We start from the raw sequence: 113,137 nt of genomic DNA on the forward strand, positions 1-113,137 counted from the left end.
CGGTCCTGCGGGAGACGGCGCAAGTCCATCTCGACGCGGCGCTGCCCCACCTCGCCGACGATTACATGGGCGAGCACTGGCTGGCGAGCTTCGCGCTGCTCGCCCTGGAGGCGTGAGACTCGGCCCCGGAGGCGTGAGGAAGGCGTGAGCCGTCACACCGCCTCGACCGGGAAGGTGCGGCTCGGCGCCACGAATTCGTCCTGCGCCGCCACGGTCAGGATCTCCCGCGACCCGGCTTCCGCGGTGCGGCGCAGGAGGCCGAAGATCGAGGCGGCGGCGGCCCCCAGCGCCTCGCCGGCCGAGCGGCTGCGGGCGTAATGCACCAGGAACAGGGCCGCGGTGGCGTCGCCCGCGCCGTTGATGGAAAGCGAGAGGCGCGGGGTGCGCAGGCGCCAGAACAGCCCGTCGGCGCCGGCCAGCATGTCGATGCTGTCGTCGGGCGTCTCCTCGGTGTGGAGCGAGGTGACCAGCACCACCTTCGGCCCGCTCGCCTGCACGGCCGCAACGGCGGCCTTGGCGTCGGCGAGCGTGCGGGTCTCGATCCCGCTCAGGTAATCGAGCTCGAACTGGTTCGGGGTGATGATGTCGGCCGCCGGCACTGCGTGGTCGCGCATGAATTCCGGGATGCCGGGCCGCACGAACACCCCGCGGCCGATATCGCCGATCACAGGATCGCAGCAATAGAGCGCCGCGGGATTCGCCGCCCGCACCCGCGCCACCGCCCGCAGGATCGCCGTGCCGATATCGGCCGAGCCCATATAGCCGGACAGCACGCCGTCGCAGGTCGGGAGCACGCCGCGATCGGCGATGCCCTCGACCAGCTCCTCGATCGCCGGCCCGTCGAACACCCGGCCGCGCCAGGCGCCGTAGCCGGTATGGTTCGAGAACTGCACGGTGTGCACCGCCCAGACCTCGACCCCGAGCCGCTGCATCGGGAAGACCGCCGAGGCGTTGCCGACATGGCCGTAGGCGACGTGGGACTGGATCGACAGGACGTTCATCGCGACACGAGACCCCGCGAGAGGATGCGAAGGCCCCCCGGCGGGGGCGCTCAAGGCCCGCACGATTCCCGGAACCGGGCGCTCCTGGCAACCGTCCAGGCCCCGCAAAAAGCATGAGACGCCCGGATCGGAGGCGGGTTCACGCGGCGCTCACACAGCACCGATAGACCGATCGGTGAGGCGGAACGCCGGCCCGGCTCCCCGACTTGTCCCGCCATCCCGCTCACCCACGGTCAGGGCTCCATGGATTTCGAGAGCTTACGCAACACGGTCCTCGATGTCGTGCGCGACCACCAGGCCTGGGCGCCGGTGATCACCGGGATCATCGCCTTCTGCGAATCGCTCGCGGTGCTCTCGCTGCTGGTGCCGGCCACCGTGATCCTGATCGGGATCGGCGCGCTGATCGGCTCGGGCGCGATTCCCTTCCTGCCGGTGATGCTCGGGGCGGCGATCGGGGCGATCCTGGGCGACTGGGTCTCCTACGAGATCGGCCGCTACTACAAGGACGGCGCCAAGCGGATCTGGCCGCTCAGCCGCTACCCCGAGATGGTCGCCAAGGGCGAGACCTTCTGCCAGCGCTGGGGCGCCTGGGCGATCTTTGTCGGCCGCTTCATCGGCCCGGCCCGGGCGGTGGTGCCGCTGGTGGCCGGGGTGGCGCTGCTGCCGCGCCTGGCCTTCTGGCTCGCCAATTTCTCCTCGGCCTTCGTCTGGGCCTTCGTCTGGCTCGCGCCGGGGGCGGGCCTGATCGACTGGCTGCGGCGGGCTTGACGCAAATGTCACCATGAATGCGACGGATCATCCCATCGGGAAGATGATCCTGTCTGGAGTGGCCGATCCGGACCCGCAGCTTCCGCCCCGGAACACTCATCGAATCTTAAGTTATGGAACGGAATGATCGTGTGCGGCTCGATTGGTCGTACCCGGTACGTGTTCGATGGTCCTTGAGACGCCACCCTACCTGCTGCCGCGCGTCCCCGCCCTGCGCTGGCTCGTGGATCCCAGCCTCGACCTGCCGGGGGATCTGCGGATCCGCCTGCTCGCGACGCTGTTTTCCTCGGCGCCTACGCTGGTGCTCGGCGCGATGGGGATGCTGATAATCGAGGTGATGGCGGCGATCCGGCATCCGGGCCCGCTCTTTCTCGGCCTGCTGGCGGCGGATCTGGCCCTGCTCGGTGTCCGCGTGGTCCTGATCCGGCGCATCCACCGCGCTGCCGCGACCGGCCGGCCGGCATCGACCGACCTGATGCTCGCCTCGAGTCTCGCCTGGGCCGGATTGGTCGGCCTCGCGACGGTCCTGTGCGTGTCCAGCGGCGATCCGGTGCTGCAGATTCTCGGGCCCCTGACCATGATGGGGATCCTGAGCGGCATCGTCACCCGCAACTACGCCGCGCCGCGCCTTGCCGTCGCGATGATCTTCCTGTGCGACGTGCCGATGAAGACGATGCTCCTCGTCCATTACGGCGACCTCTGGTTCCTGGTCGGGGTGGCTCTGGGCTTGGTCTTCGTGGTGGCGATGAGCCTGACGACGGTTCAGCTCAACCGCACCTATGTCGAGGTGCTGCTCGCCAAGCGCGAGAACCAGCGCCGGGCCACCCACGATTCCCTGACCGGCCTGCGCAACCGCACCGGAATGATGGAGGATCTCGCCGCCCATATGGCGCGCGGCACCGACGACCTCGCCCTGCTCTACCTCGATCTCGACGGCTTCAAGGCGGTCAACGACTGCCTCGGCCACGCCGCCGGCGACGCCCTGCTGGTGCAGGTCGCCGGCCGGATCGGCGCGGTGATCCCGGAGGAGTGGTGCGCGGCCCGGCTCGGCGGCGACGAATTCGTGGTCCTCGCCGGCGGCGCCCGCGCCCACGAGGCCGCCGCCGTGGCGGCGCGCCTGATCGAGGCCGTGAAGGCCCCCTACGACATCGGGATCGGCGTCGGCTTGAGCGTCGGCATCGGCTGGGCGGTCCCGGGGATGACCCGGGAGGCGCTCCTCGCCGAGGCCGACGCGGCGCTCTACCGCGCCAAGGCCGCCGGCAAGGGCCGCCTGGCGGCACCGCCCGAGCCGCGCTCGCGCGCGTCGCGGGTCGGGTGGGCGTGAGACGGCTTCAGCCCATCGGTCTTCAGCCCATCGCCCGCTTGACGAACCGGTCCTCGAAGGTCGTCGCGAGGTCGATCTTGGCGCCCTGCAATTCGGGATCGAGGGTGCGGACCAGTTCCAGCACGCTCGCCATGCCCTCTTGCGTCGGGATGCCGGTGCGGGAATAGCTCTCGAGCGAGTTCTTCACCGCCTGCACGTAGAGAGGCTTGTCGCCGAAATGGTAGGCCGGCGGCACCGTGTCGGCGATCTCTTCCGGCGACGCCGCGACGATCCATTTCAGCGACTTGACGAAGGCGTTGACGACCTTCTGGGTCGCGGCGGCGTGGTGCTCGATCCAGTCCTGCTTGGTGTAGACCACCGCCGCCGGGTTGGGCCCGCCGAACAACGCCCGGGTGCCGGCCTCGGTGCGGGTGTCGATGATGACCTTGATGTCGCCGTCGGCCTCCAGCTTGGCGATCACCGGGTCGAGGTGGGAGATCGCGTCGATCTCGCCCTTCTTCATCGCCGCGATCGCACCCGCGCCGCCGCCGACGCCGATGAGAGGGGCGTCCGAGGCCTTCAGCCCGGCCTTGATCATCGCGTACTGGGCGGTGAGCGCAGTCGAGGAGCCCGGCGCCGTCACGCCGATCTTGCGGCCCTTGAAGTCGGCGGCCGATTTCACCGTGTCGGCGAGGTCCTTGCGCACCCCGATGACGATGGCGGGGAAGCGGCCGAGCTCGCACACGGCGCGCACGTCCTGGCCCTTGGCCTGCATGCGGATCGTGTGCTCGTAGGCCCCCGTCACCACGTCGACCGAGCCGCCGATCAGCGCCTGGAGCGAGCGCGCGCCGCCGCCGAAATCGTTGATCTCGGCCTCGACGCCCTCCTCCTTGAAGAAGCCCTTCCGCTCGGCGATCGTCAGCGGCAGGTAGTAGAGCAGGGGCTTGCCGCCGACGCCGATGCGGACCTTCACGGTATCGGCCCGGGCCGGCACGGCGGGGCTGAGCGCCAGGGCGGCGGCGCCGGCGAGGAAGCTGCGGCGTTGCATCGGAAATATCTCCCTTGCTTTCTCAGGCTTCTATTCTGTCAGCTCTGGCCGCCGGCCTGCGGACGCCAGACCAGGAGGCGGTTCTCGATCAGGGTGACGACCGTGTCGATCACGATGACGAACACGGTCAGGATCAGCATCCCGGCAAAGACCCCGGTGACGTCGAACACGCTCTCGGCCTCGTGGATCTTGTAGCCGAGCCCGGCCGAGGAGCCGAGATATTCGCCCACCACCGCGCCGACGAGAGCAAAGCCCACCGCGGTATGGAGCGAGGAGAACATCCAGGTCAGGGCCGAGGGCCAGTAGACGTGGCGCAGAAGTCCGCGCTCGCTCATGCCCAGCATCCGGGCGTTGTTGAGCACCACCGGGCTCACCTCGCGCACGCCCTGGTAGACGTTGAAGAACACGATGAAGAACACCAGGGTGAAGCCGAGCGCCACCTTCGACCAGATTCCGAGCCCGAACCACAGGGCGAAGATCGGCGCCAGCACCACCCGGGGCAGGGCGTTCGCCGCCTTGATGTAGGGGTCGAACACCGCCGCCAAGAGCGCGTTGCGGGCGAACAGGAACCCGAAGGCGATGCCGCCGAGCGCGCCGGTGACGAAGGCCAGCACCGTCTCCTGCAGTGTGATCCAGAGATGGCCCCAGATCTCCGGGTTGATCATCTCGGTCCAGGTGCGCTTCAGGACCTCGACCGGGGTCGAGAAGAAGAACTGGATCTGCTTAGGCGCGCCCAGGATCGGATAGACGGTGAGCACGTGCCAGATCGCCAGGCCGACGAGGCCGACGAGGATCTGCAGGGCGAGGAGGCCCAGGCGGTTCACGGGACGGTTCACGACGGGACTCTCCGGTTCATCGTCACGCCGGGCCGCCCGCATAGGCGCGCGACACCTCGACCCGCAGGCACGACCAGATCTCCTTGTAGAGGGCGTGGAATTGCGGCTCGAGGCGGATCTCGCTGATGTCGCGCGGGCGGGCGAGATCGACCTTGAACTCGCCGACGATTCTGGCAGCCGGGCCGGCCGAGAGCACCACCACCCGGTCGGCGAGCGCGATCGCCTCCTCGAGGTCGTGGGTGACGAACATCACCGCCTTGCGGTTGGCCGCCCACAGGTCCAGCAGCAGGTTGCCCATGATCTGCCGGGTCTGCGCGTCGAGCGGCCCGAAGGGCTCGTCCATCAGCAGGATCTCGGGGTCGCGGATCAGCATCTGGGCGAGTGCCACGCGCTTGCGCTGGCCGCCCGAGAGCATGTGGGGATAGCGGTCGACGAAGGCCTTGAGCCCGACCCTGGCCAGCCAGTCGCGGGCCCGCGCCACGGCCTCCGCCCGGGGCACGCGCTGCGGCTCCAGCGCCACCGCGACGTTGTCGAGCGCCGTCTTCCACGGCATCAGCGCATCGGCCTGGAAGAGGTAGCCGGCGCGGGCATTGAGCCCCGACAGCGCCGAGGAGAACACCGTGACGCTGCCCGAGGCGGGCTTGAGCAGGCCGGCGGCGGCGTTGAGCAGCGTCGACTTGCCCGAACCGGTCGGGCCGACCACCGCCACGAACTCGCCCGGCATCACCGCGAGATCGATCCCCTCGACGGCGACGTAGCGCTGGCCTCCCTTCAGGGTGAAGGCGATGCTGACCCCTTCGAGGCGCACGGCATCGCCATGGACCGCGTCACCATGGGCGAGCGCCGTGCCGCCGACCAGGCGCATGCCGGCCCGCCCCCCTTTTCGTCCCTCGGCGGCGCGCTGCCCCACCATGCGTCCCGTCTCCCTCCCGGCCCGCTCGCCGTCTCGTGCGGCTTGCCGGCGGGGCCGACCATCGGCGAGCGGGCCCGTGAGATCAACCGCTTCCTCCGTCGGGAAAGCCGGTTTCAGGGGATCGCGAATCCGGCCCGGCGCGGGTGCGACACGCGCTGCAGGTGACAACATCGTGCGAAGCTGGTCCGATGGCGTTCCTGATTCGGTCCCGTTGTTCGCTCCCTTGGCAACCCTTCAGACGCTTCCCTCCACAGCCTTGTCCGCAGCCCTCGCCCTCTCGCTCCCCGTCGACCGCCGCCAATCGCCGACCGCCCTCGGCGTGCAGAGGGGCGTGCGGCGCCTCTTCGCCGAACTCGGCCACGTCACGATCCCGGAATTCACCCTGGCGAATGGCCGTCGCGCCGACCTGATCGCGCTCGGCGGCTGCGGCAAGCTGACGATCATCGAGATCAAGTCGAGCGTCGCGGATTTCCGGGCCGACCGGAAATGGCCGGATTACCGCGAGTTCTGCGACCGCTTCTACTTCGCGGTGCCGGAGACCCTGCCGGTGGAGATCCTGCCCGAGGATACCGGCCTCATCGTCGCCGACGCCTTCGGCGCCGCGATCCTGCGCGAGCCGCCCGCCCATCCCCTGGCCGCCGCCCGCCGCAAGGCCGTGACGCTCCGCTTCGCCCATGCGGCGGCGGGATTGCTCCATGCGCTGGCGGATCCGGGGTCGATCCGGGAGGGGGCGTTGTAAGGAGTAGGTCTGCTGGCGCATCCATGCGCCTTCCTATTTCGATCTTATGCGTTTATAGCGATTTTTGGTTATAAACGCATAAGGTCGTTTGAAATGGACCCGGTTCGCAACCCCTACGCTCCCGGTGCGGGGTCACCGCCGCCCGAGCTTGCTGGACGTGCCGAGGTGCTCGCGACTGGGACTACAGCTCTGCAGCGAGTGGCGCTGGGTCGTACAACACAAAGCCTGATCTTGGTGGGCCTTCGTGGTGTCGGCAAGACTGTGCTGCTCAACCGGTTGAACGAGACTGCAGACGATGAGCGCTTCAAGAGCGCCTTCATCGAAGCTCACGAAGGCAAGCGCCTTCCCGAACTCATAGCGCCTTCCCTCCGCACCATCCTCTTCAGCTTGAGCATGATCGAGAGTGGGAAGGAATTGGCTCGGCGGGGCTTGCGCGGCCTCATACGATTTCCGGCTGATCGCTTCGCGATGCGGAAATCGGCTTCGCTCAGGCGCCGCGCGGGCTCGTGATACGAAATCCGGAAGGGATCTTCCGGATTTCGTATCAAAGGATTTCTTTCAGGGCTGAGCGTTTCAAGGGGAGGGGACGATGGGTTGAGCCTCGGCATTGATGCGGAGGCTGGTCTTGCAGACAGCGGTAGCATCGAAGCTGATTTGCCTGAATTGATCTTGGCAATCGCTGAGGCTGCGAAGGCGGCACGTAAACCCGTAGCTATTTTTATCGACGAGCTTCAATATTTAGAGGAGCGCGAGTTTAGCGCTTTAATTATGGCGGTGCATCGCGTTAATCAGCGCAGTCTGCCTCTCATTCTTGTTGGCGCAGGTCTCCCCCAAATACGCGGCCTAGCAGGAAATTCGAAATCATATGCCGAACGGTTATTTCGTTATCCAGAGATCGGAGCTCTGTCACACGACGATGCGGTGGCGGCGATAGTCCGACCCGCTGCTGACGAAGGCGTTACTTTCAGTGATGCGGCGATCGAGCGAATCATCTCAGATACTGAGAAATATCCATACTTCCTGCAGCAATGGGGATATGAGGCCTGGAATACTGCTGACGATGATCATATTGGTGTTGACGTAATTGAGCGAGCAAGTGAAGCGGCCGTGCGCGAACTTGATCAAAGCTTCTTCCGCGTGCGGTTCGATCGGTGCACTCCATCGGAGAAGCGTTATATGCGCGCCTTGGCGGAAATGGGGCGAGGGAAGCATCGCTCCGGCGATGTTGCGGAGAAGCTAGGGCTCAAAGTAACATCCGCTGCGCCAACACGATCTGCTCTGATAAAAAAAGGTATTATTTTTGCCCCTGCTCACGGTGATACGGCATTCACCGTGCCTTTATTTGATGCCTACATGCGACGCGAAATGCCAATTTTGCCTGCAAATTCCGACATCGAATAAAAAAATAGTGACCGTGGCAGGAAAATTGGTTCTGTTTGGGTATTATAGAACCAGGTTCTCATCGAACCGATCCGGCGACAGCGGCAGCCGGAACTCCACCGCGACGCCGCCCTTGAACGGGCGCACCACCCGCGCCGGCGTGCGGCCGACGATCACGCCGGAATCGAGGGGAAGCGCCGCCTCGCAGGCGATGGCCGCGCCCGACAGCGAGACGTCGACGATGCGGGCGGCGATCTCGCGCCCGTCCTCGAGCCGCAGGGTGGTGAGGGTGTGGCGCGGCACCACGCGCTCGTGCCGGCGGTCCTCCGGCAGGCCGAGCGCCGCCCGGTTGGCGAGCCAGGTCAGCTGCGAGGCGATCTTGTCGCGCTTGCGCGGCGTGGCGGTGATCGTCACCGCCAGTCCGTCCGGCAGGACGCGGGCGATGGTGCCCTCGATCCGCCCGACATGGTCGAGGTAGATCACGATGCGCTCGCCGATCTCGCCGCCGGCCGCGCAGATGAGGCGCAGGCCGCCCGGGGACATGTCGACGGTCTGGCACGGATATTCCTGCCGGTCGGCGAGCATGTAGCGCCCGAGCAGGGCCACGGCCACGCGGCTGTACCGGCGCTGCTCCGCCACGACCTGCAAGGGGAGGGGACGCACCCGAAGCGAGGCGGCCCGATCCGTCACCTTCGCCCCCTCGTTGGTCATGATACCCCGCCTCGTCACGCGCGACCGTCCCGATGCGGAACGGGCCGGTCCGGCGAGGGTGCGGCGGAATGGTTAAGGAAACGCTTCTCAGAGCCGGCCGCCGCGATGCACCACGAAGCGCTTGCGACGCTCCGGCCCGGGCTCGTCGTTGGCGGCGGGCGGGGGGGCTGCCAGCGGGGCGGGGGCGGCGTTCGCCTCGGGGGTGAGGATCCGCAGCGACACGGTGCGCAGGGCCACGATCGGGCGCAGGCCCAGCCAGGTCGGGATCACCGCCGGCGAGAGCGAGCCGATCACCCGGGTCTGGGTCTTGCCCCGGTGGCGCAGGGGTAGGAGCAGCAATTCGAGGTCGATCGTCTCGCCGGCTTCCGTCACCCCGACGAGGCCGACCACGACGCCGGTGGTCTCCTGGATCACCACCTCGACGAGCCGCCACGGGTCGGCGGCCGGCGCCTCGCCCCACAGGCCCGCGAAGGAGAAGCCCCGCAACTCGGCCCCGAACAGGGCGCAGAGCCGGGTGCCGGCGAGCCTCACCGTGGCGGCCTGGCGGGCCGCGTCGATCTCCAGGATCAGGCTGTCGGCCAGCACGTGGCGGATCTCCCCGGGCTCGATCTCGCCCCGCTCCGGGGCGGCGCGGGCGCCGCGCAGGCCGTTCCAGTAGGCGTGGAGCATGCGGCTGGTCGGGTGCTTCATGGCGTCTCGGTCTGGCACGGTCTTGGGGTCGGGCGGTCCAGGGGCGGCCTTCCGTCGTTCCGAAGCGGGACGGCGGCCGGCTCAGCTGATTCGGTGCAGCAGACCGTATGCCGAACAGCGGGGCGGCGAGAGCGTAAGGTTTTATTAGGGTTACCAAGTCATAAATGTTGCGTTTGGCCCACACCTGCGCGATCGTCGTGGGCGACAGCGATTTCGGGCTGGCTGGGGCGGCAGGCACGCCCTATGCCCGCTCGCGTGAAACAGGAGTGAGGGCCGGAAGGCCCGCGTCGTCATGGTCCTGGCGGCGTCCCGCATGCAATGCGCGCGGCCATCCGCGTGGCGTGGTGCGATTCACTCTCTTCGGGGAGAGCGGCAACGCTCTCCCTTTTTTTCTGGCCTTTTTTCGTGCGCGGCCCCGTTTTTCGCAGTCACGCGTGAGCCCGCGTCACCCCTCGCCCTTGCGGTCGGCCTCGGGCGCCCGCAATGGTGCCCGCATGGATGCCACCCCCGACCTCCCGCGACCGCCGCGCGTGCCGGTGTTCAACATGCCCGCCGTGGTCACCGCCTCGGTCGGGATCCTGGTGCTGATCCACGCCGTGCGGCAGGTGCTGCCCGACGTCTGGGACATCACCCTGCTCCTCGACCTCGCCCTGGTGCCGGCGCGCTGGACCCTCGCCCTCGACCCCGACCGGGCCGCGGACGTGCTGAGGACCGCCGCGGCCTCGAGCGGTAGCGCCCTCGAGGTCGAGGCGCGGAAGGCCTTCGCGGCCTACCTGGTGGCCGATCCGGGCGCCATGCCCTGGACCTTCGTCAGTTACGCGCTGCTGCACGGCTCCTGGGCCCACGTGCTCCTCAACAGCGTCTGGCTCGCGGCTTTCGGCACCCCGGTGGCGCGGCGCTGCGGCGCCTGGCGCTACGGCCTGATCGCCCTCGTCTCGACCGCCGCGGGCGGCTTCCTCCACGTGCTCATCGATCCCCTGAGCACCGTGCCGCTGATCGGCGCTTCGGCGGGCGTGTCGGGGCTGATGGCGGCGGCGGTGCGCTTCGCGTTCCAGCCGGTCGAAACGCCTGGTTCCGCCGCCCTGCCGTGGCAGCGCCCGGTCCCGACGCGGCTGCAGACCATCCCCGAACTCATGCGCAACCGCTCGGCGGCGGTCTTCCTCGTCATCTGGTTCGTCACCAACCTGCTGTTCGGCCTCGCCGCCCTGCCGCTCGGCCTCACCGATTCCGCGGTCGCCTGGGACGCGCATCTCGGCGGCTTCGTCGTCGGGTTCCTGATGCTTCCCCTGGTCGAACGGCTCGGGCGACGCTGACGCTGCGGGCGATTGTTTTCTTTCGACTTCCAGGGTGCTTGCCTCGATCGACGTACGGTCACACACTCGGCGTCCAATGAGCGTCCCGCCCGGATCGTCGTCCGGCCGGCGGGGCCCGAGCAGGGAGGTGTTGATGACCGTTGCGCGCATCCTGTCGCAGAAGGGCCGCACCGTGGTGACCGTGCAGCCCCACCGCACGCTGGCCGAGGCGGCGTCCCTCCTGACCGAGAAGGGCATCGGCGCCCTGGTGGTGAGCGATGCCGGCCAGAGCGTCCTCGGCATCCTGTCGGAGCGCGACATCATCCGGGCCGTGGTCCGCGGCGGCGGCGCCGCGCTCGAGGCGCCGGTCTCCCGGCACATGACCGCCAAGGTGGTGTGCTGCACCCGCGGCACCGCCGTCGACGAGGTGATGGAACTGATGACCGACGGCCGCTTCCGCCACGTCCCGGTGGTCGAGGACGGTCGCCTGGTCGGCCTCGTCTCGATCGGCGACGTGGTCAAGCACCGCATCGCCTCGGTCGAGGCCGAGCACCAGGCCCTGCGCGAGTACATCGCCACGGCCTGACGGGTTCGGCGGTCGAGCCGCCGAACCCGCCTTATACCAACGGCCCAAGATGCTGACGCATCGATTCGATCTCGGGCAAGCCCGAGATCGACGAGGCCGTTGGATCATCTCGAATTTTCGACACCAAGCCCAGAAGTCCGGGACCTCGGGCTTGGCGAAAATTCGAGAGCGGAACCAAAGGTCGTTTTCAACGACCGTTGGTATTACACCGGCGTGACGGCGGCCGCGATCATCTCGTGGATCTCCGGCAGCATCCGCCGCGTCGCCTGGCGGCCGAGCTCGATGCATTCCTCGGCGCGGTGGAACTCGAACAGGCCCATCTGGGCGAGCTTCGGGTTGATCATCACGTCGGGCGGGTCGCCGGCGAGCCGCGAGCGCGAGATCCGGTCCTGCGTGATGTTGAAGGCGTCGACCATCACGCTGGCGATGCCGCTCGGCGCGCCGGCCTCGGGCCGGGGTTTCGGCTTCTGGCGCCGGCCGCCGATCAGCGGCCAGCGCCGCGCCTCTTCCGCGGGTGCGCCGGCGGCCTCGGCGGCGGCCTCCATCACCGCGTCGGCGCCCTCCGCCCCGTGCGACTGGATCACCGTGCCGCGCACCCGCATGTCGCCGTTGAGGTTGACGCAGAGCACCACGTCGGCGCCAAGCGCGCGAGCCGCCGTCACCGGGACCGGGTTGACCAGGGCCCCGTCCATCAGCCAGCGCCCGGCGATCTTCACCGGATCGAAGATGCCGGGAAGCGCGTAGGACGCCCGCACCGCCTCGACGAGGCCGCCGCGGGTGAGCCAGATCTCGTGGCCGGTGCCGAGTTCGGTCGCCACCGCCGCGAAGGTCAGCGGCAGGTCCTCGATGCGGGCGCTGCCCAGGTCGCGCTCGAGCAGCCGCCGCAGGCGCTCGCCGGCGATCAGCCCCGAGCCGCTGATATGGAAGTCGAGCAGGCCCATCACCCGGCGCTTGGTCAGCGACAGGGCGAACTCGCGCAACTCGCCGAGCTTGCCGGCGGCATGGCAGGCGCCGACCGCGGCGCCGATCGAGCAGCCGGCCACGACGTCGATGGCGATGCCGGCCTCCTGCAGCACCTCGATCGCCCCGATATGCGACCAGCCCCGGGCGGCGCCGCCACCGAGCGCCAGCCCGACCTTGGCCCGCCGCGGCCGCTCGGGCTCGCGCAGGGGAGGGACACCCGCGGCACCCAGCACGCCGTCCGCTGAGCGCCGAACCGGCGCGCCGGAAAAGAGTGCGATGCCGTCCCACATCATGGCGCCTGACCTCCGCCGGGCTTGTCCCGGGTCGCAGTGTGGCCTGGATCCATCAAGCGTTCGTCAACGGCGGAGGTTGCATCGTCGATTCGTCGGAAACACCGCGCGAGCGGCCTCTGCGGCAGGCGCCTTCACCCGGAAGCAGGGCCGCGCGGCAGCGGCAGCGGCGCCGCCTCCTTCAGCGTGTCGAGCACCACCGAGGAATGGACATGCGCCACGCTCTCGTGCGGCAGGAGCACGTCGTTGATGACCGCCGACAGCGCCTTCAGGTCGGGCACGATCACTTTCAGCAGGTAATCGCTGTCGCCGGTCATCACGTGGGCCTCCAGCACGCAGTCGAGGCCGCGGACCAGCTCGGCGAAGCGGCGGGCATTGTCGCGGTTGTGGGTGGCGAGCGCGACCTTGGTGAACACCGTGACGGCGAGCCCAAGCGGGCCCGGCGCCAGCTCCGCCCGGTAGCCCCGCACCACCCCGCGCTCCTCCAGCCGCAGGCGCCGGCGCGAGCACTGGCTGGCGGAGAGATGCACCCTGTCGGCGAGCTCCTGGTTGCCGAGCCGGCCATCCTCCTGGAGAGCCGCGAGGATTTTCAGGTCGAACCCGTCGAGGGCGAGAGGATCGGTCATCGATGGCGTCATCCATGCACGATCCGTGCATGCGGGCCCGGTCGGCGCCCGGATTTCGCACAGCCTTCGCGGGCCGTCCATGCTGTGATGCGGGTCACGCTTTCAGGAGGACGTGAACGATGGGCCCCTATCCGCACGACGCCCCGGCCGCCCAGGTCACCGCCGCCAACCCGATGGGGACGGACGGGTTCGAGTTCGTGGAATACGCCCATCCCGAGCCCCAGGCCCTGCACGACCTCTTCCGCGCCATGGGCTTCACGGCGGTCGCGCGCCACCGCACCAAGGCGATCACGGTCTATCGCCAGGGCGACGTGAACTATCTGGTCAACGAGGAGCCCGGCAGCCACGGCCACCGGTTCGTCGCCGCCCACGGCCCCTGCGCCCCCGCGATGGCGTTCCGGGTGGTCGACGCCGAGGCCGCCTACGAGCGCGCGGTCGCGCTCGGCGCCGAGCCGGCCGACCCGGCGGAGGGGAGCAAGACCCTCGACGTGCCGGCGATCAAGGGCATCGGCGGCTCGCGGCTCTACTTCGTCGAGACCTACGGGGAGAAGGGCTCGCCCTACGAGGCCGAGTTCGACTGGCTGGATGCGCGCGATCCGAGGCCCGAGGGCCTCGGCCTCTTCTACCTCGACCACCTGACCCACAACGTGCATCGCGGCCGGATGGGCGTCTGGGCCGGGTTCTACGAGAGGATCTTCAACTTCCGGCAGATCCGCTACTTCGACATCGCCGGCAAGCAGACCGGCCTGTTCTCGAAGGCGCTGACCTCGCCCGACGGCAAGATCCGCATCCCGATCAACGAATCGGCCGACGAGAAGAGCCAGATCGAGGAATACCTGCACGCCTATAACGGCGAGGGGATCCAGCACATCGCCTGCGGCTGCCGCAACATCTACGCGACGATCGAGGCGTTGCGCGAGCGCGGCGTCGCCTTCATGCCAGCGCCGCCCTCGGTCTATTACCGCCGCGTCGACAAGCGCCTGCCCGGCCACGGCGAGCCGCTGGAGCGGATGGAGCGGAACGGCATCCTGATCGACGGCGAGGGCGTGGTCGAGGGTGGGATGACCAAGATCCTGCTGCAGCTGTTCTCGGCCAACGCGATCGGGCCGATCTTCTTCGAGTTCATCCAGCGCAAGGGCGACGACGGCTTCGGCGAGGGCAACTTCAAGGCCCTGTTCGAGTCGATCGAGGAAGACCAGATCCGCCGCGGCGTGCTCGCCGCCGACGGGGCCCGCGACGCGGCGGCGTGAGGGGAAACCCGCGCCATCTCGTTTCTCGGATCGCCCGGCTCTGCCCGGGAGACGATCCAGCACACGACCGTCGCTTGTCCAAGATCATCGGCAAGTAGAGCATCACCTGCGGCCTTCATCAGGGTGCGGAAGGCCGTGGCACTCTCGATTTGGAATAATATCGAGATAGGTCCCGGAACAGCCGTACAGTCGCTCCCGAACCACCCTGTCCTTCCCGTACCCCGGCGCACTCGCCCGGAGCGGCCCTTTGGCACGCGCCGTGACCTTGTCGCGCCCGCGGTTTCCCGCGTATCAGGGCTCCGCGCGCCGCTCCGGCTGCGCCCCACCCCGCCGGATCGACATGCTGAAGGCCTTCCTCGCCTATTACCGGCCGTACCGGGTCCTGTTCCTCCTCGATTTCGGCTGCGCCATCCTGTCGGGCCTGCTCGAACTCGGCTTCCCGATGGCGGTGAAGGCCTTCGTCGACGTGTTGCTGCCGCGGCAGGACTGGAGCCTGATCCTGCTCGCCGCCGCGGGACTGGCGCTGCTCTACGTCGCCAATGCGGGGCTGATGGTGGTGGTGACCTATTGGGGTCACGTGCTCGGCATCAACATCGAGACCACGATGCGCGCCCGCGCCTTCGACCACCTGCAAACGCTGTCGTTCCGGTTCTTCGACAACCAGAAGACCGGCCACCTCGTCGCCCGGGTGACGAAGGACCTCGAAGAGATCGGCGAGGTCGCCCATCACGGGCCCGAGGACCTGTTCATCGCCGTGATGACGCTGTTCGGCGCCTTCGGGCTGATGCTCACCGTCCACCCGCCGCTGGCGCTGATGACCGCCGCGATCCTGCCGGTCATCGCCTTCGTCACCGTGCGCTACGGCGGGCGGATGACGCGGAACTGGCAGGCGCAGTACGGCAGGGTCGGCGCCTTCAACGCCCGCATCGAGGAGAATGTCGGCGGCATCCGGGTGGTGAAGGCCTTCGCCAACGAGGCCCACGAGCGGCGCCTGTTCGCCGCCGACAACGAGCGCTACCGCGCCACCAAGCTCGACGCCTACAGGATCATGGCGGCGAGCCTGTCGCTCAACTATCTCGGCATGCGCCTCGTCCAGATCGTGGTGCTGCTGGGTGGCGCCGCCTTCGTGGTGCGGGGCGACCTCAGCCCCGGCGGCTTCGTCGGCTTCCTGCTCCTCGTCGGCGTGTTCTACCGGCCGCTGGAGAAGATCAGCGCGGTGGTCGAGACCTACCCGAAGGGCATCGCGGGGTTCCGGCGGTATAGGGAACTGCTCGCCACCGCCCCCGACATCGTCGACCGGCCTGATGCGATCCCGGCTCCGGCCTTGCGCGGCGAGATCCGGTTCGAGGGCGTGCGCTTCGGCTACGGCGATGGCCGCCCGGTGCTCGATGGGGTCGATCTGGCGGTGCGGGCGGGCGAGACGGTCGCCTTCGTCGGCCCGTCGGGGGCCGGCAAGACCACCCTGTGCTCCCTGGTGCCGCGCTTCTACGAGGTCGAGGCCGGGCGCATCACCATCGATGGGCACGACATCCGCGACCTGACCCTGGCATCCTTGCGGGGCCAGATCGGCATCGTGCAGCAGGACGTGTTCCTGTTCGCCGGCACGATCCGCGAGAACATCGCCTATGGCCGGCTCGACGCCAGCGAGGCGGAGATCCGGGAAGCGGCGCATCGCGCCCGGCTCGACGCCCTGATCGCGATGCTGCCCGACGGCCTCGACACGGTGGTGGGCGAGCGCGGCGTCAAGCTCTCCGGCGGGCAAAAGCAGCGCCTGGCCATCGCCCGGGTCTTCCTCAAGAACCCGCCGATCCTGATCCTCGACGAGGCGACCTCGGCGCTCGACACCGAGACCGAGCGCGAGATCCAGCAGGCCCTCGCCGAACTGGCGCAAGGCCGCACGACGCTCGTCATCGCCCACCGCCTCGCCACCATCCGGCACGCCGACCGCATCGCCGTGGTGTCGAACGGGCGCATCCTGGAGCAGGGCTCGCACGACGCCTTGGTCGCGGTGAACGGCGCCTACCGGCGCCTGCACGCGGCGCAGGGCGGAGTCGCCGCGGCGGAGTAGGCTGGCCTTGAAGGGCGATCAGTGCGCGGCGGTGTGGAGCGCCCAAACGTCTTCCTCGACGTCGAGCAGCGTCTCGTGCACCTGGCGCGCCAGGGCAAGCGCCGCTTCGTCGCTCGCCGCCGAACCGCTGAAGCGGGCGATGACCGCGAGCGATTCGACCGACAGGGCTTGCCGGAAGCGCGCGAACCCCCCCGGGCACTCGGCCTCGTAGGACAAGGCGAGGTCGCGCAGGACATGCGCGAGCAGCTCCGCGGCACGGGGAGGGGTGGGGGGACGGCCCTTGGCGGCCGTCGTCGCGTCATATGCCAGGATCATGCTCGCGCAAGTAGTACTTGCTCTATGTTATAAAAATTCGGGCTTACAGCCTAGGCCGGATGGGGGTGGCCGCGAGCCGGATCTCTCGTTTGCCTCTCGCGTAGCGGTTGTGGCTCGCCTAAGGCCGATGGCGCTGAGTTTTTTCCGGATAAACACAACAAGACGTGGGTTATAAATCGATAAGCATGAAATTCATGCAGTCTTCATATCCTCGATAGTCGCTTCGTTCACTATGAGACGCTGGAATGGTCTCGCCATCCGTCTACGATCGACGCGATGATGGCGGATCGCAATCTTAGATCGACAGGCCATCGCACAGCTCGTCGCCGGAGGCCTACGCACAAAGACTCGTGCGCCGGCATTCGGCCTAGTCATATGAAATCGATGAAATGATACGATTTCCGTATGATTCGATCAGCTTAGCTGTGAACTGACGGGTGTGCTGGCGCATTGGTCGGTCATGCTGTTTGTCGAAGGAGGCGGCGATGGCTGGCCCGGTAGCCCACCTGAGCGTGTCGGAGTTGGCGGAGCGCTTCACGGCCTGCCGTGACGCGCGCACCGCCCGCCAGACCCAGGCGATCTGGCTTCTGGCCAAGGGCCACAGTTTCGCAGAAGCCGCCGCGGCGACCGCCTTCAGCGAACGCTGGGTGCGCCGTTTGTGCGAGCGCTACAACGCTGAGGGGGTCGAGGCGCTGGGTGATCGGCGCCGCCACAACGGGGCCGCGGCCAGCCTCCTGACGCCAGATGTCCTCGAGCGATTGCGTCAGCGCCTGGCCGAGCCGCCGCCGGACGGGGGCGTGTGGACGAGCCGCACGGTGGCGGACGTCCTGGCCCAGGACCTGGGGCGCGAGCAGGTGGCGGTGCAGCGCGGCTGGGAGGCGCTCAAGGCGCTGGGCTGGTCGCTGCAACGGCCGCGCCCGCGCAACCCGCGCGCGGCCACGCCCGAGGCTGCGCAGGCTTTTAAAAAAAGTTGGCGCAGGCCGTCGACGAGGAGGAGGCCCGTGAGCCGCGCCTGCCGGTCGTCGTCTACGCGATGGACGAGCACCGCCTCGGCCTGAAGCCGGTCACGCGACGGGTCTGGGCGCCGGCGGGAGAGCGGCCGGTGGCGCTGGGCCAGCATCGCTTCAAGTGGCTGCACGTCACCGCCTTCGTGGCGCCGGCCATGGGCGAGACGGTGTGGTACCTCTCCAACGGCCTGTCCAAGCCGTTCTTCGAGCGACTCTTGGCCGACTTCGCGCGCGAGGTCGGAGCCGGCACGCGCTGCCGGGCGGTGGTGATGCTCGACAATGCCGGCTGGCACACGCAGCCCAATCTAAGCGTGCCCGAGGGTGTGCGGCTCGTCTACCTGCCGCCCTATACGCCCGAACTGCAGCCGGCCGAGACGTTGTGGCCGCTGGTCGATGAGCCGGTGGTCAATCGGTACATCGCCAACCTGGATGAGTTGGAACGCGTGGTCGAGCAGCGGTGCGCGACCTTAAGCGAGCAGCCCGGCCTCATCAGCTCACGCACAAGCTTCCACTGGCTGCCCAAAACCGCAAAGCCAAAGCCCAAGCTGGCCTAATCAACCGGAAAGCGTATGAAATGGCTTTTCAAGAAAAGGGGTGTTCGTGCGCCAAGGCCGCCGCGCAGCGGCAGCCTCTCCGTCCCCGCCGGCAAGCACCTGGCTGCAGTGCCTGCGGGCGGTGGAATCAGGCGGCTCTCGATTCCCCCGCGATGGCATCCCTGACCACGGCCCGCGCGTCGAAGGCGTGGATCCAGCCGAAATTTTCTGGGAAACGCGCCATCCGGGCGTCGCGCCGCGCCAGCGCCTCGGGGCCGATGGAATCGGGCAGGTGCAGCAGCCGGTTCGTCGCCCAGGCGCTGCGCTGAATCGTGCGGGTGCGCGCCTGTCGCAAGCTCCGGTAGCAGCGCATCATCCCGTCGAGGTCCCGCGCCCCGCCCGCGGCGAGCAACTCCGCCAGGGTCACGGCATCCTCGATCGTGGTGTTGGCGCCCTGGCCGTGATGGGGCAGCATGGCATGCGCGCTGTCGCCCATCAGCACCGCCCGGCCGCGATGCCAGCGCCGCAAGGGGTCGGTGACGAACAGGCCCCAGCGCTGGGTCTGGGGCAGGGCGTCGATCATCTCGATCACGGCAGGGTGCCAGCCGGCAAAGCCCGCCAGGTGCTCACCCGCCGCGATGCCGGCAAGCCAGCGCTCGCAGGTCCAGGTCTGCGGCCCCTCGACGACGGCGAAGAAGTTGACGGAATCGGCCTCGCCGCCGATGGCGTAGTGCAGGAGATGCGCGTCCGGCCCCATCCAGAACTGGATGGCTTGCGGGTCGGGGAGCGAGGGCAGCAGGCCCATCGGCACCACGCCCCGGAAGGCGCTGGTGCCGGAATAACGGACTTTTTCGCCGCCGGTGATCCAGCGCCGCACGGCCGAGCGCACGCCGTCGCCGCCGACGACCAGATCCGCCTCGACCTCGACGCCGTTCCCGAAGGTGAGCGCCATCACGTCGCCGTTCTGGTCGAGGGCTGTGAGGCGGTGGCCGAGATGCAGGCCCTCGCCGGCGAGCCCCCCGCTCAGGACCTTCTGAAGGTCGGCCCGGTGCACGCCGTAATACGGCGCCTCGACCTTCGCCCGATAGGCGCCGCCGTCGCGGACCGGATGAGCGGCGACCCGGGCGCCGCTGCGGCCATCGCGAAAGATCAGTTCGGTCGGCTCGGTCGAGACGGCGGCGAGCGCCGGTCCGAGGCCCAGCCGCTCCAACTCGCGGGTGGCGTTGGCCGAGAGCGCCACGGCGGCGCCGATCTCGGCCAGTTCCGCCGCCTGCTCGTAGATCGCGGCCCTCAGGCCGTGGGCGCGGAGCGCGAGGCCCAGGGTCAGCCCGCCGATGCCGCCGCCGACCACGGCGACGCGCAGGGGTTTTCGGGGAGCGGAGGCTGTCGATGGCATGGCGATCTCCCGGGATGGCGCGCGGATTCGAGGAAACCCGCGCGGGGCATGGCCCGCGCGGGGAGGGGACGCGTCAGGTGCTCTGGAGCGCCGGGGCGAGGCGGGCGGCGGGCGTGCCGAGCCGGCCCTTGAGCATGATGCTCGCGGCGGCGATCAGCGCCGGCACCGCCACGATGCCGAAGGTCGCCGGCAGGCCGAAGCCGAGCCCGATCAGCGAGGCGCCGATCATCGAGCCGACCACCGAGCCGACGCGGCCGACCGCGTTGGCCCAGGCGACGCCGGTGGCGCGGTTGGCGGTGGGGTAGTAGCTCGCCGAGAGGGCGTTGATGCCGATCTGCGAGCCGGCGACGCAGAACCCGGCGCCGAACACCGCCACCACCAGGAGCGCGATCGAGCCGGTGGAACTGCCGATCAGCGCCACGAAGCCCGCCGCCGCGAGGTAGGACAGGCCGAGCACCGCGTGCGGGTTCACCCGGTCCATCAGCGCGCCCAGCACCAGCCCGCCGACGGTGCCGCCGGTGGCGAGCATCACGGTGACGAGGGAGGCTTCCTTGAGGGTGAGGCCGGCGCTGCTGATGATGGTGGGGAGCCAGCTCGACAGCAGATAGAAGATCAGGAGGCTCATGAAGAAGGTGAGCCACAGGCACAAAGTGCCGGCGATCAGGCCCGGCTGGAACAGCTGGCCGATCGGCGAGCCCTTGGGCTTGGCGATGCCGGTGAAAGTGGCGCCGGAGAAATCCTCGGCCGGAGCGATGCGGCGCAGGAGCTTGGCGACACGCTCGGCCGGGGCCTGCTTGAGCACGAGGAAGCGCGCCGATTCCGGCAGGCCGAGGATCAGCACCGGCACCAGCACGAGGGGCAGAACGCCGCCGATCACCAGCACCGCGGGCCAGCCGAAATCGGCGATCAGGTGCGCCGCCGCGAAGCCGCCGAGCGCCGAGCCGACGGTGAAGCCGCAGAACATCGCCATGGTGAGAAACGAGCGGCGGTGCTCGGGGCAGTATTCGGAGGTCAGCGTGATCGCGTTCGGCATCGCGCCGCCGAGCCCCAAGCCCGTGACGAAGCGCAGGATCGTCAGCATCTCGATCGAGGTCGACCAGGCCGAGGCGAGGCTGGCGAGTCCGAAGAAGGCGGTGGTGACGATCAGCGTGCCCTTGCGGCCGACCCGGTCGGCGAGCGGGCCGAACAGGAAGGCGCCGATCATCAGGCCGAACAGGCCGGCCCCGAACAGCGGCGCCAGCTGCGCCTGGGTCACACCCCATTGGCTGCGGAGCGCCGGGGCGATGTAGCCGATGGCGGCGGTGTCGAACCCGTCGATGGCGACGACGAGGAAGCACAGCAGCACGATCCGCATCTGGAAGCGTGAGACGCCGTGGCGGTTGATGACGTCCTGGACGTCGATGCTGCGTGGAGTGGGCATGGCGTTGGGTTCCTCCTGGATAGTGTTCTGTAACTTTTTGATTTTTCGCCGCGTGGCATGGGGATCGTCGAGGTCATCGACAGATCTTTCACCCACCGGGTCATCCCGGGGCCGCGCAGCGGAACCCGAAATTCATAACCGCTGACGATGCAGGACGAGGCGATGCGCGTTCCGACTTGTTCCGAACTGTCGGCGGTTCTGGATCCCGGGTTCTCGTCTTCGACGAGCCCCGGGATGGCGCGGAGGGTTTCACGAACCGGGGATCGTGCCGTCCGTCACCCGATTGCCGAGGGGTGTCGCGCGAGCGGCGTCACCTGCATCGTCATGAACGGAAAAAGCGGCAGGCCGGACAGGATGTCATGCAGTTCGTCGTGGCTCTCGACGTCGAACACGCTGATATTGGCGTAGCGACCGGCCACCCGCCACAGATGCACCCACTTGCCCTGGCGCTGGAGATCCTGGGCTCTCGCCTTTTCGTCGGCCTTCAGATTCGCCACGTATTCGGGATCGAGGCCGTGCGGGATCGCGACGTCCATCTCGACGCAGTACAGCATGGGATCAGTTCCTTGCGTAGTGGCGCAGCTTGTCGGGATCGAGGGTCACGCCGAGGCCGGGGCCCTCGGGCAGGTGCACCGCGAAGTCGTGGAAGGCGAGCGGCTCGGTGACGAGGTCGCCGGTGAGGATCTGCGGCCCGAAATGCTCGCAGCCCCAGGCGAGATCGCGCAAGGTCGCGAAGGCGTGGAGATGCGCTGCGGCCCCGACCGAGCTTTCGAGCAGGCAGCCGCCGTACAAGCCGATGCCGGCGGCCTCGGCCACCGCCGCGACCTTGCGCAGCTCCACCAGCCCGCCGTGCTTGACGAGCTTGAGCGACACGGCGTCCGCCGCGGCGGCTTGCGCGACGCCCATCATGTCGTGGGGGGTGAACACGCATTCGTCGGCGAGCAGCGGCGGCACGCGACCTTGAGCGCGCAGGCGGCCCATCCCGGCGACGTTCCAGGCCGGCAGCGGCTGCTCGACGAGGGCGATGCCGAGATCGGCGAGAACCGGCAGGCAGCGCCGGGCGGTGGTCTCGTCCCAGGCCTGGTTGGCGTCGACGATCAGGGTGGCGCGCTCGGACAGCGCCTTCGACAGGCGGGTGAGCCGGGCGAGGTCGGCCTCGGGTGATTGCGCGCCGATCTTGATCTTGAAGGTGCGGTGCAGCCGTGCCGCGAGCTTTCCTTCCGCTTCCGCGATCTCCTGGTCGGGATCGCCGGAGGCGAGCGTCCACAGGACCGGGAAGCTCGTGCGTACGGCCCCCCCCAGCAGCGCCGATACCGGCAGGCCGAGGGTCTGGCCGACCGCGTCGAACAGGGCGGTCTCCAGGGCCGCCTTGGCGGCGTTGTTGCGCTTTGCCGCCGCATCCAGGCGCTCGCCGGCGCCGACGAAGCGGTCGGCCGGCTGACCGATCAGGGCGGGGGCGAGGTAGGTGTCGATGGTGGCCTTGATGCCCTCGACGCTCTCCTCGCTCCAGCGCGGCCCGCCGAGCGTCGCCGCCTCGCCGATGCCCTCGACGCCGTTGGCGAGACGCAACTGGACGATGACGTAGCTCTGGGCGGTGACCGAGGTCTGGGACAGCTTGTGCTTCCGCACCGTCGGCACGTCGACGATCGTGGTGCGGATGTCGGCGACCGTGAGGTCTCGGGCGGGCGCTTGATGCACGGCGTCGTGGAGCTGGTTCTTCGCGAGCATGGGGGTCTCGGGATGTGTGGGGTGGGGTCGGTTCGGGCTTGAAGCGCGGGCTCTGAACCCTCCCCCCTCTGCGGCAGGGCTGTTCGGGTAAAGAAGGGCGCGGGTCTTCTCCTCTCCCCGCGGGCGGGGAGAGGGCTGTGTCTCCGTTCAGGAGACGCAGCAAGCGGAGGCGAAGCCGGAGCGAGGGTGAGGGGGTGGTGCGAAGGGGCCTCTTCCTGAGAGACCCCCTCACCCTCGCCCTATGGGCTCCCTGAGCCCCTTCGGAGCTCAGGCCTCTCCCCGCCCGCGGGGAGAGGGGAAATCAGCGCCTTTTCCTTTTCCCGGACGGCCCTGTGCGGGGGAGGATGCGGGCGTTGCGCTTCAGGCCGCCTCGGCATGCGGCCGCACCACCACCGGGTCGGGCGCATGCGCCACTTCCGCGTTGAGCGCGAAGTCGAACCGGATGGTCGAGAACGGTGCGTCCAGCCCCGCCGCCGCGATCGCCGCCGGATCGGTGACCGGCACCACCTCGGCGATCAGCCCGTCGCGGGTGGCGAAGGCGAAGTCGTCGTGCAGATAGGGATCGTCCGAGAGGTTGATCTGCGTCGTCAGCTGCCGGTGGCCGGGGCCGGAGACGAAGAAGTGGATATGGGCCGGGCGCTGGCCGTGGCGGCCGAGCTGGTCGAGCAGCTTCTGGGTCTGGCCTTGCGGCGGGCAGCCATAGCCCTTCGGCAGGATGCTGCGGAAGCGGTAGCGGCCCTCCCCATCCGTCTCGATGCGCCGGCGCAGGTTCCAGGTGCTCTGGCCCTTGTCGAACACCGAGTAGTTGCCGAGCGTGTTGGCGTGCCAGACATCGACGATGGCGCCCGCCACCGGTGCGCCGCCGTGACCCGTCACCTGACCCTCGACGATCAGCACCTCGCCGTCCTCCGGGTCGTCGTCGAGGCGCGCCTCGCCCTTCGCCAGCGGAGCGCCGGCGACGTAGAGCGGGCCCTCGATGGTGCGCGGCGTGCCGCCCTCGATCCCGGCCGCCCGCTCCTTGGCGTCGATGCACAGATCGATGAAGTGCTCGACGCCGAGACCCGGCATCAGCAGGCCGAACTCGTTGGCCTGGCCGGTCTCGGTCAGGTAGCTCATCGCGGTCCAGAACTCGCTCGGCGTCACGTCGAGATCCTCGACGATCCGGCAGGCATCCTCGACGACGCGGCGCACGATCTGCTTGATGCGCGGGTTGCCGGAATCGGTCGAGAGGCCCGCGACCTTGTCGAACAGGCTTTGCGCCTCGGCGGAATCGGCGATCTTCGTGGTCATTGGCGTTTCCTCTCTTGCTTGGGTGATGGGGTCAGCCGAGGTCGCCGCCGGCCACCGGCAGGACGGTGCCGGTGACGTAGGAGGCCTCGTCGGAGGCGAGGAACAGGATGGCGGCGGCCTGCTCGGCGGCGGTGCCGTAGCGGTGCATCAGGCTCGACGCCTTGGTCTGGGCCACCACCTCGGCGATCCAGGCGCGTTCCTGGTCGCTCGGCGGGGTCGGGTTGCGGGCGATGCGCCGGGGCGGCGCCTCGGTGCCGCCGGGGGCGACCGCGTTCACCCGGATGCCGTGCTCGGCATATTCGAAGGCGAGGCAGGCGGTGAGGGCGTTCACCCCGCCCTTGGCGGCGGCGTAGGGCACGCGGTTGACGCCTCGCGTCGCCACCGACGACACGTTGACGATGCTGCCCCCGCCATTCGCCAGCATGTGCGGCAGCGCCGCCCGGCAGCACCACAGGGTCGGGAACAGCGAGCGCCGGATCTCGGCCTCGACCTCGTGCGGGGCGTAATGCGCGAACGGCTTGAACCAGATCGAGCCGCCGACATTGTTGACCAGCACGTCGAGCCGGCCGAACCGGGCGACGGCGGCGGCCATCACGCTCTCGCAGCCCTCGAAGGTCTCGGCATCGGCGAGCTGCACCGCGGCCTTGGCGCCGAGGTCGCGGGCCTCGGCCGCCGTCTCCTCGACGATCTCCGAGCGATCGGTGAGGAGGAGGGCGGCGCCCTCGCGGGCGAGGCGCAAGGCGACCTCGCGTCCGATCCCTTGCGCGGCGCCGGTCACCACCGCGACCTTGGCCGAGAAGCGGTTCGGCGAGACGAAGCCGCTCATGTCGGGGGCGCTCATGCCCCACCCCCGACACCGCTCGCGGCGAATTTCTCGTAGTGGAAGCTCGCCGGGGTCAGCCCACGCTCGGCGAAGGTCTTGCGGACCGCGTCGACCATCGCGGGCGGGCCGCAGAGATAGGTGTCGATCGCGCCGCCATGCAGATGCGCATCGGCCAGATGCTCGGTGACGTAGCCCCGCTTCGCATGCCGGCTGTCGGGGGAGGCGACGCAGGTCTCGAAGCTGAAGCCCGGGATCTTGGCCGCGGCCTCTTCCAGCGCCCCGGTCTCGACGAGGTCGGCATCGTGGGTGACGCCGTAGACGAGGTGGATCGGCTGGTCGGTGCCGGTCTCCGCCACCTTGCCGAGCATCGACAGGAACGGGGCGAGGCCGGTGCCGCCGGCGAGCATCAGCACCGGGCGGCGGATCTCGCGGAGATAGAAGCTGCCCGAGGGGCCGGCCAGGTCGAGGCTCGCCCCTTCCTGCACGCCCTCCGCGAGATAAGTGCTCATCAGCCCACCCGGGATGTTGCGGATCAGGAACTCGGCGGTGCTGCTGCCCGGGACCGAGCTGAACGAGTAGGACCGCGCCTGGCCGCTGCCCGGCACCGCGATGTTGACGTACTGCCCCGGCAGGAAGCCGACCGGCTCCCCGGTTTCGACAGAGAGCCCGAAGGTGGTGTCGGACAGGCGCCGAACCGCCGAAACCCGGCCCTTGAGGGCGGCGGCCTTGGTCTTGCAGACCTCCGAGGAGGCGGCCACCGCCAGAACCAGGTCGGTCCGCGGCCGCATCTGGCAGGCGAGGCCGTAGCCCTGCGCCGCCTCCTCGTCGGAGAGCGCATCCTCGATGTAGCTGCCCGGATCGAACCGGCCGGATTCGCAATGGACCCGGCAGGTGCCGCAGGCGCCGTCCCGGCAGTCGAGCGGGATGTTGATGCCGAGGCGGTAGGAAGCGTCGGCCACGGTCTCGCCCGGGCGGCAGGCGATGAAGCGGGTGACGCCGTCCTCGAAATTGAGCGCAACAGTGTTCACGGCGCCCTCCCTAGATGTGATAGACGTCGATGACGTGGTGGATGTAGTCGTTCTTGAGGATCACCTTCTTGGTCTTGATCAGCGGGGTCTCGCCGCTGGTGTCGAGGGTGTAGAACGACGTGCCGAAATGGGTATCGACGGTCTTGTAGCGGTAGTTGAAGGTGAGCCAGTTGAAGCGGAGCTTGATGCTGGTCTCGTCCTGCTCCAGGATCTCGACGTTCGAGATGTTGTGCGAGGTGCGCGGCTCCGGCAGGCTGGTGGCGCTCGACCGCTCGGTGCGGATGCGGAACACGCGGTCTTCCAGGCCGCTGCGGCTGTCGTAGTAGATCAGCGAGACGTCGGTCTGCGGATCGGTGACGAGCTGGTCGTCGTCGTCCCAGGACGGCATCCAGAACTCGACGTCGGGGGCGTAGAGCGCCAGCCAGGCGTCGAAGTCGCGATCGTCGAGGAAGCGGGCCTCGCGGTAGAGGAATTGCTGCACCTGCTCCAGGGTGAGGGGCATCGGGGGGCTCCGTATGGGCGTGCGGGGGCGCTCAGGCCCTGGGTGGGGGCGGCGCCGCGGATGTTCTGAACTGATGTCTGCAGCTATGGCGCCTTCCCCTCCCCCTTGTGGGGAGGGGCTAGGGGTGGGGGTGGTGCCGCGTAGAGCGCGAGGCTTTTCTGGCACCACCCCCACCCCCCGCCCCCTCCCCACAACTTGCAGCGATACCGGGCAAGCCCGGGATCGCCTGGGGAGGGGAGAAGGCCGGCGGCTTACGGCAAATGCCGCCGCATCGTGTCCATCCAGTAGCGGTGCTGGATCGCGAACAGGCCCTCGTCCTCGGTCTTGGCGCCACTGAGCAGCGGCGTCAGCCCGATCGCCCGCGCGCCTTCGTCCGCGCCCTCGATCCAGTGCCGGGCGCCGCGGCAGAGGTCGTTCCACTGCGCCGCGCGGCCGCGATAGCCGATCTGGCAGGCGCGGAATTCTTCGAGGTCGTCCGGGGTCGCCATGCCGCTGGCGTTGAAGAAGTCCTCGTACTGGCGAATGCGCCGGGCCCGCGCGTCGGGCGCCTCGCCCTTGGGGGCGATGCAGTAGATCGTCACCTCGGTCTTATCGACGGCGATCGGCCGGTAGGTGCGGATCTGCGACGAGAACTGATCCATCAAGTAGACGTTCGGGTAGAGGCAGAGGTTGCGCGAGCGGTTGATCATCCAGTCCGCCATCGCCTGCCCGTGCTGCTCGGCCAGCTCGCCGCGGCGGTCCCAGTTCGGCCGGTCCTCGGGGTTCGCCCAGGTGGTCCAGAGCAGCAGGTGGCCGTGCTCGAACGAGTAGAAGCCGCCGCCTTGCTTCGCCCAGCCGCCCGCATCCATGGCGCGGGTCTTGTCGACGACGTGCGATTCCTTGCGCCGGCTGGTGGTGGCGGCGTAGTTCCAGTGCGTCGCGCTGACGTGGTAGCCGTCGGCGCCGTTCTCGGTCTGGAGCTTCCAGTTGCCGTCGAAGACGTAGGTCGAGGAGCCGCGCAGGACCTCCAGCCCATCCGGCGACTGGTCGACGATCATGTCGATGATCCGGGTGGCTTGCCCGAGATGCTCGGTCAGCGGCTTCACGTCGGGGTTGAGGCTGCCGAACAGGAAGCCGCGGTAGTTCTCGAACCGGGCCACCTTGGTCAGGTCGTGCGAGCCGTCGCGGTTGAAGCTCTCGGGGTAGCCGGCGCCGTCCGGGTCCTTGACCTTCAGGAGCTTGCCGCCGTTGCTGAAGGTCCAGCCGTGGAACGGGCAGGTGAAGGTCGCCTTGTTGCCGCGCTTGTGCCGGCACACCATCGCGCCGCGATGGCTGCAGGCATTGACGAAGGCCTGCAACTCGCCCTTGCGGCTGCGGGTGATGACCACCGGCTGGCGGCCCATGAAGGTGGTGAAGTAGTCGTTCGGGTTCGGGATCTGGCTCTCGTGGGCCAGGTAGATCCAGTTGCCCTCGAAGATGTGCTGCATCTCCAGCTCGAAGATGTCGGGATCGGTGAAGATGTCGCGCCGGCACCGGTACACGCCGGTCTCCGGGTTCTCCTCGACCGCGCCCTCGACCACCTGATGCAGATCGTCCAGCATGTTCGTCTCCCTGCCGCGCCGGCTGTTCTCGGGACGAGACGGATCGTTGCCGGTCCACGCGCCGTGCGGGCCGGATCGGGCTCTCGTCCTGCGCAGGGTGGCGTGGTCTCGGGGGGACTTGTCGTCCCGAGCCCCGCTCGCGCCCTGAGCGTTTCCTCTTTTTTAAGTTCTAAGGAACCGGCATAGAGAGGTCCAAGACCGATTGGGAACAAAACCATTCCTGGCAGGAATGATTGGGGAGGAATGAGTTGGAGCTGCGCCACCTGCGCTACTTCGTGGCTGTCGCCCGCGCGCAGAGCTTCACCCGCGCGGCGGAGGCGATGCACGTCGCCCAGCCGGCGCTGAGCAAGCAGGTGCAGCAGTTCGAGGAGGAGTTCGGCCTCGAACTGATCGAGCGCGGCTCGCGTCCGGTGCGGCTGACCGAGCCGGGCCGGGTGATCTACGAGCAGGCGCTCCAGATCCTGGAGCGGGTCGACGACCTGCGCGAGACCGGCCGGCGCCTGCGCGTCGCCGAGCGCAACAGCTTTCGCATCGGCTTCGTCGCCTCGACGCTCTACGGGCGATTGCCGGAGATCCTGCGCGGCTACCGGACGAAGCGCCCAGACGTCGACATGACGCTCCTCGAATTGCTGACGCTGGAGCAGATCGCGGCGCTGAAGGAGGGCCGGATCGATGTCGGCTTCGGCCGGGTCGAGATCGAGGACCCGGCGATCGAGCGGGTGCTGTTGCGCAACGAAAAGCTGATCGTCGCCGTGCCGATGGCCTGGGATGCCGAGCGATCACCCGGGCCGCTGAAGCTCCACGACCTCGCCGAGACGGCCCTGATCCTCTACCCGAAGAGCGCGCGGCCCAACAACGCCGACCGCATCCTGGCGCTGTTTCGCGAGCACGGGGTGCGCCCGCCGGTGATCCACGAGGTGCGCGAGCTCCAGACCGCGCTCGGCCTCGTCGCGGCGGAGGCCGGGGTCTGCGTGGTGCCCGCCTCGATCGAGCGCCTGCGCCGCGACGGCGTCGCCTACCGGCCGCTCGACGAGGACCGGGCGCTGATCCCGGTCATCATGAGCTACCGCAAGAACGATCCCTCGCCGGAGATCGGGGTGATCTTGCAATGCGTGAGGGAGGATTACGAGCGGGAGGGGTTGCGGTTCGGGGTGTGAGGCAAGGAATTTCGGATGATGGTTCTATCCAAGCCACAACCTCATCCTGAGGTGTTAGTCCATCGGAGATGGACTAACCTCGAAGGAGGGCTCCAGGGATCGCGTGGTATCTGGAGCCCTCCTTCGAGGTCAGTCGATCCTTGATCGACTAACACCTCAGGATGAGGTCCAGGATGGGATGGGCCGGAGCCGCGGACGAGCCGTTCTGTCGTAGAATATGCCGACTGCCGCACCATCCCTCACCCCATCACCAACCCCCCATCCACGGTCAGCACCTGCCCGGTCACGAACCGGCTCTCCTCGCCGGCGAGAAACAGCACCGGCCCGGCCACGTCCTCCGGCGTCGCGAGGCGGCGCAAGGGGGTCTGGGCAATCAGAGCCTCGCGCACCTCCTCGGGCGTGTCCCGGCTCGCATCGGTGCCGGTGACCAGCCCCGGCGCCACGCAATTGACCCGCACGCCGACCGGCCCCAGCTCGGCCGCGAGGGTGCGGCTGAAGCCGATCAAGGCCGCCTTGGCGGTGGTGTAGTCGTGGTAGGGGATGCTCGGGCGCGCCACGAGGTCGCTCGCCAGGTTGACGATGGCCCCGCCGCTGCGCCGGGTCATCAGCGGCAGCAGCGCCTGGACGACATTGTAGGCCGCCCGCACCGCGCCGTCGAACTGGCGCTGGTAGGATTCCCACGGCACGTCGCGGAAGCGCGGGCGGCGGTCGGGATCGAAGCGGTAGGGCGCGAAGGCGTTGTTGACGATCGCGTCGAGACGGCCGACCTCCTCGGTGATCCGCGAGGCCAGCCTCGCCACCGCGTCCGCGTCGGTCACGTCGGCGGCGACGGTCAGGGCCTGGCCGCCGAGCGCCCGGCATTGGTCGGCCACCGCCTCGGCGGCGGCGTGGTTCTCGCGGTAATTGACGATGACGAGCCCGCCTTGCGCCGCGAAGGCGGTGGCGATGGCCGCGCCGATGCCGCGGCTTCCTCCCGTGACCAGGATGGCGCGGTCGCCAAACCTCATCGCGCGCCCTCCTTGCCCGGGATCAGGTCGCTCTTCACCACTTGGCCCATGTCGAGGGAGCGGGCGATGAGGCCGAGCTTGCGGAACTGGTCGGCGCCCTGCTGCAGGACGGGCAAGTCGAAATGGCCCAAGCCCTCGCGCTCGGTGGTCGGCGACACGCTCGACAGGTTGCGCAAGGCGATCACCTCGCGGTTGATCGCCTCGTCGCGGCCGTTGATCGCCCGGGTGACGGCGAGATGCGCCGCCTCGTCAGGCTTGGCGATCATCCAGGCGGCGGAATCGCGGTAGGCGGCGAGGAAGCGCTCGAGCAGCGGCTTCTTCGCCTCATAGTCCTTCCGCGTCACCACGAAGATGTCGCTCGGCAGGTTGAGATGGTCGCGCACCGCGATCACATCGACGTCGCCGAGGCCCTTGGCGCGGCCGACGAGCAGGCCGGTATCGGTGGCGGCGGTGGCATCGACCTGGCCCTGGATCAGGGGGGCGAAGTTGAGCAGCCCCGTGACCTCCACCGTCACGTCGCTCTCCTTCAGCCCGGCGGCGGCGAGCAGCAGGAGCAGGTGCTGGCGGGTGCCGCTCGCCAGGCTGTAGACGCCGACGCGCTTGCCCTTGAGATCGGCGATCGAGCGGATGCCGCGGTCTTTAAGCGCCACGACGTTGAAGACGTTCTGCGGATAGATGTTGTAGATCGCCACCAGATCCGCCCCCTTGTCGAGGGCGAGATAGAACGAGGCCGGGTCGGTGAAGGCGACATCCGCCTGTCCCGAGAGCAAAGCCTGGATCGCCGAGCCGCCGCCATTGCCCGGCACGTAATCGAGGGCGATGCCCCGCGCCTTGAACAGCCCGTGGTCGGGCTCGGCCAGCAGGTTGGTGATCTCGCTGATCGGCTGGCTCCAGCCGGCGACGGTGACTTTATCCAGGGTCTGTGCCAGGGCCGGGGAGCCGAGCCAGGCGAGGGCGAGGACGAGGAGCAGGCGTAAGGCGGGCATGAATGGTCAGTCTCTCGCGTAACGGCGCAGAATCAGGGACTCAAACCCCCGGGCAGCCTCGTAGACGACCATGCCGAGGGCGGTGATGACCACGAACAGGGCCAGGATCAGGCTCGAATCCATCACGCTCTGGGCGGCGATGATCGAGGCGCCGAGGCCCTGGCGCCCGCCGACGAACTCGCCCACCACCGCGCCGACGAGCGCCAGCACGATGGCGACGCGGAAGCCTGCCAGGATCACCGGCAGAGCGGCGGGCAGCTTCAGGCGCAGGAGGGTCCGGGCGCGGCTCGCGCCGAGCATCCGGAACAGCTCGCGCTGGCCCGGCTCGACCTGGGCGAGGCCCGTGAGGGTGTTTTCGAAGAGCGGGAAGAAGCAGATCAGCGCGGTGATCACCACGGTCGGCGTCAGGCCGAAGCCGAACCACAGGATCAGCAGGGGACCGAGCGCCAGCTTCGGCACCAGCTGGCTCGCCAGCACGTAGGGGCGCAGCACCCGGTGCAGGCTCGGCCATTCCGACAGCAGGATGCCGGTGCCGAGGCCGAGAATCGTGCCGGCGAGGAGGCCTAAGCCCATCTCCGTCATGGTCACGCGCAGGTGCGGCCAGAGCCGGCCGGAGGCGATCTCGCCCCACAGGGTCTCGGCGACGGAGGAGGGCGCCGGCAGGACGAGGGGCGAGACGCGGCCGGAGCGGCACCACGCCTCCCAGGCGGTCAGCAGGGCCGCCAGCAGCAGGGCGGAGGCGAGCCGCGTCCTCACGCCGCCCGCCCGATCGCCGGTTTGGCCCGATCCATGACCGCGCGGAGCGACCGGCACACGGCCCCGAAGGCGGGATCGTAGCGGATGCCGGGCGGCCGGGGGCGGGGCAGCGGGACCGCATCCTCGTGGACGAGGCGTCCGGCCGCCATCACGCCGACCCGGTCGCCGAGATAGACGGCTTCACCGATGTCGTGGGTGACGAACAGAGCTGCGGTGCCGCGGGACGCGCAGAGGCGCAGGAGGTCGTCCTGCAACTCCTCGCGGGTGAGCGCGTCCAGCGCCGCGAAGGGCTCGTCGAGGAGGAGCAGGCCCGGCTCAGTCACCAGCGCGCGGGCGAGCGCCACCCGGCTCTGCTGCCCGCCCGACAGGGAACCGGGCCGGCGCCCGGCAAGATCCCCGAGGCCCATCGTGCCAAGGAGGTCGCGGGCCGCCTCGCGATCCGCGGCTTGCGGCCGGCGCTCGAGCGAGACCGGCAGGAGCACGTTGTCGAGGGCCGATAGCCAGGCGAGCAGGGTCGGGGCCTGGAACACGAAGCCGACGCCCGGCGCCGGGCCGCGCACAGGCTCCCCGCCGATCCGGACGAGGCCCGAATCCGGCGCGATCAGCCCGGCGGCGAGCTTGAGCAGGGTGGTCTTGCCGCAGCCGCTGCGGCCGAGCAGGCAGTGGATCGCCCCGCGGGGGATCGCCCAATCGACGCCCGCCACGGTCTCGGCGTCATCGCCGGGAAAGCGGTAGCGGATTCCGTCGAGGGCGAGATGGGCGTCAATCGGCATAGGGCGCGAAGCCTTCCGCCGCCGCCTCGGCGCCGCCTTCGATCTCCGTCATCGTCACGAGGTCGAGCAGGCTGAAGCGCCCGTCATGGTGCCAGCCGGCCTCCGGCGCCGTCATGCGGCCGATGGCCGAGATCCGGGTGACGCCGGCCCCGGCGAGGTCGTCGGCGAGCGCCATGAGCCGCGCGGGAGCGGCGGCGATTCCGGCGGTCTGGAGATAGGCGCGGTGGGGCGCCACCCGGGCCGGCACCTCCGCCAGATCGTCGACCGCCACCACGGCCACGCTGCGGTTGAGGCCGGACGGGCTCAGACCCACGGTGTCGTCGAGCAGGACGACGCTCCACGGATCGGCCGGATCGCCGAGAAGCGTCGCGCTCCCGTCGAGGGCCCGCATCTCGTGGGCGTTGCGCCAGCCTGCGAGGGCCGCCGCTTCGCCCGGGTCGAGCCGCCGGCGCGGATGGCGGCTCGCGAGCGCGGCGAGTTCGTGGGCGAGGTGGCGGGCGAACTCGTCCGGCGCGGTCGCGCCACCGCGCTCGACGAACAGCATCTGCGGCGCGTAGCAGCCCTGCTGCTCGTAGCGGACGATATCGTGGGCGGCGAGGCGGGCGAGCGGGCCGGCGCGGCGGCTGTCCAGGGCCTCCCGGGCGATCATGGCAAAGCCGATGCGGTGGCCATGCGGCAGGAACCGGGCGGTGACCGGCACCTTGGCGCGGAGCGCCGCCAGGGTGTCGTTGCCGCCATAGGCCATGACGCAGTCGGCCTGCGCGAGGAACGTCGCCTCGGGCCCGCCTTCGCCACCCTTCCACCAGGTGATCGCCAGGCACTCGCCGAGGTCCGGGTCGGCCTCGGCGATCGCTTGCGCGAACCAGCCGGCGGTCAGCGGCTCGGCGGAGGCGAGCTTGCCGACCGTGCCGGCCTTGACCAGCAACCCCGAGACGAGACTCCACAGCGGCAGGGCCGGGACGTTGCCGGCCCAGACATGGAGCAGCAGGTCCGGCCCCCGTGCCCGCACCAGCCCGCCCTTCACCGCCGGCTGGAACCCGTCGAGCACGGCCGGATTGGAGAAATCCTCCGCGAGGAAACGCAGCAATTGCGGCCGCCGGAAGGTCTTCAGGTAGCTCGTCAGCCCGAGCCGCACCGTCTCGCGGTCGTAGCCGGTGACGACCGGCAGCAGCGCCTCGGCCTTGCGGCGCAAAGGATGCGCGCGGTCGAGCAGGCAGGCGCTCGCCCGGTCGATGGCCGCGACGATCCGGGCGGTCTCCATCCGCCGCAAGGTCTCGCGGGCGCGGGCGCGGACATGGGCGCACAGGGTCTCGGCCTGATCCTCGGTCAGCTCCGGCAGCGCCACCGCGACGGTTTCGCCCCAGGCCCGGTGCTGGACGATGCGCCGGCCGATCGCCTCGGGACTGAGCCCCGGCAGGTACCCGGCTTCCTCGATCGTGCTCATCCCTGCGCGGCGGCCAGGAATTCGGCCACCGCGACCGAGCAGCCGCGCGACGCCGAGCCCTCGACCCGGCCGAGCAGCCGGAAGCCGCCGGGCACGATCACCCCGGCATCCTCGGTCAGGATCGCCGAGACGGAGTTGAAATGGGCGAGGTCGTGGTGGACCAGCACGCCGGTCTCGCCCTCAGGGACGTCGATGCCGGTGAGCGGATCGACGACGCGGCTGCGGATCCAGTGCGGGCCGGACTTCACCGGCGGGCAGGTCGCGTTGCCGTCGTCGTAGAACTGGGTGCTCAGCTCTGTCATGCCGTACATGTTGAGGCAGGCTTCGCGCGGCACGCCGAAAGCCGCCGACAGCCCGTCATAGAAGGCATCCGGCTCGATCTCCCGCGACTGGCCCTTGAAGCCGCCGGTATCGAACAAGAAACTCCCCGGCGGCAGGGCGAAGCGGCGGCCACGCTCCTTGAGCGCATCCATCACCGGCACGAAGGCATAGGTGGCGCCGAGCAGGGCATAGGGCTCGCCCGAGGCCTCGGCCTCCGCCAGCGCCGCCAGCAGCGCATCGAGGTCGAGCCCCGCGGGACCGACGAAGACCGCGCTGTCCGCCGTGCCGAACCGGTCCTTCGCCAGCGCGAGATAATGGGCCAGCGACGAATTGGGCAAAGCCGCCTCGTCCGGAAACAGGATGCCCATCCGAATCGTGTCTCGCCCGCGCATGATCCGGGCGGCGAAGCCCGCCAGCATCGAGGCGTCGTAGACCGCGAGCGTCGGGTGGTAGCTGCGGCCGCGTCCGCTCCCGGTCGTGCCGCTCGTCATGAACACCCGCTCGGCCGCGTCCGGCGGGGAGCAGCTCAGGGTCAGGTCCTTGAACGCCTTGATCGGTACCGCCGGGATGTCGCGCCAGCGCCGCACGGTGAGCGGCGTGCGCCCGCGCTGCTGCGTGAAGCGGCGATAGGGCGCGTTGTGGGCGAACTGGTAGGCGAAGAGCCGCAACGCCAGCGCCTCGAACTCCGCCTCGCTCGCGCCCGGCCGTCCGATGAAGTCGAGCAGGGCCTCGACGATCTCCGCTTGCGACATCACGGCCACCTCGCGCCCATCCCGGGCGAGGGCCAGACCGAGCGGAGATCATGCGCGAAAAGACGGCAGGTTCGGCCTTTGCGCCGCGCCGGTCCCGCATCCCTACGCCGGCATGACCCGGATCAGGTTCATAGGGTCACCGCGGCGCCCGGACGAACCGGACCGGCGGAATCTCAGCCTCCTCGCGAGGCTCCCCTGGGAGCCGGGGAGAGTGGGGGGAGTGGGGCTACGTGTCAAGCAGGGCGCGCCGGTCCTTCGTCCGGCGCGAGGGATCGCCCGGTACCGCTCGACCCCCGGACCGGTCAGGTCGTCGCCGGCGCCTCGTCGGAGATCCCGACCTTGGCCCAGACATAGACGGCGAGCAAAGCCACTGGCACGCCGATGAGCGAGGTCAGGACGAAGAACCAGGGAAACCCCGTCCGCTCGACGATGAAGCCGGAAAATCCCGCCAGCACGCTGCCCGGAAAGGCGCAGAGCGAGGTCAGGAGCCCGAACTGGCTCGCCGCGTGCCGGGTCGAGGCGAGCGTCGACATGTAGGTGATGAGCACCACCGACGCGAAGGCATAGGCGAAGCCGTCGATGCCGACGGTGACCGCGAAGGTCCAGAAGGCCCGGCCGCCGTCGCCGCCATGCGCCGCCAGGTAGGCGAGGCTCAAGTGCGAGGCCGAGGCGGCGATGGTGCCGACGAGGAGGCTCGTCAGCATGCCGATCCGCGGGATCAGGGCCCCGGCCAGGAAGGTGCCGCCGAGCCCGATCCAGAAGCCGAACAGCTTGGTGACGGTGGCGATGTCGGTGTTGGTGAAGCCCTGGTGCTTGAACAGCGGCACCGCCATCGCGGTCGCGATGTAGCCCGGCATGCGAAAGCCCGCCACGAGCAGCAGGATCGCCGGCGCCATCGGGCCGAGGCGGCGCAGGAGGTCGGCGATCGGCTCCCAGATCGTGTCGAGGAGGCCGGCGCGGGGCGCGTGGGGCACCTGGTCGGAGGGCGGCTCGGGCGCGAGGACGGCCGCCGCCATGCCGACCAGCATCAGGGCTCCCATGGCGAGGTAGGCCCCGCGCCAGCCGATCCGGTCGGCCAGCAGCAGCGCGCCGGCGCCTGCCGCGAGATTGCCGATCCGCCAGCCGATCTCGGTCCAGGACGACAGCACGGCCTGCTTCTCGGGCGGCCGCACGCTGGTGATGCGCCAGCCGTCGATGACGAGGTCGAGGGTCGCGCCGGCAAAGCCCAAGGCCACCGAGAACGCGATCGTCCAGGCGAGCCAGTGCGCGGGATCCCCGAAGGCGATCCCGGCGAGCATCAGCATGACGCCGAGCTGCGCCGCGACGATCCAGCCGCGCCGCCGGCCGAGCAGGGCCCCGAGCAGCGGCGGGTCGGTGCGGTCGAGGAACGGGGCCCACAGGAACTTGAACTTGTAGGCCAGCGTCATCTCGCTGAGCAGCCCGATCGTGGCGATCGAGATGCCGCTATCCGACAGCCACGCGGCCTGCGTCCCGTAGACGAGCAGGAAAGGGAGGCCGGAGGTGAAGCCGAGCCCGAGGGCCGGCGCGATCCGCCGGTCGGTGAACAGGGCCGACCAGAACGGCTCCGCGCCGCGGGGCGGGCTGTCGGGAGAGGCGGCGGCCGGTGCTGTCATGCTCGATCGGGCTCTCGCGGGAGGGCGGCGTTACGGCTCAGGTCGGGGCATCCTGCCATAACCGGCCCGTGTGATACTGTTTCCGGAAGATCCCTTCCGGAAACAGTATCACCAGCCCGCGCGGCGCCTGAGCGGAGCCGGTTTCCGCATCGCGAAGCGATTAGCCGGAAACCGTATGACGGCCGTTCCGCGGGTGCGGAACAGGGTCATCCGAGACGCTTCACCCCCGCACCGCCTCCGCCCGCGGAACACCGGCCCCCACCCGCGCGAACGGGCTCTCCGCCACCCGCGGCGCGAAGCGGAACAGGCCCTCGGGCGCCACGCTGTCGAGCTCCCCCGCCGCCAGGTCGCGGGCGATCACCACCACGAACGCCGCCGCCTCCTCGGCCGGCCGGCCGAAGGGGCGCGGGCGCGAGAACAGCGTGCCGACGCTCTCGACCAGCAGCGGGCGGTCCGATTCGACGATCCCCACCAGGCCCTTGAGGCGCAGCAGCCGCTCGCCGAGATGGCCCGCGAGGTTGTCGAGCCAGGCCGCCAGGTCGTCGTAGGGGAGGGGGCGCAGGGGCCGGGCGAGCCAGACCGCGACGCGGGGATGGGCGCTGCCGGATTCAGGCGCCAGCAGGGCCGGATCGAGGCCGGCACCGGGGAGCGGCGCGAAGGCGGCCGCGACCGCCCTCGCGCGGTCCGGATCGGCGATCGTCTCGGCGAGCGGGTTGATCGCGGCGATCTCCGCCCGGGCCCGTTCGAGGCGGTCCGGCGGCGCGGCGTCGACTTTGGTGAGCACGATGCGATGGGCGGCGGCCCATTGCGCCGCCGCCTCCTCGAAGGCCGAGGTTTCGGGCCCGCGCAGCGCATCGTAGGTGGCGACGACCGAGACCCGCATCGGGAACCCGGCGAGGCTCGCCAGCTGGCGCAGGACCGGGCCGGGCTTCGACAGGCCGCTCGTCTCCAGCACGATGCGGCGCAGCGGCCCCGAGGCCTCCGGCCGCTCGGCGGCGAGCAAGGCCTCGACGGTGCGGGCGAGGTCGCTGGTCATCTGGCAGCAGACGCAGCCATTCGCCAGCATGGTCATCGGGACATCACCCCCGCTCTCGCGCAGGATCAGCCCGTCGAGGCCGATCTCGCCGGCCTCGTTGACGATGATCGCGGTGTCGGCAGCCTCCGGGAGGCCGAGATAATCGCGCAGGAGCGTCGTCTTGCCGGAGCCGAGGAAGCCGGTCAGCACCACGAAGTCGAGGACGTCGCTCACGGTGCCGCCTGATCCTGGCGTGCATACTTCGCCGGCACCGCTTCGTCCCAGGTCGCCTTCACGAGATCGCGCACGTCGGCGAGCAGTTCGGCGGTGTCGTAGATCACCCCGTCCTTGATCGTGTACGTGAGGCCGCGATGCCAGGTGGCGCCGTTGGTCGCCTCGTCGAGGCGCAAAGCCCCGGTGCCGTAGAGCAGCTTGAAGTCGGTGAGCGGGTTGTGGTCGTGGACCAGCAGGTCGGCGCGCTTGCCGACCTCGACGGTGCCGATCTCGTCCTCGAGCCCGCACAGGGCGGCTCCCTGCGAGGTCGCGGCGCGCACCACTTCCAGCGGATGGAAGCCCGCCTCCTGCAACAGCTCCAGCTCGCGGATGTAGCCGAAGCCGAAGATCTGGTAGATGAAGCCCGAATCCGACCCGGCGCAGACCCGGCCGCCGCGGTTCTTGTACTCGTTGATGAAGGCCATCCAGAGCCGGTAGTTCTCCTTCCACTCGATCTCGTTCTGGGTCGACCAGCGATACCAGTACGAGCCGTGGCCGCCGCGCTGCGGCGTGAAGTAGTCCCACATCGACTTCCAGGTATACTCCTTGTGCCAGTCGGCCTGGCGCGCCCGCATCAGGTCGCGGTTGGCGTCGTAGATCGTGAAGGTCGGCACGAAGGTGAAGCCGAGCTCCAGGAACCGCTCCAGGGTCTCGTTCCATTTCTTTGATCCGGGCTCGGCGCCCTGGCGGAACATCTGGCCGGAGACCGAGAAACGGAAATACTCGTCGTTGTAGTCGTAATCGAGCGGGAAGTTCTGCACCACCCGATCCTCGAACAAAGCCTCGGGCAGGCCGTAATAATGCTCGGCGCTGGTCAGCCCCCAGCCGGCGGTGGTGAGCGCGTTCATCCGCGTCACCGCCATCTGGGCGTGGTGGCATCCGGATTTCAGCCCGAGCTTCGCGCATTCGTCCAGCGCCGCCTCCATGATGGCGGGCGGGGCCCCGAAGAACTTCACCCCGTCGGCGCCGCGCTCTTTCAGCTTCCTCAGCCACACCCGCCCCTCCTCGGGGGTGTGGATCAGCTTCAGCATGTCGTTGACGGCCGGGAAGTAGCTGTAGGCGAGCAGCCGCGGCGCTGCGATCTCGTTGGCCTCCGCGCGCTTCTTCTGATCGAGCATCCAGTCGAGGCCGTTGAACGAGCCCATCTCGCGCACCGTGGTCACGCCGTGGGCGAGCCAGAGCTTGTAGACGTACTCGACCGGCGGCACCCAGCCGTTGGCGGCATGGTACGCGACGCCGGCATGCGCATGGCAATCGACGAAGCCGGGGGTCACCCACTTGCCGCGGCAATCGATCTCGTGGTCGCCCGGCGCCGGCCGGTTGGCGGTGTTCGAGAGGTTGCCGGTGACCTTCTTCAGCTGAACGATGCGGCCGTTCTCGACCACGATGTCGGTCGGGCCGATCGGCGGCGCGCCGGTGCCGTCGATGACCGTGGCCGCCCGCAGCACCAGCCGCTTGTGCGGCCCGATCCCACGGTCGCGGGAGGTCGAGGGCACCAGGGGCGGCTGGCCGGCCTTGGCCCGCTCGGCGGCGAGTTCGTTCCCGGCGAGGATGGGGGTGTCGCTCAAGGTGTCCTCCCGACTTTTTGTTAGCTCTACGCATCATTCGCCGAAGCGGCCGCCGGTTCGGCGGCGAAAATGATGCAAAACCAAGGAGCCAAGCGGAATTGCCTCGTGCAATTCCGCTTAGCGCGCGTAGCGGCGGCCGAGCAGCGCGGTGCCGAGCGCCGTGAGCACCAGGGTCGCGGCGAGCAGGATGAAGGCGAGGGCCGCGCCGAACGGCCAGTTCATGCCCTTCGAGAACTGGTCGTAGACGGCGGGCGCCATCATCTTGAACTGCGAGCCGCCGAGCAGCACCGCGGTCGCGTAGGTGTTCATGCACAGGATGAAGACGAGGACGCAGCCTGCCACCGTTCCGGGCAGCGCCAGCGGCCACACCACCCGGCGGAACACCGTGAAGGCGCTGGCCCCGAGATTGGCCGCCGCCTCCTCCACCGCCCGCGGGATGCTCTCGATCACCGACGACAGCGTCAGGATCATGTAGGGCAGCACGACGGCGATCGTGCCGACCGCGACCGCGCCGGGCGTGTAGATCAGCTGAAGCGGGCTCGCGGTGATGTGCAGGCCGCGCAGGGTCGCGTTGATGAGCCCGTCATTGCCCAAGAGCCCGAGCCAGCCCGCCGCCCGCACGACGTTGCCGACCAGAAGCGGGATCAGGGTCAGCACGGTGACGAGGCTCTTCCAGCGGCTCTCCATCCGGGCGAGCCGGTAGGCGGCGGGAAAGCCGAGCGCCAGGGTCAGCGCCGTGCAGGTGAAGGCCATGACGAGCGTCGTGCCCATCACGCCGCGGTAGTACGGGTCGGCGACGGCATTGAGGTAGTTCTGCGCCGTCGTCGCCTCGATCATCAGCTGCGTCGGGCTGTACTGGTTGAGCGAGATGCGTGCGAGCAGCACCATCGGGCCGACGAGCAGCGCGGCGACGACGAGGAAGGCCGGCAGGATGAGGGCGAACACGGGCGGAAGTCTCGATCTGAACCAGTCGGCTGGGGGACACTCATCCCACTCGCGACCTCATCCTGAGGTACCGGCGATCAGAGATCGCGAGTGAAACGAGCCTCGAAGGAGGGCTCCAGAAAGCCCTGAGACTTCTGGAGCCCTCCTTCGAGATCAGTCGATCCTTGATCGACTAATACGATTTCCGATTGATCGCTTCGCGATGCGGAAATCGGCTTCGCTCACGCGCCGCGCGGGCTGGTGATACGCAATCCGGAAGCGATCTTCCGGATTGCGTATAACACCTCAGGATGAGGGGGTTGGATAGGATGAAGCGGAGTGTCGGCGAGGCCCTGCGGCCGACCCGACGGCCTACCCCTTGAATTCCTTGTTCCAGAAATCCGAGAACGCCGCCTGCTGCGCCTGCATCGTCGCGTAGTCGAGCGGTCGGAGCTTGGCCTGCTGGGCTTCCGTGAGGCTGATCTGCCTGGCCAGATCCTCCGGGAGCTTGGCGTCCTTGACGGTCGGCACGTAGCCCATCTTCTGCGCGAAGGCGGTTTGCGCCGTCGGGTCGAGCATGGCGTTCAGGTACTTGAAGGCGCTGTCCTTGGCCCGCGAGTTCTTCGGCACGCCGGCCTCGAACAGGATCGGCAGGGCCCCTTCCTCGGGGATCGCCATCGCCACCGGGATGCCGGCCTGCTTCCACATGAAGCCGCGGGCGAGCCACATCAGCGAGATCCACACCTCCTCGGACTTGAGCGCCGCGGCGAGCGTTTCGTTCGAGGGATAGACCTTGGGCTCGAGCTTCTTCAGGTCCATCAGGGCGGCCTTGCCCTTGGTGAAGTCGGTGGCTGAGCCGCCGGCCCCGATATTGGCGCCGGCCATGTTGAAGTTCCAGAGGATGTCCGAGAAACCGACCCGGCCCTTGTATTTCGGGTCGAAGATGTCGGCGTAGCGGGTCGGCGGGGTCGTGACCTTGCTCGGGTTGTAGAGCACGACCAGCGCCGAGTAGATGTGCGGGATCGAGTGCGGCTTCTTGAAGACGTCGATCACCTGCGACAGCCGCGGCACCTCGGCGGCCGGTACGGTCTCCAGCACGCCGAGCTGGCTCAGCATGTAGCTGTCGATGTCGTTGATGCAGGCGACGTCCATGCTGGCGCGGCGGCTGGTGCGCTCGGCGATCAGCTTGGTGCGGCGCGGGTCCTGGTTGGCGATGTCCTGCGACACCTCGATGCCGAGCGGCTTCATCAGCGGGACGTCGATGTTCTGCTGCAAAAGCGCGCCGTAATCGCCGCCCCAGGTGCCGACGACGATCGGGGCGGCCTCGGCCCGGGCGGGGAGCGTGCCGGCAAGGCCGAGGGCGGCGCTGCTGGCGAGGAGGGAGCGACGGGTGATCATCGGGCGGGGCCTTCTGCTGCGGGCATGACGCGGGACGCGTCGGCACTGGGGATGACGCGGGCTGCATCCGCAGCCCATGAGATTCGGACGGGGTCGCCGGCGGCGAGGCGGCGGCGGGGATCGTCGGGGAGCGGCGTCGGCGTCACCGCGACGATCGCCTCGCCGGCGAGATCGAGGTGGTACTCGGTGCGGGCGCCGAGATAGGTCACGGCCCTGAGCCGGCCGGGACCGCTCGCGTCGGGGGCGACCTCGATCCGCTCGGGCCGGATCGCCAGCAGGCCGTTCTTGGCGGTCGCATCGGGTGCGCACGGCACGGCGGCGCCGCTGGCCAGGCGAAACACGTCGGTCCCCTCCCGCGCCCCGTCGAGCAGGTTGCAGCGTCCGACGAAGCCGGCGACGAAGGTGTTGGCCGGGCGCTCGTAGAGGTCTTCGGCGCTGCCGACCTGGAGCACGCGGCCGTGCTCCATCACCACCAGCCGGTCGGCCATGGCCAAAGCCTCGTCCTGGTCGTGGGTGACCATCAGGGTGGTCAGCCCGAGCCGCTTCTGCAACTCGCGGATCTCGAGGCCCACCTCGGAGCGCAGCTTCGCGTCGAGGTTCGACAGGGGCTCGTCGAGGAGGAACACCGCCGGGCTCACCACCAGCGCCCTCGCCAAGGCCACGCGCTGCTGCTGCCCGCCGGAGAGCTGGCGCGGCAGCCTTTCGGCCAGCGCGTCGAGCCGCACCAGCCGCAGAGCCTCGGCGATGCGCCGGTCGCGCTCCGCTCTTCCTACCTTCCGCATCTCCAGGCCGAAGCCGACATTGTCGGCGACGCTCATGTGCGGGAACAGCGCGTAGGACTGGAACACCATGCCGGTGTCGCGGGCATGCGGCGGCAGCCGCGTCACGTCGCGCCCGCCGATGACGACGCGGCCGGCACTGGGCTCGATGAAGCCCGCGACCATCCGCAGCGTCGTGGTCTTGCCGCAGCCGGAAGGGCCGAGGAGGGCCACCAACTCGCCCTGGCGGATGTCGAGATCGACGCCGGCGACGGCGGTGGCGTCGCCGTAGCGCTTGGTGACGCCGTCGAGGAGAAGCGTGCCCATCAGACGATCCGCGACAGCTTCACGAACCGGTCGGTGACCAGCATCAGGATCGTCACCATCAGGATCTGCGCCGTCGCGACGGCGGCCAGGGTCGGGTCCATTCGGAATTCCAGGTAGCTCAGCATGGCGACGGGCAGCGTGGTGCGCCCCGGGCCGACGAGGAGGAGGTTGAGTTCGAGGTTCTCGAAGCTCGCCACGAAGGAGAATAGGGCCGCCGCCACGATGCCGGGCCGCAGCATCGGCAGGGTGATGCGGGCAAACACCGTGAGGGGCTTGGCCCCGAGATTGGCCGCGGCTTCCTCCGCCGAGCGGTCGAGCCCGGCGAGGCTCGCGGTGACGAGGCGCACCGTCCAGGGGATCGTGATGAGGACGTTGGCGGCGACGAGGCCGCCGAGCGTCGCCTTGATGTCCATGTCGAGCCAGTCCTCGGCCCGCAGATAGAACATGTAGAGGGCGGAGCCCGCGACGATCGCCGGCACCGCGAGCGGGGCCAGCAGGAAGGTGTTGATGAGCCCGCGCCCGGGGATGTTCGCCCGCACCAGCGCCAGGGCGGCGGCGGTGCCCAGCGGCACGCCGATGGCGGTGGCCGCAAGCGCGATCTGGAGCGAGGTGACGAAGCCGCGGGCGAAGTCGCGTTGCGCCCAGGCATTGAGGTACCAGCGCCAGGTCAGGCCGTCCGGCGGGAAAGTGACGATCTCCTGATCGAAGAACGAGGTGACGACCACCATCACGATCGGCGCGAACACGATCGCGTAGGCGAGGATGACGGCCGCCAGGACGGCGAGGCGGCCGAGCCGGGCCGAGAGGCCGGGCCCGGCGGGGGAGAGGATGGCGGCGCTCATGCGTTCACGGTTTCGGAGGTGACGACAGCTGACCTATTTGTAGGACAGGTGCCCGCCCCTTTGGCAAGACGGGTGTTGGCAAGAGGGGTGCCAAGCGCGAGGCTCGCTCACGCCGAGGCCGCGCGGAAGCGCGGACCCGCGAAGGCCGCATCGCCCGCCGGACCGGCGATGAGAAGCGGCAGCACCGCCTTCCAGGCCTCGATCAGGTCGCGAAAATAGTCGGGATCGGGCCGCAGCACCGTCTGCACGCCCATGCCGCGCATCAGGTTGACGGTGAGGTTGAGGATGATCCGCGCCTCCCGCGGCGGCCGGGCATCGGCATCGCAGAACTCGACCCAGATCGCGTCGAGGGCGGCGTGGAAGCGCTGCACCACCGGGATCAGGCAGTGGCGCAGGTCCGGATCGGTGCGCGCCTCGTTGATCAGCTCCAGCGACAGCTGGAAGAACCGGCCGGAGAAGAGCGGCCACAGGAACTCGACGAAATCCGCGAGCGGCAGTGCCCCGGAGCGCACGTCCCGCGACACCGACCGGATCTCGGCGGTGCCGTCGTCGAGCAGTGTCTCGAGGGCCGCCCGCACAAGATCGGCCCGTGTCGGGAAGTGGTGCAGGAGCGCCCCGCGCGAGACCTGCGCCCGCTCGGCGATCGCCTGCGTCGTCGCGGCGTGGTAGCCGACGGCGTGGATCTCGTCGATCGTGGCGCGCACCACGCGCTCGCGGGTCGCGAGGCTGCGGGCCTGGGGCTGCCGTCCGGTCTGCGTCACCGATCCTCCGGGGCGCGGGTGCCTGATAAAAAAACAAGCTTGCCTGTTTTTTTCTCGCTGTCCAGTGTGCCGCTCAGGCTCGCGCGCTCGTCCCCGGGCCGCCCGCATGAAGAGAAGGACCTCCGCATGAGCGCCGACCTCGTCCTGTTCCGCAACGCCCGGGTCCTCGACGGCACCCACGACAATGCGCTCGACGGCCACGACGTGCTGGTCGAGGGCGGCTCGATCCGGGAGGTCTCGGACAAGCCGCTCACCGCCTCCTCGGCCCGCGTGATCGATCTCGCCGGCCGCACGCTGATGCCGGGCCTGATCGATTGCCACGTCCACGTCATCGCGACGATCCCCGATCTCGGTGCCAATGCCGAGCTGCCGGATTCGCTGGTGGCGTTGCGCACCGCGAAGATCATGCGCGGCATGCTGATGCGCGGCTTCACCACCGTGCGCGACCTCGGCGGCGCCGACCACGGCCTGGTCATGGCGGTGAAGGAAGGGCTGATCGACGGCCCGCGCCTGGTGATCTGCGGCAAGGCCCTGTCGCAGACCGGCGGCCACACCGACTATCGCGGCCGCTACCACGCCCGGGACGTGAGCCATTACGGCACCAAGCTCGGCGCGCTCGGCCGGGTCTGCGACGGGGTCGACGCGGTGCGCCGGGTGGCGCGCGAGGAGATCAAGGCCGGGGCCGACTTCATCAAGATCATGGCGAATGGCGGGGTTTCCTCGCCGACCGACCCGATCGCCTTCCTGGGCTACTCGGTGGACGAGTTGCGGGCGATCGTCGAGGAGGCGAACAACGCTCAGACCTACGTCGCCGCCCATCTCTACACCGACGCGGCGATCCGCCGGGCGGTCGATTGCGGAGTGATCTCGGTCGAGCACGGCAACCTGGTGACCCCGGAGACGGCGCGGCTGATCCGCGACAAGGGCGCTTACGTCGTTCCCACCAACGTCACCTTCGATGCCCTTGCCAAGGAGGGCGCCAGCCTGGGGCTTCCGCCGGCCTCGGTCGCCAAGATCGAGGATGTGCGCGAGGCGGGGCTGAAGGCCCTCGAGACCCTGCGGGAGGCCGGCGTGATGATGGCCTACGGCACCGATCTCCTCGGCGAGATGCACCGCCACCAGTCGGAGGAATTCGTGATCCGCGGCCGCTGCCTGCCGGCGATCGAGGTGATCCGCTCGGCCACGATCAACGCCGCCAAGGTCGTGCGCCTGGAGGGCAAGGCCGGCGTGGTGGCGCCCGGCGCCTTCGCCGACCTGATCGTGGTCGACGGCGACCCGCTCGCCGACCTCTCGCTCCTCACCGGCCAGGGCCGGCACATGCGGGCGATCATGATCGACGGACGCTTCGTGAAGGACGAACTGGCGGCCTGACGCGGCGCGGAAAGCGGGAGGTCGAAGGCCCGAAGATCCCCTCTCCCGGCCGGGGCAGGGGATCCGGGATCCGATCGATGCCGGGCCTGAATCGGGCCGGCATCGTCTCGTCGCGCAGGGTCGCTGGCCGAGGCCGCGCGACCCTGCCGCGATGGTCGATCCGGCGGGATCGACGGATCTGCGACTTGACAGACGCGGGACTTAGCAGACGCGGGACTTGGCGCTGCAGCAGGTCGGGGCCGGCGGCGGGCAGGGGGCCGGCGGGGGGCACGGGGGCGGGCAAGCGGGCAGGCAGCAGCCGCCAGCGACGGAGCCGAGGGACTTGGCGTCGAGCTTCTTCATGATGCCACTCCGGTATCGGCGGGTTCGGGCGTCCCGCTCGCAATGTGAAGATGCGCGATGTCGCGATAACTGTCCATTGACCAATGAATACTGTTACAATCAGAAAAAACGAGAAACATGAGAATGTTTTATTGTGCAACGACTTGATATGTTAGTCCTTAACATGCGTACGTATTTTTAGTTGGGGTGATGATGCCCGCTCGCGGCGCGGGGCTCTCCGGAGAGAGGAAGGGTCGCGGGTTCCTCCCGTCTCCGGCCTGGGCGAGCGGCCTGGGGAGGCAAGATCCCGCGCGAGGGCGGCCTGGTTCGATGAGACGGGGCGGAGTTCCATTCCGGACAATCTCCATCCTCACCCCGCCCCCATGAGAGGAGAGATCCTGAGAGGAGAGATCCTGCGCTTCCTCTGCCGTCGAGGCGGCGACGAGCCCCGCTCACACCCTCGTCGATTCCCGCGGAGGAGCGGTGGTCTTGCTCTTGCAGGTAAGCTGGATCGCCCACGTGGTATAGGACGTCGGCTCGGATCGAGAGCTTTGTCGTTGGCTCCGTATCGAAGTGAAGCGGCGCGCATTCCGTCTCGTATTCGCTAAAACAAGATTAACTGTTGGCTGATACGATTTCCCCACGGCGGCTGAATGATGTCGGGAATTAAGTCTCATGCGCAACGGGTTGTCGATCGCGACGAAGCTGGGGCTGTGCCTCGTCGCCCTGGCCCTGCTGATCGGAGCGACAGGCGGTCTCGCGCTGCTTGAGCTGCGTCGCGTGAACACGGCGGCCTCGGACCTGCGCGACGTCCGGGTGCCGGCCACCGATACGCTCGGATCGATCGGCATCAACTTCATGCGCCAGCGGGTCAACATCTCGCGCCTGCTCACCGCCGACACGCCCGAATTCCGGACCCAGGTCGCCGGGCAGATCGCCAAGCGCGACGAGATCCTCGCCGCGCAGTTCGCCCGCTTCGAGGCGCTGCCGCTGTCGCAGGCCGAGCGCGATCTCTACGCCGAGTTCCGCCGGCATATTACCGCCTATGCCGAGCATCAGCGCCAGGCCATCGGGAAGGCGACCGGGGGCGACGTGGCCGCCGCCCAGCGGATCTACAACACCGACATGTCGAATGGCGTCATCGCCATCATGGGCACCTGGGAGAAGCTGGTCGCGCTGAACGGCACCGGCTCCAAGGCGAGCGGCGACCTGATTGAGGAGACCTATGTCAGCGCCAACCGGAAGATGCTGGCGTTGATCGGCCTGGGGCTCCTCGTCGCGGGCGGTGCGATGGTGCTGGTACGGTACGGCGTCGCCGTACCGCTGCGGGCGATCACCGCCGTGACCCAGCGCCTCGCCGGCGGCGACGCCGCGGTGACGATCCCGGGGCAGGGGCGCCGGGACGAGATCGGCGCGCTGGCCGGCTCGGTGGTGGTGTTCCGCGACAACCTGATCCGCGCCCGCGCGCTGGAGGAGGAGACCGCGCTCGCCCGCGCCTCGGCCGAGGAGCAGCGCAAGCTCGGCATGCGCCAGATGGCCGACGGCTTCGAACAGGCGGTCGGCAGCATCGTCGGCGGCGTCTCGGCGGCGGCCACCGAGCTCGAGGCCACGGCCCGCTCGCTCAGCGGCAGCGCCGCGCAAGCCGCCGGCCAGTCGGGCGCCGTCGCGAGCGCGGCGGGTGACGCAGCGGCCAACGTCACCGTGGTGGCGGCGGCGGCCGAGGAACTGGGCTCGTCGGTCCAGGAGATCGGCCGGCAGGTCTCGGGCTCGGCCGAGCTGGCGCGGGTCGCCGTCGGCGAGGCGAGCGAGACGATGGCGCTGGTTCAGGACCTGTCGCAGGCCGCCGCCAAGGTCGGCGACGTGGTGGCCCTCATCTCGTCGATCGCCAGCCAGACCAACCTCCTGGCGCTCAACGCCACGATCGAGGCGGCCCGGGCCGGCGAGGCGGGACGGGGCTTCGCGGTGGTCGCCGCGGAGGTCAAGCAGCTCGCCGGCCAGACGGCACGAGCGACCGAGGAGATCACCGGCCAGATCGGCCGCATCCAGGCCTCGACCGGCCAGGCCGCGTCGGCCATCGACGGCATCGGCCGGCGCATCCGCGAGATCGACGGCGTCGCCAGTTCGATCGCCGCGGCGGTAGAGGAGCAGGGCGCGGCGACCCAGGAGATCGTCCGCAACGTCGCCGAGGCGGCAGCCGGCACCGGTGCGGTCACCGGCACCATCGCGACGCTCGCCGAAACCGCCGGCGAGACCGGGGCGGCGGCGGCCCAGGTGCTCGGCGCGGCCTCCGAGATGTCGCGCCAGTCGGAGCACCTCTCGGCGGAGGTGGCGCGGTTCCTCGCGACGGTGCGGGCGGCGTAAGCGCCGCTCACTCCGCTACCCGCACCACCCGCGCCCCGGCGCCTTCCGCGTCCGCGCATTGCGCGTCCGTGGCGCCCGCATCGGTCACCAGGGTCCAGCAGGCCGGCAGGGGTGCCCAGGCGCCCTGCGCCGCGCGGCCGAGCTTCGAGGAATCCATCAGCACGACGACCTCGGCCGCCTGCTCCATCATCAGCGACTTGAGGGCGACCTGCTCGATCGCCGCCTCGCACAGGCCGCGGCCGGCGACGAAGCCGTCGCCGCTCACCACGGCCTTGTCGGCGGTGAGGCGGCGCAAGGAGGCCTCGGCGAGCGGGCCCATCGTGCTCATGCTGCCGGGCCGCACCGCGCCGCCGAGCACCGTCAGGCTGAGCCCGGGCGCGGCGGCGAGTATGCCGACCAGCGGCAGGTTGTTGGTGATGACCGTGTGGTGCCGCCCGGCGAGGCCGGCCCCGAAGGCCGCCACCGTCGAGCCGCCGTCGAGGATCAGGATGTCGTCGTCGGCGAGCAACGAGAGGGCGGCCCGCGCGATGGCGGCCTTCTCCGGCCTCGCCTGCGCCTCGCGCTCCGGCAGGCTCGTCTCGGGGAGCGGATGGGCGATCACCGCGCCGCCATAGGTGCGGGTGATCGTCTTCTCGCTCGCCAGCCGTTGCAGGTCGCGCCGGATCGTCGAGGCGGAGACGCCGAAGCGCTCCGCCAGTTCCTCGACCACGACCTCGCCGGCCTGGAGCGCCTCCAGCAGCAGCGGGTGACGGTGCCGGCCGCGGGTCATGGGGGTCAGACCGCCCGGCGCGGGGCCAAGGCCCCTGCCCGGGGTGCCAAGTCGACGGCCTGGCGCAGGGCCTCGACCAGCGAGCCCGCATCGGCGACGCCCGTGCCGGCGATGTCGAAGGCGGTGCCGTGATCGACCGAGGTGCGGATCACCGGCAGCCCGACGGTGACGTTCACCCCCGCCTCGAGCCCCAGCACCTTGATCGGGCCGTGGCCCTGGTCGTGGTACATCGCCACCACGATGTCGTAATCGCCCCGTCCTGCCAGGAAGAACAGCGTGTCGGCCGGCAGCGGCCCCTCGACCCGCCAGCCCTTGGCCCGGCAGGCCTCGACGGCGGGTGCGATCTTCTCCGCCTCCTCGCCGCGGCCGAACAACCCGTTCTCGCCGGCATGAGGGTTGATCGCGCAGACGCCGATCCGCGGATCGGCGATGCCGGCCTTGACCAGGGTGTCGTGGGCGCGCCCGATCACCCGCCCGACGAGGCCCGGCTCGATCCGCGCGATGGCGTCGATCAGCCCGATATGCGTCGTGACGTGGATCACCCGGAGCTTGGGCGAGACCAGCATCATCGAGACTTCCGGCGTGCCGGTGAGCTCGGCCAGGAGTTCCGTGTGGCCCGGATACCTGTGGCCGGCGGCGTGCAGGGCCTCCTTGCTCAGGGGCGCTGTGCAGATCGCCGCGGCCTCGCCCGCCTGGACGATCTCGACCGCCCGCGCGATGTAGCGGAACGCCGCCTCGCCGGAGACCGGCGAGACGCGGCCGAACGGGTGGCCCGGCGGGATCAGCGCGAGGTCGATGCAGGCGACGGTGCCGGGGGCATCGACCGCCTCCTCGGGCGACGTGATCGCCTGGACCGCGAGCGCCGAGCCGACGATGCGGCCGGCCTCGCGCAGGCGCCCGGCATCGCCGACGACCAGCGGCCGGCACAGCGCCAGGACCTCGGGCAGGGCGAGTGCCTTCATGATGATCTCGGGCCCGATGCCGGAGGCATCGCCCATGGTGATCGCGACGGTCGGTCGGCTCATGTCGAGGAACCCTGGTTTCGGATGGCCCGGAGGTGATGGACGGCGCGCACCAGCGTCTCAGGCGTGCCGAAGGCGCCGGCCTTGGTGACGATCGGAACCCGGAGCGCGCCCCGTGTGAGGCCGAGGGAGACGCCCGCCTCGATCTCGTCGATCAGCCGCAGGCCGTCGACCCGGAAATGGGCGAGGAGCGCCGCGGCGGTCTCGCCCCCCGTCGCCACCAGCCCGCCGAGATGGGGTGCGGCCGGGGCGAGCCAGGCGCCGAGGGCGTCGGCGAGGCGCGGCCCCAGGGCGAGGTCCGGCGCCTCGCCCATCGCGACCTCGACCAGCACGTCGTCTCCGGCGCTCACTCCCGCGGTCACGGCGTTCCGGCAGCGGGCCCGCTCGGTTTCGTCGGCCGCGAGCAGCAGGTCCGGCGCGACCGGGACGTGGCGCACACCCGTCTCGCCCGCGAGCCGGCGCGCGGCGGCGCGGGAGGCGGCGGCGAGGCTGCCCACCACCACGAGGGTGCCGCCCGAACCGGTAGAGATGTTTTCGGACGGAGCGGCCGGCGCCGTCTCCCGTGCCGCCAGCGCATGGGCGAGGCCGGCGCTGCCGACCCAGACCAGGCTCGCCCGCGCACCGGGCGCGAGGCCGGCCTCGGCGATCCGCGCGAGGTCGTCGTCGGACTCCGCGTCGAGCACCGCGACCGCTCCCGCCCGTGCGGCCTGCGCCAGGGCCTCGCGCAAGGATTCAGGCCCAGCCCGCACGGTGGCGAGCGCGATCGTCGCGCTCGGCAGGCCCGCTCCCTCCAGCATCGCGGGCAGCGATCCGGTCGCGTAGGTACGGTCCCGGCGCCAGAGCTCGGTCTCCTCCAGGGGTCGGCCCTCGACCATGATCCGCCCGTCCCGCGTGGTGCGGCCGGTCGCCGGGAAGGCCGGCGCCAGGATCGCGAAGGCTGCGCCGTGGCGCCGCCGCAAGCCCTCGAGCGTGGCGGCAAGTTCCGCCGCCGGCTGCCCGCGCAGGGTCGAGTCGATCTTCTTGAGGATCGAGCGGCCCGGATGATGCAGCCGGTCGAGGAGGGCGGCGTGGCGCGAGGCCGCCGCCTCCGGGCCGAGCTGGCGGCTGTCGGCATCGTGCGAGACGACGTCGTCCTCCGCTCCCGATCCCGCCTCGCCCCATTGCACGCAAGTCCGGCGGCCGCGCCGGGCGAAGGCGATGGCGCAATCGGCCGCGCCGGTGAGGTCGTCGGCGAGGATGAGCCAGCGTCGCGCCACGGTCACGCCCGCTTCGCAAGAGGCGAGGCCACGGGGTCGGCGGCCGGGGCGGCGTCCTCCTCCGGGCGCTCGCCGAAATGCCGGGCGGTCCAGGCGGTGACGAGGGGCGTGAGGATCGCGGTCACCACCACGGTCGCGGCGACCAGCACCGTCGCCGGGGCGGCCGCCTCGGCATAGGCCGGGTTCGCGGCGGCGATGATCGCCGGGACCGCGGCGGCGTTGCCGGCGGTGGAGGAGGCGGCGACGCCGGCCACCCCCGTGCCGCCGGTGAGGCGATCGGCGAAGAAGAGCGGGATGCCGGTGACGACCGTCACCGCGACGCCGAGCCCGAGGCCGAGCAGCCCCGCCTGCCAGATCTTCGTCAGGTCGAGCCCGGTTCCCAGCGCGAAGGCGAAGAACGGGATCATCACCGGCACGGCGCGGCCGAGGAAGTCGCGCATCTCCCGGTCGAGGTTGCCGAGGATCATGCCGACGAGGAGCGGCAGGATGCTGCCGACCATCGTCTGCCACGGGAAGGCCGACAGGCCGGCGACGCCGAGCGTCACCATGGTGAGGAAGGGACCGGATTCGAGGCACATGATCGTGTAGGCACCGACATCCCGCGGCCGGCCGTACTGGCCCATCAGCGCCATGTAGAGGCCCCCGTTGGTGTCGTTCATGGCCGCGACGATCGCCAGCGTCGAGAGGCCGGCGAACAGCCCGGCGCCGATCGGCGCTTCGCCGATCAGGCGGCCGAAGACCACGCCGAGGACCATCGCGATGCCGACCTTCACGGCGAGCAGCGTGCCGCCCTTCTTCACGATGTAGGGCGTGGCGCGAAAGTCGATGCTCGCGCCCATGCAGACGTAGAACACCGCCAGGATCGGCAGCGCGCCGGTGAACAGCGCGCCTGTGAACGAGCCGAACACCTTCGGGGTGCCTGGGAACAGGGTGGCGATCACCGCGCCGACGAGCAGCGGCACCACCATCATCCCGCCCGGCACACGCTCGATCGCACGCTTGATGCGTATCTCGCCCATGCGTAGCCCCGCCATGCATTCCTCCTTTGCGCGAACCGCGCATGATGCTGCGCGATGTCCGATTGTTAGCGCCTGAAGAACGCAAAATGCGGTGCGGGTCAATCGGGGAATTGCGCAATATGCGCGATTTGAGGGGGTGAGGTGTTGCCTGCAACCGTGCCACGTCGGAGTCGAGGCGACCGCCCGCGAACCTTGGCTTGACGCCGTGAGATCGCTGCCCGCCGCGTCATTCCGGGCTCCGCTGCGCGGCCCCGGAATGACGAGGAGGGTGCCGGATCCGTGGGGCGATCTCGGTAGGCTTTCAGCGTCGTCGCGCCGATCGACCCGGTCTTCAGAACGTCAGCTTCATCCCCCCGACGACACTCCGTGGTGCACCGGCGAAGATCGAGCCGGTGGTGGTGGCGAGCACGCCCGCGCCGTTCTGCAGGCCGGTCACGGCGCTGATCGAGTTCGCCAGGGGCTGGGCCGAGGAAATATAAGTCGTGTCGAGGATGTTGCGCACCTCGACATAGAGGCTCAGGCGCTTGGCGTAAGAGCCGATCAGATCGGTATCGTAGTGGATGTTGGCGTTGATGATTGTGTAGCCCGGCGCCTTGAGCAGGTTGGCGTTGTCGAGGAAGAAGCCGTCCTGGTAGACCGCTTCGACGAAGGCGCCGAGACCTTTGAGCGGTCCCGACGGTTGGTCGTAGCCGATGCGGGCGAGGAGCTGGTGGGCCGGCACGCCGGGGATCAGGCGTCCGGCCCGGTCGAACCGCGCGGTCAGGTTGCCGGCGCTCAGCTGCTCGACGTAGCGGGTGTAGTACTGGTCGTTGAGGCCGTAGGCCGCAAAGGCACGCCAGCCAGGCGAAAACGCCCATTCGGCTCCCGCCTCGATGCCGCGATGCTCGGAGGCCGGGGCGTTGAAGGTGTAGCTGAGCAGCCCCGCCCCCGGCGACTGGGTGACGAGCTCGTTGCGGAAGAATTCGTAGAAGCCGGTGAGGCTCAGGCGCAGGTCCGGCAGGGGCGACCAGTCGGCGCCGAGATCGAAGCCGAGATTGGTCTGGGTGCGCAGATCGGTGTTGTTGCCCGGCACGCCGGCCGGGGTGATGAACAGCGCGCTCGCGGCCGGCGTCGCGTAGCCGGTGGCGACGCGGCCGCGGAAGGCGAGATCCTGAGCCGGCTGATAGACCAGCGCCAGTTCCGGCGCCACGTTGAGGAAGCTGCGGTCGATGTTCGCCAGGGCCGTGGTCGTGCCGGCGGCCGAGTAGCCGTAGGTGAGGGTGCGGCCCTTGAGCCAGGTATTCTCGATCGAGAGGCCGGCGATGCCGGTCCATTGCTCGGACAGCGCGATTTCCGCCCGGGCCCGGCCGCCGAGATTCGACTGCGCCGCCTCCTGGTTGCTGGCGAGCGCGCCGAGGCGCGGGCCGCCATAGGGCGCGCGGTTGTAGAGGGCGATGTGGTTGTCGATGGCGCTGTAGGAGAGCGCCGCGTAGCCGACCGTCGGCAGCCCGAATACCTCGGTGCGGTGGGTGATGTCGGACAGCACGTTGTAGGACGGATAGCTGCCGCGCGAGGAGGTGGTGTAGAACGGCTGGTCGAAATTGCGCTCGTCGAAGCCGACTTGCGTGCGCCAGGTGGTGTTGGCGTCGATGTCGTGCTCCCAGCGGCCGGCGATGATCGTGCGCCGGTCGTTGCGGCCGAAGGCGCCCTCGTCCGCCGTCACCGGCACCGTCGCGCCGAAGGCGCCGTTGCGGAAGAGGTTGACGGTGGTGCAGCCGGGCGCGGCCGTGGCGGCCGCCGCGCAGCCGCGCTGGTAGGGATTGATCCGGTACTGCGCCAGCGACGAGCGGGCGGGAAGGTCGGCGTCGAGGGTGTTGTTGACGACCTTCAGGGTGAAGCGGTTGTCCGGTGTCGGGGTGTAGCTCGCCAGGAGGTTGACGGTCTGGGTGTTGGCGCTGAAATGGTCCTGGTAGCCGTTGAGACGGTAATCGCTGGCGAACAGGCTGACCTCGTAGGGGCCGCTCACGCCGCCGACGGTGAAGTAGTGGTTGAGATAGCCGAAGCTGCCGGCATCGATGCCGATCTCGTAGCCGTCGATCTCGCGACCGGTACGGGTGCGGAAGGCCAGCGCACCGCCGGTGGCGTAGTTGCCGAAGAGCGCCGATTGCGGCCCGCGGAAGACGTCGATGCGGGAATAGGCCCGCGGATCGGTGAGGTCGAAGCGCGAGGCGCCGTCGGGCTGGGTCATGACGAAGCCGTCCTCCAGCACCACCATGTTCTTGATGACGCCGGTCGAGCGGGCGTTGTTGCCGCGGATCGACACCACCACGTCGCGCGGCCCGTTGCCCTGGCGCACCGTGACCCCGGGACTGTTGACGAGCACCTGGCCGATGCTGGTGGCCGGCCGGTTGGCGATCACGTCCTGGCGGCCGATTCCCGTCACGATCTCGCCGACCGGGTGCTCGATCACGCTCGGGGCCGCGCCCGGCGGCGCGGCGACGCCGAAGGCCGGTCTTGGGGCGGCGCCGGATCCCGCCACGGAGATCTCGTCGAGGGCGATGGTGTCGGGGGCGCCCTGCGCCAGGACCGCAGAGGGGGCGAAGGCGAGGAGGAGGGCGAGCGCGCGGGGACGCAGGCCGGGGAGGGGCGGCATCGCAAAGATCTCGTGGAAGGAGAGGGGCGGCGCGGGGCGCCGGCAAGAAACGCGTGGCGTCAGGCCGTCGCCGGGCGACGGAATCCGCGCCGCAGGCTCAAGGCCGCCGCGTCGAGGGCGATCATCGCCAGGATCGCCAGCCCGGTGAGGGGGAAGACGATCCCGAACGCGACGACGAGGCCGGTGACGGCGCCGACCGCCCGGCGGTCGTCGGGCCAGGCCGGCACGCCGAGGCGGCCCTTGGGACGGCGCTTCCACCACATCACCGCGGCGGTCACCGCGAGCAGGATCGTGGCGAGGCAGAAGGCCAGCATCAGCAATTGGTTGAGCCGCCCGGCGACCTCGCCCTTGTGCAGCCCGATCCCGTACTGGATCCCGCGCCCGACGATCCCGATATCGCGAAAACTCACGTTGACCAGCGGCTTGCCCGTATACTGGTCGAGTGAGATCATCCGCTGGCGGGTGACGTCGCGCGGATAGGCGGCCGCCGCGTAGACGCCCGCCGGCCCCTCCGGCAACGCCAGCTCGTAGCCGGCCGGCATGCCGAGATCGGTGAGGATCGCAACCGCCCGGTCGATGCCGATCGGCACCCCGTCCCGGGTTTCCGAGCGCGGCAGCGGCGCGTCCTCGAGCGCCCAGCCGGTCTGGTCGAGCACCGCGCCCATCGGCACCGTCGAGACCGGCATTCCGGCCCAGAGCTCGTTCGGCTGGCCGAGCCCGGCCCGGTTCGACACCGCCCGGAACTGGTCGCCCCACAGGATCGACCAGGGCAGGCCGGTGGCGGCGAGGAAGAACAGGCCGGCCCCGGCGACGAAGCCGGTGACGGCGTGCAGGTCGCGCCACCACACCCGCTTGCCCGGCGTCCCGCGGACGGACACGACTCCGCCGCCCTGCCGGCGCGGCCACCACAGGTAGATCCCGCTGAGCACCAGGATCAGCGTGAAGCCGGCGACGATCTCGATCAGCCCGTTCGCCACCGGCCCGAAATACGCCAGGCTGTGCAGCCGGCGCACCACCATCATCGCCTCGTCGGTGCGCCCGATCCGGTCGAGGACGGCACCGTCATAGGGATCGAGATAGACGAGGGTCTTTCCCCTCGGCCCCGCCATGGTGACGATCGCCGTACGGTCGGGCGCCTCCGGGCTCGCGTAGGTCGTCGGCTGAGCGTCCGGCACCGCCTCGGCGGCGATGAAGACCAGCCGCTCCGGCGACAGGGGCGGCGTCGCCCGCACCGCAACGAGGGTACGGTGGGAGAACAGCGTGCGGTTGATCTCGTCCTTGAACAGGTAGACCGAGCCGGTGACCGACAGGAGGATCAGGAACGGCAGGCAGAGGAGGCCGGCATAGAAATGCCAGCGCCACACCGCGCGATGGAGGGCATCACGCAGGCGCGCACGCCCCGGGGCGGGGGCGGAGGAGAGGCTGGGCATGGGGTCGAGGATCCGGGACAGGCGACTGATCGGGCATCGAGGGCGCGATCAGGCCTGCGGCGGTCCTCGCGGGCTGGCATGGGTGTCGGGCGGGGCCCGGGCCGGGCTCTCGTCGGCGGCGGGCGGGAAGCGGCCGGCCGGGACGGGATCGTCCCAGGCGAGCCCGAAGGCGAACAGCAAAGGCGCTGCGAGGGCGACGTGGTGGGCCGCGACGCAGCAGGCGAGGGCGCAATGCGGGACGGCCTGCGGCGATCCATCCGCCCCGTCGGAGTGGCAGATCACCGCCCCCGGGGCCGCCCCGGCCGGCACGGGCGCCAGCGCACCGAGCAGCATCTGCAGGCATAGCGCGTAGAGCGCGACCACCGCGATGGTCGCGCGACCGATCGACCGTGTCGGCAGGTTCACGCGCATGATCCCCGGTTAGGCCGGCGGGCCCGACGGCGTCAACGACGAAGGTCGGGCCGCGGGCGGATTTTCGGCGGGTGGTGCCGGCGTCGCACTCAAGACTTCGGCCGATGTGTCCCGCGGACCGGCTTTCCGCGGCCTCCCGGCTCTGCGGGCGGCGTGTCCTGACCGGCCGACGATGCCGCGAGGGCGGCGAGCGCCTGGATCCTCGCCGGCGGCCGGACGAGCCCGTCCAGGGCCGCCGCGACGATCTGGGCGATCCTGGCGAAGCCCGCCGGGCCGGGATGGAGCTCGTTCGCCCACTCGGCGGCCGAGAGGGTGCCCTGCGTGTCGATCAGGTGGAAGCGGTTGGCCGGGTTCGCCGCGAGCCGCGCCAGCATGGCCTTGAAGGCGACGAGCGCCTCCCGGACGATGGTCGTTCCCGCCGCGGTGGACCAGTTGCAGAAGTCGAGCGACGGCTTGAGCCAGGGGCCGGCGCAGGGCGGATGCGCGCCGTTCGGGATCGGGAAGTCGTAGCAATGAGCGAGGATCGGCACGCCGGGCGCCACCCGGTCCCGCATTTCGAAGAGGGCGAGGTAGCAGGCCTCGACCATGCCGAGCGCGCCGGCGAAGCGCTCCGTGTCGAGGCCCTTGGCCTTGCCGTCGTTGAAATCGAGGAAGATGCAGAACTGCTCCCCGGCGATGTCGTTGCCGCCGGCCGAGAACAGGATCGCGTCCGGCTTGCCGTCGATCCAGTTCGACGGATCGCGCAGGGCCGCGATCATCCGCGACTGCTTCTCGAGGGACATCATCCCGACCGCGGCATCGCCGTGATGGGCGAGGTTGAGGATGGTCGGCGGCATCGGGCCGATCCGGCGCAACTGGGCGACGACGTCGGTATCGACCAACGGCAGCCCGTTTCCCGTCAGGGGATAGTCGAACCAGCTGTCGCCCTGCGCGAGGAGGACCAGGGGGCGGTTGAGGACCGGGGCTCCCAGCAGGCTCGCGCTGGCCTGGGCGGCCGCGAGCCGCGCGATGTTCGCCTTGTGGACGGCGATGCGCCGGGCGATGTCCCGCTCGATGCGCCGCCTGACCTCGTCCTGGGCGAAAGTGTCGTCCGCCATGCTGTCTTCCTCCGGTCTCGCGACGCACGAAGCGATCGATGTCGGGGTGGGCGAGCCGTCTTGTCGGCGGCCTTTGTTGATAAGAAGCGATATTCGAGTGGTGGATGCGTTGGGTGAATGGATTGCAAATCGCCGGAAACTCATAAAATATTCATCCGGACACGTGTAGTTTTATATTTAATATTTATATTTACGATTTAAAATAAGATATATATTATGTTGTTCATTAGAATACAGGATGGATCGGCCCTCATCAAGGTCCTATGCGCCGCCGATCAGTCGGATGTCCGGTGCGCCGGGTTGTGCACCGCACGCGAGACTGCGCAGGTCTGCTTCCGTGATACTGTCCAGACCGCGGAACGACAGGCGCCGAATGCCTGCGAAGCGAACGTTCCGGGATGGGCGGCCGTCGCACCGATGGCCGTGACGCCGAATGATGATCCAATACAGTATCGCCCGGCCGTTTCGGTCTCATGCCCCAGGTGTGTATTCGCGATGACGAGGCGGTCGCTGACGCAGGTGCCCGGCCGGCGCGACTCGCCGGCATCTCGGCTTTATTTCCCTGACTTAACGACGAATTAACCATGGTTGGCGAATGTCGGGTTCGGCACTCATCCATGGCCCGACGAGGCCGACGGGACTTACGTCATGGGACTCGACGTCTTCGAGAGCATCCGCGCGACACGGCCGAGCAGCGAGTGCGATTGGCTGGAGCAGAGCTTCGTCGCGAATCTCGGCGACGTGATCCAGTCGGTCGGGGCCATGAACGCGCGCGAGGGATTGACGCCGGTCGATGGCGCTTCGTCGCCGCGCGACTGGGACGCGCTGATCGCGCATGTGCGCAAGGCCGCGTGCGATCCGGCCGTGCCGAGCGGGCCCGGCGGTTCCGAATTGCAGGCCCGCCACCGCGAGGCGCAGGCCCAGGCGTTGCTGCGCAGCGCCCACAAGCGGCTCGACGAAGCGGCCGAGCGCGAGGCCCGGGCGGAAGCACGGGTGAGGGCGGCCGAGGACCGGGCGCGTGCCGCCGAGGCGCGGGCGGCCGCGACGATCGAGGCCGCCGAGGACCGGGCGCGCCGGGCCGAGGAGGCCGCCCGCAGCGCCCTGGACTGGCTGCAGCGCCTCCGTCAGGCGGGGCTGACGGAAGCCGGTGCGGGACAGGCCGCGTCGCCGCCGCCCGAGCTCCGGCTCCGGCGCGTTGCCTGAAGGGCGAGCCGGATCTCTCAGTAACCCCGTGCCACGTCCACCGCCTGCGGGATCCGACCCGTGGCGCGATAGGCGCGCAGGTTGCCGGCGACGATGGCGGCGCTGCTTGCCGGGGTGGTCGGCCCGGAGATGTGCGGCAGCACGGTCACCTCGGGGTGGCGCCACAGGGGAGACTCCGCCGGCAGCGGCTCGACCTCGAACACGTCCAGCACCGCGTGCGAGAGCCGGCCCCCGTCGAGGGCGGCCAGCAGGGCGTCGGTCGCGACGATCGGCCCGCGGCCGAAATTGATCAGCGCCGCCCCCGGCTTCATCGTGGACAGCCGCCCGGCATCGAGGAGACCGCGCGTCTCCTCGGTCAGCGGCAGCAGGCAGACGGCGACGTCGCTCGACGCCAGCAGGCCGGCCAGCCCCTCCGGCCCGGAGAAGCCCGTCACTCCCGGCGGCGCCGCCTTGGGCGAGCGGCTCCAGGCCGCGACCCTGAACCCCGCACCGACCAGCCGCTCCGCCGCCGCGCTCCCGAGCGTCCCGAGGCCGAGGATCCCGATCGTCGTCTCGCCCGGCGGGCGATAGGCGAGCTGGCGCCAGGTCCCGGCTTCCTGCTGGCGCCGATAGGCCGGCATGTCGCGCTGGAGGTAATAGGTCCAGGCCAGCACCGCCTCGGCCATCGTGCGGGCGAGTTCGGGATCGATCAGGCGGACGATCGGCACGCCGCTTGCCCCGAGATCGCGGACCAGCCGCTCGACCCCCGCCCACAGGCTGTGGATCCAGGCGAGGTTCGGCAGCCGCGCCACCTCGGCGGGATCGGGATTGGCCACGATGGCGATCCGGGCGGCCTCGCGCTCCTGCGCGCTCAAGAGCCGGAACGGCCGGATGGTCTCCTCGGGGAGGGAAGCGGCGAGTGCCGCCAGGAAGTCGGCTTCCTCCTCCGCGTCGAGGTTGCCCAGGAAGGCGATGGTCTCGGACATCGAATCCTCCCTTCAGCGGCTCAGGACGGGGGTAAGGCGCGCCACCGCCTCCCGGGCGAGGCCCGGGCTGATGGCGAAGCACAGGCGGATGAAACCCTCGCCCTCCGGCCCGAAGGCGGTCCCGGGCGCGACGCCGACCTTCGCCTCCTCGAGGAGTCGGAAGGCGATGCCGAGGCTGGTCTCGTCGGGGCGCGGCGTTCCGGGGCCGGCGACCCGGGCCATCAGGTAGAAGGCGCCCTCCGGCACCGACACGGTGACGCCGGGCAGGCGGGAGAGCCCCGCGACCAGGATCTCCCGGCTCTCGGCGCAGCGGGCGACCATCTGGCGGATGAAGCCGTCGCCTTCCTCGAGCGCCGTCACGGCGGCGTGCTGGATGAAGGTCGGGATCGAGGTGGTGTTGTACTGGCCGAGCTTGGCGAAGGTCGGCGCCAGCCCTCTTGGAGCGATCAGCCAGCCGGCGCGCCAGCCGGTCATCGCCCAGTTCTTCGAGAAGGTGTTGGTGACGATCAGCCGGTCGTCCTCGGTGCAGATCTGCAGGAAGGACGGCGCGATGGCGTTGCCGTAGGTGAAGTGGGCGTAGACCTCGTCGGAGAGGATCCACAGGTCCCGCGCCCGGGCGAGATCGCGCAACGCCTTCATCTCGTCGAGCGGCATGGTCCAGCCGGTCGGGTTCGAGGGCGAGTTCACCACGATTACGCGGGTGCGCGAGGTGATGGCGGCCTCGATGTCGGCGAGCGGCAGGGCGAAGCGCCCGTCGCCCTGCACCCGGTAGGGCACCGTCACCGGCACGCCGCTGGTGATCCGCACGGCTTCCGCCAGGTTCGGCCAGGCCGGGGAGGGGATGATGATCTCGTCGCCGGGCTCCAGCAGGGCTTGCGCGGCCTGCATGATGGCGTTCATGCCGCCCGCGGTGACGGCGAAGCGCTCCGGCGGGACTTCCACGCCCCAGTGCCGGGCGTGATAGGCGCTCAGGGCCTCGCGCAGGCGCGGGATACCGAGCGAGGTGGCGTAGCGGGTGTGCCCCGCCAGCATCGCCCGGTGCGCCGCCTCGACGATGAAGGGCGGCGTCGGCAGGTCGCCCTCGCCGATCCACAGCTTGACCACCTCGGGGTCGTCCCGGCCGCGATCGGCGACGAGACCGATCTGGCTCGTGCCGATGCCGCGCATCCGCGGCGAGAGGCCGGCGGCGAGGTCCGGGGGGGTGGTCTCCGCGTGGGTCATCGGTGGCTCGTGCCCTCGTGTGGTGGCAGGCGTGTCGGCGAAATCCTCCATAGCACCGGCGGGGCCGCGCGCGAGCCGCGTCCCGCGCATCCATGGCGGTCGATCTCGGCGGTGGACCTTGGCCGGGGCGCCGCTACAACACTTTCAAGAACGAACAACCGGAGGAAACACAGCGTGACGGTCAATCGCAGAACCGCCCTGGCGGGCGTCTCCGCCCTCGGCGCCGCCGCCCTCGCGTCGGGCGCCGTGCAGGCGCAAGGTGCGGCGCCGAAGACCTACGTGCTGGTGCACGGCGCCTATGGCGGCGGCTGGATCTGGCACGACGTCGCCGCGGCCTTGCGCGGCCAGGGGCACCGGGTCTTCACGCCGACCCAGACCGGGCTCGGCGAGCGCAGCCACCTGCTGTCGCGCCAGATCACCGTCGACACCCATATCGAGGACGTGGCGAACCTGATCGCGTTCGAGGACCTGCGCGACATCGTGCTGGTCGGGCATTCCTACGGCGGCATGGCGGTGACGGGGGTCGCCGACCGCCTGACCGACCGGATCCGCCACATCGTCTATCTCGACGCGCTGATCCCCGAGAACGGCGACACCGCCTTCACCATCCTGCCCGCCGGGATGGCCGATGCCCGGCGCAAGGCGGTCCTGGAGCAGGGGGCGGGCGTGGCCCTGCCGGTGCCGGGCCCGGAGGCCTTCCCGATCCCGGCGGGGCCGGCCAAGGACTGGTTCCACCAGCGCCTGCGGCCGCACCCGATCGGCACCTACGAGAGTCCGGTGCGGCTCGGGAAGCCCGCCGGCGCCGGTCTGCCGGTGACCTACGTCGCCTACACCAATCCGGCGCTCGCCGCGATCGAGCCGAGCCGGCAGCGGGCGAGGGCCAAGGCCGGCTGGCAGTACCGGGAACTGGCGGTGCCGCACGACGTGCAGGTGCCGCATCCCGAAAAGGTCGTCGAGCTGCTGGCGGGCATCGGCTAGGGCCGACGCCTGCCAGCCATCTCGCGATTACGCTGCCTTGCCGGTCGGCAGGGCCACCGCCGCCGGCTCCTCGACGAGGTCCTCCGTCCCCTCCTGCATCTCGCCCTGCCAGCGGGCGACCGCCGCCGTGGCGAGCCCGTTGCCCAGCACGTTGGTGACGGTGCGGCCCATGTCGAGGATCTGGTCGACGCCCATGATCAGCAGGATGCCGGCGGCGGGCAGGCCGAACATCGGCACGGTGGCGGCCACCACCACCAGCGAGGCGCGCGGCACGCCGGCGATGCCCTTGCTGGTCACCATCATGACGAGCAGCATGGTCAGCTGCTCGGTGATGCCGAGATGGATGCCGAAGGCCTGGGCGATGAACAGCGAGGCGAGCGCCTGGTACATCATCGAGCCGTCGAGGTTGAACGAGTAGCCGAGCGGCAGCACGAAGCCGGTGACGCGGGGGCGCACGCCGAACTTCTCCAGCACCTCCACGGTGCGCGGGAAGGCGGCCTCGCTGCTGGCGGTCGAGAAGGCGACGATCATCGGGGTGCGCAGCAGGCGCAGCAGCCGCACGACGCTGGTGCCGAGCACCAGCCAGCCGGCGCCGATCAAGAGCGCCCACAACACGGCGAGGCCAAGGTAGAACACGGCGATGAACTTGCCGTAATCGATCAGCACGCCGAGGCCCTGGATGGTGACGACCGAGGCCATGGCGGCGAAGACCGCGAGCGGCGCCACCTTCATCACCGCGTCGGTGACCTTGAACATCACGGCGGCGAGCCCGTTCAGCATGTGGACCATCGGGTCGGCGTAACGACGGTCGATCGCGCTGAGGCCGAAGCCGAAGAACACCGAGAAGACCAGGATCTGCAGCACCTCGTTCGTCGCCATCGCCGAGACGATGCTGGTCGGGAAGACGTGGGTGATGAACTCGCGCAGGTTGATCGAGGCGGCCTTCAGGCCCGTCTGCGCCGCGGCGTCCGGCAGCGGCAGGCCGAGGCTGGCGCCGGGCTGGAAGATGTTGGCGACGAGGAAGCCGAGCGACAGCGAGACGATCGAGGCGGTGATGAACCAGCCCATGGCGAAGCCCGCGACGCGGCCGACCGCCTTGGTGTCGCCGAAGCTCGCGATACCCGACACGATGGTGGCGAAGACGAGCGGCGCGATGATCATCTTGATCAGCCGCAGGAAGATGTCGGTGCCGATGGTGAAGTAGCCGGCGATCTCCTTCGCTTCCGCGGGGCTTCCCGCCATGCCGTGCAGGACCGCGCCGACCGCGACGCCAAGCGCGAGGCCGATGCCGGTATAGAGCGTCAGCCGGCCCGAGCTCTTGGTCGATTCAACCTGTGCCATTTCGTGTTTTCCTCCCAAGGATGAACGGATGTGCGGCAAGAACCCGGGCGCGATCTCACGCGCCCGAGGTTTCCCGCGGATGTCTGGCGTTTCCGTCCGTGACTGTCCGGCGGCCCGTCAGAGCGCCGTGAGGGCCTGCGGGCGCGTCAGCCGCTCGGGTTGCAGCACCCGGTCGAGCTGGTCTTTGGCCATCAATTGCTTCTCGAGCACGAGGTCGTAGACGCCCCGGCCCGTGGCGTGGGCCTCCATAGCGACCGCCGTGGCGTTGCGATAGCCGATGTAGGGGTTGAGCGCCGTGACGATCCCGATCGAATTCTCGACGCTGGCCCGCAGCCGCTCGCGGTTCGCCGTGATGCCGCGCACGCAGTTCACGTCGAGGGTGCGGCAGGCCGCTTCCAGATGGGCGAGGCTGCGAAACAGGCTGTAGGCGATCACCGGCTCGAAGGCGTTGAGCTGGAGTTGCCCGGCCTCGGCCGCGAAGCTGATCGTCACGTCGTTGCCGATCACCTCGAAGGCGACCTGGTTGACGACTTCCGGGATCACCGGGTTGACCTTGCCGGGCATGATCGAGGAGCCGGCCTGGCGCGCCGGCAGGTTGATCTCGCCGAATCCGGCCCGGGGCCCGCTCGAGAGCAGGCGCAGGTCGTTGCAGGTCTTCGACAGCTTGACGGCGACGCGCTTGAGCACCCCCGACACCTGCACGAAGGCGCCGCAATCCTGGGTGGCTTCGACCAGGTCTTCCGCGGTCACCAGCGGGATTTCGGTGATGGTGGAGAGCCGCTCGCGCACCAGTTCCGCGTAGAGCGGGTGGGCGGTGATGCCGGTGCCGATCGCGGTCGCGCCGAGATTGATCTCGCGGATCAGCAGTTCGGCCTCGCCCAGGCGCGCCTCGTCCTCGGCCAGCATCCGGGCATAGGTGCCGAATTCCTGGCCGAGCGTCATCGGCACCGCATCCTGCAGCTGGGTGCGGCCCATCTTGAGGACGTCGCGGAATTCCTCGCGTTTCGCCTCGAAGCTGGTGCGCAGGGCCGCCATGGCGTCGACCAGCCGGCGGATCGCCCCGATCCCGGCGATCTTGAGCGCCGTCGGATACACGTCGTTGGTGCTCTGGCCCATGTTGACGTGCTCGTTGGGGTGAAGCCGGGCGTAATCGCCCCGCTCGGCGCCCAACAATTCGAGCGCTCTGTTGGCGATCACCTCGTTGGCGTTCATGTTGGTCGAGGTGCCGGCCCCGCCCTGGATCTGGTCGACCACGAACTGGTCGTGCAGGGCGCCGCCCCGGATCTCGATGCAGGCCGCCACGATGGCGTCGCAGCGCTCAGGCTCGAGCAGGCCGAGTTCGCGGTTGGCGAGCGCCGCCGCCTGCTTGATCGCGGCGAGCGCCCGGATCAGGTCGGGGCAGGTGGCGAGCGTGGTGCCGGTGATCGCGAAGTTCTCGACGGCGCGCAGGGTGTGGATGCCGTAATAGGCGGATCGAGGCACCTCGCGGTCCCCGAGAAGATCGTGCTCGATGCGGGTCGAAACGTCGGACATCAAAACTCTCCTGACGTGCGGCCGCGATCCGGCCCGCCGGGGGGCGGGCAGGGGCGTCAAGGCCACGTCGAAGGGACGAGGGGCCGGGACATGCGGGGCGGTTCGTCGAGAAGCCGCGGCGCCGTCACCGGATGGCGGCGGGATAATCCCGGCCGCGTCGCCGCGCCAATGCTATGTTTGCCAAGAACTATTCCGGATCCGAATAGTTTGGCGGGTCCTCCGCGGCGACGGCCCAGACCTCGTCGAGGAAGGAGCGGTGGCGCTCGGCGCTGCGATAGAGCCGGATGTCCATCGGCATCTCGCGGCCGAGCACCGTAAGCGCCCCGGCGCGGATTTCCGGCTCGACCAGGCTGCGCGGCAGCCAGGCGATGCCGTGGCCGCCGAGCGCCATCGAGCGCAGGGCCTCGGCCATCGAGTTCTCGTTGGTGTGGACCGGGTAGGTCGCCGGCGCGTCGTCACCGGATTGCGCGATGCCGGCGAGGCGCCCGAGGAACGAGCCGCGGGAATATTGCAGCAGCGGCAGCCGGCCCTTGGCGTCCGGCACCAGCCCGCGGGGGGAGGCGACCGCCGCGAGGCTGTCGCGGCCGACGATCCGGCAGGGATAGCGCTCGGGATCGAGCGGGATCGGGATGCCCGGATGATGATAGGTCAGGAGCAGGTCGTAGCCGCCCTCGACCAGCGCCTGGACGCAGATGTTGAAGTTGTCCGGCAGCACCCGGCTCGCCACCGGCCCGAGCGCGTCGCGGATGCGGCCGAGCCAGCGCGGCAGGAACGACAGGCAGAGCGAGTGCAGCGCCGTGATCGTCACCACCGGCAGCCCGGCCCCGTCGCTGCGGGCGCGGAAATCGGCCCGGCTCAAGGTGAGCAGCCGCACCACCTCCTCGGCGGTCTCCAGGAACTGGCGCCCGTCGGCGGTCAGCGTGATCGGGTAGGTGCTGCGGTCGAGGAGCGCGGTGCCGAGCCAGACTTCGAGCGAGCGGATGCGCCGGCTGAAGGCCGACTGGGTGACCGCGCTGGCCTCCGCCGAGCGCGAGAAGCTGCGGGTCTCGGCGAGGCTCAGGAAGTCCTCGATCCACTTGAGTTCCATCGCGGGCGTCCGGGTGGGCGGGGCTGGCGTGACCCTCGCGCCGCGTCACTCTACGGGAAGCGGCCGGGCAAGGCAGCCACACGCGCCCTGACTTCCACCGTGTCATTCTTGTGGTGCGAGAAAGAGCCTGGAATCTAGAAAATCAGAGTTTGTTTGATGTGCCGGAGCAGCATCGTAACGAGTTATTCTATCCCTTGCGCGACCTCATCCTGAGGCGTTAGTCAATCGAAGATGGAATAAACTCGAAGGAAGGCTCCAGAAGTCTGTGCGATTCCTGGAGCCTTCCTTCGAGGTCGGTCGATTTTCAATCGACCAACACTTCAGGATGAGGTCGCGGATGGGAACGGGTACCTCAATCAATCAACAGGCTATCAGGCCGGGGGGCGAGGAGAGTGGAACGGCTTCCGCTCTGTCCGGTCCCATCCGCGGTTCAGGATCCCGGGCTCCGCTGCGCGGCCCCGGGATGATCCTGTGTAGTGGAGAGGGAAGGGCCGATCCTGATATCGGCTCGATCAAGTCGGCCTCGATACGGCCGCGATGAACACTTCATCGGCGTGCAGCGGCTCAAGCCGCTCCTTCAGCACATCGAACGTCTCCGGTGCGATGAACAGGCTGCGATCCGCATGCCCATTCCGCGCCGCCACCCGGCGCCGCGCCTCGTCCTCCGGGCATTCGACCTTGTAGAGGAGCGCGCGGGCGCCGCAGGATTCCACCACGCGACGGGCCTGATCGCGCTCGGTCCGGCGCCAGAACCCGTAATCCAGTACAACGTCGATGCCGAGGGTCAGACAGCGGGTCCAGACCGGCTCCATCAGGTCGAGGATTACCGCTGCGTGCTGCGGGAAGGTATCGGCGGGCGGGTTTTCACCGAACAGGCGCGCCATCCACTCGTCCGGCGTGAACCGCACCGCCCGGTGTCGCTGCTCAAGATCCCGTGCCAGGGTCGTCTTGCCGGAACCGACGAGGCCGAACAGGAGGTGGGCGGTCGGCATCCTCAGGGGCTCGCCACAGACCTCAATTCAACCCCAACCCCCGCTTCAGCCAGGCCGCATAATGCTCGCTGATATACGTCACCCGCCGCCCCTCGGAAGCCGGATCGTACCATGCCCCACCGGAACTGGCATTGGTGGCCGAAAGCTGGGGATGGCGCAGCAGCACGGTGCCGGCGCGGTCGACCACCAGGGCCTCGCCTTCGAGATAGTCGGTGTTGGTCGCGTTGCCGCCGCTGAAGCGGGTCTCGCTGCCGGCATAGGGGTTGAGCGAGACGCCGGTGACCCGCACCACGAGCGTCGGGCCCGGACCGCCGACCCTGTCGGCGAAGGTCTTGGCGAGGGCGGCCTGCAGTTCGCCCCGCACGTTCTCCGCATAGGGGCCGAGGCCGCGGGCGAGGAGAGGGCCGACATCGACCCGGATGGCGGAGAAACGCATCCCCGGCGGCAGGGTCGCATCCTGCGCGCTCGCCGGCCCGGCGGCCGCCAGCAGGGCGGCCGCGATCAGGGATCGGCTGATCAGGGTCTTGAACCAGCGCAGCATCCGGATCGTCTCCACGGCGCCCGACGGGGCCACCTCGTCACGGCGGAGATAGCCCCGGGAGGGCGTTCCGGCAACGCGTCCCGCGCGTGCCGGACGGCCTGTGCCGTTACCCGCCGTACTGGATACCGGTGATCTCGTAGGACTTGCCACCGCCCGGGGTGACGACCTCGACGGTGTCGCCGACGCCCTTGCCGATCAGCGCGCGGGCGATCGGCGAGGTGATCGAGACCCGGCCTGCATGCACGTCCGCCTCGGGCTCGCCGACGATCTGGTAGGTCTTCTCTTCCTCGGTGTCCTCGTCGATCAGCTTGACGGTGGCGCCGAACTTGATCTTCGAGCCCGAGAGCTTCGACACGTCGATGACCTCGGCGCGGGAGATCAGGCTCTCCAGCTCCAGCACCCGGCCCTCGTTGTGGGACTGCGCTTCCTTGGCGGCGTGATACTCGGCATTCTCCGACAGGTCGCCGAGCGCGCGGGCCTCCGCGATCGCCTGGATGATCCGCGGACGCTCCTCCTGCTGACGGCGCTTCAGCTCCGCCTCGAGCGCCGCGAATCCCCGTACCGTGATCGGAACCTTGTCCATCGTCGTCGTCTCGCGTCACAAATAATCGGCCCGGCGGGAGGGTGAGCCTCCCGACCGGGCCTGTTTCCGAATGTCTCGCGCGGGCGCGAGGGGATGAGATAGGGCTCGTCCGCGGCGTTACGACTTAAGCCGCGAAATATTCCTGCAGAGCCCGGACCTCGAGATCACCCTCGAGATAGGCCTTGATCCCCTCTGCGGCCGCCATCGCTCCGGCGAGAGTGGTGTAGTACGGCACTTTATGCAAGAGGGCGGCCCGGCGTAAGGATCGGGAGTCGGACAGCGCGCCCGCCCCCTCCGTGGTGTTGAACACCAGGTGGATGTCGCCGTTCTTGATCGCGTCGACCACGTGCGGCCGTCCTTCCAGCACCTTGTTGATGCGGGTGCAAGGAACGCCGTTGTCGACGAGGTAGCGCTGCGTGCCGGCGGTGGCGAGGACCGTGAAGCCGAGTTCCGCGAGCAGCTTGATCGACGGCAGGATGCGCGCCTTGTCGTCGTCGCGCACCGAGACGAAGACCGTGCCGGCCTTCGGCACCTGGGTGCCTGAGCCGAGCTGGCTCTTGGCGAAGGCGACGCCGAAGCCGCGATCGAGGCCGATCACCTCGCCGGTCGAGCGCATCTCCGGGCCGAGCAGCACGTCGACCCCGGGGAAGCGGGCGAAGGGGAACACCGCTTCCTTGACGGCGATGTGCGGCAGCGTCTTGGGCACGAGGCCGAAGGAGGCCAGGGGCTCGCCGGCCATCACCCGGGCGGCGATCTTGGCGATCGGCTCGCCGATCACCTTGGCGACGAACGGCACGGTGCGCGAGGCCCGCGGGTTGACCTCGAGGACGTAGATCACCCCGTCCTTGATCGCGTACTGCACGTTCATCAGGCCGCCGACCTCCAGCGCCAGCGCCAGGCCGCGGGTCTGGCGCTCCAATTCGGCGATGGTCTCGGGCGACAGCGAGCGCGGCGGCAGCGAGCAGGCGGAATCGCCCGAATGGATGCCCGCCTCCTCGATGTGCTCCATGATGCCGGCGATGAACACGTCCTTGCCGTCGGAGACCGCGTCGACGTCGACCTCGATCGCATCCGACAGGTAGCGGTCGAACAGGAGCGGGTTCTTGCCCAGAACCGTGTTGATCTGGCCGGTCTTGTCGTTGGGGTAGCGCGCCTTGACGTCCGACGGGATCAGGCTCGGCAGGGTGTCGAGCAGGTAGTCGGCGAACTGGGCCTCGTCGCGGATGATCGCCATCGCGCGCCCGCCGAGCACGTAGGACGGCCGCACCACGAAGGGCAGGCCGAGATCGGCGGCGATCAGCCGGCTCTGCTCCACCGAATAGGCGATGCCGTTCTTGGGCTGCTTCATGTGCAGCTTGTCGAGCAGGCGCTTGAAGCGGTCGCGGTCCTCGGCGAGGTCGATCGCGTCCGGCGAGGTGCCGAGGATCGGCACGCCGGCCTCTTCGAGGGCGCGGGCGAGCTTCAGCGGGGTCTGGCCGCCGAACTGCACGATCACGCCGTGCAGCGTGCCGGCCTGGCGCTCGGTCTCGATGATCTCCAGCACGTCCTCGGCGGTCAGCGGCTCGAAATAGAGCCGGTCCGAGGTGTCGTAGTCGGTCGACACCGTCTCCGGGTTGCAGTTGACCATGATGGTCTCGTAGCCCGCGTCGGTCAGCGCGAAGCAGGCGTGGCAGCAGCAATAGTCGAACTCGATGCCCTGGCCGATCCGGTTCGGGCCGCCGCCGAGGATGATGACCTTCTTGGCGTCCGTGGGCTGGGCCTCGTCGGCCACGGCCCCGGCGAAGGGGGCGACGTAGGTCGAATACATGTAGGCGGTCGGCGACTTGAACTCGGCCGCGCAGGTGTCGATCCGCTTGAAGACCGGCCGCACCGACAGCGCCCGGCGGGCGGCGCGCACGGCGCCTTCCTCGATCCCGGCGAGCACCGACAGGCGCGCATCCGAAAAACCCGCCGCCTTGAGCTGGCGGAAGGCGCCCGCGGTCTTCGGCAGGCCGAAGCGCTTCACCTTGGTCTCGAGGTCGATGATGCCCTGGAGCTGCTCCAGGAACCACGGGTCGATCTTGCACGAGGCGTGCACCTCCTCGTGGCTGACGCCGAGCCGCAGCGCCTGCGCCACCTTGAGCAGGCGATCCGGGGTCGGGGTGCCGATCGCCGCCTTGATGGCGTTGCGGTCGTCGCCCTTGCCTAAGCCCTCGATCTCGATGTCGTCGAGGCCGGTCAGCCCCGTCTCGAGCGAGCGCAGGGCCTTCTGGAGCGATTCCGCGAAGGTCCGGCCGATCGCCATCGCCTCGCCGACCGACTTCATGGCGGTGGTGAGCGTCGGCTCGGCGCCCGGAAATTTTTCGAACGCGAAGCGCGGGATCTTGGTGACGACGTAGTCGATCGTCGGCTCGAACGAGGCCGGCGTCGCCCCGCCGGTGATGTCGTTGGCGATCTCGTCGAGGGTGTAGCCCACCGCGAGCTTCGCCGCGACCTTGGCGATCGGGAAGCCGGTCGCCTTCGAGGCGAGCGCCGAGGAGCGCGAGACGCGCGGGTTCATCTCGATCACGATCATCCGGCCGGTGGCCGGATCGACGGCGAACTGCACGTTCGAGCCGCCGGTCTCGACGCCGATCTCGCGGAGCACCGCGAGCGAGGCGTCGCGCATGCGCTGGTATTCCTTGTCGGTCAGCGTCAGCGCCGGCGCCACGGTGATCGAGTCGCCGGTATGGACGCCCATCGGGTCGACGTTCTCGATCGAGCAGACGATGATGCAGTTATCCGCGCGATCACGGACGACCTCCATCTCGTATTCCTTCCAGCCGAGGACCGATTCCTCGATCAGGACCTCGTTGGTCGGCGAGGCGTCGATGCCGCGCTCGACGATGTCGAGGAATTCCTCGCGATTGTAGGCGATGCCGCCGCCGGTGCCGCCCATGGTGAAGGACGGCCGGATGATCGCCGGCAGGCCGACCTCGGCGAGCGCCACCAGCGCCTGGCCGAGCGCGTGCTCGCCGTAGCGCTTGCGCCGGTCGTTCTCTCCGCTCGCCCACTTCTTCTCGAAGGCGGCCAGCGCCGTCTTGCGGGAGGCCTCGTCGCTCTCGGCGGCCTCGATGCGAGCGACCTCGGCGAGGTACTTCTCACGATCGGCCTTCTTGGCGGCCGAGGCGTTGGCGAGCGCCGATTTCGGCGTCTCCAGGCCGATCTTGGTCATCGCATCGCGGAAGAGGCTGCGATCCTCGGCCTTGTCGATCGCCTCGGCGGTGGCGCCGATCATCTGCACGCCGAACTTCTCCAGCACGCCCATCCGCTTGAGCGAGAGGGCGCAGTTCAGCGCGGTCTGGCCGCCCATGGTCGGCAGGAGGGCGTCGGGCCGCTCCTTCTCGATGATGCGGGCGACGATCTCCGGGGTGATCGGCTCGACATAGGTGGCGTCGGCGAGATCCGGATCGGTCATGATCGTCGCCGGATTCGAGTTGACCAGGATGATCCGGTAGCCTTCCTCGCGCAGGGCCTTGCAGGCCTGCGTGCCGGAATAATCGAACTCGCATGCCTGGCCGATGACGATCGGACCCGCGCCGATGATGAGGATGGAGGAGAGATCGGTGCGCTTGGGCATCGGACGCTTCAGACTCGTGCGGCGCGCTGCCGCGTTCCTCGTTTCCGGCCTCGGGCCCGGCGGGGCGTGTCGTGGCGGAAGCGGAACGGGCGGAAGCGGCGGGGATTGCGTTGGGCGCCCTTAGCATAGGCGAACAGATCAGGGGAAGGGTGTGGCCGAGTTCATGGATCAGGAGGGAGATGCGCGCTGGACGCTGGTCACCGGCGCGTCGAGCGGAATCGGCGTGGAGATCGCAAAGGGGTTCGCGGCGCGAGGGTATCCCCTGGTCCTGTCTGCCCGGCGGGCGGAGCGACTGGATGCGCTGGCCGCGGAACTGCCCGTGCCGACGCTGGTGGTGCCGGCGGACCTCGCGGCGCCAGATGGCCCCGAGGGACTGCTCGCGGCGGTCGAGGCGCGGGGGATCGTTCTCCACACCCTCGTCAACAATGCGGGCTTCGGCCTGCGCGGTCGCTTCGCCGACCTGCCGGCCCGGGATCAGGCCGAGATGGTGGCGCTGAACGTCGCCGCGCCGACGATCCTCAGCCGTCGGGTGCTGCCGGGCCTGATTGCGAGAAGGTCCGGCGGCATCCTCAACGTCGCCTCGGTGGTGGGCTACCTGCCCGGGCCCAACATGGCTGCCTATTACGCCAGCAAGGCCTTCCTGCTCTCGCTCTCGGAAGCGCTCTACGAGGAAGCGCGGCCCCACGGCGTCACCGTCACCGCCATCTGCCCCGGCGCCACCGCGACGGAGTTTTCGGCAAGAGCCGATGTCGGCGGGGCGAAGCGCTTCACCGGCAACGTGATGAGCGCCGAGGCGGTGGCGACGGCGGCGGTCGCCGGCTACCTCGCGGGCCGCGCGGTGGTGATCCCGGGCGCGGCCAACCGCGCGGCGGTGATCGGCGCCCGGCTGATGCCGCGCTGGCTCAGCCGGAAGGTGGCGGCGCGCCTGCAAGGCTGACCGGTAAGGATGAACGAATTCCGCCGCTTTCGGGTCATCTTCGGTTCAGTGCCGGGCGCTAGGAGATGAGCGGGGCGGCCCCGGCCGTCGGCCTTGTCGAGTGGCGTCGTGGCGAGCGAACCGAGAGCGAATCCCCGGACTGGCGTCGCCCCGGCGGCCCTGGCACGGCAATTCCTGTCTTACGTCGGGGTGAGCCTCGCGGCGCTCGCGGTGCATTACGCCCTGCTGGCGACCCTGGTCGAGACCGGCCGGGCCGACCCGGTGCCGGCGGCGCTCGCCGGCTACCTCGCCGGCGCCGTGGTCTCCTACGGGCTCAACCGCCGCCTGACCTATGCCAGCGCGCGGCCCCATGCGGAGGCGACCTGGCGCTTCGGCGTCGTGGCGGCGATCGGCTTCGGGCTGACCTGGCTCATCATGGCGGGGCTCACCCGCGGGTTCGGCCTACCCTACCTCGCCGCGCAAGGGCTGGCGACCGGGGTGGTGGTGTTCTGGAATTTTCTGGGCCACCGGGTCTGGACCTTCGCGGTCCGGCCGGTGCCGGTGCTGTCGGGGGAGGTGCCGGGGGTGCGGTGAGGGCGGTTACTTCTGCGACGTCCCTGATACCCTCCGCGTCATTCCGGGGCCGCGAAAGCGGAGCCCGGAATCCAGATACTCAGGTCGAAGAGAGTAAAGCGGACAGCGATCCGTTTTTCTTTTGAATCGCCAGCGGTTCTGGATTCCGGGCTCCGCTGCGCGGCCCCGGAATGACGCGGAGGGTGTCAGGGAAGTCGGGAGAAACGATCGCTCGTCAGGGCAAGCGCCCCTACGGCTCCACCTTCGCCGCCGCCCGCCCGACACCCACCCGCTCCACCCGCACCGTCGCGCCGCTCTCCCGGGCGATGGCCGCCGCGAACAGCCCCCGCAGCGTGGTGGCGAGCCTCGTGAGGTCGTGGTGGCGGGCGACGCGGGCACGGCCGACCCGGCCCATCCGGGCGAGCGTCGCGTCGTCGGCCCGCAGGATGTCGCGCAAGGCACCCGTCAGGGCGGCGGCGTCGCCCGGGGGCACGATGCGCCCGCACTCATCGTCGACCAGTTCCGGGATGCCCGCCACGGTGGTGGTCACCACCGGCCGCTCCAGCGCCAGGGCTTCGAGGAGCACGATCGGCAGGCCCTCGGCGAAGCTCGGCAGCACCAGGGCGCGGGATTCGGCGATTGTCCTGAGGACCTCGGCGCTGCTCTGCCAGCCGCGCAAGTCGATCAGGTCGCCGACGCCGTGGCGGGCGATCTCCGCCTCGATCGCCGGGCGGCTCTCGCCGTCGCCGATCAGCACCAGGCGGAACGGCGCCTCGGTCCCGCGCAACGCCGCCACGGCCGCCGGCAGGTAGACCTGCCCCTTCTGCGGGCAGAGCCGGCCGACGCAGACCAGAATCCGGCTCTCCCCCGCCGGCCGCTCCGAGGGCACGAAGTCATCCAAGTCGAGGCCGCAGCGCGCCACCGCGATCCGGTCGCGATACTGGGAGCCACCGAAGCGCAGAAGCTGCCCGCGGCAGAAATCCGAGATCGCCACCGCGAAGGCGGCACCGGAGAGCTTCAGCGCCAACCCGTCCTCGGCGGCGGTCAGGAACTCGTCCGGCCCGTGGGCGGTGAAGCTGTAGGAGGGGCCGCCCATGGTGCGGGCGATGAGCGCCACCGCGGCGGCGTTCGACGAGAAATGCACGTGGGTGTGGGCGATGCCCTCGCGGCGCAAGCAGCGCAGGAAATACACCGCCTCGAGGAAATAGGCCGCATGCCGCACCGCCCCGCCGGCCCTTTGACCGAGCCGGGCTGCGAGCCAGGCGCCCCGCAGGAACGCCGCCGGGCCGGTGACCGCCTGGCGCAGGGCGGCGAGCGCGAGCCCGCGCAGGTTGCCGCTCAGGATGTAGTGGGTGCGCGCCTGGTCGGCGATGTCGGCGGGATCGACGAGGGGCTGGTGCCAGCGCCGCAGCGCGAAGCGCCGCACCGTGACGCCCTGCGCCTCGAGAGCCGCCATCTCGCGCCGGATGAATGTCGAACTCGTCACCGGGGCGGTGTTGACCAGATAGGCGATCTTCATGGGCGACGACGCTCCCGAGGTCTCGTCGCGCGCGAGGCGGGCATCCTCGCGCCGCGCGATCGTTGGCGAGCAGCCTAGGGGGTGCATCCTCCCGCGGGAGCGGCGGAATTCGGCGGCGCTCCTGCCCAGAAGGGCGGGCCGACTTACGCCTTTCGGAGGTCCCGGCGCCGACGATTGCGACGCTTACCCGGCGGACAGGGCCGGCTAGCCTGCTGCGAGCCGCGGCCAGTCCTGCCCCACCAAGCCCCGGCGAAGCGTCGGCACCGCCATGCAGCGTCCCCTGATCATCCTCGGCACCGGCGGCAACGCCCTCGACATCCTGGACCTCGTCGAGTCCCTGCCCAGGCCCTGGCGGGTGATCGGCTTCCTCGACGATGCGAGGCCGGAGGGCGAGCGCGTCGCCGGGCTGCCGGTGCTCGGGCGCCTCGGCGCGGCGCGGCGCCTCGCCGAGGATCCGGAGGCGGCCTTCGTCAACGCCATCGGCAGCGAGGCGAGCCACCGCGAGCGGCTGGCGATCGTCGCCGGGACCGGCCTCGACCAGGCGCGCTTCGCCACCCTGGTCCATGCCGGGGCGGCGGTCTCGCCGCGGGCCGTCCTGGGTCCCGGCACCTGCATCCATCACGGCGCCAGCGTCGCCGGCCAGGTCGTGGTCGGGGCCCATGTGACGATCGGGCCGGGCGCGATCGTCGGGCACGACACGGTGATCGAGGACGGGGCGGTGCTCGCGCCGGGCTGCATCGTCAGCGGCTTCGTCCGCCTCGGGCGGTCCTGCTACGTCGGGGCGGGCAGCGCACTGCGCCAGCGCGTCGCGATCGGCGACCGGGCGCTGGTCGGCCTCGGCGCGGTCGTCCTGCGCGACGTGCCGGCGGGCGCCACCGTCGTGGGCAATCCCGCCCGTATCTTGCGGCGGGGGGCGTGAATGCCATGACGAGCGTTCTGCGCGGCCCCCGTGTCTCGGTCGTGCTCCGGCTCCGGGCGGGTTTCCCCGCCGGGCCGGCGCTGGCTTCCCTCGAAGCCCAGACCTTCGGCGACTACGAGGTTCTGGTGGTCGGAGAGGGAGCGGGCGAGGTCGCGGCTCTCGCCGCCGATCCGCGGGTGCGGGCCCTGCTGCGCGAGCCTGAATCCGGCAGCCTTGCCGCCCGCAACCGCGGCGTGACCGCCGCGCGGGCCGAGTGGGTCGCCTTCCTCGATGCCGGCGATACGTGGCGCGAGGACCACCTGGCCGAGCTCGTCGCCGCGACCCGCTTCGGCGATGCCGTCGCGGTGTTCGGCAACCCGGTCCTGGGGGAGGGCGGCCGGCCGCTCCTGCCGATGAGCGTGCCCCCGGGCCGGATCTCGGACCCGTTCGATTTCGCCCTCCGGATCGGGGCCGCGCCGTTCCGGGCGAGCGCCGCGCTGGTCGAACGGGCCGCGGCGATCGATGCCGGGCTGTTTCCGGCCCGCTGCGGCGGCGGATCGGACCTCGACCTGTGGGGCCGCCTCGCGCTGCAGGGACCGTTTCGCTTCGTCGCCCGGCCGACATTGGTGGTCGCGCGCGCCGTGCCGTCGCGGCGCGTGCCGCCGCCGCCGCTGCTGGCCGCCACCCTGAAGACGCTCCTCGACGAGGGCGCGGTGCCGGCCGAACTGGCTCCGTCCGCCCGGCGCTGCCGCAACCGGCTAGTGCTCGACCATGCCCGAACGCTCGCCGCTCTCGGCCTCGCGGCCGAGGCGCGATCGATCCTGGCGCGGGACTGCATCCCGGGCCTCGATCCGGCCCGCTACCTCGCGGCGCTCGCCCGCGCCTGGCGCGCCGGACTGGGGTGGCCGGCGCCCCGGGCGCTCGCCGGCTCGCCCTGATCCGCCCGCCCCACCTCTCCTATGCCAAGGTTGTGTCGATGAGCCTCGTCAAGCGCGCCGTCCTGCTCGTCTCGGGCGAGCGCTACCTCGTCCTCTCGATCACCCTGTGCCAGACCGCCCTGGTCTCGCGCCTGCTCACCCCGCAGGAGGTCGGCCTGTCGATGCTCGGGGTGGCGCTGGTGCAGGTCATCGACGGCCTGCGCGATTTCGGCACCACCAACTACATCATCCACGAGCCGGCGACCTCGCGGCAGAGCGCCCGCACCGCCTTCACGGTGCTCCTCGCCCTGTCGCTGGTCTTCGCCGTGGCCCTGTTCGCCTCGGCCGGGCTGTGGGCGAGGCTCTACGGCCAGCCCCTGCTCGAATCCTACCTGCGGGTGCTCGCCGCGAGCTTCCTGCTGGTGCCGTTCTCCGGGCCGCTGATGGCCTTGATGCGCCGCGACTTCCAGTTCGCCGCCCTGATGTGGGTCAATGTCGGCACCTGCCTGACCTATGCGGTCGTGCTGACCGGCTTGGCGCTCCTCGGCTTCGGGGCGATGAGCTTTGCCTGGGCGACCGTCGCGAGCGCCGCCGCCACGGTGGCCTTGAGCCTCGCCGGCCGGCCCGAGCCGGGGGTCTACCGCCCCTGCCTCCAGGGCTGGCGCACGGCGCTGGCGATCGGCGGGTTCTCCAGCGTGACGACGCTCCTCAACCGCGCCTACGACCTCCTGCCGATCTTCCTGCTGGGCCGCTTCGGCGGGCCCGACCTCGTCGGCCTCTTCGGCCGGGCCCAGGTGGTGAGCCAGTTGCCCGACAAGATGATCCTCGGCAGCCTCGGCGCGGTGATCCTGCCGATGTTCGCCGCAGACCGGCGCGACGGGCGGGCGCTCGCGCCGACCTACCTCGCCTCGATCGGCAACATCTCGGTGGTGCTGTGGCCGGTGGCCCTGCTGCTCGCGCTCATCGCGCAGCCGGTGGTGCTGGTGCTGCTCGGCGCGCAGTGGCTCGCCAGCGTGCCGATCGTCCAGGTGCTGGCGCTCGCCTCGATGCTGACCTTCCCGGCGATGCTGACCTATCCGGTACTCCTGGCGAGCGGAGGCCTTCGCGACACCCTCACGGCGAGCCTGATTGGCCTGCCCCCGAGCGCTGCGATCATCGCCGCGTCGGCCTCCCACGGGCCGCTCGCGGTGGCGGCGACGCAATTCGTCACCGTCCCGCTCCAGGTCGGGATCGCGCTCCACTTCATCCGCCGCCGGGTGCCGTTCAGCCTCGTCGATCTCGCCGGTGCCTTGAGGATCAGCGCCCTCGTCACGGTCGCCACCGCCCTGCCGCCGCTCGCCGTCATCGCCATCTCCGGCCGGGGCTTCGCGCTGACCATCCCGGAGGGGGTGGTCGCGGGCTTCGGCGGTGCGGGGGCCTGGCTCGTCGCGATGCTGGTGCTCGACCATCCCGTCGCCGGGCATGTGCGGGAGACGATCCGGCCGGTGGTGGTGGGGTTGCGGGCGCGGGTGGTGCGGTGAGGGGGCGATCAGCAAGCCAAGCCCCTCGACTCTCTGTCCGGGGTCTCGCATCGGTAAAGCAGGTGCCGGGATGGTTTTTCTGAGCGGTTCGTCTTGAAGCCGAGTTGAGCAGATGGAGCTGTCGAAAGCTAAAACTGAGGACGAGATATCCTACCCTCCCACCTCATCCTGAGGTGTTGGCGATCGAAGATCGCACGCGATCGCAGATCGGCTGGCCTCGAAGGAGGGATCCAGAATTCGCCAAGATCCCCGGAGCCCTCCTTCGAGGTCAGTCCATCTTTGATGGACTGACACCTCAGGATGAGGTCGAGTGCGGGATCGGCTGCCTGTATTATCCACGCGCCAGCCCGGCCCGGGCCATTCACGGCTCCCGGATGCCCTCATCCGCCACCTGCATCAGCGGGTACAGGAAATACGCGATCACCCGCTTACTCCCGACCCGGACCTCGCCCTGCACCGCCATGCCGGGGATCAGGCCGGCGCCCGGGGGCAGGGCGCGCAAAGCCGTATCGTCGAGACTGATGCGGGCGCGGTAGAACAGGGCCGGCGGCTGGCCCGGACCGGGATTGCCGCGCCCTTCCGCATCCGACGGGAAGGCGTCCCGGCTCACGGTGCGGACGTGCCCTGAGACCGTGCCGTGCTTCTGGAACGGGAAGGCGTCGAGCTTCACCCGGGCGGTCTGACCCGCCGCGACGTGGCCGATGTCGCGGGGATGGATCATCACCTCGGCCTCCAGCGGGCTTCCCGCCGGCACCAGGGTGAACAACGGCTCTGCCTGCTTGGCCACCGAGCCGGCGCCGCGTTGCGCGATGTCGAGGACGATGCCGTCGGCCGGCGCCGTCAGCGTCACGAGTTCGCGGCGCAGGGTCGCCTTGCGCAATTCCTCGGCCGCGACCGTGCGCTTCTCGCGGGCCTCCGCCAGAGCTTCGAGGATGGTGCGGCCGGTCTCGTCGAGAAAGGCCTGGCGCTGGGCGGTGGCCTTGGCGAGGTCGTGGCGTGCCTCCGTCTGTGCGCCGCGGGTGCGCACCAGGGAGGCCTCGACGTCGAGGCGGGCGTCGCGGGTCTGGAGCAGGTTGAGCTTCGAGCCGATCTGCTGCTCCAGGAGCGTGGTGCGCATCCCCTCGATCTCGCGCAAACCGTCGAGGCGGGCGAGCAGGACCGTCTCCTCGCGGCGGTTGCGGGCGAGGCTCGATTCGGCCCGGGCCAGTTCCTCGTCGAGGCCGCGCAGGCGGCTGTCGCGCAGGGCCCGGCGCTGCCTGGCGAGGCGGGCCTCCAGCGCCTGCTCGGGGCGCGTCAGGTCGAAGGCGGCATCCTTGTCCGCGTCCTCGGCTTCGAGCCGCCGCACCAGGGCCTCCGCCGCGGCGAGCCGGGCGGTGAGCTGCTGCACGTCGGCCTCGCTGAAGGTCGGATCGAGCACCGCCAGCGTCTCGCCGGCCCTGACCGACTGGCCGACCGCGACGGCGATCGAGCGGATCGCCGCCGTCTCGAGCGGCTGGACGACGATGTTCGGCACCGTGGTGACGAGCCGGCCCCGCGCACTGGCGATCTCGTCGATCTCCGACAGGCACGACCAGGCGACGCCGGTCGCCAGCAAAGCCGCGACCGCATAGAGCGTGGCACGCGCGACGCGCGGCGGCGCCCGTTCCTCGACCGCGAGCGCGTCGGGCTGGAAATCCGAGACCACTGCCGGCCGGCGCCGGGCCGGCAGCATCACCACCTCGCCGCGGGGAGGCACCTTCTCGGGGGCCGGCCCTGAATCCGGGACGGAGGCGAGCGGCGGCCGGGCCGTATCGTCAGCGGTGTCCTGGGACTTGGGAGCGCTCATGCGGCCTGCCTCGTCTGCTGGTTCCACAGGTGGCGGTAGGTCGTGCAGGAGGTGAGCAGCTGGTCGTGGCGCCCGGTCGCGACGAGGCGGCCACCATCGATCACCAGGATCGCATTCGCGTCGACCAGGGTGGCCAGCCGATGCGAGACGATCAGCACCGTGCGGCCCCGGGCGATGCGGCGCAGGTTGCGCCGGATGATCGCCTCGCTGTCGGGATCGAGGGCGCTCGTCGCCTCGTCGAGGATCAGGAGCCGCGGATCGGTCACGAGGGCCCGGGCGATGGCGAGCCGCTGGCGCTGCCCGCCCGAGAGGTTGGAGGCGTTCTCCTCCAGCATCGTCTCGAAGCCGCGCGGCAGGCGCTCGATGAACTCGTCGGCCCCGGCGGCGCGGGCGGCCTCGGCGATCTCCTCGAAGCTCGCCGAGGGCTTGGCGGCCGCGATGTTCTCCCGCACCGTGCCGCGGAACAGGAAGCTGTCCTGGAGCACCACGCCGACCTGGCGGCGTAAGTGTGCGAGGTCGATCTCGCGGATGTCGTGCCCGTCGAGGCGCACCAGCCCCTGTTGCACGGGATAGAGCCGCTGGATCAGCCGGGTGATCGTGGTCTTGCCCGAGCCGCTGCGGCCCACCACCCCGACGATGCTGCCGGCCTCCAGCGTGAACGACACCGCATCGAGGGCCGGCGGCCGGTCCGGCCCGTAGGCGAAGCGGACATCCTCGAAGGTGATCTCGCCCCGGACCGGCGGGCACAGGCCGCGGGACGGTCCTTCCGCCTCGGGTGCCCGGTTCATCACCTCGCCGAGCATCCGGACCGAGAGCGCGACCTCCTGGTACTCGTGCGCCATGGTGAGCATCTGCACGAGCGGGCCCGAGACGCGGCCGGCCAGCATGTTGAAGGCGACGAGCGCGCCCACCGTCATCGAGCGGTCGAACACGTCGAGCGCGCCGAGCCCGATGATCGCGACGCTCGTGAGCTTTTCGAGGAGCCCGGTCACGGCCTGCGCGATGGCCGAGATCCGCTCGACGCCGTAGCGCATCTGCACGGCCTGGGCGGAGGCATCCTCCCATTGCCGGCCCTGCAGCGGCTCCATCGCCAGGGACTTGATGGTGCGCATGCCCTGGACCGATTCGACCAGCAGCGCCTGGCGCTCGCCCTCCGCGTCGTAGAGGGCCTGGAGCCGGCGCCGGAACGGCCCGATCAGGGCCGCGATGGTGAGCGCGACGAGACCCGTGAAGGTGAGCACCACGAGCGTCAGCTTCGGGCTGTAGAGCAGCAGCACCGGCACGAAGACCAGGAGCGAGCAGGCGTCGAGCGCTGTCGTCAGCAGCCGCCCGGTCAGGAATTCCCGCACCCGGGACGCCTGCTGCATGTGCTTGACCAGGATGCCCGCCGGCACCTGCTCGAAATGGGCGAGCGGCAGGCCGAGGAGATGCGCGAAGGTCTTCACCGCGACCCGGATATCGATGCGGTTCGAGGCGTAGAGCAGCAGGTAGCGCCTCAAAAAAGTGAAGCAGGCCTCGAAGACCAGCGCCAGCACCACGCCGCCGGCGAGCACTGTGAGGGTGGCGTAGGATTCGTGGGTCAGCACCCGGTCGATGACGAGCTGCGAGAACAGCGGTACCGCCAGCCCGACGGCGTAGAGCGCCAAAGCCGCCACGATCACGTCGGAGAAGAGCCGGCGCTGGCGCAGGATCTCGGGGACGAACCACAGGAGACCGAACGGCCGGCGCCCGTCCGGCGTGCGCCGCCGCGCCTTCGGGCGCATCAGCAGCACCTCGCCGTCCCAGGCGGCGCAGAAGGCCGCCTCGTCGAGGAGGAACGGTTCGTGCCGGGCGGCCTTCGGGTCGAACACGACGAGGCGCGGCGCCTCGGCGTTCCGGTCGGTGCCGGTGACGACGACCCAGTTGCCGTTCCTGAGATGCGCCAGCGCCGGGAAGGCGCCGCCGAGATCGGTGAGGCTCGTAAACGACAGGCGGGTCCGGCCGGCCCGCAAGCCCACCTCCCGCGCCATCCGCGTCAGACGCGGGCTCGAGACCGCCTCGTCCCCCACCGCATAGGCGTGGGCGAGGCGTTCGACATCGAGGTCGACGCCGTGGTGGCGCGCGACGGCGACGAGGCAGTGCAGTCCGGTATCCACGGCGGCGCCCGAGTGTTTTTGGGAGGGATCAGGAGAAGTTCGGCGAGGTGTTGCGGCCCGGGCGGGCGCCTGCGAAGGGCACGGCCTCTTGCGGCGGCTTGCCCGGCTGGATCACGCCGGATTCGATCAGGCTGTTCTTGACCTGCTGCATCAGGTCGGCGGCATTGGCGAAGGCGTCGGCCGGCAGGATCAGGCGCTGGCGCAGGACCGGCACCGGGTTGCCGTGGATGTCGCGCTCGGACGGCGACAGGCTCATCAGGTCGACCCGGACGATTGACCCGGTCACGGTGATCTCGCTGATGCCGTCGGTGTAGGTTTCGTTGATCATTGTTGTGCTCCCCGTGCGATCGTCAGATCGCGGTGATGTTTTTTCAGGTCGTCCCACCCGTGACCTCATCCTGAGGTGTTAGTCGATCGAAGATCGACTAACCTCGAAGGAGGGCTCCAGTGATCGCAGGCCATCTGGGGCCCTCCTTCGAGGCTCACTTCGTTCGCACCTCAGGATGAGGTTGAGACTGGGTTCTCTGGATCGTTACGCCGCCGCCGACGGGTTGAAGACCACATCCACCCAGTAATTCGTCTTGTTGTAGGTGTTGGTCGGGAACAGGCTGGAACTGCCATAGGCGTAGACGCCGTTGGTCGTGGCCGGCGCGGTGAGCGGGCCGCTCGTCACCGCGTTGGCGAAGCCGTTCGCGGTCTGGGAGTAGCGGCCGACATTGGTGTGGTAGGACGCCGTGTAGGTGGCGCCCGCGGTGAGCGCGACCGGGTTCGAGAAGGTGGCGGTCTGCCAGCCGCTCGCGGTCTCGTTGGTGAAGGTGGCGGTGGCGAGCTTCTGGCCGGTGCTCGACCACAGCGTGCCGGTATGGGTGCCGGTATCCTGGGTGCCCTTGTAGAACTTGATCGCGCTGACCGTGCCGGCGCTGGACGACTGGAACTGCACCCCGAGCTCGACCGGGTTGAGGTCGTTGGTATTGGTCGCTGCCGGCGTCGCGGACGAGGAAAACAGGCTGACTGCACCGGTGCTGGGCGCCAGCACCGTGAGCGAGACGCTCGCCGACGAGGTGCCCCCGCGCCCGTCCGAGATCGCGTAGCTGAAGCCGGCCGAGCCCGTGTAGTTGGTGGCCGGCGTGAAGGTGATGGTGGAGTTCGTGGTGTTGAGCGAGACGGTGCCGTTGGTCGCCCCGCTCACGCCGGTCACCGTCAGGGGATCGCCGTTCGGGTCGGTGTCGTTGGAAAGCAGCGTCGAGGTCGAGAAGGTGACGGGGGTGTTCTTCGTCACCGCCGGGCCGGTGTCGTTGACCGCGGTCGGCGCCTGGTTGGCGGCGTTGCCGTTCGGGTTGAAGACGACGTCGACCCAGTAATTGGTGCTTTGGTAGGTGTTGGTCGGAAAAAGGCTGGAGCCGCCATAGGCATAGACCCCGTTGCCGGCGGCCGGCGCGGTGAGCGGGCCGTTCGTCACCGCGCTCGAGAAGCCGTTGGCGGTGGTCGAGTAGCGGCCGGCATTGGTGTGGTAGGAGGCCGTGTAGGTCGCGCCGGGCGTCAGCGTCACCGGGCTCGAGAAGGTGGCCGTCTGCCAGCCGCTCGCGGTCTCGCCCGTGAAGGTCGCGGTGGCGAGCACCTGGCCGCTGCTCGACCACAGCGTGCCGGTATGGGTGCCGGTATCCTGGGTGCCCTTGTAGAACTTGATCGCGCTGACCGTGCCGGCGGTGGAGGCCTGGAACTTCACGCCGAGCTCGACCGGGTTGGTGTCGTTGGTATTGGTCGCGGCCGGCGTCGCCGAGGACGAGAACAGGCTGACCGGGGGGCTGGTGCCGGGCGCCGAGACGGTGAGCGCCACGTTCGCCGAGGATGTGCCGCCGCGGCCGTCCGAGATCGCGTAGGTGAACCCGGCCGCACCCGTGTAGCCGGTCGTCGGCGTGAAGGTGATGGTGGCGTTGGTGGTGTTGAGCGAGACGGTGCCGTTGGTCGCTCCGCTCACGCCGGTCACCGTCAGGGGATCGCCGTTCGGGTCGGTGTCGTTGGAAAGCAGCGTCGAGGTCGCGAAGGTGACGGCGGTGTCTTTCGTCACCGCCGGGCCGGTATCGTTGACGGCGGTCGGCGGCTGGTTGGCCGTGCCGGAGGACGGGTTGAACAGCACGTCGACCCAGAAATTGGTGTTGCTGAAGGTCTTGGTCGGGAACTGGCTCGTGCTGCCATAGGCGTAGACGCCGTTGCTGCCGCCGGCTGCCGAGAGCGGGCCGTTGGTGACCGTGTTGTCGAAGTAGTTCACGTCGCTCGAGTAATGTCCGAGCGTCGAGTAGTAGGAGGCGGTGTAGGTCGTGCCCGGGGTGATGGTGACCGGGTTCGAGAAGGTGGCGGTCTGCCAGCCGTCGGCGGTCTCGTTGGAGAAGGTCGTCGTGGCGAGCTTCTGCCCGGTGCTCGACCACAGCGTCCCGACATGGACCCCGCGGTCGAGGGTGCTCTTGTAGAAGCGGATGCCGCTGATCGTGCCGGCGGTGGAGCTCTGGAACTTCACGCCCAGTTCGACCGCCGAGCTGTCGACGGTGTTGGTGACCGTGGGCTTGGCGGAGCCCGGGAACAAGGTGAGGGAGGGGGACGCCGTCACCGTCAGGCTGCGCCCGGCGGACGGGGTCTCCAGGTTGACGCTGTCGTCGGTCGCCCGGGTGCGGATCTGGTAGGTGCCGGCGACCTGCGGCGCGAAGGTGTAGCTCCAGTTTTCGTCGCCGGTGGCGGCGCGCCAGGTGACGCCGTTGTCGGTCGAGACCTCGACGCCCGCGACCACGCCGCCGCCGGCATCACTGGCGGTGCCGGTGATGGTGACCGGGGTGAAGGCCGTCACGCTCGATCCCGTCGTCGGCGTGGTGATGGCCGAGGTCGGCGCGGTGTGGTCGGTCGAGGCGGTGGCGGGCTTGAGGTTCGGGTCGAGGGTGGCGGGCTGGATGCCCATATCGGCGAGCAGGTTGACCATCGCCTGCTGGATCCGCGGATCGGTCGGCGTCGCCTCGTTGTCGTGGTTGGCCGACAGGCCCCAGGACCAGTAGACGGTGCCGGCGCCGAAGACGAGGGCGCCGCTCGGCGCGCGGTAGAGCGTCAGGCTGTGGGTCGCCGTGCCCTTGCCGGTGGTGTTGCCGAAATCCTGGAGATAGGTCGTCTCGTCGATCGTCGTCGAGGACAGGCGCACCAGCCCGGCCGGCGCCGTGGCGTTGTCGGGCGCCTCGTCCCATTCGTAGCCGAGATAGTTCTTGTTGAGCGAGGCGGTCTGGCCCGGCTGCAGGTTGGCGACGCTGGTATTGCGCCAGAAGCGCAGGTTGGCGTCGTCGTACGGGACCTGAATGGTGTCGAGCACGTAGGCGTCGACCTGGAACATCGTGCCCGTCAGGGCATTCTCGGGTTTGTTGTTGCCGATCGTACCGGCCGGCCCGCGGGGATCGCGCCAGGTGCCGGTCCACTGGTTGGTCGGGTCGAGGTTCTGGTTGTCGCTCCAGGTCTCCTTGTAGGAGACGAGGCTGCGGTACGGCGTGGCGTCGCTGCTGATGCTGTTGGAGAACCGCGTACGCCAATAGACCTCGTTGCCGCTCCAGAACGACAGGTTGACGCCGGCATCCCGCGCCGCCTCGACGTTGGCGCGCTGCGGGCCCGACCAATACTCGTCGTGGCCGACATCGAGGTACATCTTGTGGTTCAGGAGCAGGCTGCCGTATCGATCGGCATCGACGCCCGACATGTACGAGACGTCGTAGCCGTTCTGCTCCAGCCACATGATCGCCGGGAACTCGGCGCCGTAGATGTAGTCCTGAGGACCGGCCGCGAGGCCGCCGCCGCGGGTGGTGATCGGCCGGTTGTAGCTCACCGCGTAGGCGCGGCCGGCGCCCTGGCCGGTGGCCGGGCCGTTGCCGCCGTAGAAGTTGGCTCCGCCCCAGGGATTGTAGGCCTGCCAGGTCTCGTCCGAGGTCTGGAAGATGATGTCGCTGTGGCTCGAATCGTCCCGGACGATGAACGGGATCTCGTTCTGTCCCGCCGTGCCGTCCTGGCGCGTCAGCTTGGCGATGTACACGCCCGAGACCGCATCGGTCGGGACAGTCCACGACGCCGAGACCGACCAGTTGCCGGCATCGACCATCCCGGTCGCCGCGTCGCGCAAGGGGTTCGGCTGGGTCTGCACCCCGGTATGCTGGATCGTGTCGATCTTGCGCGCGCCCAAGCCCCCGTAATAGCCGAGGCGATAGATGTCGATCCGGTAGTTGTTCGAGTTGGTATCGATCTTGAAGTTGACCGTCTTGCCGACGTTGGTGCTGATGTCGGCGGCGAATCCCTCGATGTTGTCGTCGCCCGAGCCGTTGATGCCCCACTCGCTGACCGGGTTGCCGACCTTCTGGTTCTCCAGGACGATCTTGTTGGTGGTCGAGGCCGTCGCCGTCGTGGTGGCGCTCAGCGAGTTGGGGGCCAGGGTATTGGTGGTGGCGGTCTTCGTCGGGGCCACCGCGCTGGTGATCGGGCCGCTCAACGTCGCGATCTGGGACTTGGTCGGGCCGGTCGCGGCGGTCTCCGCCCCGCCGGGCAGGGTGGTGACGGCGCCCATCGGCGCGCTGCTGCCGTAGCCGGGCAACTGCCCGCTCGCCGACAGGATGGTGCTCGACGGCAGGTCGAGGATCCGGCTCGGGCAATTCACGTAGCCGCAGGTGCCGCAGCAGAAGATCGCGTTCGAGGCCGCGGCCGGACCCGGCTTTACTGTAAGGTCCTTGAGGGCCGGGGCGGGGGCGCCTGCGTCCGGCGTGCCGCTCGAACCGACCGGCGCCGCGCCGAGGAGCGCCGCGACCTTGCCGGCGGAGGCCGGATCCTCCGCTGCGCCCGGCCCGGTCGCACTCGTCTTGGCGGCCGGCTCGACCGCTCCGGGTGTCGAGGGCGATGCATTGCCGCCGGTCTGAACGGCGTTGAGCGTCGGATCGACGGTCGTCTCGTCGGAATAGAGCATGGCGTCTGCTTTCGACAAGAAAGATTCGCGGTGAACGGCACTGTCACACCTGGGCCTGGATTGTGGAAGGAGCCTTAAGCCCGCTGCGCACACAGCCTTTCGGTGCCGACGACAACTGTCGCCTACGCCTTTTGGCGGTGCTTCACGATTGGTCCGTGGGGTGTTTGTGTCGTCGGCCGTCCGCGCCGCGACAGGTCTGCGCGGCGCGAAGGATAGGGCGGTTTTCGCAAGTCGTCGCAGGTATGGATTTCTGGTTTATCTTCGTTCCCGCAGTCATCGGGTCCGAGCCGATTGCCGGCGCCGTCGGACTGGACTGCCGGGATTCGATGCGCCGTCCAATCGACGTGCAGCTTCGCTGTCTTCAACACCGGCTCTGATCGCCGGCCGCCAAGCCATGTCCCCTATCGGGACGATCATTCATCTTATGTACGGCGTCAGGTGGAGACGGCCAGACAGCTGGGCCGACCAATTCGCCCGCTCTCAATACGGCCGAGTTGCTGCACTGCATCACGAGCTTGAGAGTTGTCGCGCCGTATCTCTTGGCGCGGTGACAGCCGACAGCCGCACCGGCCGCCATTCACTGCGCAGATTTTATCGGCCAGCATCGGCGAATCACCGGGCCCACCCGGCTCTCCGCCGAATCATTTGATAAAGTATCGCCAAGACTACATTCATTAACCTAGGCTTGACACCCGAACATTGCTACTTATTGTCCGCCTCGCACATCGGATCGGCTCCCGGTCGGGCGCTGATCTTCTCACGATGACGCACCGATGCCGCCGCGTCCTGCGGTCCGGCACCCGTTCCACAGATCTGGAAGTGATACATGGCTTATGAAACGGTCGCGCAGCCTTTTGCGCCGAGCAGCATTTGGAACACCCCGATTGGGTCGAACGCCCAGTTCCAGGCTGCATCCGGAGCGCAGACCGCCTCCATCCAGCACCAGGCCGGCGTGAACACCTGGATCGGCCAGGACGCGATTCCGATCTACCAGGCGACCGCGAGCGATCCGATCGCGACCTGGAACTACGACAGCCGCGGCACCAACGCCGACTGGACCTACGGCAACACCTCGTCGATGAACGGCAGCTTCCAGATGAAGACGCCGGCCGCCCTGCAATTCGCGACCGGCGACGGCTGGGCGATCGTCGTCTCGGAGGACGGCCAGCACTACATCGAGACCTGGCTCGGCTCGAAGACCGGCACCAACAGCTATCACGCTAATTACGTCGTCGAGAACACCCTGACGGGTGACGGCATCGCCAACGTGCCGGGCGCGCACGAGGGCATCCGCGCCGCCGGCATGTCGCTGATGGGCGGCATCGTCCAGAAGTCGGACCTCGATGCAGGCCACATCGACCACGCCGTGGCGATGGCGATCTCGACGACCCAGGCCGGCTCCGCCAAGACCCCCTATGTCTGGCCGGCGACCTCCGCCGACGGCTTCAGCAGCAGCTACTCGGGCTCGATCCCGCTCGGCTCGCTGTTCGCGATCCCCAAGGACGTCGACCTGACCAAGATCGGCATCACCACGGCCGAGGGCATGGCCCTGGCCAAGGCCTACCAGGATTACGGCGGCTACGTCACCGACACCGCCGGCCCGAACACGATGCAGCTCGCCTACCTCCAGACCGGCGTGAGCCAGCAACAGGCCGACAACCTGTTCAAGGACATGGATGCCATCCGCTCGCATATCGAGCTGGTGACGAACAACACCGCTGCGACCCCGGCGGGCGGCGGCGACCACACGGTGACCGGTTCGACGACCACGACCGCCCCGGCCCCCACCACGACGACCCCCGCGCCCACGACCACCACCACGGCGCCGGCCCCCACCACGACGACGGACACGTCGCACCCCACCACGACGACCGGCAGCACGACCGGCACCACCGCGCAGCCGAGCGTCAGCCTCGGCAGCGGCTCCGACCAGCTGCTGCTCAAGATCAGCCAGGACGCCTATAACGGCAACGCGCAGTACACCGTCTCGGTGGACGGCAAGCAGATCGGCGGGGTCCAGACCGCGCAGTCCCTGCACAGCGCCGGCAAGTCCGACCTGATCTCGGTGCGCGGCGACTGGGGCCAGGGCGACCACGACGTGGCGGTCAAGTTCCTGAACGACGCCTGGGGCGGGACGGACGCGAAGGACCGTAACCTCTACGTCGACAGCGCCACCTATGACGGCCACGACGTGTCGAGCGCGCACCTGACGCTGGCGAGCAACGGCGCCAAGCACTTCACCTTCCACGACTACCTCGTCTGAGGGGCGTGACGGCCCCGCCCGCTCAACCGGCGGGCGGGGCCTTCGTGCGTCCCTCTCGCATCCGCTGCGCCGCCTGCCCCGATCCGGGCCCGTTGCCGCGCGCCGCCGAACGGAGCCCAGCCACCCCGTGACATCCCTCGACTCGCCTTTCTCCCTCGCCGTCCGGCGCGCCCGCAACCTGACCGCGCCGGCCCTGGACCGGCTGCGCGGCCGCTTCGCCCCCGCCGGGCAAGCCGAGCCCGGACCAGCGGTGCCCGGCGAGGACGGCTTCCGCCAGGACGCCCTGACGGCCTTCGGCCTCGGGCGGTCCCGGGCCGCCTCGGCCCCGCCGATGGTCGCGGCCCTGGCGCGGCTGCGCCACGTCATCATCGGCGTCGCGGCGCTCAGCGGCGCCGTGAACCTGCTGGCGCTCGCCGGCTCGTTCTACATGCTCGAAGTCTACGACCGGGTGATCCCGAGCCGCAGCGTGCCGACGCTGGTGGGCCTGAGCCTGATCGTGCTGGTGCTCTATCTGGGCCAGGGCTACTTCGACCTGATCCGGTCGCGCCTGCTGCTCCGCGCCGGCAAGGCGTTCGACGAATCCTTGAGCCGGAACGTCTTCCGCGCCGTCGTCACCCTGCCGTTGCGCGGCCGGGCGGAGGCCGACGGCCTCAGGCCGATGCGCGACCTCGACCAGATCCGCTCCGCGCTGGCCGGCGGCGGCCCGGGGGCTTTGTTCGACCTGCCCTGGGTCCCGGTCTATCTCGGCCTGCTCTTCGCCTTCCACGTCTGGATCGGCTTCACCGCGCTCCTCGGGGCGCTCGCGCTCGTCGGCCTGACGGCGCTCGCCGAGATCCTGACCCGCCACCACGCCCGCGACGCCCGCGAGGCGGCGGCCGCCCGCGGCTTCGTCGCCGAGGCGAGCCGGCGCAACGCCGAGACCGTGCGGGCGATGGGCATGGAGCCCGACCTCGCCGGCCTCTGGACCCGGGTCAACGCCGCCTCGCACGCCACCCAGGAGCGCACCGCCGAGATCACGGGGGCGATCCACAACACCTCGAAGGTGCTGCGGGTGATCCTGCAATCGGCGGTGCTCGGCGTCGGCGCCTTCCTGGTGATCCGCCAGGAGGCCACCGCCGGCGTCATCATCGCCGGTTCGATCCTGAGCGCCCGGGCGCTGGCGCCGATCGACCAGGCGATCGGCTACTGGAAGACCTTCTCCGCCGCCCGCGAATGCTGGCGCCACCTCGGCGCGGCGCTGAACGCGGCCGGCGCGGAGCCGGAGGGCCTGACCCTGCCGGCGCCGCGCGAGGCGCTCACCGTCGAGCAGGCGAGCGTCGGCCCGCCCGGCGGGCAGCGCCTCACCGCCCTCGACGTCAGCCTGTCGCTCACCGCCGGGCAGGGGCTCGGCATCGTCGGCCACAGCGCCTCGGGCAAGTCGTCGCTCGCCCGGCTTATCGTCGGGATCTGGCCGGCGGCTCGCGGCGCGGTGCGCCTCGACGGCGCCCGCCTCGACCAGTGGCGGCCGCAGGATCTCGGCCGCCATGTCGGCTACCTGCCGCAGGAGGTCGAGCTGTTTCCCGGCACTGTGGCGGCCAACATCGCGCGCTTCCGGCCGGGGGCCGAGGCCGACGGGATCATCGCGGCGGCCAAGGCCGCCCGGGTCCACGACCTGATCCTCGCCCTGCCCGAGGGCTACCAGACCCAGATCGGCGAGCGCGGCGCGCTCTTGTCGGCCGGCCAGCGCCAGCGCCTGGCTCTCGCCCGCGCCCTCTACGGCGATCCCTTCCTGGTCGTGCTCGACGAGCCGAACTCGAATCTCGACCAGGAGGGCGAGGCGGCGCTCACCGAGGCGATCGCCGGGGTGCGCGCGCGGGGCGGCATCGTGGTGGTGGTCGCCCACCGGCCGAGCGCGCTGGCCGCGCTCGACCAGGTGATGGTGATGGCCCATGGCCGCGTCCAGGCGCTCGGCCCCCGCGACGAAGTCCTGCCCGCCCTCAACCGGCCGCGCCCGATGCAGCCGATGCACGCCGGCTCGGCGAGCTTCGCGCCCGGCTTCACCCTCAAGGTCGCCCAGGGAGGGCGCGCGTGATGAGCCCGATCACCCCCGAGACCCAAGCCTCGATCCGCCGCCACCTGCTGGCCAGCGCGATCGGCGGTGCCCTCCTGTTCGTCGGTGCCGGCGGCTGGGCCGCAACGGCCGAGTTCTCCGGCGCCGTCGTCACCGCCGGCTCGCTGGTGGTCGAATCCGACGTCAAGAAGGTGCAGCACCCGACCGGCGGCGTCGTCGGGGAATTGCGGGTGAAGAACGGCGACCGGGTCTCCGCCGGGGACGTGCTGCTGCGCCTCGACGAGACGGTGCTGCAAGCCAACCTCGCCATCGTCACCCGCTCGATCGACGAAGCGACCGCCCGCCGGGCCCGCCTCGACGCCGAGCGCGACGGCGCCGCCGACGTCGCCTTCCCGGCCGAGCTGATGGGCCGGTCCGCCGATCCGGTGGTGGCCAGCCTGATGCACGGCGAGCGCCGCCTGTTCCAGACCCGGGCGAGCGCCCGCGAGGGCCAGAAGTCGCAGCTTGCCGAGCGCGTCGGCCAGCTCGACGAGCAGATCCGCGGCCTCGACGAGCAGATCGCCGCCAAGGTCCGGGAGATCACCCTGATCGAGCGGGAGCTCGGCGGGGTGCGCGACCTGTGGGAGAAGAAGCTGGTGCCGATCCAGCGGGTGAGCGCGCTCGAACGCGACCTCGCCCGGCTCGAGGGCGAGAAGGGGACGCTGGTCTCCACCATCGCCCAGGTGCGCGGCCGGATCACCGAGACGCGGCTGCAGATCCTGCAGATCGACCAGGATCTGCGCACCGAGGTCGGCAAGGAGCTCGCCGAGATCCGCAGCAAGGTGTCGGAATATGCCGAGCGGCGCATCACCGCCGAGGACCAGCTGCGGCGGGTCGAGATCCGCGCGCCGCAGGACGGCCTCGTCCACCAGCTCGCGGTCCATACGGTCGGCGGCGTGGTGGCGCCCGGCGCCGAGATCATGCAGATCGTGCCGACGGCCGATCACCTGACCGTCGAGGCGAAGCTCGCACCGCAGGACATCGACCAGGTCCATGTCGGGCAGACGGCGTCGCTGCGATTCTCGGCCTTCAACCAGCGCACCACGCCGGTCGTCATGGGGACGGTCTCGCGGATCTCTCCGGACCTGACCACCGATCCGCGCACCGGCCAGAGCGCCTACACCACCCGCGTCGCGGTGTCCGACGCCGAGATGAAGCGCCTCGGCGCGGTGCGCCTCACCCCCGGCATGCCGGTCGAGGCCTTCATCCAGACAGAAAGCCGCACGGTGCTGAGCTTCTTCACCAAGCCGCTCGCCGACCAGGTCGCGCGCGCCTTCCGGGAAAAATGAGGGCGAGGCCCGTCCCCCCGGGACGGGCCTCGCTTGATGTCTCGTCAGCCCCCGATGGCGCCGGAGGCGCCGACCACGGCCACTACCAGCCCGCAGGCCAGGACACCGATCATCGCGTAGGTGATGGTCTTCAGCATCGAAGGTCCTCGTAGTCCCGGGATGAGTGGAGCCCGCTGCATTGCAAAGGACGCGCCAGCGCGTCCTTTGCGGCGGGCGGCTTCGGGATAGAACCACGAACCCGGCGGAAGGTTCACCGCATCGCACAAATCCCGCATGCCCGATTGAGACGGGGGCGTCGGATTTGTGCGGTGACGCACGTCGTGGGCGGAGTCTCGACGCCCGCGCGCACAGACCCTCCCCCTCTGCGGGGCTAGCAGCCTGTCGGATTGGCGCTAAAAATCACCTGTTAGCGCAATAAATGAATGCAAGCGAACATGACATAGAATTATTATTGCCGTTCTATCCGGTTTTGTGAATTTTTATTACGTTTTGCGTCCCAATCCGACAGGCTGCTAGCGGATTCATACTTCTCCTCTGAATGCTAACCCATTGAAGGTAAGCGCGCTTTCCCCTCCCCCTTGTGGGGAGGGGCTAGGGGTGGGGGTGGTGCAGGAGGCGCCGCCGAGTCTCCTCCGGCACCACCCCCACCTCCAACTCCTCCCCACAAGGGGGAGAGAGGCGCTCTACTTTCAATGGGAGAAGCGTTCAAACCGAGATGTGTGAACACGCTAGTGTCCTGGCACTAAAGTTCGGCGACGAACGTTGTAGGGGAGGATCCTGCCACGGAGGGCACCGATGCCTCGTCCCCTGCCTGCGGTCAACCTGAGCCCGGCCGAGCGCGGCGCCCTGGAGAAATGGGCGGAGCGTCGCAAGACCGCGCAAGGCTTGGCCACGCGTGCCCGCATCCTGCTGCTGGCCGACGAGGGCGCCTCCAACAAAGCCATCGCGGCCGATCTCGCCCTCGATCCGGCGACTGTCAGCAAGTGGCGCAACCGCTTCCTGCGCGACCGCGTCGAGGGGCTCTACGATCAACCCCGCAGCGGCGCTCCCCGTCGCATCGACGATGACGCGGTCGAGGCCCTCGTGCTCGACACCCTGGAACGCAGGCCCGAGGGCGCCACGCACTGGAGTTCGCGCCTGATCGCCAAACGCCACGGCCTCTCCCACACCAGCGTCCAGCGCATCTGGCACGCCTTCGGGCTCAAGCCGCACCGCACCAAGACCTTCAAGCTCTCCACCGACCCCGACTTCGTCGGCAAGGTCCGTGATATCGTCGGGCTCTACCTCGATCCGCCGACCCGTGCCGTCGTGCTGTGTGTCGACGAGAAGAGCCAGATCCAGGCGCTCGATCGGTCGCAGCCCGTGGTACCGCTCCAGCCGGGCGACGTCGAGCGGCGCACCCACGACTACAAGCGCCATGGCACGACGTCCCTGTTCGCCGCGCTCGACATCGCCACCGGGCGGGTGATCGGGCAGTGCCAGCCGCGCCATCGCGCCAGCGAGTTCCTCACCTTCCTCGACACGATCGAGGCCAACGTGCCCACCGATCTCGACGTGCATCTGGTGATGGACAACTACGCCACCCACACCACGCCCGAGGTGCGGGAGTGGCTGGCACGCCGGCCGCGCTGGCAGGTGCATCACACGCCCACCAGCGCCTCCTGGCTCAATCAGATCGAACGCTTCTTCGCCCTGCTGACCGAGCGTGAAATCCGGCGCGGCGTCTATCGCAGCGTCGAGGACCTGGAGCAGGCGATCAACGCCTTCCTGAAAGCGCACAACGCCGATCCCAAGCCGTTTCGTTGGACCAAGTCCGCCGAACAGATCATCGCCTCGGTCGAGCGCTTCTGCCTCCGAACCGCGCAGCTCGCGGACACATAACCTCGTTCATTGCCGAACTTCAGTGCCAGGACACTAGCTTTGCGGGGGAGGGTGGACCCGGCGTCAGCAGGGGCCGGGAGAGGGGAACCACGCTTCCGGAAAGGTCGCGCCCTTCATGCAGGGCGCCACCTGGATCAGCGTCGCGCTGCCCCTCTCCCGGCCTGCTCCGCAGGCCACCCTCCCCCGCAGAGGGGGGGAGGGTTTAACGGGCGCGGCCTTCAGAGAAGACCGTTGCGTGACGCGGGACCCGGCTTACGCCGCCTCGCGCGACAGCTTGATCGTCTCGCGCTGGATCAGGTCGCGGTAGAACCCGTCGAGATGGACCAGGCGGTCGGGCGCGCCGTCCTGGATCACCTGGCCGCCGTCGAGCACGACGATCCGGTCGAAGTCCTTCAGGGTCGAGAGCCGGTGCGCGATGGCGATCACCGTGCGGCCCTTCATCAGGTTGCCGAGCGCCTCGCGGATCGCCTCTTCCGACTCGGTGTCGAGCGCCGAGGTGGCTTCGTCGAGGAGCAGGATCGGCGAGTCCTTCAGGATCGCGCGGGCCACCGCGATGCGCTGGCGCTGGCCGCCCGAGAGCTTCACGCCGCGGTCGCCCACGATCGTGTCGAAGCCGCCCGGCAGGTCGTTGATGAAGTCGGTGCAGCGGGCGGCCGCAGCCGCGGCCCACACGTCCTCGTCGCTGGCATCCGGCCGCCCGTAGCGGATGTTCTCGCGCAAGGAGCGGTGGAACAGCGAGATGTCCTGCGGCACCACGGTGATCGCCTCGCGAAGCGATTCCTGCGTGACCCGGCCGATATCCTGGCCGTCGATCAGGATGCGGCCCTTCTGCGGATCGTAGAAGCGCTGGAGCAGGGTGAACAGGGTCGACTTGCCGCCGCCTGAGCGGCCGACGAGGCCGACGCGCTGGCCGGGCTGGATGTCGAGGTTGAACTCGCCGAACACCTCGCGGCCGTCGGGATAGTTGAACGCCACGCTCTCGAAGGTGATGCGGGCGCCCTCGCCGACGAGGGGCTTGGCTTCCGGGTGGTCGCGCAGGTCGTGCGGCTGGAGCAGCGTGCGCAGGGCCTCCGACAGGCGGGCGGTGTGCTGGGTGACGTCGACGAGGGCCACGGCGAGGTCGCGGGTCGCCGCCAGGATGGTGATGCCGAGCGTGCAGACCAGCACCACCTGGCCGGCGGTGGCGGCGCCCTGCTGCCACATCTGGATCGCCCAGTAGAGCAGGCCGAGCACCGCCGCGACCGTGATGAGGGCATGCATGATCCGCAGGCGCTCGAGGTAGAGGAGCGAGCGGCGGCGCGCCGTCATCTCGGTGCCGATGGTCTGGTCGAAGCGGGCGAATTCGCGCTTGTAGGCCGAGAAGGCCCGCACGAGCGGCATGTTGCTCACGAGATCGACCATCTCGCCGTCGACGGCGGCGGCCTTCTCGGCGAAGTCGTGATGCAGCGGCTTGCCGGCGGCGGCGATGCGGAACATCAGCACGACCACGCCGCCGCAGATGACGAGCAGGCCGAGTGCCATCGTCACGCTGACGCTGCTGACGAAGAGGATCGCGCCGAAGGCCGCCGCGCAGGGCGGCATCACGTTCCAGACGAACATGTTCTCGGCGGTGAAGATCGCGTTCGAGGTCGCGGTGATGCGGCTGGCCAGCGTGCCGGGCTGCCGGTCCGCGAAGTAGGACGGCGAGTGGCCGGTGAGGTGCTGGAACAGGTCGCGGCGGATGTCGCCGGTGACCTTCACGAAGGTGAAGCTGGCGATCAGGCTCGCCACCCGCCACAGCATGTTGTCGGCGGCGATGAAGCAGATCAGCACGGTCAGGGCCGGCCAGATCAGGTGGTTGTTCTCGGGGCCCTTGCCGAGGGCGTCGACCACGCCCTTCAGTCCGTATTGGGTGCTGACCGAGCAGGCCACGGCACCGAGCACCGCGACCAGGATGGCCGCGTGGGGCACGATCCGGCGGCGCAGGTAACGGGCCAGGAAGTGCCAGGGCCGGTTGGCGTACGCGCTGAGGTCATCCATCGTGGCGATCGATCCCGGTTCTTCGCACGCGTGCGACCCGCGGTCGGGAGAGGGACGGGATGCAAGAATCCCGCCGCAGCCTCTCCGCACGAACCCGCAAGCCCCACCCGCTTCTCGCAACGCGCAAGCGTCGCCATGTGTTGCAGGCGAAAGGTGCTGCCCGCTGTCTAATCCGTCGTTTCTGAACGGGAGTTGAGCGGCGTTGCGCTGCACACAGCCGTTCCGCCCGGTCTCGACATGCCTTCTCAGCGCTCCTGGGCCCGCCTCGTCTCCGGCATGATCGCCACCACCAGGATCAGCGCCAGGAAGGCCACCGCCGAGAGGCCCACGAAGGCGGCGTGGGAGCCGAAATGGTCGGCCATGTAGCCCGACAGGGTGGTGCTGGCCGCAGCGCCCAGGCCCATCGCGGTGCCCACCGCCCCGAGCGCCATGTTGAACCGGCCGGTGCCGCGGGTGCAGTCGGCCACCACGAGCGGCACCATCACGCCGAGCACCGCGGCCGAGATGCCGTCGAAGACCTGCACCGCCACCAGCAATTCGGGGGCGTCCGTATAGGCGAAGAGCAGGCCGCGGATCGGCAGGGCGGCGAAGCCCAGGATGAGGAGCGGGCGCCGTCCATAGGCCTGGGCGGCTCGTCCCACCGCCGGGGCGATCAGCGCCATCACCAGCTGCGGGGCCATGATGCAGGCGGCGATCAGGATGGTGGCGGTGTGGCTCGCCCGCACCGTGAGCACGCTGCCGACCAGCGGCAGCATCGCCGCGTTGGAGACGAAGAACAGGGTGATGCAGGCGGCAAAGCATAGGAGCGCCCGGTTGGTCACCACGAGCTTCAGGCTCTCCCAGCCGCCGGGCGCTCTCTCGCCCTCCGGAGCCTGCGGGCGCACCAGGTCGATCTCGCTCGCGCGCACGAACCACAGGGCGGCGAGCGTCGGTAGGGCGAGCGCCGCCGTGACGTAGAACACCGCCTCGCTCGACAGGTAGTAGCCGCAGGCGCCCATGCCGGCGGCGGCGAGCGCGTTGCCGATCGAGGAGAAGCGGGCGTTGCGCCCGAGCCGTTCGCCCAAGCCCGCATGGCCGACGAGGCCGAGGCTGATCGCCGCGATGGCCGGGGTGAGGGTGCAACTCGCGATCGAGTGCGCCGCCATCGAGAGCGCCACGATCAGGAAGGTCGGGAAAAGGGCGAGACCGGCGGCCGACAGGCCGATCACCGCCACCGACAGGGCGGCGACGAAGCGCTTCGAGGTCACCCAGTCGACGAAGGCGCCGCCGGGCACCTGCCCGAACAGGCTGAACAGCCCGCCGATGGTGAGAACCAGCCCGATATCGGACTGGGTCCAGCTCTGCGAGGTGAAGTACACCGCCACGAACGGGCCGAAGCCCGTCTGCAGGTTGGCGACGAAGAACGTGAACGCGTCGAGCCCGCGGCTGCTGGTGAGCGACGGCGCCGGCTTCTCCCCGCGCCGGCCCGGAGAGGCGCCCGCCCGGTCCCGGGCGGAATCCTGGCGGGGATCAGGCCGGGGATCCTGGCGGGGATCCTGCCGCATCTCGGAGCGGGACGCTTCCCGGTCGCGGTGGGCGAGGGAGCGGTGGGCCTGGCGCGGTCGCGTCATTTGTCCGGCGGGTTGCGGGAGGCGGCCTGGTCGGCGTCGGGAGCCGGCGCGGCCGCCGCCGGCGGCGAAGCCGGGGGTGCGGCGGGAGTCGCCACCGGCGGCGCGGCGGGGGCGGGTGAAGCAGGGGCTGCCGCGGCAGACGAGGCCGGCGGCGGCACCGGGCCGGCCGGGCCGAGCACCACGATCGGGTCGCCGGGCTTGTATTCCGGCGAGACCCGGACCTGGTTGCGGTTGAGCTGGAGCACCGCGCGGCCGGGCTTGTTGTCGGCCGAGAAGTGCAGGGCGCGCCAATCCACCGCGATCTTGCGCGAGCCGACCCCGAGGAAGCCGCCGAAATCGATGATCGCCGCGCGGGGCTTGCCGTCCTTGTCGACGATGATGTCGATGATCCGGCCCATATCCTCGCCCGCGGCGCTGCGCACCGGCTTGCCGAGGACGCCGTCGTAATCCTGGGTGTCGAGGACCGTGGCGGGCGTGCCGTGCGGCACTGCCGGGGCCTGCGCCGCGGGGGCGGGGTTCGCCGGGGCTTGCGCCGCGGGCGCTTGTGGCTGTGCCGCGGGCGCTTGTGGCTGTGCCGCAGGCGCTTGTGGCTGTGCCGCAGGCGCTTGTGGCTGTGCCGCAGGCGCTTGCGGTTGTGCCACGGGCGCCTGAGCGGCGGGAGCGGGAGCCGAGGTGGCCGCTGCCGGAGGCTTCTGCGCGTCGGCCGGGGCGGAGCCCTGCTGGGCGTGCGCCGCCGTCACGGCGGAGAGCGTGCAGGCTGCCAGCAGCATCCGCAGGGTTCCGGGTAGTGATGCGGGCAAGCGGGCCTCACGCAGGGTCACACGACGCGTCCCCCCGGAAACCGCGGCCAGGGCCGACGGTTCCGGAGGCGGGAGGTCCGGATGCGGGACGAACGCGGCGAAGTTGTGGGGGCGGGGCGGCAGGGGCAGCCGGGCGGGCGCATCACCGCCGCGGTCGAGCCGTCGAGCAGACATCGTGGGCCTCCGGGGCAGGCGCGGCGGCCCGCCCGAGCATCGGTCGTCGGGTTGTCGCGGCGGGGCCTTGCACCGGACGGGTATCCGGATCCGCGCCGCGGAAACAGCACAGTGCGGCGCCGCGGGCGAGGTTGTCCAGGCGGATGCCCGGCTCGCGCGCGCTTTCCCGGGGAGTGTTGTTCCGCCATACGGGCGGCTGGCGGGGGCGGGCGGGCGACGCTACATCGCGGGTGTCCCCGAGACAGTCCCTCCCGAGAAGCCGCCCCGAGAACGCCGCCGATGTCCGTCTCCCCCCTCCGCCTCGGCGTCAACGTCGATCACGTCGCCACCCTGCGCAACGCCCGCGGCGGCACGATGCCGGATCCGGTGCGCGCGGCGCACGTCGCGGTCGCGGCCGGGGCGGACGGCATCACCGCCCATCTGCGCGAGGATCGGCGCCACATCCGCGATGCCGACATGGAGCGGCTGCGCCGCGAGATCGACCGCCCGCTCAATTTCGAGATGGCGGTGACCGACGAGATGATGGGAATCGTCCTGCACTTCCGGCCCCATGCCGCCTGCCTGGTGCCGGAGAAGCGCGAGGAGCGCACCACCGAGGGCGGGCTCGACATCGTCGGCGGGCGCGAGCACCTGGCGCCTGCCATAGTGCGCCTCAACGAGGCGGGGATCCGGGTCTCGCTCTTCGTCGAGCCCGAGATCCACGTCATGGAGGCGGCCCGGGCGCTCGCCGCTCCCGTGGTCGAATTGCATACCGGGACCTATTGCGAGGCGGTGATCGAGGGGGACGAAGGCCGGATCCGGGCCGAGCTCGCCCGCCTCGCCCGGGCGGCCGAGCATGGCAGCGCGCTGGGGCTCGAGATCCATGCCGGCCACGGCCTCACCCTCGACAGCGTCGGTCCGGTGGCGGCTCTCCGCCAAGTGCGCGAGCTGAATATCGGCCATGCGCTGATGGCGGAGGCGATCTTCGATGGCCTCGCCCCGGCGATCCGGGCGATGCGGGCCGCGATGGACGCCGCCCGTCCCGGGACCGCCGCATGATCGTCGGCATCGGCTCCGATCTCTGCGACATCCGCCGCATCGAGCGTTCGCTGGAGCGCTTCGGCGACCGCTTCACCCACCGGGTGTTCACCGAGGGCGAGCGCGCCCGCAGCGACCGGCGCGCCGCCCGCGCCCCGTCTTATGCGCGGCGCTTCGCCGCCAAGGAGGCCTGCTCCAAGGCGCTCGGCACCGGCATGAGCCACGGCGTGTTCTGGCGCGACATGGAAGTGGTGAACCTCCCCGGCGGCCGGCCGACCCTGCGCCTCACCAACGGCGCGGCGGAACGCCTCGCCGCCCTGATCCCGCCGGGCCACCGCCCGGTGGTGCACGTCACGCTCACCGACGACCCGCCGCTGGCCCAGGCCTTCGTCATCATCGAGGCGCTGCCGGAGGGGTAGCGGCCCGTCCGAAGGTGATTCGCGCCCGTCTGCCTCGGCGCGTTGCGGGCGGGCAAGCGTTGGTCTAGACCCCCCGCACCGCGCAAACAGCCGGCCGCGTGCCCACGGCGGGTGCCCAGGCGATAGCTGCACGGACCGCCGGAGAGAACGAGCATGGATCGCGCACGCACGGACCAGGACCTGAAACGCGGCAAGGACGCCGGCCTCTGGGACTCGATCAAGGAGACCGTCAAGGTCGGCGCCCAGGCGCTGCTGATCGCGCTGGTGGTCCGCACCCTGCTGTTCCAGCCGTTCAACATCCCGTCCGGCTCGCTGATCCCGACCCTGCTGATCGGCGACTACCTCTTCGTCTCGAAGTACTCCCTCGGTTATTCGAAGTACTCCCTGCCGCTGAGCGAGTACCTGCCGTTCGAGGCCAAGGGGCGGATCTGGGGCGCCTCCCCGAAGCAGGGCGACATCGTCGTCTTCAAGCTGCCCAAGGACAACGCCACCGACTACATCAAGCGGGTGATCGGCCTGCCGGGCGACCGGATCCAGGTGATCGAGGGCGTGCTCAACATCAACGGCCGGCCGGTGAAGCGCGAGCGCATCGCCGATTACTCGACCACCGATGCCTTCGGCCAGCCGACTCTGGTGCCGCAATACCGCGAGACCCTGCCCAACGGCGTCACCCACGAGATCATCGAGCGCGACGGCGACCGCGGCCTGTGGGACAACACCCAGGTCTATACCGTGCCGCCGGACCACTTCTTCATGATGGGCGACAACCGCGACAACTCCACCGATTCCCGCGACCTCGGCAATGTCGGCTACGTGCCCTACGAGAATCTGATCGGCCGGGCCGAGGTGATCTTCTTCTCGATCGACGAGGGCGCGGCCGCCTGGCAGATCTGGAACTGGCCCTGGACGGTGCGCTGGAACCGGATCTTCAAGCCGATCCACTGACGGGAGGTGACGAGCGTGAGCGACGCCGACGCCGCAATGCCGCAGGCCGAACCGCCGGTGACCGGCGCAGGCGACGCCCCGCCGCGGCGCAAGCGCGGGATGCGGCGCCGACCCGACCTCTCGGTGCTGGAGGAGCGCATCGGCCACCATTTCGCCGACCGAGACCTCCTGGTCCGGGCGCTCACCCATGTCAGCGCCACGAACGGGAAGGGCAGCTACCAGCGCCTCGAATTCCTCGGCGACCGGGTGCTCGGGCTCGCGGTGGCGGACGGGCTCTACAACGCCCTACCGGGCGCCGACGAGGGCGACCTGTCGCGGCGCCTGTCGAGCCTGGTGCGGCGCGAGAGCTGCGCCATGGTGGCCCAGGCCTGGGAGGTCGGCCCGCATCTCAATCTCGGCGGCGGCGAGGTCCATGGCGGCGGGCGCCGCAACGCGGCGATCCTCGCCGATGTCTGCGAGGCGATCCTGGGGGCGATCTTCCTCGATGCCGGCTACGGCGCCGCCAAGGCGGTGATCGACCGCGCCTTCGAGGCCGACCGCCAGACGGAGGGGACGCGCAGCCGCGACCCGAAATCGGCGTTGCAGGAATGGGCGCAGTCGCAAGGCTGGCCGACGCCGACCTACGCGGTGGTGGAGCGGGCCGGGCCCGACCATGCCCCGCAATTTCGTATCGAGGCCCGGGTCACCGGCGTCGCGCCCGGCATCGGCATCGGCGGCTCGAAGCGCCTGGCCGAGCAGACGGCCGCGCGCGATCTGCTGGTGCGCGAGGGGCTGTGGACCGGGGACGAACCCGGGGAGCAACCAGAATGACCGACGACGACACCACACCCGAGACCGGCGGCTCCGCGCCGCCCGAGGCTGCCCCCCCCGAGGCTGCTCCCGCCAAGGATACCCGCGCGGGCTTCGTCGCCCTGATCGGGGTGCCGAATGCCGGCAAGTCGACCCTGCTCAACAGCCTCGTCGGCACCAAGGTATCGATCGTCTCGCGCAAGGTGCAGACCACCCGGGCGCTCGTGCGCGGCATCGCCATGGAAGGGTCGGCCCAAATCGTCTTGGTCGATACGCCCGGCATCTTCGCGCCCAAGCGCCGCCTCGACCGGGCGATGGTGACCTCGGCCTGGAGCGGGGCCGCCGATGCCGACGCGGTCTGCCTGCTGATCGACGCCCGCAAGGGGGTGGACGAGGAGGTCGACGCGATCCTCAACCGGATGCCGGAGCTGAAGCGCCCGAAATACCTGGTGCTCAACAAGATCGACCTGATGCCCCGTGAGAAGTTGCTGGCACTCGCCGCCGCGCTCCACGAGCGGGTCCCGTTCGAGCGCATCTTCATGATCTCGGCGCTGACCGGCGACGGGGTCGACGACCTGCGCCGCGAGCTCGCGACCCGGATGCCCCCGAGCCCCTGGCTCTATCCCGAGGACCAGGTCTCCGACGCGCCGCTGCGGATGCTCGCCGCCGAGATCACGCGCGAAAAGATCTACGACCGGCTGCACGAGGAACTGCCCTATTCCTCGACCGTTGAGACCGACCAGTGGCAGGTCCGGCCCGACGGTTCGGTGCGGATCGAGCAGACCATCTTCGTCGAGCGCGAGAGCCAGCGGAAGATCGTGCTCGGCAAGGGCGGCCAGACCATCAAGGCCATCGGCCAGGCCGCCCGGATCGACATCGCCGAGGCGGCGGAGGCGAAGGTCCACCTGTTCCTGTTCGTGAAGGTGCGGGAGAACTGGGCCGACGATCCGGAGCGCTACCGCGAGATGGGCCTGGAATTCCCGCGCGGCTGATTCCTGTGACCGATCCGATCTCCCCCCGCCCGGGCGTCTACGGACACCCGCCCGCCGAACTCGCCGAGGTGCCGGAGGGCGCCGTCCAGCTCTCGCCGCTGCTGCCCGGCGGCACCGCCCTGGAGGAGCTGGCCCCCGGCTCGCTGCCCGGCCTGACCGTGCTGGCCCCGCCCGGCACCCTGGAGCGGCGCCACGTGCTGGCGCTGGCCTTGCGGGCGCTCGCGCCCGGCGCAAGCCTCACCGTGCTCGCCCCGAAGGACCGGGGCGGCTCCCGGCTCGCCCGCGAACTCTCCGGCTTCGGCTGCCGCCTCGACGAGAGCGCGAAGAGCCACCACCGCATCGTCCGGACATCGCGGCCCGACGCGCCGACCGGTCTCGACGAGGCGATCACCGAGGGCGCGCCGCGGCGCGACGACGGTCTCGGCCTGTGGACTCAGCCCGGCATCTTCTCGTGGAACCGGATCGATCCCGGCACCGCCCTGCTGATCGAGACGATGCCGGCCCTGTCCGGGCGCGGCGCCGATCTCGGCTGCGGCCTCGGCATCCTCGCCCACGCCGTGCTGGCCTCGCCGAAGGTGACCGCGCTCGCGCTCGTCGACAACGACCGCCGGGCCGTCGAGGCCTCCCGGCGCAACGTCGACGATCCCCGCGTGACGGTGACATGGGCCGATGCCCGGGACGTCGGCGCGGTGCCGGAGCGCCTCGACTTCGTGGTGATGAACCCACCCTTCCATGATGGCGGCGCCGAGGACCGGACCCTCGGCCAGGCCTTCATCCGCCGCGCCGCCGCCGCCTTGCGGCCGGGCGGGACGCTGTGGCTCACCGCCAACACCCATCTTCCCTACGAGGCGACGCTGGGCGAGGTGTTCAAGGAGGTGACGCAGCGGGCCGCCGCGCACGGCTACAAGATCCACGAGGCGCGCAAATGAGCCGCGGGCGATGAGCGCGAAGGCGAAGGTGGCGTCGGTCCGGCTCGACCGGCTGCTCGCCAATCTCGGCTACGGCTCGCGCCGCGAGATCCAGATGCTCGCCCGCGCCGGCAAGGTGGTGCTCGACGGCGCGCCTTTGCGCGACGCCGACCAGCGCATCGCCCTCGACCCGGACCTGCCGGCCCGCCTCACCGTCAGCGGCAAGAATCTCGACCCGCTGCCGGGCGTGGCGCTGATGCTGCACAAGCCGCTCGGCGTGACCTGCTCGCACAAGGAGGCCGGCGCGCTGGTCTACAGCCTGCTGCCGCCACGCTGGCGCCGCCGCGAGCCGCCGCTCTCCACCGTCGGCCGCCTCGACAAGGAGACCTCGGGGCTCCTGCTGCTGACCGACGACGGCGCGCTCTTGCACCGGATCATCTCGCCGAAGGCGAGTGTGTCGAAGCGCTACCAGGTGACGCTCGACCGCCCGTTACGCGGCGACGAGGGCGCGATTTTCTCCTCCGGCACGCTGATGCTGGAGGGCGAGGAGAAGCCGCTGCTGCCGGTGACCCTGGAGGTCCATGGCCCGACGAGCGCCGCCGTGACCCTGACGGAAGGGCGCTATCACCAGGTCCGGCGGATGTTCGCGGCGGTCGGCAACCACGTCACGGCCCTGCACCGCGACCGGGTGGGAGCGCTCGACCTGCCGGCGGATCTGGAGCCCGGACAGTGCCGGGTGATGGGGGAGGGGGATGTGACGCGGGTGTTCGCGTAGGCTTCCTCAGATCCCCAGGCTCAAGTCCTTACGACCGTCCAGAACGGCGACGATCTGAATGGCATCGACGGGGTCGTCGTCCGTATCCGGCGTGATTTCGTAGAGGATAAGGTAGGGCGGCTCCACGAGAACGCGTGCCGTTGGTCGGATATCAGGGCGCCTCGGCCCCATCTTGGGATGCTGTCGCAGCGTCTCGGCTCGCTGCTCGAGGCGATCGTAGAGGCGCTCGGCCGCGTCCGGATTATGAATGCCGATCGCCAAATAGATGTCGAGAAGAGCTTCTCGGGCCGATCTCGACCACGCGAAGCTAGCGATCACGATCGTCGTGCAGTTCGGCGAGGCGCTGACGGGCTTCTTGTCTCAACGCCTTGAAATCGGCCTCTCCGGCCGATCCACTGGCCTTGCCTGCATCCCAGGCCTGTTGCATCCGCTCAAGATCGTTGGCGCGGGTCTGCCGGCGGTCCGACCACAGCCGGACGGCATCGCGAACCGCCTCGCTCGTCGTCGCATATTCTCCCGCCTCGACGGCGGCGCGGATCTGCGCCGCCATCGGCTCGGGAAAGACGACCGTCATGCGCTCGATCTGCGCCATGGCATCCTCAACGGCTGACTCGCTGTGTATGAATTTATCATACTTGTTCATACCCGACGAGGCCGTGTAGGCATCGGAACCCCCCTGTTCACGACGTCGCCTCGTGTGCTGCCGCACGACGCCCGTCTGCCCGGCGCTGCCAAGTTCCTGATCATCATTGTATGGCCGTTATTGCTCGGTCATCCATACGATATCGTTCCCGAGCCGAGGAAGACGATGTCGTACGGCGCCGCGACCTTCTGGATCATCATCGCCGCTGTCAGCGCCTCGTTCGGCGCCCTGCACGGCCTCCTGTTCGCCGACGGCCCGACGGTCGCGGGCATCCTCTACGGGGCCTGCATCGGCGTCCTCACCATCGCGTATGAGCGCGGCGTCTTCCTCGCCGGCTACACCGAGCGCCTGCGCCGGCTGCCCACGCTGGCCTATTTCGCGGCCGCCGAGGTCAGCCTGGTGCTCGTCATCGTCATCGGCATGGCGCTGACCGGCCTGTGTCTCTGGACGCTCGGCATCGTCGACAAGCCCCTGACGGAAGCCGTCACGCCGAAGCTCTCCACCATTCCCTTCGCGCTGGCGATGTCGGCGATCATCGTCGCGGTCCTGCGCGTGCGCGACCTGATCGGCGGCGAGACCTTCGTGAACCTCATCCTCGGGCGCTACCATCGCCCGGTCCGGGAGGAGCGCGTCTTCCTGTTCCTCGATCTCGCCGGCTCGACGGCTTACGCGGAACGACACGGCGATCTCGCCGCACAGGAACTGCTGACGGCGGTGTTCTCCGCCATCGCCGAGCCGGTGCGCCGGTCTTGCGGTCAGGTCGACGACTATATCGGCGATCAGGTGATCGTCTCCTGGCCGCTCGCCCGCGGCGTCGCGCAGGCGCGGTGCGTCGCCTGCGTCTTCGCGATCCGTCAAGCCCTCGACGCCGACCGGGAGCGCTGGCTCGCGCGCTTCGGCCTGGTGCCCGAGTTGCGCGCGGCCCTGCACGGCGGCAGCGTGGTGACGGCGGAGGTCGGCGTCGACCGGCACAAGATCGCGTATTTCGGCGACGTCATGAACGCGACCGCCCGGCTCGAGGGTTTGTGCCGGGAAACCCGACGCGACGTGCTGATCTCGGAGGCGGTTCTCGCCCGGCTGCCGCGGCTCCCCGAGGGCATCGCGGCGGAAGCGCTCGGCGCGTATCAGTTGCGAGGGCGGAGCGAGACGATGATCGTGCATGCGCTCGCGGACGGGCGCAAGCCGCGCATCGTCGGTGCGCCTGCGGCGGCCGACGCCGACCGCCGGGTGGTGGGCCTCCGCCGCTCCGCGCGGCCGAGGGCCGTCGTTTCCCGATCGGTCGGCCTCGGCCACTAAGCAGACTTGTGTTGGCGTGCAACGCTTCGTCCGCTTAGGTTGTTGTTTTGTCGCAGATTTTTCGCGCCGAACCGGTCACCGCGTCGGCGAAATCTGCTCAGGGCTGACCGAGGCGCCGCGGATCGCCTTACCCGAGCGTCGTCAGATCCTGAAACCAGTGCTGCGCCTGGGTGTAGCCCTTCACCTTGGCCGAGAGCGCGTGCGGGTTGGTGTCGTGCACGACCCAGACCTGCACCGCGTCGTCCACCACGATCTCGTGGATGCGCGCCAGCATCCGGTCCTGCTCGGCCGGGTCGAAGCTCGCCCGGACCGCGTCGCAGAGCCGGTCCACCTCCGGGTTGCGGTAGTGGCTCCAGTTCACGCCGGTCGGCGCGACCTGCTTCGAATCGTAGAAGCGCAGGATGGCGTAGAGCGGATCCGAGGTGACGTAGGCGATGTTGCTGCCGGTGACGCCCTTCAGCGACGGGTCGGCGGCGCCCTGGCGCCAGGCGGTGTAGGCCACTTCCAGCTCGACCGCCCGGAACTCGACGGCGATGCCGATCTCGGCCCAGCTCTGCTGCACGAATTCGTTGATCGGCAGCGACAGCATCTGGCCCGAGCCGCCGGTCGGGATGATGAAGGTCGTCCGCAGCGGATTCTGGACCGAGAAGCCGGCCTCCTTCACCAGCTTGCGCGCCGCATCGACATCATACCCGATCTTGAAGCCCGGCTTGCCGAACCACGGGCTCGATGGCTGCACCTGCCCGACGGCCGGGGTCGCGAGCCCGCCCATCAGGGCGGCGACGCCGTCGCGGTCGATGGCGAGGTTGGCGGCCTTGCGCAGGCGCAGGTCGCGCCACGGGCTGCCCTCCAGCATCGACAGGTGGTAGTTCCAGACATGCGGCGTGTCGTTGCCGGTCACCCGCATGCCGGCGCCCTTGAGCCGCGGCACCGCGTCGGGGGCAGGCAGCTCGATCAGGTCGGCATTGCCGGAAAGCAGCGCATTGGCCCGCGCCAGGTCCTCGGGGATGCAGGCCAGCGTCAGCTTGGCCAGACGCGGCCTGCGCTTGGCGTTCCAGTAGGCCTCGTTCGGCACCAGCTCCAGGCGCACCCGCGGCACCAGGGCGGCGAGGCGATAGGGGCCGGTGCCGGAGGGCTGGAAGGCGAACTTGGTCCAGTCGCGCCCGACCGCCTCGTATTGCGCCGGCGACGAGATCAGGAACCACAGCATCTGATAGGGAAACAGCGCGTCGACCGCCTTGGTGGTGACCTGCACCGTCATGGCGTCGAGCCTCTTGTAGGACGCCACCGAGGGCAGGCGCGGGCGCACCTGCGAGGCCTGGCGCTGGTCGTAATGCGGGGCCTTCGCGTCGAGCACCTTGTCGAAGTTCCAGACCACCGCGTCGGCATCGAAGGCCGAGCCGTCGTGGAACGTCACCCCCTCGCGCAGGCGAAAGACCCAGTTGCGGCGGTCCGCCGGGTCGCTTTCCCAGGAGGTCGCGAGACCCGGCACCAGCTTGCCCGGCCGGTCGGCGACGTCGAGCTCCCAGGCGACCAGGGGATCGTAGAGGGTGAGCCCGGTGAACTGGTAGCCGCCCGCGCCCCGGTCCGGCTGGCCGGTGGTGAGCGGCAGGTCGAACAGCGAGATGCCGTAGGTCAGGTGGCCGGCGGCCTTGCCATCGGCGCTTGCCGTCGCTGTCCCTTGGGCCGCCCCTTGCGCGAGCACGGTGCCGGTGGGTCCGAGCGCCGCGAGGGCGGAGGCTCCGGCGAGCCACTGGCGGCGCGAGAGGGAAATGGGGCTCATCGATGGACCTCGGCTGGGGCGCGGCCCGTCCGGCCGCGTTACGCGCCTGACGTCTGCAAGGAGCATGCGAGGCAAAGGGCGTGCGAGGGCAAGGAGGGGGCCAGCGAGGCCGGGCAACCGCCGGCCTACCTTCGAACCGGTCGTATAAAGACATCTTTATATCTTGATTGCCTCCCTGCCGGGGGGCTGCTATAGGCCCCGTCGAACCGGCCGACACGGGAGACCGACCAATGCCGAGCACGAACGACTACATCGTCAAGGACATCGCCCTGGCCGATTTCGGCCGCAAGGAGATCGCGATCGCCGAGACCGAGATGCCCGGCCTGATGGCCGTGCGCGAGGAATACGCCGCGAGCCAGCCGCTGAAGGGCGCCAAGATCGCCGGCTCGCTCCACATGACGATCCAGACCGCGGTGCTGATCGAGACCCTGAAGGCTCTCGGCGCCGATCTCCGCTGGGTGTCGTGCAACATCTACTCGACCCAGGACCACGCCGCCGCGGCCATCGCCGCCGCCGGCATCCCGGTCTTCGCCATCAAGGGCGAGACCCTTGAGGATTACTGGAACTACACCGCCAAGCTGTTCGAGTGGCATGACGGCGGCATGCCGAACATGATCCTCGACGACGGCGGCGACGCCACGATGTTCGTCCATCTGGGCCTGCGCGCCGAGCAGGGCGACACCGCCTTCCTCGACAAGCCGGCCTCCGAGGAAGAGGAGATCTTCTTCGCGCTCCTCAAGCGCATGCTGGCCGAGAAGCCGAAGGGCTGGTTCGCCGGTCTCGCCGAGTCGATCAAGGGCGTCTCGGAGGAGACCACCACCGGCGTGCACCGCCTGTACCTGCTCGCCAAGGAGGGCAAGCTCCTCTTCCCGGCGATCAACGTCAACGACGCGGTCACCAAGTCGAAGTTCGACAACCTCTACGGCTGCCGCGAGTCGCTGGTCGACGGCATCCGCCGCGGCACCGACGTGATGATGGCCGGCAAGGTCGCGATGGTCGCGGGCTTCGGCGATGTCGGCAAGGGCTCGGCCGCCAGCTTGCGCAACGCCGGCTGCCGCGTGCTGGTCTCGGAGGTCGATCCGATCTGCGCGCTCCAGGCCGCGATGGAGGGCTACGAGGTCACCACCATGGAAGATGCCGCGCCGCGTGCCGACATCTTCGTGACCGCCACCGGCAACAAGGACGTCATCACCCTCGACCACATGCGGGCGATGAAGGACCGGGCGATCGTCTGCAACATCGGCCACTTCGACAACGAGATCCAGGTCGCGGGTCTCAAGAACCTGAAGTGGCAGAACATCAAGCCGCAGGTCGACGAGATCGAGTTCGCCGACGGCCACCGCATCATCCTCCTGTCGGAGGGCCGCCTGGTGAACCTCGGCAACGCCATGGGCCACCCGTCCTTCGTGATGTCGGCATCCTTCACCAACCAGACGCTGGCCCAGATCGAGCTCTGGACCAACCCGGGCAAGTACGAGAAGAACGTCTTCACCCTGCCCAAGGCCCTCGACGAGAAGGTCGCGGCGCTGCACCTCGAGAAGATCGGCGTCAAGCTGACCAAGCTGCGCGAGGACCAGGCCGCCTATATCGGCGTCAGCCAGTCCGGCCCGTTCAAGCCCGACCACTACCGTTACTGATCGGCGCCAAGGTCATATGAAGATCGCGCGATGATCGCGCGGTGATCGAAGAAGAGCCCGGCCGAAAGGTCGGGCTCTTCTTTTTGCGTGTACGCTCGACATATGCGGTTGTGCGATCGCGACCGGCGCCAGTGTTCCGCCTTCGTTCCGTCTCAGGTGTGGCATTTCTGTGCTCTTGACGATGCTCCGTGCGAGCATCGCCGGCCTCCCCCCAATTCACCCCTTCCGGGGCGAATCCACGCCGCGCTAAACTGCGGGCGAATCTCTGGGGAGGGGAGGCGCCGCGCGGTCATGGCCGTGCGGCGCCTCCCAGCGTTCATCGAGGCGTAGCGTTCAGGTTGTCAGGCGTGCCGGTCCGGTCGAGGGCCGGTGCGCCGGTTCGCGTGGAGACGGACGGATCATGGGGTTTGGACGTACGCCGCGACGGCTCGGCGGCGGCGCGGGTGCCGGCATCCTGGGCGGCGCACTCGGTCTCGCGGCCGCCGCCCAGGCGGCGGAGACCGCTCCGGGCCTCCATGCGCACAACGCCGTGGGCTTCGCGGTGCTGATCGGCCTGACGATCTTCGCCACCATCCTGTCGCTGCTCTACCTGCGCGAGCGCGCCCGCTGGGCCCGGCGCGAGCACACCCTGAACACCGAGCTCGCCGAGTTGCGCGGCGCCCACGACCGGGCCGACCTGCTGCTCGGTTCCGAGCCGCAGGTCGTCGTGACCTGGGATTCCCGCGGCGAGCCCTTGATCGAGGGCGATGTCGGCATCACCGCGGAAGGGGCCCGGCCGGGCTCGGTCCGCCGGGTGCTCGCCTTCGGATCCTGGCTCGTGCCCGCCGACGCCGCCGCCCTCGACGCGGCGGTCGAGAATCTTCGCGGGCGCGGCGAGCGCTTCCGCCGCACCGTCCATACGCTCCATGGCCGCACCGTCGAGGCGCAAGGCCAGGCGGTGGGCGGCCAGGCGCTCCTGCGCCTGCGCGAGCTCACCGGCGAGCGCCGGGAACTGGTCGAACTGCGCGCCAACCTCGAGGAGACCCGCCACGGGCTCGACGCGCTCTCCGGCCTCCTCGACACGATTCCCCAGCCGGTCTGGCGCCGCAGCCGCGACGGGCGCCTCACCTGGGCCAACGCGGCCTACGCCGCGGCGGCGGAAGCCGGCGACGCCGCCCGCGCGGTGCGCGAGGGGGCGGAACTCCTTGAGCGCACCGCCCGCGAGGAGGCCGAACGTCGCCGGTCCCGGGGCGGGGCGGGCTCGTTGCGGGTCTCCGCCGTGGTGGCGGGCGCGCGCCGTACCCTCGACGTGACCGAGGTGGCGACCGAGGCCGGCACGGTGGGCATCGCGGTCGACGTCTCGGAACTCGAGAGCGTCCGCGCCGACCTCCAGCGCCAGATGGATGCCAACGTCCGCACCCTCGACCAGCTGCCCACCGCCGTCGCGATGTTCGACGCGCGCCAGCGGCTGATCTTCCACAACGCCGCCTACCGCCAGCTCTGGGACCTCGACCCCGCCTTCCTCGAGGGCCGGCCCCTCGACGGCGAGATCCTCGACACCCTGCGCAACGCCCGGAAATTGCCCGAGCAGGCGGATTTCCGCAGCTGGAAGGCCGGCGTGCTCGCCGCCTACCGGGCCGCCGAGGCGCAGGAGACCTGGTGGCACCTGCCCGATGGGCGGACCCTGCGCGTGCTGGCCGACCCGAACCCGCAAGGGGGCCTGACCTACCTGTTCGAGGACGTGTCCGAGCGGGTCCACCTTGAATCGCGCTACAACGTGCTGATGCAGGTGCAGAGCGAGACGCTCGACACCCTGCGCGAGCCGGTGGCGGTGTTCGGCACCGACGGGCGGCTGAAATTCGCCAACCGGGCCTTCACCCAGATCTGGCGCATCGGCCCCGAGATGGTCGAGGTCCAGCCCCACATCGACCAGGTGATCGCGGTTTGCCGGACCTTGAGCCCGGCCGAGGAGCCGTGGGCGCAGATCCGCGAGGCGGTGACCGGTCTGGTCGATGCCCGCCGGGGACTCGCCTGCCGGCTG

Annotated in this window: 96 protein-coding genes and 1 riboswitch (2 of these 97 only partly in view); of the genes, 36 read left to right on the forward strand and 60 right to left on the reverse strand. The window is 69.8% G+C overall.

What is annotated here, in order from left to right; all coding sequences use genetic code 11:
* Positions 1 to 116, forward strand: partial view of a DUF2891 domain-containing protein gene (locus AC3AOF_RS00295; protein ID WP_488347368.1) — the final stretch only. It extends 889 nt beyond the left edge of the window; the window shows 116 of its 1,005 coding nt (coding positions 890-1,005); the start codon falls outside the window, past its left edge; the stop codon is at positions 114 to 116.
* A 36-nt stretch (positions 117 to 152) separates the two neighbouring features.
* On the opposite strand, the gene pdxY is transcribed toward AC3AOF_RS00295, so the two are convergent.
* Entirely contained in the window at positions 153 to 1,001 is an 849-nt protein-coding gene (gene pdxY, locus AC3AOF_RS00300; RefSeq protein WP_488347369.1) for a pyridoxal kinase PdxY, read from the reverse strand.
* Positions 1,002 to 1,244: 243 nt separating this feature from the next.
* Between pdxY and AC3AOF_RS00305 the strand changes: the two genes are divergently transcribed.
* Entirely contained in the window at positions 1,245 to 1,769 is a 525-nt protein-coding gene (locus AC3AOF_RS00305) for a DedA family protein (protein ID WP_236992537.1), read from the forward strand.
* A gap of 166 nt (positions 1,770 to 1,935) precedes the next feature.
* Positions 1,936 to 3,093, forward strand: coding sequence for a GGDEF domain-containing protein (locus tag AC3AOF_RS00310; RefSeq protein WP_236992536.1), 1,158 nt, complete (start codon positions 1,936 to 1,938; stop codon positions 3,091 to 3,093).
* 22 nt (positions 3,094 to 3,115) lie between these two features.
* On the opposite strand, the gene AC3AOF_RS00315 is transcribed toward AC3AOF_RS00310, so the two are convergent.
* The 3 genes from AC3AOF_RS00315 to AC3AOF_RS00325 are packed head-to-tail and all read right to left on the reverse strand — an operon-like array spanning position 3,116 to position 5,821.
* A complete protein-coding gene (locus AC3AOF_RS00315) occupies positions 3,116 to 4,120 on the reverse strand; it encodes an ABC transporter substrate-binding protein (protein WP_236992535.1) in 1,005 nt (334 codons plus the stop codon).
* 38 nt (positions 4,121 to 4,158) lie between these two features.
* Positions 4,159 to 4,944, reverse strand: coding sequence for an ABC transporter permease (locus AC3AOF_RS00320; protein WP_236992938.1), 786 nt, complete (start codon positions 4,942 to 4,944; stop codon positions 4,159 to 4,161).
* 34 nt (positions 4,945 to 4,978) lie between these two features.
* Positions 4,979 to 5,821, reverse strand: a complete 843-nt coding sequence (locus tag AC3AOF_RS00325) for an ABC transporter ATP-binding protein (RefSeq protein WP_236992937.1) — start codon at positions 5,819 to 5,821, stop codon at positions 4,979 to 4,981.
* Between the two features lie 304 nt (positions 5,822 to 6,125).
* On the opposite strand from AC3AOF_RS00325, the gene AC3AOF_RS00330 reads away from it, so the two are divergent.
* The 3 genes from AC3AOF_RS00330 (at position 6,126) to AC3AOF_RS00340 (ending at position 8,009) form a co-directional block, all read left to right on the forward strand.
* Entirely contained in the window at positions 6,126 to 6,608 is a 483-nt protein-coding gene (locus AC3AOF_RS00330; protein ID WP_488347370.1) for an MmcB family DNA repair protein, read from the forward strand.
* 93 nt (positions 6,609 to 6,701) lie between these two features.
* Entirely contained in the window at positions 6,702 to 7,118 is a 417-nt protein-coding gene (locus tag AC3AOF_RS00335) for an AAA family ATPase (RefSeq protein WP_488347371.1), read from the forward strand.
* Positions 7,119 to 7,202: 84 nt separating this feature from the next.
* Positions 7,203 to 8,009, forward strand: coding sequence for an ATP-binding protein (locus tag AC3AOF_RS00340; protein WP_488347372.1), 807 nt, complete (start codon positions 7,203 to 7,205; stop codon positions 8,007 to 8,009).
* Between the two features lie 42 nt (positions 8,010 to 8,051).
* Here AC3AOF_RS00340 and AC3AOF_RS00345 read toward each other — a convergent pair whose 3' ends face one another.
* Together AC3AOF_RS00345 and AC3AOF_RS00350 are read right to left on the reverse strand one after the other, a co-directional pair.
* Positions 8,052 to 8,699, reverse strand: a complete 648-nt coding sequence (locus AC3AOF_RS00345; RefSeq protein ID WP_236992532.1) for a PilZ domain-containing protein — start codon at positions 8,697 to 8,699, stop codon at positions 8,052 to 8,054.
* 87 nt (positions 8,700 to 8,786) lie between these two features.
* A complete protein-coding gene (locus AC3AOF_RS00350; protein WP_236992531.1) occupies positions 8,787 to 9,389 on the reverse strand; it encodes a PAS domain-containing protein in 603 nt (200 codons plus the stop codon).
* Positions 9,390 to 9,883: 494 nt separating this feature from the next.
* Here AC3AOF_RS00350 and AC3AOF_RS00355 point away from each other — a divergent pair, with 494 nt between their 5' ends.
* Positions 9,884 to 10,702, forward strand: a complete 819-nt coding sequence (locus AC3AOF_RS00355) for a rhomboid family intramembrane serine protease (protein ID WP_236992530.1) — start codon at positions 9,884 to 9,886, stop codon at positions 10,700 to 10,702.
* A 133-nt stretch (positions 10,703 to 10,835) separates the two neighbouring features.
* On the forward strand, positions 10,836 to 11,267 hold the full coding sequence (locus tag AC3AOF_RS00360) for a CBS domain-containing protein (protein ID WP_236992529.1): 432 nt from the start codon (positions 10,836 to 10,838) through the stop codon (positions 11,265 to 11,267).
* A 203-nt stretch (positions 11,268 to 11,470) separates the two neighbouring features.
* On the opposite strand, the gene AC3AOF_RS00365 is transcribed toward AC3AOF_RS00360, so the two are convergent.
* Together AC3AOF_RS00365 and AC3AOF_RS00370 are read right to left on the reverse strand one after the other, a co-directional pair.
* Positions 11,471 to 12,523 (reverse strand): patatin-like phospholipase family protein, encoded by a 1,053-nt coding sequence (locus AC3AOF_RS00365; RefSeq protein WP_488347373.1) that lies wholly within the window; start codon positions 12,521 to 12,523, stop codon positions 11,471 to 11,473.
* 131 nt (positions 12,524 to 12,654) lie between these two features.
* Positions 12,655 to 13,146: an Lrp/AsnC family transcriptional regulator gene (locus AC3AOF_RS00370; protein ID WP_488347374.1), complete on the reverse strand. Its 492-nt coding sequence runs from the start codon at positions 13,144 to 13,146 to the stop codon at positions 12,655 to 12,657.
* Positions 13,147 to 13,265: 119 nt separating this feature from the next.
* Between AC3AOF_RS00370 and hppD the strand changes: the two genes are divergently transcribed.
* A complete protein-coding gene (hppD, locus tag AC3AOF_RS00375) occupies positions 13,266 to 14,396 on the forward strand; it encodes a 4-hydroxyphenylpyruvate dioxygenase (RefSeq protein ID WP_488347375.1) in 1,131 nt (376 codons plus the stop codon).
* 340 nt (positions 14,397 to 14,736) lie between these two features.
* Entirely contained in the window at positions 14,737 to 16,464 is a 1,728-nt protein-coding gene (locus AC3AOF_RS00380; RefSeq protein WP_236992936.1) for an ABC transporter ATP-binding protein, read from the forward strand.
* An 18-nt stretch (positions 16,465 to 16,482) separates the two neighbouring features.
* Here the strand turns inward: AC3AOF_RS00380 and AC3AOF_RS00385 are convergent, their stop codons facing one another.
* Positions 16,483 to 16,779, reverse strand: a complete 297-nt coding sequence (locus AC3AOF_RS00385) for a hypothetical protein (protein WP_236992525.1) — start codon at positions 16,777 to 16,779, stop codon at positions 16,483 to 16,485.
* 485 nt (positions 16,780 to 17,264) lie between these two features.
* Between AC3AOF_RS00385 and AC3AOF_RS00390 the strand changes: the two genes are divergently transcribed.
* Both AC3AOF_RS00390 and AC3AOF_RS00395 read left to right on the forward strand, forming a co-directional pair.
* Positions 17,265 to 17,837: a helix-turn-helix domain-containing protein gene (locus tag AC3AOF_RS00390; RefSeq protein WP_236990882.1), complete on the forward strand. Its 573-nt coding sequence runs from the start codon at positions 17,265 to 17,267 to the stop codon at positions 17,835 to 17,837.
* A complete protein-coding gene (locus AC3AOF_RS00395; protein ID WP_236993125.1) occupies positions 17,750 to 18,340 on the forward strand; it encodes an IS630 family transposase in 591 nt (196 codons plus the stop codon). Before AC3AOF_RS00390 ends, AC3AOF_RS00395 begins: the two co-directional genes overlap by 88 nt.
* Before the next feature lie 127 nt (positions 18,341 to 18,467).
* Here the strand turns inward: AC3AOF_RS00395 and AC3AOF_RS00400 are convergent, their stop codons facing one another.
* The 9 genes from AC3AOF_RS00400 to benA form a co-directional block, all read right to left on the reverse strand.
* Positions 18,468 to 19,715 carry an FAD-dependent monooxygenase gene (locus AC3AOF_RS00400; RefSeq protein ID WP_488347376.1) on the reverse strand — a complete coding sequence of 416 codons (1,248 nt, stop codon included), beginning with the start codon at positions 19,713 to 19,715 and terminating at the stop codon, positions 18,468 to 18,470.
* A gap of 73 nt (positions 19,716 to 19,788) precedes the next feature.
* Positions 19,789 to 21,135 carry an MFS transporter gene (locus AC3AOF_RS00405; RefSeq protein WP_488347377.1) on the reverse strand — a complete coding sequence of 449 codons (1,347 nt, stop codon included), beginning with the start codon at positions 21,133 to 21,135 and terminating at the stop codon, positions 19,789 to 19,791.
* Between the two features lie 275 nt (positions 21,136 to 21,410).
* Positions 21,411 to 21,689 (reverse strand): muconolactone Delta-isomerase, encoded by a 279-nt coding sequence (gene catC / locus AC3AOF_RS00410; protein ID WP_236992522.1) that lies wholly within the window; start codon positions 21,687 to 21,689, stop codon positions 21,411 to 21,413.
* 4 nt (positions 21,690 to 21,693) lie between these two features.
* Positions 21,694 to 22,863 (reverse strand): muconate/chloromuconate family cycloisomerase, encoded by a 1,170-nt coding sequence (locus AC3AOF_RS00415; protein ID WP_488347378.1) that lies wholly within the window; start codon positions 22,861 to 22,863, stop codon positions 21,694 to 21,696.
* A 360-nt stretch (positions 22,864 to 23,223) separates the two neighbouring features.
* Positions 23,224 to 24,153, reverse strand: a complete 930-nt coding sequence (catA, locus tag AC3AOF_RS00420) for a catechol 1,2-dioxygenase (protein WP_488347379.1) — start codon at positions 24,151 to 24,153, stop codon at positions 23,224 to 23,226.
* 31 nt (positions 24,154 to 24,184) lie between these two features.
* Positions 24,185 to 24,994 (reverse strand): 1,6-dihydroxycyclohexa-2,4-diene-1-carboxylate dehydrogenase, encoded by an 810-nt coding sequence (locus AC3AOF_RS00425; RefSeq protein ID WP_488347380.1) that lies wholly within the window; start codon positions 24,992 to 24,994, stop codon positions 24,185 to 24,187.
* Complete coding sequence (gene benC / locus AC3AOF_RS00430; RefSeq protein ID WP_488347381.1) at positions 24,991 to 26,004, reverse strand: benzoate 1,2-dioxygenase electron transfer component BenC; 1,014 nt, start codon at positions 26,002 to 26,004, stop codon at positions 24,991 to 24,993. The genes AC3AOF_RS00425 and benC overlap by 4 nt, the downstream gene beginning before the upstream one ends.
* Before the next feature lie 10 nt (positions 26,005 to 26,014).
* The gene (gene benB / locus AC3AOF_RS00435; RefSeq protein WP_236992518.1) at positions 26,015 to 26,506 is read right to left on the reverse strand and encodes a benzoate 1,2-dioxygenase small subunit; all 492 of its coding nucleotides are present in this window, start codon (positions 26,504 to 26,506) and stop codon (positions 26,015 to 26,017) included.
* Positions 26,507 to 26,757: 251 nt separating this feature from the next.
* Positions 26,758 to 28,086 carry a benzoate 1,2-dioxygenase large subunit gene (gene benA / locus AC3AOF_RS00440; RefSeq protein WP_236992517.1) on the reverse strand — a complete coding sequence of 443 codons (1,329 nt, stop codon included), beginning with the start codon at positions 28,084 to 28,086 and terminating at the stop codon, positions 26,758 to 26,760.
* Between the two features lie 248 nt (positions 28,087 to 28,334).
* On the opposite strand from benA, the gene AC3AOF_RS00445 reads away from it, so the two are divergent.
* On the forward strand, positions 28,335 to 29,243 hold the full coding sequence (locus AC3AOF_RS00445) for a LysR family transcriptional regulator (RefSeq protein ID WP_488347382.1): 909 nt from the start codon (positions 28,335 to 28,337) through the stop codon (positions 29,241 to 29,243).
* Positions 29,244 to 29,482: 239 nt separating this feature from the next.
* Here the strand turns inward: AC3AOF_RS00445 and AC3AOF_RS00450 are convergent, their stop codons facing one another.
* The 14 genes from AC3AOF_RS00450 to AC3AOF_RS00515 all read right to left on the reverse strand — a co-directional run bounded on the left by AC3AOF_RS00450 (position 29,483) and on the right by AC3AOF_RS00515 (position 44,782).
* Positions 29,483 to 30,250 (reverse strand): 3-oxoacyl-ACP reductase, encoded by a 768-nt coding sequence (locus AC3AOF_RS00450; RefSeq protein ID WP_488347383.1) that lies wholly within the window; start codon positions 30,248 to 30,250, stop codon positions 29,483 to 29,485.
* The gene (locus AC3AOF_RS00455; RefSeq protein ID WP_488347384.1) at positions 30,247 to 31,236 is read right to left on the reverse strand and encodes an ABC transporter substrate-binding protein; all 990 of its coding nucleotides are present in this window, start codon (positions 31,234 to 31,236) and stop codon (positions 30,247 to 30,249) included. Before AC3AOF_RS00455 ends, AC3AOF_RS00450 begins: the two co-directional genes overlap by 4 nt.
* Positions 31,237 to 31,242: 6 nt before the next feature.
* A complete protein-coding gene (locus AC3AOF_RS00460) occupies positions 31,243 to 31,992 on the reverse strand; it encodes an ABC transporter permease (protein WP_488347385.1) in 750 nt (249 codons plus the stop codon).
* Entirely contained in the window at positions 31,989 to 32,765 is a 777-nt protein-coding gene (locus AC3AOF_RS00465; protein WP_488347386.1) for an ABC transporter ATP-binding protein, read from the reverse strand. The genes AC3AOF_RS00460 and AC3AOF_RS00465 overlap by 4 nt, the downstream gene beginning before the upstream one ends.
* On the reverse strand, positions 32,755 to 34,209 hold the full coding sequence (locus tag AC3AOF_RS00470) for an acyl-CoA reductase (RefSeq protein WP_488347387.1): 1,455 nt from the start codon (positions 34,207 to 34,209) through the stop codon (positions 32,755 to 32,757). Before AC3AOF_RS00470 ends, AC3AOF_RS00465 begins: the two co-directional genes overlap by 11 nt.
* Positions 34,206 to 35,282, reverse strand: a complete 1,077-nt coding sequence (locus tag AC3AOF_RS00475; protein WP_488347388.1) for a LuxE/PaaK family acyltransferase — start codon at positions 35,280 to 35,282, stop codon at positions 34,206 to 34,208. The genes AC3AOF_RS00470 and AC3AOF_RS00475 overlap by 4 nt, the downstream gene beginning before the upstream one ends.
* A 99-nt stretch (positions 35,283 to 35,381) precedes the next feature.
* Positions 35,382 to 35,479, reverse strand: a riboswitch (TPP riboswitch).
* Positions 35,480 to 35,584: 105 nt separating this feature from the next.
* On the reverse strand, positions 35,585 to 36,916 hold the full coding sequence (locus AC3AOF_RS00480; RefSeq protein WP_488347389.1) for an AmpG family muropeptide MFS transporter: 1,332 nt from the start codon (positions 36,914 to 36,916) through the stop codon (positions 35,585 to 35,587).
* Positions 36,917 to 37,136: 220 nt separating this feature from the next.
* The gene (locus AC3AOF_RS00485; RefSeq protein WP_488347390.1) at positions 37,137 to 38,165 is read right to left on the reverse strand and encodes a CobW family GTP-binding protein; all 1,029 of its coding nucleotides are present in this window, start codon (positions 38,163 to 38,165) and stop codon (positions 37,137 to 37,139) included.
* Positions 38,162 to 39,772, reverse strand: coding sequence for an amidohydrolase family protein (locus AC3AOF_RS00490; protein ID WP_488347391.1), 1,611 nt, complete (start codon positions 39,770 to 39,772; stop codon positions 38,162 to 38,164). The genes AC3AOF_RS00485 and AC3AOF_RS00490 overlap by 4 nt, the downstream gene beginning before the upstream one ends.
* Positions 39,773 to 39,889: 117 nt before the next feature.
* Positions 39,890 to 40,717 (reverse strand): ABC transporter permease, encoded by an 828-nt coding sequence (locus tag AC3AOF_RS00495; RefSeq protein WP_236992506.1) that lies wholly within the window; start codon positions 40,715 to 40,717, stop codon positions 39,890 to 39,892.
* Positions 40,718 to 41,068: 351 nt separating this feature from the next.
* Positions 41,069 to 42,094: an extracellular solute-binding protein gene (locus AC3AOF_RS00500; protein WP_236992505.1), complete on the reverse strand. Its 1,026-nt coding sequence runs from the start codon at positions 42,092 to 42,094 to the stop codon at positions 41,069 to 41,071.
* Positions 42,091 to 43,179 (reverse strand): ABC transporter ATP-binding protein, encoded by a 1,089-nt coding sequence (locus tag AC3AOF_RS00505; RefSeq protein WP_488347392.1) that lies wholly within the window; start codon positions 43,177 to 43,179, stop codon positions 42,091 to 42,093. The genes AC3AOF_RS00500 and AC3AOF_RS00505 overlap by 4 nt, the downstream gene beginning before the upstream one ends.
* Positions 43,179 to 44,021 carry an ABC transporter permease gene (locus AC3AOF_RS00510; protein ID WP_236992503.1) on the reverse strand — a complete coding sequence of 281 codons (843 nt, stop codon included), beginning with the start codon at positions 44,019 to 44,021 and terminating at the stop codon, positions 43,179 to 43,181. Before AC3AOF_RS00510 ends, AC3AOF_RS00505 begins: the two co-directional genes overlap by 1 nt.
* 107 nt (positions 44,022 to 44,128) lie before the next feature.
* Positions 44,129 to 44,782, reverse strand: a complete 654-nt coding sequence (locus AC3AOF_RS00515) for a TetR/AcrR family transcriptional regulator (RefSeq protein ID WP_236992502.1) — start codon at positions 44,780 to 44,782, stop codon at positions 44,129 to 44,131.
* Positions 44,783 to 44,908: 126 nt separating this feature from the next.
* Here AC3AOF_RS00515 and AC3AOF_RS00520 point away from each other — a divergent pair, with 126 nt between their 5' ends.
* Complete coding sequence (locus AC3AOF_RS00520; protein ID WP_488347393.1) at positions 44,909 to 46,153, forward strand: metal-dependent hydrolase family protein; 1,245 nt, start codon at positions 44,909 to 44,911, stop codon at positions 46,151 to 46,153.
* Between the two features lie 996 nt (positions 46,154 to 47,149).
* The gene (locus AC3AOF_RS00525) at positions 47,150 to 48,835 is read left to right on the forward strand and encodes a methyl-accepting chemotaxis protein (RefSeq protein WP_488347394.1); all 1,686 of its coding nucleotides are present in this window, start codon (positions 47,150 to 47,152) and stop codon (positions 48,833 to 48,835) included.
* A gap of 7 nt (positions 48,836 to 48,842) precedes the next feature.
* Here the strand turns inward: AC3AOF_RS00525 and AC3AOF_RS00530 are convergent, their stop codons facing one another.
* From AC3AOF_RS00530 to AC3AOF_RS00565, 8 genes are all read right to left on the reverse strand, one after another.
* Complete coding sequence (locus AC3AOF_RS00530) at positions 48,843 to 49,604, reverse strand: DeoR/GlpR family DNA-binding transcription regulator (RefSeq protein WP_488347395.1); 762 nt, start codon at positions 49,602 to 49,604, stop codon at positions 48,843 to 48,845.
* A gap of 5 nt (positions 49,605 to 49,609) precedes the next feature.
* Positions 49,610 to 50,629 (reverse strand): 4-hydroxythreonine-4-phosphate dehydrogenase PdxA, encoded by a 1,020-nt coding sequence (pdxA, locus tag AC3AOF_RS00535; protein WP_236992498.1) that lies wholly within the window; start codon positions 50,627 to 50,629, stop codon positions 49,610 to 49,612.
* Entirely contained in the window at positions 50,626 to 51,888 is a 1,263-nt protein-coding gene (locus AC3AOF_RS00540; RefSeq protein WP_488347396.1) for a four-carbon acid sugar kinase family protein, read from the reverse strand. The genes pdxA and AC3AOF_RS00540 overlap by 4 nt, the downstream gene beginning before the upstream one ends.
* Positions 51,885 to 52,916 carry a 2-keto-3-deoxygluconate permease gene (locus tag AC3AOF_RS00545; protein WP_488347397.1) on the reverse strand — a complete coding sequence of 344 codons (1,032 nt, stop codon included), beginning with the start codon at positions 52,914 to 52,916 and terminating at the stop codon, positions 51,885 to 51,887. Before AC3AOF_RS00545 ends, AC3AOF_RS00540 begins: the two co-directional genes overlap by 4 nt.
* Positions 52,917 to 53,232: 316 nt before the next feature.
* Positions 53,233 to 55,533 carry a TonB-dependent receptor family protein gene (locus AC3AOF_RS00550; RefSeq protein WP_488347398.1) on the reverse strand — a complete coding sequence of 767 codons (2,301 nt, stop codon included), beginning with the start codon at positions 55,531 to 55,533 and terminating at the stop codon, positions 53,233 to 53,235.
* 59 nt (positions 55,534 to 55,592) lie between these two features.
* Positions 55,593 to 56,963, reverse strand: a complete 1,371-nt coding sequence (locus AC3AOF_RS00555) for a PepSY-associated TM helix domain-containing protein (RefSeq protein WP_488347399.1) — start codon at positions 56,961 to 56,963, stop codon at positions 55,593 to 55,595.
* 48 nt (positions 56,964 to 57,011) lie between these two features.
* Positions 57,012 to 57,368 carry a hypothetical protein gene (locus AC3AOF_RS00560; protein ID WP_236992494.1) on the reverse strand — a complete coding sequence of 119 codons (357 nt, stop codon included), beginning with the start codon at positions 57,366 to 57,368 and terminating at the stop codon, positions 57,012 to 57,014.
* Between the two features lie 95 nt (positions 57,369 to 57,463).
* Positions 57,464 to 58,471, reverse strand: coding sequence for an SGNH/GDSL hydrolase family protein (locus AC3AOF_RS00565; RefSeq protein ID WP_488347400.1), 1,008 nt, complete (start codon positions 58,469 to 58,471; stop codon positions 57,464 to 57,466).
* Between the two features lie 648 nt (positions 58,472 to 59,119).
* Here AC3AOF_RS00565 and AC3AOF_RS00570 point away from each other — a divergent pair.
* On the forward strand, positions 59,120 to 59,674 hold the full coding sequence (locus AC3AOF_RS00570) for a hypothetical protein (RefSeq protein ID WP_488347401.1): 555 nt from the start codon (positions 59,120 to 59,122) through the stop codon (positions 59,672 to 59,674).
* A 17-nt stretch (positions 59,675 to 59,691) separates the two neighbouring features.
* Here the strand turns inward: AC3AOF_RS00570 and AC3AOF_RS00575 are convergent, their stop codons facing one another.
* Complete coding sequence (locus AC3AOF_RS00575; protein WP_488347402.1) at positions 59,692 to 60,639, reverse strand: 2-hydroxyacid dehydrogenase; 948 nt, start codon at positions 60,637 to 60,639, stop codon at positions 59,692 to 59,694.
* A gap of 12 nt (positions 60,640 to 60,651) precedes the next feature.
* Positions 60,652 to 61,860: a pyridoxal phosphate-dependent aminotransferase gene (locus tag AC3AOF_RS00580; protein WP_488347403.1), complete on the reverse strand. Its 1,209-nt coding sequence runs from the start codon at positions 61,858 to 61,860 to the stop codon at positions 60,652 to 60,654.
* Between the two features lie 174 nt (positions 61,861 to 62,034).
* Between AC3AOF_RS00580 and AC3AOF_RS00585 the strand changes: the two genes are divergently transcribed.
* On the forward strand, positions 62,035 to 62,838 hold the full coding sequence (locus AC3AOF_RS00585; RefSeq protein ID WP_488347404.1) for an alpha/beta hydrolase: 804 nt from the start codon (positions 62,035 to 62,037) through the stop codon (positions 62,836 to 62,838).
* Between the two features lie 27 nt (positions 62,839 to 62,865).
* Here the strand turns inward: AC3AOF_RS00585 and AC3AOF_RS00590 are convergent, their stop codons facing one another.
* The 7 genes from AC3AOF_RS00590 to carB form a co-directional block, all read right to left on the reverse strand.
* A complete protein-coding gene (locus tag AC3AOF_RS00590; protein WP_236992488.1) occupies positions 62,866 to 64,179 on the reverse strand; it encodes a dicarboxylate/amino acid:cation symporter in 1,314 nt (437 codons plus the stop codon).
* A gap of 117 nt (positions 64,180 to 64,296) precedes the next feature.
* A complete protein-coding gene (aspA, locus tag AC3AOF_RS00595) occupies positions 64,297 to 65,712 on the reverse strand; it encodes an aspartate ammonia-lyase (RefSeq protein ID WP_488347405.1) in 1,416 nt (471 codons plus the stop codon).
* A gap of 187 nt (positions 65,713 to 65,899) precedes the next feature.
* Positions 65,900 to 66,799 carry a LysR family transcriptional regulator gene (locus tag AC3AOF_RS00600; RefSeq protein ID WP_488347406.1) on the reverse strand — a complete coding sequence of 300 codons (900 nt, stop codon included), beginning with the start codon at positions 66,797 to 66,799 and terminating at the stop codon, positions 65,900 to 65,902.
* A 512-nt stretch (positions 66,800 to 67,311) separates the two neighbouring features.
* Positions 67,312 to 67,791: a P-loop nucleotide/nucleoside kinase family protein gene (locus AC3AOF_RS00605; protein WP_488347407.1), complete on the reverse strand. Its 480-nt coding sequence runs from the start codon at positions 67,789 to 67,791 to the stop codon at positions 67,312 to 67,314.
* A 22-nt stretch (positions 67,792 to 67,813) separates the two neighbouring features.
* Positions 67,814 to 68,332, reverse strand: coding sequence for a hypothetical protein (locus AC3AOF_RS00610; RefSeq protein WP_488347408.1), 519 nt, complete (start codon positions 68,330 to 68,332; stop codon positions 67,814 to 67,816).
* Positions 68,333 to 68,438: 106 nt separating this feature from the next.
* On the reverse strand, positions 68,439 to 68,915 hold the full coding sequence (greA, locus tag AC3AOF_RS00615) for a transcription elongation factor GreA (RefSeq protein WP_203155701.1): 477 nt from the start codon (positions 68,913 to 68,915) through the stop codon (positions 68,439 to 68,441).
* A 124-nt stretch (positions 68,916 to 69,039) separates the two neighbouring features.
* The gene (gene carB, locus AC3AOF_RS00620; protein WP_488347409.1) at positions 69,040 to 72,513 is read right to left on the reverse strand and encodes a carbamoyl-phosphate synthase large subunit; all 3,474 of its coding nucleotides are present in this window, start codon (positions 72,511 to 72,513) and stop codon (positions 69,040 to 69,042) included.
* Between the two features lie 163 nt (positions 72,514 to 72,676).
* On the opposite strand from carB, the gene AC3AOF_RS00625 reads away from it, so the two are divergent.
* Together AC3AOF_RS00625 and AC3AOF_RS00630 are read left to right on the forward strand one after the other, a co-directional pair.
* The gene (locus AC3AOF_RS00625) at positions 72,677 to 73,450 is read left to right on the forward strand and encodes an SDR family NAD(P)-dependent oxidoreductase (RefSeq protein WP_488347410.1); all 774 of its coding nucleotides are present in this window, start codon (positions 72,677 to 72,679) and stop codon (positions 73,448 to 73,450) included.
* A 108-nt stretch (positions 73,451 to 73,558) separates the two neighbouring features.
* Positions 73,559 to 74,023, forward strand: a complete 465-nt coding sequence (locus AC3AOF_RS00630; RefSeq protein WP_236992481.1) for a GtrA family protein — start codon at positions 73,559 to 73,561, stop codon at positions 74,021 to 74,023.
* A gap of 229 nt (positions 74,024 to 74,252) precedes the next feature.
* Here AC3AOF_RS00630 and AC3AOF_RS00635 read toward each other — a convergent pair whose 3' ends face one another.
* On the reverse strand, positions 74,253 to 75,521 hold the full coding sequence (locus AC3AOF_RS00635) for a glycosyltransferase family 4 protein (protein ID WP_488347411.1): 1,269 nt from the start codon (positions 75,519 to 75,521) through the stop codon (positions 74,253 to 74,255).
* Positions 75,522 to 75,789: 268 nt separating this feature from the next.
* Between AC3AOF_RS00635 and AC3AOF_RS00640 the strand changes: the two genes are divergently transcribed.
* Genes AC3AOF_RS00640 through AC3AOF_RS00650 form a run of 3 tightly spaced genes read left to right on the forward strand, consistent with a single transcriptional unit; the run spans position 75,790 to position 78,856 of the window.
* Entirely contained in the window at positions 75,790 to 76,440 is a 651-nt protein-coding gene (locus AC3AOF_RS00640; protein ID WP_488347412.1) for a NeuD/PglB/VioB family sugar acetyltransferase, read from the forward strand.
* Between the two features lie 5 nt (positions 76,441 to 76,445).
* Positions 76,446 to 77,357: a glycosyltransferase family 2 protein gene (locus AC3AOF_RS00645; RefSeq protein ID WP_488347413.1), complete on the forward strand. Its 912-nt coding sequence runs from the start codon at positions 76,446 to 76,448 to the stop codon at positions 77,355 to 77,357.
* Positions 77,321 to 78,856, forward strand: a complete 1,536-nt coding sequence (locus AC3AOF_RS00650) for an oligosaccharide flippase family protein (protein ID WP_488347414.1) — start codon at positions 77,321 to 77,323, stop codon at positions 78,854 to 78,856. The genes AC3AOF_RS00645 and AC3AOF_RS00650 overlap by 37 nt, the downstream gene beginning before the upstream one ends.
* A gap of 361 nt (positions 78,857 to 79,217) precedes the next feature.
* Here the strand turns inward: AC3AOF_RS00650 and AC3AOF_RS00655 are convergent, their stop codons facing one another.
* The 4 genes from AC3AOF_RS00655 to AC3AOF_RS00670 form a co-directional block, all read right to left on the reverse strand.
* Positions 79,218 to 80,681, reverse strand: a complete 1,464-nt coding sequence (locus tag AC3AOF_RS00655) for an HlyD family type I secretion periplasmic adaptor subunit (protein ID WP_488347415.1) — start codon at positions 80,679 to 80,681, stop codon at positions 79,218 to 79,220.
* Complete coding sequence (locus AC3AOF_RS00660) at positions 80,678 to 82,816, reverse strand: peptidase domain-containing ABC transporter (protein WP_236992475.1); 2,139 nt, start codon at positions 82,814 to 82,816, stop codon at positions 80,678 to 80,680. Before AC3AOF_RS00660 ends, AC3AOF_RS00655 begins: the two co-directional genes overlap by 4 nt.
* A 28-nt stretch (positions 82,817 to 82,844) precedes the next feature.
* Positions 82,845 to 83,144, reverse strand: a complete 300-nt coding sequence (locus AC3AOF_RS00665; protein ID WP_236992474.1) for a hypothetical protein — start codon at positions 83,142 to 83,144, stop codon at positions 82,845 to 82,847.
* Positions 83,145 to 83,348: 204 nt separating this feature from the next.
* Positions 83,349 to 87,788 (reverse strand): DUF4082 domain-containing protein, encoded by a 4,440-nt coding sequence (locus AC3AOF_RS00670; RefSeq protein WP_488347416.1) that lies wholly within the window; start codon positions 87,786 to 87,788, stop codon positions 83,349 to 83,351.
* Between the two features lie 952 nt (positions 87,789 to 88,740).
* On the opposite strand from AC3AOF_RS00670, the gene AC3AOF_RS00675 reads away from it, so the two are divergent.
* The 4 genes from AC3AOF_RS00675 (at position 88,741) to AC3AOF_RS00690 (ending at position 95,310) form a co-directional block, all read left to right on the forward strand.
* Entirely contained in the window at positions 88,741 to 90,051 is a 1,311-nt protein-coding gene (locus AC3AOF_RS00675) for a carbohydrate-binding domain-containing protein (protein ID WP_488347417.1), read from the forward strand.
* A 331-nt stretch (positions 90,052 to 90,382) separates the two neighbouring features.
* The gene (locus AC3AOF_RS00680; RefSeq protein WP_442919382.1) at positions 90,383 to 92,122 is read left to right on the forward strand and encodes a type I secretion system permease/ATPase; all 1,740 of its coding nucleotides are present in this window, start codon (positions 90,383 to 90,385) and stop codon (positions 92,120 to 92,122) included.
* The gene (locus tag AC3AOF_RS00685; protein ID WP_488347418.1) at positions 92,122 to 93,429 is read left to right on the forward strand and encodes an HlyD family type I secretion periplasmic adaptor subunit; all 1,308 of its coding nucleotides are present in this window, start codon (positions 92,122 to 92,124) and stop codon (positions 93,427 to 93,429) included. Before AC3AOF_RS00680 ends, AC3AOF_RS00685 begins: the two co-directional genes overlap by 1 nt.
* A 795-nt stretch (positions 93,430 to 94,224) precedes the next feature.
* Entirely contained in the window at positions 94,225 to 95,310 is a 1,086-nt protein-coding gene (locus tag AC3AOF_RS00690) for an IS630 family transposase (RefSeq protein WP_488347419.1), read from the forward strand.
* A 252-nt stretch (positions 95,311 to 95,562) separates the two neighbouring features.
* Here the strand turns inward: AC3AOF_RS00690 and AC3AOF_RS00695 are convergent, their stop codons facing one another.
* From AC3AOF_RS00695 to AC3AOF_RS00705, 3 genes are all read right to left on the reverse strand, one after another.
* Positions 95,563 to 97,329 carry an ABC transporter ATP-binding protein gene (locus tag AC3AOF_RS00695; protein ID WP_236992469.1) on the reverse strand — a complete coding sequence of 589 codons (1,767 nt, stop codon included), beginning with the start codon at positions 97,327 to 97,329 and terminating at the stop codon, positions 95,563 to 95,565.
* 245 nt (positions 97,330 to 97,574) lie between these two features.
* The gene (locus tag AC3AOF_RS00700) at positions 97,575 to 98,873 is read right to left on the reverse strand and encodes an MFS transporter (protein ID WP_488348941.1); all 1,299 of its coding nucleotides are present in this window, start codon (positions 98,871 to 98,873) and stop codon (positions 97,575 to 97,577) included.
* A gap of 62 nt (positions 98,874 to 98,935) precedes the next feature.
* Complete coding sequence (locus tag AC3AOF_RS00705) at positions 98,936 to 99,427, reverse strand: PRC-barrel domain-containing protein (RefSeq protein ID WP_488347420.1); 492 nt, start codon at positions 99,425 to 99,427, stop codon at positions 98,936 to 98,938.
* Between the two features lie 765 nt (positions 99,428 to 100,192).
* On the opposite strand from AC3AOF_RS00705, the gene AC3AOF_RS00710 reads away from it, so the two are divergent.
* The 7 genes from AC3AOF_RS00710 to AC3AOF_RS00740 all read left to right on the forward strand — a co-directional run bounded on the left by AC3AOF_RS00710 (position 100,193) and on the right by AC3AOF_RS00740 (position 105,758).
* Positions 100,193 to 100,951, forward strand: a complete 759-nt coding sequence (locus AC3AOF_RS00710) for a pyridoxine 5'-phosphate synthase (protein ID WP_236992467.1) — start codon at positions 100,193 to 100,195, stop codon at positions 100,949 to 100,951.
* Positions 100,948 to 101,349: a holo-ACP synthase gene (gene acpS, locus AC3AOF_RS00715; protein WP_236992466.1), complete on the forward strand. Its 402-nt coding sequence runs from the start codon at positions 100,948 to 100,950 to the stop codon at positions 101,347 to 101,349. The genes AC3AOF_RS00710 and acpS overlap by 4 nt, the downstream gene beginning before the upstream one ends.
* 153 nt (positions 101,350 to 101,502) lie before the next feature.
* Complete coding sequence (gene lepB, locus AC3AOF_RS00720) at positions 101,503 to 102,294, forward strand: signal peptidase I (protein ID WP_236992465.1); 792 nt, start codon at positions 101,503 to 101,505, stop codon at positions 102,292 to 102,294.
* Positions 102,295 to 102,330: 36 nt separating this feature from the next.
* The gene (rnc, locus tag AC3AOF_RS00725; protein ID WP_236992931.1) at positions 102,331 to 103,104 is read left to right on the forward strand and encodes a ribonuclease III; all 774 of its coding nucleotides are present in this window, start codon (positions 102,331 to 102,333) and stop codon (positions 103,102 to 103,104) included.
* Positions 103,101 to 104,075: a GTPase Era gene (gene era, locus AC3AOF_RS00730; protein WP_488347421.1), complete on the forward strand. Its 975-nt coding sequence runs from the start codon at positions 103,101 to 103,103 to the stop codon at positions 104,073 to 104,075. The genes rnc and era overlap by 4 nt, the downstream gene beginning before the upstream one ends.
* Positions 104,075 to 105,004, forward strand: coding sequence for a class I SAM-dependent methyltransferase (locus AC3AOF_RS00735; RefSeq protein WP_488348942.1), 930 nt, complete (start codon positions 104,075 to 104,077; stop codon positions 105,002 to 105,004). The genes era and AC3AOF_RS00735 overlap by 1 nt, the downstream gene beginning before the upstream one ends.
* 10 nt (positions 105,005 to 105,014) lie before the next feature.
* On the forward strand, positions 105,015 to 105,758 hold the full coding sequence (locus AC3AOF_RS00740) for a pseudouridine synthase (protein WP_488347422.1): 744 nt from the start codon (positions 105,015 to 105,017) through the stop codon (positions 105,756 to 105,758).
* A 6-nt stretch (positions 105,759 to 105,764) separates the two neighbouring features.
* Here the strand turns inward: AC3AOF_RS00740 and AC3AOF_RS00745 are convergent, their stop codons facing one another.
* Together AC3AOF_RS00745 and AC3AOF_RS00750 are read right to left on the reverse strand one after the other, a co-directional pair.
* Positions 105,765 to 106,019 carry a type II toxin-antitoxin system RelE/ParE family toxin gene (locus tag AC3AOF_RS00745; protein WP_236992461.1) on the reverse strand — a complete coding sequence of 85 codons (255 nt, stop codon included), beginning with the start codon at positions 106,017 to 106,019 and terminating at the stop codon, positions 105,765 to 105,767.
* Positions 106,020 to 106,065: 46 nt separating this feature from the next.
* Complete coding sequence (locus AC3AOF_RS00750) at positions 106,066 to 106,350, reverse strand: ribbon-helix-helix domain-containing protein (protein WP_488347423.1); 285 nt, start codon at positions 106,348 to 106,350, stop codon at positions 106,066 to 106,068.
* A gap of 216 nt (positions 106,351 to 106,566) precedes the next feature.
* Between AC3AOF_RS00750 and AC3AOF_RS00755 the strand changes: the two genes are divergently transcribed.
* Positions 106,567 to 107,697, forward strand: coding sequence for an adenylate/guanylate cyclase domain-containing protein (locus AC3AOF_RS00755; RefSeq protein WP_488347424.1), 1,131 nt, complete (start codon positions 106,567 to 106,569; stop codon positions 107,695 to 107,697).
* A 127-nt stretch (positions 107,698 to 107,824) separates the two neighbouring features.
* On the opposite strand, the gene AC3AOF_RS00760 is transcribed toward AC3AOF_RS00755, so the two are convergent.
* Positions 107,825 to 109,480: an ABC transporter substrate-binding protein gene (locus tag AC3AOF_RS00760; RefSeq protein WP_488347425.1), complete on the reverse strand. Its 1,656-nt coding sequence runs from the start codon at positions 109,478 to 109,480 to the stop codon at positions 107,825 to 107,827.
* Positions 109,481 to 109,710: 230 nt separating this feature from the next.
* Here AC3AOF_RS00760 and ahcY point away from each other — a divergent pair, with 230 nt between their 5' ends.
* Both ahcY and AC3AOF_RS00770 read left to right on the forward strand, forming a co-directional pair.
* Positions 109,711 to 111,117, forward strand: a complete 1,407-nt coding sequence (gene ahcY, locus AC3AOF_RS00765) for an adenosylhomocysteinase (RefSeq protein ID WP_488347426.1) — start codon at positions 109,711 to 109,713, stop codon at positions 111,115 to 111,117.
* Positions 111,118 to 111,517: 400 nt separating this feature from the next.
* Positions 111,518 to 113,137: the 5' portion of a sensor histidine kinase gene (locus tag AC3AOF_RS00770; RefSeq protein ID WP_488347427.1), read on the forward strand. 852 nt of this gene lie beyond the right edge of the window; 1,620 of the gene's 2,472 nt are visible here — the first part of the coding sequence; the start codon lies at positions 111,518 to 111,520; its stop codon lies off the right edge, out of view.

This window comes from Methylobacterium sp. 142-1Y (assembly GCF_057747795.1).

What these genes read in the sequence shown, in the direction of transcription:
- pdxY (WP_488347369.1), bottom strand. Translation starts at nt 1,001, where the DNA reads ATGAACGTCCTGTCGATCCAGTCCCACGTCGCCTACGGCCATGTCGGC.
- AC3AOF_RS00305 (WP_236992537.1), top strand. Translation starts at nt 1,245, where the DNA reads ATGGATTTCGAGAGCTTACGCAACACGGTCCTCGATGTCGTGCGCGAC.
- AC3AOF_RS00310 (WP_236992536.1), top strand. Translation starts at nt 1,936, where the DNA reads ATGGTCCTTGAGACGCCACCCTACCTGCTGCCGCGCGTCCCCGCCCTG.
- AC3AOF_RS00315 (WP_236992535.1), bottom strand. Translation starts at nt 4,120, where the DNA reads ATGCAACGCCGCAGCTTCCTCGCCGGCGCCGCCGCCCTGGCGCTCAGC.
- AC3AOF_RS00325 (WP_236992937.1), bottom strand. Translation starts at nt 5,821, where the DNA reads ATGCGCCTGGTCGGCGGCACGGCGCTCGCCCATGGTGACGCGGTCCAT.
- AC3AOF_RS00335 (WP_488347371.1), top strand. Translation starts at nt 6,702, where the DNA reads ATGGACCCGGTTCGCAACCCCTACGCTCCCGGTGCGGGGTCACCGCCG.
- AC3AOF_RS00345 (WP_236992532.1), bottom strand. Translation starts at nt 8,699, where the DNA reads ATGACCAACGAGGGGGCGAAGGTGACGGATCGGGCCGCCTCGCTTCGG.
- AC3AOF_RS00350 (WP_236992531.1), bottom strand. Translation starts at nt 9,389, where the DNA reads ATGAAGCACCCGACCAGCCGCATGCTCCACGCCTACTGGAACGGCCTG.
- AC3AOF_RS00355 (WP_236992530.1), top strand. Translation starts at nt 9,884, where the DNA reads ATGGATGCCACCCCCGACCTCCCGCGACCGCCGCGCGTGCCGGTGTTC.
- AC3AOF_RS00360 (WP_236992529.1), top strand. Translation starts at nt 10,836, where the DNA reads ATGACCGTTGCGCGCATCCTGTCGCAGAAGGGCCGCACCGTGGTGACC.
- AC3AOF_RS00365 (WP_488347373.1), bottom strand. Translation starts at nt 12,523, where the DNA reads ATGATGTGGGACGGCATCGCACTCTTTTCCGGCGCGCCGGTTCGGCGC.
- AC3AOF_RS00370 (WP_488347374.1), bottom strand. Translation starts at nt 13,146, where the DNA reads ATGACCGATCCTCTCGCCCTCGACGGGTTCGACCTGAAAATCCTCGCG.
- hppD (WP_488347375.1), top strand. Translation starts at nt 13,266, where the DNA reads ATGGGCCCCTATCCGCACGACGCCCCGGCCGCCCAGGTCACCGCCGCC.
- AC3AOF_RS00380 (WP_236992936.1), top strand. Translation starts at nt 14,737, where the DNA reads ATGCTGAAGGCCTTCCTCGCCTATTACCGGCCGTACCGGGTCCTGTTC.
- AC3AOF_RS00385 (WP_236992525.1), bottom strand. Translation starts at nt 16,779, where the DNA reads ATGATCCTGGCATATGACGCGACGACGGCCGCCAAGGGCCGTCCCCCC.
- AC3AOF_RS00390 (WP_236990882.1), top strand. Translation starts at nt 17,265, where the DNA reads ATGGCTGGCCCGGTAGCCCACCTGAGCGTGTCGGAGTTGGCGGAGCGC.
- AC3AOF_RS00400 (WP_488347376.1), bottom strand. Translation starts at nt 19,715, where the DNA reads ATGCCATCGACAGCCTCCGCTCCCCGAAAACCCCTGCGCGTCGCCGTG.
- AC3AOF_RS00405 (WP_488347377.1), bottom strand. Translation starts at nt 21,135, where the DNA reads ATGCCCACTCCACGCAGCATCGACGTCCAGGACGTCATCAACCGCCAC.
- catC (WP_236992522.1), bottom strand. Translation starts at nt 21,689, where the DNA reads ATGCTGTACTGCGTCGAGATGGACGTCGCGATCCCGCACGGCCTCGAT.
- AC3AOF_RS00415 (WP_488347378.1), bottom strand. Translation starts at nt 22,863, where the DNA reads ATGCTCGCGAAGAACCAGCTCCACGACGCCGTGCATCAAGCGCCCGCC.
- catA (WP_488347379.1), bottom strand. Translation starts at nt 24,153, where the DNA reads ATGACCACGAAGATCGCCGATTCCGCCGAGGCGCAAAGCCTGTTCGAC.
- AC3AOF_RS00425 (WP_488347380.1), bottom strand. Translation starts at nt 24,994, where the DNA reads ATGAGCGCCCCCGACATGAGCGGCTTCGTCTCGCCGAACCGCTTCTCG.
- benB (WP_236992518.1), bottom strand. Translation starts at nt 26,506, where the DNA reads ATGCCCCTCACCCTGGAGCAGGTGCAGCAATTCCTCTACCGCGAGGCC.
- benA (WP_236992517.1), bottom strand. Translation starts at nt 28,086, where the DNA reads ATGCTGGACGATCTGCATCAGGTGGTCGAGGGCGCGGTCGAGGAGAAC.
- AC3AOF_RS00450 (WP_488347383.1), bottom strand. Translation starts at nt 30,250, where the DNA reads ATGAGGTTTGGCGACCGCGCCATCCTGGTCACGGGAGGAAGCCGCGGC.
- AC3AOF_RS00455 (WP_488347384.1), bottom strand. Translation starts at nt 31,236, where the DNA reads ATGCCCGCCTTACGCCTGCTCCTCGTCCTCGCCCTCGCCTGGCTCGGC.
- AC3AOF_RS00465 (WP_488347386.1), bottom strand. Translation starts at nt 32,765, where the DNA reads ATGCCGATTGACGCCCATCTCGCCCTCGACGGAATCCGCTACCGCTTT.
- AC3AOF_RS00470 (WP_488347387.1), bottom strand. Translation starts at nt 34,209, where the DNA reads ATGAGCACGATCGAGGAAGCCGGGTACCTGCCGGGGCTCAGTCCCGAG.
- AC3AOF_RS00475 (WP_488347388.1), bottom strand. Translation starts at nt 35,282, where the DNA reads ATGTCGCAAGCGGAGATCGTCGAGGCCCTGCTCGACTTCATCGGACGG.
- AC3AOF_RS00480 (WP_488347389.1), bottom strand. Translation starts at nt 36,916, where the DNA reads ATGACAGCACCGGCCGCCGCCTCTCCCGACAGCCCGCCCCGCGGCGCG.
- AC3AOF_RS00500 (WP_236992505.1), bottom strand. Translation starts at nt 42,094, where the DNA reads ATGATCACCCGTCGCTCCCTCCTCGCCAGCAGCGCCGCCCTCGGCCTT.
- AC3AOF_RS00505 (WP_488347392.1), bottom strand. Translation starts at nt 43,179, where the DNA reads ATGGGCACGCTTCTCCTCGACGGCGTCACCAAGCGCTACGGCGACGCC.
- AC3AOF_RS00510 (WP_236992503.1), bottom strand. Translation starts at nt 44,021, where the DNA reads ATGAGCGCCGCCATCCTCTCCCCCGCCGGGCCCGGCCTCTCGGCCCGG.
- AC3AOF_RS00520 (WP_488347393.1), top strand. Translation starts at nt 44,909, where the DNA reads ATGAGCGCCGACCTCGTCCTGTTCCGCAACGCCCGGGTCCTCGACGGC.
- AC3AOF_RS00525 (WP_488347394.1), top strand. Translation starts at nt 47,150, where the DNA reads ATGCGCAACGGGTTGTCGATCGCGACGAAGCTGGGGCTGTGCCTCGTC.
- AC3AOF_RS00530 (WP_488347395.1), bottom strand. Translation starts at nt 49,604, where the DNA reads ATGACCCGCGGCCGGCACCGTCACCCGCTGCTGCTGGAGGCGCTCCAG.
- pdxA (WP_236992498.1), bottom strand. Translation starts at nt 50,629, where the DNA reads ATGAGCCGACCGACCGTCGCGATCACCATGGGCGATGCCTCCGGCATC.
- AC3AOF_RS00545 (WP_488347397.1), bottom strand. Translation starts at nt 52,916, where the DNA reads ATGGCGGGGCTACGCATGGGCGAGATACGCATCAAGCGTGCGATCGAG.
- AC3AOF_RS00550 (WP_488347398.1), bottom strand. Translation starts at nt 55,533, where the DNA reads ATGCCGCCCCTCCCCGGCCTGCGTCCCCGCGCGCTCGCCCTCCTCCTC.
- AC3AOF_RS00555 (WP_488347399.1), bottom strand. Translation starts at nt 56,963, where the DNA reads ATGCCCAGCCTCTCCTCCGCCCCCGCCCCGGGGCGTGCGCGCCTGCGT.
- AC3AOF_RS00565 (WP_488347400.1), bottom strand. Translation starts at nt 58,471, where the DNA reads ATGGCGGACGACACTTTCGCCCAGGACGAGGTCAGGCGGCGCATCGAG.
- AC3AOF_RS00570 (WP_488347401.1), top strand. Translation starts at nt 59,120, where the DNA reads ATGGGACTCGACGTCTTCGAGAGCATCCGCGCGACACGGCCGAGCAGC.
- AC3AOF_RS00575 (WP_488347402.1), bottom strand. Translation starts at nt 60,639, where the DNA reads ATGTCCGAGACCATCGCCTTCCTGGGCAACCTCGACGCGGAGGAGGAA.
- AC3AOF_RS00580 (WP_488347403.1), bottom strand. Translation starts at nt 61,860, where the DNA reads ATGACCCACGCGGAGACCACCCCCCCGGACCTCGCCGCCGGCCTCTCG.
- AC3AOF_RS00590 (WP_236992488.1), bottom strand. Translation starts at nt 64,179, where the DNA reads ATGGCACAGGTTGAATCGACCAAGAGCTCGGGCCGGCTGACGCTCTAT.
- aspA (WP_488347405.1), bottom strand. Translation starts at nt 65,712, where the DNA reads ATGTCCGACGTTTCGACCCGCATCGAGCACGATCTTCTCGGGGACCGC.
- AC3AOF_RS00600 (WP_488347406.1), bottom strand. Translation starts at nt 66,799, where the DNA reads ATGGAACTCAAGTGGATCGAGGACTTCCTGAGCCTCGCCGAGACCCGC.
- AC3AOF_RS00605 (WP_488347407.1), bottom strand. Translation starts at nt 67,791, where the DNA reads ATGCCGACCGCCCACCTCCTGTTCGGCCTCGTCGGTTCCGGCAAGACG.
- AC3AOF_RS00610 (WP_488347408.1), bottom strand. Translation starts at nt 68,332, where the DNA reads ATGCTGCGCTGGTTCAAGACCCTGATCAGCCGATCCCTGATCGCGGCC.
- greA (WP_203155701.1), bottom strand. Translation starts at nt 68,915, where the DNA reads ATGGACAAGGTTCCGATCACGGTACGGGGATTCGCGGCGCTCGAGGCG.
- carB (WP_488347409.1), bottom strand. Translation starts at nt 72,513, where the DNA reads ATGCCCAAGCGCACCGATCTCTCCTCCATCCTCATCATCGGCGCGGGT.
- AC3AOF_RS00625 (WP_488347410.1), top strand. Translation starts at nt 72,677, where the DNA reads ATGGATCAGGAGGGAGATGCGCGCTGGACGCTGGTCACCGGCGCGTCG.
- AC3AOF_RS00635 (WP_488347411.1), bottom strand. Translation starts at nt 75,521, where the DNA reads ATGAAGATCGCCTATCTGGTCAACACCGCCCCGGTGACGAGTTCGACA.
- AC3AOF_RS00640 (WP_488347412.1), top strand. Translation starts at nt 75,790, where the DNA reads ATGCAGCGTCCCCTGATCATCCTCGGCACCGGCGGCAACGCCCTCGAC.
- AC3AOF_RS00645 (WP_488347413.1), top strand. Translation starts at nt 76,446, where the DNA reads ATGACGAGCGTTCTGCGCGGCCCCCGTGTCTCGGTCGTGCTCCGGCTC.
- AC3AOF_RS00655 (WP_488347415.1), bottom strand. Translation starts at nt 80,681, where the DNA reads ATGAGCGCTCCCAAGTCCCAGGACACCGCTGACGATACGGCCCGGCCG.
- AC3AOF_RS00665 (WP_236992474.1), bottom strand. Translation starts at nt 83,144, where the DNA reads ATGATCAACGAAACCTACACCGACGGCATCAGCGAGATCACCGTGACC.
- AC3AOF_RS00670 (WP_488347416.1), bottom strand. Translation starts at nt 87,788, where the DNA reads ATGCTCTATTCCGACGAGACGACCGTCGATCCGACGCTCAACGCCGTT.
- AC3AOF_RS00680 (WP_442919382.1), top strand. Translation starts at nt 90,383, where the DNA reads ATGGTCGCGGCCCTGGCGCGGCTGCGCCACGTCATCATCGGCGTCGCG.
- AC3AOF_RS00685 (WP_488347418.1), top strand. Translation starts at nt 92,122, where the DNA reads ATGAGCCCGATCACCCCCGAGACCCAAGCCTCGATCCGCCGCCACCTG.
- AC3AOF_RS00690 (WP_488347419.1), top strand. Translation starts at nt 94,225, where the DNA reads ATGCCTCGTCCCCTGCCTGCGGTCAACCTGAGCCCGGCCGAGCGCGGC.
- AC3AOF_RS00695 (WP_236992469.1), bottom strand. Translation starts at nt 97,329, where the DNA reads ATGGATGACCTCAGCGCGTACGCCAACCGGCCCTGGCACTTCCTGGCC.
- AC3AOF_RS00700 (WP_488348941.1), bottom strand. Translation starts at nt 98,873, where the DNA reads ATGCGGCAGGATCCCCGCCAGGATCCCCGGCCTGATCCCCGCCAGGAT.
- AC3AOF_RS00710 (WP_236992467.1), top strand. Translation starts at nt 100,193, where the DNA reads ATGTCCGTCTCCCCCCTCCGCCTCGGCGTCAACGTCGATCACGTCGCC.
- acpS (WP_236992466.1), top strand. Translation starts at nt 100,948, where the DNA reads ATGATCGTCGGCATCGGCTCCGATCTCTGCGACATCCGCCGCATCGAG.
- lepB (WP_236992465.1), top strand. Translation starts at nt 101,503, where the DNA reads ATGGATCGCGCACGCACGGACCAGGACCTGAAACGCGGCAAGGACGCC.
- rnc (WP_236992931.1), top strand. Translation starts at nt 102,331, where the DNA reads ATGCCGCAGGCCGAACCGCCGGTGACCGGCGCAGGCGACGCCCCGCCG.
- era (WP_488347421.1), top strand. Translation starts at nt 103,101, where the DNA reads ATGACCGACGACGACACCACACCCGAGACCGGCGGCTCCGCGCCGCCC.
- AC3AOF_RS00740 (WP_488347422.1), top strand. Translation starts at nt 105,015, where the DNA reads ATGAGCGCGAAGGCGAAGGTGGCGTCGGTCCGGCTCGACCGGCTGCTC.
- AC3AOF_RS00750 (WP_488347423.1), bottom strand. Translation starts at nt 106,350, where the DNA reads ATGGCGCAGATCGAGCGCATGACGGTCGTCTTTCCCGAGCCGATGGCG.
- AC3AOF_RS00755 (WP_488347424.1), top strand. Translation starts at nt 106,567, where the DNA reads ATGTCGTACGGCGCCGCGACCTTCTGGATCATCATCGCCGCTGTCAGC.
- AC3AOF_RS00760 (WP_488347425.1), bottom strand. Translation starts at nt 109,480, where the DNA reads ATGAGCCCCATTTCCCTCTCGCGCCGCCAGTGGCTCGCCGGAGCCTCC.
- ahcY (WP_488347426.1), top strand. Translation starts at nt 109,711, where the DNA reads ATGCCGAGCACGAACGACTACATCGTCAAGGACATCGCCCTGGCCGAT.